At 65.9% G+C, this 107,735-nt stretch carries 124 protein-coding genes and 1 other RNA gene (1 of these 125 running past the window's edge); 59 read left to right on the plus strand and 66 right to left on the minus strand.

Going from position 1 to position 107,735, the window contains the following annotated elements; all coding sequences use genetic code 11:
- Positions 1-348 precede the first annotated feature (348 nt).
- Positions 349-576: a hypothetical protein gene (locus tag V6D91_RS10080; RefSeq protein WP_347320135.1), complete on the plus strand. Its 228-nt coding sequence runs from the start codon at positions 349-351 to the stop codon at positions 574-576.
- On the opposite strand, the gene V6D91_RS10085 is transcribed toward V6D91_RS10080, so the two are convergent.
- The 24 genes from V6D91_RS10085 to V6D91_RS10200 all read right to left on the minus strand — a co-directional run bounded on the left by V6D91_RS10085 (position 568) and on the right by V6D91_RS10200 (position 21,927).
- A complete protein-coding gene (locus V6D91_RS10085) occupies positions 568-786 on the minus strand; it encodes a hypothetical protein (RefSeq protein WP_347320137.1) in 219 nt (72 codons plus the stop codon). The two genes, V6D91_RS10080 and V6D91_RS10085, sit on opposite strands and share 9 nt — an antisense overlap.
- Positions 783-1,079, minus strand: coding sequence for a hypothetical protein (locus V6D91_RS10090; protein ID WP_347320139.1), 297 nt, complete (start codon positions 1,077-1,079; stop codon positions 783-785). The genes V6D91_RS10085 and V6D91_RS10090 overlap by 4 nt, the downstream gene beginning before the upstream one ends.
- Positions 1,076-1,582 carry a hypothetical protein gene (locus V6D91_RS10095; protein WP_347320141.1) on the minus strand — a complete coding sequence of 169 codons (507 nt, stop codon included), beginning with the start codon at positions 1,580-1,582 and terminating at the stop codon, positions 1,076-1,078. The genes V6D91_RS10090 and V6D91_RS10095 overlap by 4 nt, the downstream gene beginning before the upstream one ends.
- A gap of 13 nt (positions 1,583-1,595) precedes the next feature.
- Positions 1,596-3,089 carry a hypothetical protein gene (locus V6D91_RS10100; RefSeq protein WP_347320143.1) on the minus strand — a complete coding sequence of 498 codons (1,494 nt, stop codon included), beginning with the start codon at positions 3,087-3,089 and terminating at the stop codon, positions 1,596-1,598.
- Positions 3,086-3,931 (minus strand): hypothetical protein, encoded by an 846-nt coding sequence (locus V6D91_RS10105; RefSeq protein WP_347320144.1) that lies wholly within the window; start codon positions 3,929-3,931, stop codon positions 3,086-3,088. The genes V6D91_RS10100 and V6D91_RS10105 overlap by 4 nt, the downstream gene beginning before the upstream one ends.
- The gene (locus V6D91_RS10110; protein ID WP_347320146.1) at positions 3,931-4,941 is read right to left on the minus strand and encodes a hypothetical protein; all 1,011 of its coding nucleotides are present in this window, start codon (positions 4,939-4,941) and stop codon (positions 3,931-3,933) included. The genes V6D91_RS10105 and V6D91_RS10110 overlap by 1 nt, the downstream gene beginning before the upstream one ends.
- 9 nt (positions 4,942-4,950) lie before the next feature.
- Positions 4,951-5,331 carry a hypothetical protein gene (locus V6D91_RS10115; RefSeq protein WP_347320148.1) on the minus strand — a complete coding sequence of 127 codons (381 nt, stop codon included), beginning with the start codon at positions 5,329-5,331 and terminating at the stop codon, positions 4,951-4,953.
- An 8-nt stretch (positions 5,332-5,339) separates the two neighbouring features.
- Positions 5,340-7,670, minus strand: coding sequence for a hypothetical protein (locus tag V6D91_RS10120; protein ID WP_347320150.1), 2,331 nt, complete (start codon positions 7,668-7,670; stop codon positions 5,340-5,342).
- Positions 7,670-10,903, minus strand: a complete 3,234-nt coding sequence (locus tag V6D91_RS10125) for a tape measure protein (protein WP_347320152.1) — start codon at positions 10,901-10,903, stop codon at positions 7,670-7,672. The genes V6D91_RS10120 and V6D91_RS10125 overlap by 1 nt, the downstream gene beginning before the upstream one ends.
- Positions 10,900-11,130 (minus strand): hypothetical protein, encoded by a 231-nt coding sequence (locus V6D91_RS10130; protein WP_347320154.1) that lies wholly within the window; start codon positions 11,128-11,130, stop codon positions 10,900-10,902. The genes V6D91_RS10125 and V6D91_RS10130 overlap by 4 nt, the downstream gene beginning before the upstream one ends.
- Positions 11,061-11,432: a DUF6631 family protein gene (locus V6D91_RS10135; protein WP_347320157.1), complete on the minus strand. Its 372-nt coding sequence runs from the start codon at positions 11,430-11,432 to the stop codon at positions 11,061-11,063. Before V6D91_RS10135 ends, V6D91_RS10130 begins: the two co-directional genes overlap by 70 nt.
- A gap of 7 nt (positions 11,433-11,439) precedes the next feature.
- Positions 11,440-12,192 (minus strand): hypothetical protein, encoded by a 753-nt coding sequence (locus V6D91_RS10140; RefSeq protein ID WP_347320159.1) that lies wholly within the window; start codon positions 12,190-12,192, stop codon positions 11,440-11,442.
- Between the two features lie 17 nt (positions 12,193-12,209).
- Positions 12,210-12,401 (minus strand): hypothetical protein, encoded by a 192-nt coding sequence (locus V6D91_RS10145; RefSeq protein WP_347320161.1) that lies wholly within the window; start codon positions 12,399-12,401, stop codon positions 12,210-12,212.
- On the minus strand, positions 12,398-12,826 hold the full coding sequence (locus V6D91_RS10150) for a hypothetical protein (RefSeq protein WP_347320162.1): 429 nt from the start codon (positions 12,824-12,826) through the stop codon (positions 12,398-12,400). Before V6D91_RS10150 ends, V6D91_RS10145 begins: the two co-directional genes overlap by 4 nt.
- A gap of 221 nt (positions 12,827-13,047) precedes the next feature.
- The gene (locus V6D91_RS10155) at positions 13,048-14,037 is read right to left on the minus strand and encodes a hypothetical protein (RefSeq protein ID WP_347320165.1); all 990 of its coding nucleotides are present in this window, start codon (positions 14,035-14,037) and stop codon (positions 13,048-13,050) included.
- Between the two features lie 3 nt (positions 14,038-14,040).
- The gene (locus V6D91_RS10160; protein WP_347320167.1) at positions 14,041-14,268 is read right to left on the minus strand and encodes a hypothetical protein; all 228 of its coding nucleotides are present in this window, start codon (positions 14,266-14,268) and stop codon (positions 14,041-14,043) included.
- Between the two features lie 107 nt (positions 14,269-14,375).
- Positions 14,376-14,804, minus strand: coding sequence for a DUF1320 domain-containing protein (locus V6D91_RS10165; RefSeq protein WP_347320169.1), 429 nt, complete (start codon positions 14,802-14,804; stop codon positions 14,376-14,378).
- Positions 14,801-15,013, minus strand: coding sequence for a hypothetical protein (locus V6D91_RS10170; protein WP_347320171.1), 213 nt, complete (start codon positions 15,011-15,013; stop codon positions 14,801-14,803). The genes V6D91_RS10165 and V6D91_RS10170 overlap by 4 nt, the downstream gene beginning before the upstream one ends.
- A 5-nt stretch (positions 15,014-15,018) precedes the next feature.
- Positions 15,019-15,936: a Mu-like prophage major head subunit gpT family protein gene (locus V6D91_RS10175; RefSeq protein ID WP_347320173.1), complete on the minus strand. Its 918-nt coding sequence runs from the start codon at positions 15,934-15,936 to the stop codon at positions 15,019-15,021.
- A 4-nt stretch (positions 15,937-15,940) separates the two neighbouring features.
- On the minus strand, positions 15,941-16,918 hold the full coding sequence (locus V6D91_RS10180; RefSeq protein WP_347320175.1) for a phage protease: 978 nt from the start codon (positions 16,916-16,918) through the stop codon (positions 15,941-15,943).
- A 160-nt stretch (positions 16,919-17,078) separates the two neighbouring features.
- On the minus strand, positions 17,079-17,534 hold the full coding sequence (locus V6D91_RS10185) for a phage virion morphogenesis protein (RefSeq protein ID WP_347320177.1): 456 nt from the start codon (positions 17,532-17,534) through the stop codon (positions 17,079-17,081).
- Between the two features lie 133 nt (positions 17,535-17,667).
- Positions 17,668-19,047, minus strand: coding sequence for a phage minor head protein (locus V6D91_RS10190; protein ID WP_347320178.1), 1,380 nt, complete (start codon positions 19,045-19,047; stop codon positions 17,668-17,670).
- On the minus strand, positions 19,037-20,605 hold the full coding sequence (locus V6D91_RS10195) for a DUF935 domain-containing protein (RefSeq protein WP_347320180.1): 1,569 nt from the start codon (positions 20,603-20,605) through the stop codon (positions 19,037-19,039). Before V6D91_RS10195 ends, V6D91_RS10190 begins: the two co-directional genes overlap by 11 nt.
- Positions 20,599-21,927, minus strand: a complete 1,329-nt coding sequence (locus V6D91_RS10200) for a terminase family protein (RefSeq protein WP_347320182.1) — start codon at positions 21,925-21,927, stop codon at positions 20,599-20,601. Before V6D91_RS10200 ends, V6D91_RS10195 begins: the two co-directional genes overlap by 7 nt.
- A 17-nt stretch (positions 21,928-21,944) precedes the next feature.
- Here V6D91_RS10200 and V6D91_RS10205 point away from each other — a divergent pair, with 17 nt between their 5' ends.
- Positions 21,945-22,160 (plus strand): hypothetical protein, encoded by a 216-nt coding sequence (locus V6D91_RS10205; protein ID WP_347320184.1) that lies wholly within the window; start codon positions 21,945-21,947, stop codon positions 22,158-22,160.
- Here the strand turns inward: V6D91_RS10205 and V6D91_RS10210 are convergent.
- From V6D91_RS10210 to V6D91_RS10315, 22 genes are all read right to left on the minus strand, one after another.
- On the minus strand, positions 22,126-22,656 hold the full coding sequence (locus tag V6D91_RS10210) for a phage protein Gp27 family protein (RefSeq protein ID WP_347320186.1): 531 nt from the start codon (positions 22,654-22,656) through the stop codon (positions 22,126-22,128). The genes V6D91_RS10205 and V6D91_RS10210 overlap by 35 nt on opposite strands.
- A gap of 5 nt (positions 22,657-22,661) precedes the next feature.
- The gene (locus V6D91_RS10215) at positions 22,662-22,967 is read right to left on the minus strand and encodes a hypothetical protein (protein ID WP_347320188.1); all 306 of its coding nucleotides are present in this window, start codon (positions 22,965-22,967) and stop codon (positions 22,662-22,664) included.
- Positions 22,954-23,352 (minus strand): hypothetical protein, encoded by a 399-nt coding sequence (locus V6D91_RS10220; RefSeq protein WP_347320190.1) that lies wholly within the window; start codon positions 23,350-23,352, stop codon positions 22,954-22,956. The genes V6D91_RS10215 and V6D91_RS10220 overlap by 14 nt, the downstream gene beginning before the upstream one ends.
- Positions 23,346-23,564: a hypothetical protein gene (locus V6D91_RS10225; RefSeq protein WP_347320192.1), complete on the minus strand. Its 219-nt coding sequence runs from the start codon at positions 23,562-23,564 to the stop codon at positions 23,346-23,348. Before V6D91_RS10225 ends, V6D91_RS10220 begins: the two co-directional genes overlap by 7 nt.
- A gap of 5 nt (positions 23,565-23,569) precedes the next feature.
- Entirely contained in the window at positions 23,570-24,061 is a 492-nt protein-coding gene (locus V6D91_RS10230; protein ID WP_347320194.1) for a hypothetical protein, read from the minus strand.
- Positions 24,058-24,591, minus strand: a complete 534-nt coding sequence (locus V6D91_RS10235; protein WP_347320196.1) for a lysozyme — start codon at positions 24,589-24,591, stop codon at positions 24,058-24,060. Before V6D91_RS10235 ends, V6D91_RS10230 begins: the two co-directional genes overlap by 4 nt.
- A gap of 71 nt (positions 24,592-24,662) precedes the next feature.
- On the minus strand, positions 24,663-25,127 hold the full coding sequence (locus tag V6D91_RS10240) for a Mor transcription activator family protein (protein ID WP_347320197.1): 465 nt from the start codon (positions 25,125-25,127) through the stop codon (positions 24,663-24,665).
- The gene (locus V6D91_RS10245; RefSeq protein ID WP_347320198.1) at positions 25,124-25,483 is read right to left on the minus strand and encodes a hypothetical protein; all 360 of its coding nucleotides are present in this window, start codon (positions 25,481-25,483) and stop codon (positions 25,124-25,126) included. The genes V6D91_RS10240 and V6D91_RS10245 overlap by 4 nt, the downstream gene beginning before the upstream one ends.
- Positions 25,476-25,922 (minus strand): hypothetical protein, encoded by a 447-nt coding sequence (locus tag V6D91_RS10250; protein ID WP_347320200.1) that lies wholly within the window; start codon positions 25,920-25,922, stop codon positions 25,476-25,478. Before V6D91_RS10250 ends, V6D91_RS10245 begins: the two co-directional genes overlap by 8 nt.
- Positions 25,919-26,143: a helix-turn-helix transcriptional regulator gene (locus tag V6D91_RS10255; protein WP_347320201.1), complete on the minus strand. Its 225-nt coding sequence runs from the start codon at positions 26,141-26,143 to the stop codon at positions 25,919-25,921. The genes V6D91_RS10250 and V6D91_RS10255 overlap by 4 nt, the downstream gene beginning before the upstream one ends.
- Positions 26,144-26,146: 3 nt before the next feature.
- Entirely contained in the window at positions 26,147-26,560 is a 414-nt protein-coding gene (locus tag V6D91_RS10260) for a regulatory protein GemA (protein WP_347320203.1), read from the minus strand.
- Complete coding sequence (locus V6D91_RS10265; RefSeq protein ID WP_347320204.1) at positions 26,553-26,801, minus strand: hypothetical protein; 249 nt, start codon at positions 26,799-26,801, stop codon at positions 26,553-26,555. Before V6D91_RS10265 ends, V6D91_RS10260 begins: the two co-directional genes overlap by 8 nt.
- Positions 26,802-26,858: 57 nt before the next feature.
- Positions 26,859-27,125, minus strand: a complete 267-nt coding sequence (locus V6D91_RS10270) for an HU family DNA-binding protein (RefSeq protein WP_347320206.1) — start codon at positions 27,123-27,125, stop codon at positions 26,859-26,861.
- Entirely contained in the window at positions 27,122-27,583 is a 462-nt protein-coding gene (locus tag V6D91_RS10275; RefSeq protein WP_347320208.1) for a hypothetical protein, read from the minus strand. The genes V6D91_RS10270 and V6D91_RS10275 overlap by 4 nt, the downstream gene beginning before the upstream one ends.
- An 8-nt stretch (positions 27,584-27,591) precedes the next feature.
- Positions 27,592-27,673: hammerhead ribozyme type II (locus V6D91_RS10280), an RNA gene on the minus strand.
- Entirely contained in the window at positions 27,673-27,978 is a 306-nt protein-coding gene (locus V6D91_RS10285) for a hypothetical protein (RefSeq protein WP_347320210.1), read from the minus strand. The genes V6D91_RS10280 and V6D91_RS10285 overlap by 1 nt, the downstream gene beginning before the upstream one ends.
- A 1-nt stretch (position 27,979) precedes the next feature.
- Positions 27,980-28,297 carry a helix-turn-helix transcriptional regulator gene (locus V6D91_RS10290; RefSeq protein WP_347320212.1) on the minus strand — a complete coding sequence of 106 codons (318 nt, stop codon included), beginning with the start codon at positions 28,295-28,297 and terminating at the stop codon, positions 27,980-27,982.
- Positions 28,294-28,890, minus strand: coding sequence for a hypothetical protein (locus V6D91_RS10295; protein WP_347320214.1), 597 nt, complete (start codon positions 28,888-28,890; stop codon positions 28,294-28,296). The genes V6D91_RS10290 and V6D91_RS10295 overlap by 4 nt, the downstream gene beginning before the upstream one ends.
- Complete coding sequence (locus tag V6D91_RS10300; RefSeq protein ID WP_347320216.1) at positions 28,890-29,624, minus strand: ATP-binding protein; 735 nt, start codon at positions 29,622-29,624, stop codon at positions 28,890-28,892. The genes V6D91_RS10295 and V6D91_RS10300 overlap by 1 nt, the downstream gene beginning before the upstream one ends.
- 54 nt (positions 29,625-29,678) lie before the next feature.
- Complete coding sequence (locus V6D91_RS10305; protein ID WP_347320218.1) at positions 29,679-31,739, minus strand: DNA-binding protein; 2,061 nt, start codon at positions 31,737-31,739, stop codon at positions 29,679-29,681.
- A complete protein-coding gene (locus V6D91_RS10310) occupies positions 31,732-32,175 on the minus strand; it encodes a hypothetical protein (RefSeq protein ID WP_347320219.1) in 444 nt (147 codons plus the stop codon). Before V6D91_RS10310 ends, V6D91_RS10305 begins: the two co-directional genes overlap by 8 nt.
- Before the next feature lies 1 nt (position 32,176).
- Entirely contained in the window at positions 32,177-32,452 is a 276-nt protein-coding gene (locus tag V6D91_RS10315; RefSeq protein WP_347320221.1) for a helix-turn-helix domain-containing protein, read from the minus strand.
- Between the two features lie 146 nt (positions 32,453-32,598).
- Between V6D91_RS10315 and V6D91_RS10320 the strand changes: the two genes are divergently transcribed.
- Entirely contained in the window at positions 32,599-33,318 is a 720-nt protein-coding gene (locus tag V6D91_RS10320; RefSeq protein WP_347320223.1) for a helix-turn-helix transcriptional regulator, read from the plus strand.
- A 264-nt stretch (positions 33,319-33,582) separates the two neighbouring features.
- Here the strand turns inward: V6D91_RS10320 and accC are convergent, their stop codons facing one another.
- The 6 genes from accC to cutA form a co-directional block, all read right to left on the minus strand.
- Positions 33,583-34,923, minus strand: a complete 1,341-nt coding sequence (accC, locus tag V6D91_RS10325) for an acetyl-CoA carboxylase biotin carboxylase subunit (protein ID WP_347320225.1) — start codon at positions 34,921-34,923, stop codon at positions 33,583-33,585.
- A gap of 10 nt (positions 34,924-34,933) precedes the next feature.
- A complete protein-coding gene (gene accB / locus V6D91_RS10330) occupies positions 34,934-35,398 on the minus strand; it encodes an acetyl-CoA carboxylase biotin carboxyl carrier protein (RefSeq protein WP_347320227.1) in 465 nt (154 codons plus the stop codon).
- A gap of 15 nt (positions 35,399-35,413) precedes the next feature.
- The gene (gene aroQ / locus V6D91_RS10335) at positions 35,414-35,863 is read right to left on the minus strand and encodes a type II 3-dehydroquinate dehydratase (RefSeq protein ID WP_347320229.1); all 450 of its coding nucleotides are present in this window, start codon (positions 35,861-35,863) and stop codon (positions 35,414-35,416) included.
- Between the two features lie 91 nt (positions 35,864-35,954).
- Complete coding sequence (locus V6D91_RS10340) at positions 35,955-36,509, minus strand: TlpA disulfide reductase family protein (RefSeq protein WP_347320231.1); 555 nt, start codon at positions 36,507-36,509, stop codon at positions 35,955-35,957.
- Positions 36,506-38,779, minus strand: coding sequence for a protein-disulfide reductase DsbD (locus tag V6D91_RS10345; protein WP_347320233.1), 2,274 nt, complete (start codon positions 38,777-38,779; stop codon positions 36,506-36,508). Before V6D91_RS10345 ends, V6D91_RS10340 begins: the two co-directional genes overlap by 4 nt.
- On the minus strand, positions 38,764-39,081 hold the full coding sequence (gene cutA / locus V6D91_RS10350; RefSeq protein ID WP_347320234.1) for a divalent cation tolerance protein CutA: 318 nt from the start codon (positions 39,079-39,081) through the stop codon (positions 38,764-38,766). The genes V6D91_RS10345 and cutA overlap by 16 nt, the downstream gene beginning before the upstream one ends.
- Before the next feature lie 299 nt (positions 39,082-39,380).
- Here cutA and V6D91_RS10355 point away from each other — a divergent pair, with 299 nt between their 5' ends.
- The 15 genes from V6D91_RS10355 (at position 39,381) to speD (ending at position 55,019) form a co-directional block, all read left to right on the plus strand.
- Entirely contained in the window at positions 39,381-40,715 is a 1,335-nt protein-coding gene (locus V6D91_RS10355; RefSeq protein WP_347320235.1) for a diguanylate cyclase, read from the plus strand.
- Positions 40,702-42,084, plus strand: coding sequence for a diguanylate cyclase (locus V6D91_RS10360; protein WP_347320236.1), 1,383 nt, complete (start codon positions 40,702-40,704; stop codon positions 42,082-42,084). Before V6D91_RS10355 ends, V6D91_RS10360 begins: the two co-directional genes overlap by 14 nt.
- 132 nt (positions 42,085-42,216) lie before the next feature.
- Positions 42,217-42,507, plus strand: coding sequence for a co-chaperone GroES (locus tag V6D91_RS10365; RefSeq protein WP_347320238.1), 291 nt, complete (start codon positions 42,217-42,219; stop codon positions 42,505-42,507).
- 46 nt (positions 42,508-42,553) lie between these two features.
- The gene (groL, locus tag V6D91_RS10370; RefSeq protein ID WP_347320240.1) at positions 42,554-44,185 is read left to right on the plus strand and encodes a chaperonin GroEL; all 1,632 of its coding nucleotides are present in this window, start codon (positions 42,554-42,556) and stop codon (positions 44,183-44,185) included.
- Positions 44,186-44,480: 295 nt separating this feature from the next.
- Positions 44,481-44,783: a cytochrome c gene (locus V6D91_RS10375; RefSeq protein WP_347320242.1), complete on the plus strand. Its 303-nt coding sequence runs from the start codon at positions 44,481-44,483 to the stop codon at positions 44,781-44,783.
- Positions 44,784-44,921: 138 nt separating this feature from the next.
- Positions 44,922-45,614, plus strand: a complete 693-nt coding sequence (gene rpe / locus V6D91_RS10380; RefSeq protein WP_347320244.1) for a ribulose-phosphate 3-epimerase — start codon at positions 44,922-44,924, stop codon at positions 45,612-45,614.
- A gap of 3 nt (positions 45,615-45,617) precedes the next feature.
- Positions 45,618-46,295, plus strand: coding sequence for a phosphoglycolate phosphatase (locus V6D91_RS10385; protein WP_347320246.1), 678 nt, complete (start codon positions 45,618-45,620; stop codon positions 46,293-46,295).
- An 89-nt stretch (positions 46,296-46,384) separates the two neighbouring features.
- Entirely contained in the window at positions 46,385-47,860 is a 1,476-nt protein-coding gene (trpE, locus tag V6D91_RS10390; protein ID WP_347320248.1) for an anthranilate synthase component I, read from the plus strand.
- A gap of 44 nt (positions 47,861-47,904) precedes the next feature.
- A complete protein-coding gene (locus V6D91_RS10395) occupies positions 47,905-49,932 on the plus strand; it encodes a diguanylate cyclase (RefSeq protein WP_347320249.1) in 2,028 nt (675 codons plus the stop codon).
- Positions 49,933-49,984: 52 nt separating this feature from the next.
- A complete protein-coding gene (locus V6D91_RS10400; RefSeq protein WP_347320398.1) occupies positions 49,985-50,590 on the plus strand; it encodes an aminodeoxychorismate/anthranilate synthase component II in 606 nt (201 codons plus the stop codon).
- Complete coding sequence (locus tag V6D91_RS10405; protein WP_347320251.1) at positions 50,590-51,798, plus strand: multidrug effflux MFS transporter; 1,209 nt, start codon at positions 50,590-50,592, stop codon at positions 51,796-51,798. The genes V6D91_RS10400 and V6D91_RS10405 overlap by 1 nt, the downstream gene beginning before the upstream one ends.
- A 70-nt stretch (positions 51,799-51,868) precedes the next feature.
- Positions 51,869-52,891, plus strand: coding sequence for an anthranilate phosphoribosyltransferase (trpD, locus tag V6D91_RS10410; RefSeq protein WP_347320253.1), 1,023 nt, complete (start codon positions 51,869-51,871; stop codon positions 52,889-52,891).
- Positions 52,888-53,697, plus strand: a complete 810-nt coding sequence (gene trpC, locus V6D91_RS10415) for an indole-3-glycerol phosphate synthase TrpC (RefSeq protein WP_347320254.1) — start codon at positions 52,888-52,890, stop codon at positions 53,695-53,697. The genes trpD and trpC overlap by 4 nt, the downstream gene beginning before the upstream one ends.
- A gap of 2 nt (positions 53,698-53,699) precedes the next feature.
- Positions 53,700-54,116 carry an OsmC family protein gene (locus V6D91_RS10420; RefSeq protein ID WP_347320256.1) on the plus strand — a complete coding sequence of 139 codons (417 nt, stop codon included), beginning with the start codon at positions 53,700-53,702 and terminating at the stop codon, positions 54,114-54,116.
- A 66-nt stretch (positions 54,117-54,182) separates the two neighbouring features.
- Positions 54,183-55,019: an adenosylmethionine decarboxylase gene (speD, locus tag V6D91_RS10425; protein ID WP_347320258.1), complete on the plus strand. Its 837-nt coding sequence runs from the start codon at positions 54,183-54,185 to the stop codon at positions 55,017-55,019.
- Positions 55,020-55,164: 145 nt separating this feature from the next.
- Here the strand turns inward: speD and V6D91_RS10430 are convergent, their stop codons facing one another.
- Complete coding sequence (locus V6D91_RS10430) at positions 55,165-56,397, minus strand: (Fe-S)-binding protein (protein WP_347320260.1); 1,233 nt, start codon at positions 56,395-56,397, stop codon at positions 55,165-55,167.
- 275 nt (positions 56,398-56,672) lie between these two features.
- Here V6D91_RS10430 and rplM point away from each other — a divergent pair, with 275 nt between their 5' ends.
- Together rplM and rpsI are read left to right on the plus strand one after the other, a co-directional pair.
- Positions 56,673-57,101 carry a 50S ribosomal protein L13 gene (gene rplM / locus V6D91_RS10435; protein WP_347320262.1) on the plus strand — a complete coding sequence of 143 codons (429 nt, stop codon included), beginning with the start codon at positions 56,673-56,675 and terminating at the stop codon, positions 57,099-57,101.
- 15 nt (positions 57,102-57,116) lie between these two features.
- A complete protein-coding gene (gene rpsI / locus V6D91_RS10440) occupies positions 57,117-57,509 on the plus strand; it encodes a 30S ribosomal protein S9 (protein WP_347320264.1) in 393 nt (130 codons plus the stop codon).
- Between the two features lie 96 nt (positions 57,510-57,605).
- Here the strand turns inward: rpsI and V6D91_RS10445 are convergent, their stop codons facing one another.
- Positions 57,606-59,624 carry a UvrD-helicase domain-containing protein gene (locus tag V6D91_RS10445; RefSeq protein WP_347320265.1) on the minus strand — a complete coding sequence of 673 codons (2,019 nt, stop codon included), beginning with the start codon at positions 59,622-59,624 and terminating at the stop codon, positions 57,606-57,608.
- 74 nt (positions 59,625-59,698) lie between these two features.
- Between V6D91_RS10445 and V6D91_RS10450 the strand changes: the two genes are divergently transcribed.
- The 8 genes from V6D91_RS10450 to recJ all read left to right on the plus strand — a co-directional run bounded on the left by V6D91_RS10450 (position 59,699) and on the right by recJ (position 65,964).
- Positions 59,699-60,088, plus strand: a complete 390-nt coding sequence (locus V6D91_RS10450) for a DUF2173 family protein (protein WP_347320267.1) — start codon at positions 59,699-59,701, stop codon at positions 60,086-60,088.
- Between the two features lie 17 nt (positions 60,089-60,105).
- Complete coding sequence (locus tag V6D91_RS10455) at positions 60,106-60,450, plus strand: DUF2173 family protein (protein WP_347320268.1); 345 nt, start codon at positions 60,106-60,108, stop codon at positions 60,448-60,450.
- A gap of 1 nt (position 60,451) precedes the next feature.
- Positions 60,452-60,802: a DUF2173 family protein gene (locus V6D91_RS10460; RefSeq protein WP_347320270.1), complete on the plus strand. Its 351-nt coding sequence runs from the start codon at positions 60,452-60,454 to the stop codon at positions 60,800-60,802.
- A gap of 157 nt (positions 60,803-60,959) precedes the next feature.
- Positions 60,960-61,577, plus strand: a complete 618-nt coding sequence (ampD, locus tag V6D91_RS10465; RefSeq protein ID WP_347320400.1) for a 1,6-anhydro-N-acetylmuramyl-L-alanine amidase AmpD — start codon at positions 60,960-60,962, stop codon at positions 61,575-61,577.
- Between the two features lie 19 nt (positions 61,578-61,596).
- Positions 61,597-62,514, plus strand: coding sequence for a regulatory signaling modulator protein AmpE (ampE, locus tag V6D91_RS10470; RefSeq protein WP_347320272.1), 918 nt, complete (start codon positions 61,597-61,599; stop codon positions 62,512-62,514).
- On the plus strand, positions 62,514-63,176 hold the full coding sequence (locus tag V6D91_RS10475) for a histidine phosphatase family protein (RefSeq protein WP_347320274.1): 663 nt from the start codon (positions 62,514-62,516) through the stop codon (positions 63,174-63,176). The genes ampE and V6D91_RS10475 overlap by 1 nt, the downstream gene beginning before the upstream one ends.
- On the plus strand, positions 63,176-64,210 hold the full coding sequence (locus tag V6D91_RS10480; protein WP_347320276.1) for a hypothetical protein: 1,035 nt from the start codon (positions 63,176-63,178) through the stop codon (positions 64,208-64,210). Before V6D91_RS10475 ends, V6D91_RS10480 begins: the two co-directional genes overlap by 1 nt.
- A 2-nt stretch (positions 64,211-64,212) precedes the next feature.
- Positions 64,213-65,964: a single-stranded-DNA-specific exonuclease RecJ gene (gene recJ / locus V6D91_RS10485; protein ID WP_347320277.1), complete on the plus strand. Its 1,752-nt coding sequence runs from the start codon at positions 64,213-64,215 to the stop codon at positions 65,962-65,964.
- Between the two features lie 13 nt (positions 65,965-65,977).
- On the opposite strand, the gene dacB is transcribed toward recJ, so the two are convergent.
- Entirely contained in the window at positions 65,978-67,399 is a 1,422-nt protein-coding gene (gene dacB / locus V6D91_RS10490) for a D-alanyl-D-alanine carboxypeptidase/D-alanyl-D-alanine-endopeptidase (protein WP_347320279.1), read from the minus strand.
- 84 nt (positions 67,400-67,483) lie between these two features.
- Between dacB and V6D91_RS10495 the strand changes: the two genes are divergently transcribed.
- The 4 genes from V6D91_RS10495 (at position 67,484) to murB (ending at position 72,356) form a co-directional block, all read left to right on the plus strand.
- On the plus strand, positions 67,484-67,798 hold the full coding sequence (locus tag V6D91_RS10495) for a pyrimidine/purine nucleoside phosphorylase (protein WP_347320281.1): 315 nt from the start codon (positions 67,484-67,486) through the stop codon (positions 67,796-67,798).
- A gap of 32 nt (positions 67,799-67,830) precedes the next feature.
- Positions 67,831-68,929, plus strand: a protein-coding gene (gene prfB / locus V6D91_RS10500) for a peptide chain release factor 2 (protein ID WP_347320283.1) whose coding sequence is annotated in 2 segments (ribosomal slippage) — positions 67,831-67,905 and positions 67,907-68,929 — 1,098 coding nt in all. Because the reading frame shifts where the segments join, the coding sequence is not laid out codon by codon here.
- 207 nt (positions 68,930-69,136) lie between these two features.
- Positions 69,137-70,636: a lysine--tRNA ligase gene (gene lysS, locus V6D91_RS10505; protein ID WP_347320285.1), complete on the plus strand. Its 1,500-nt coding sequence runs from the start codon at positions 69,137-69,139 to the stop codon at positions 70,634-70,636.
- 706 nt (positions 70,637-71,342) lie between these two features.
- Positions 71,343-72,356 carry a UDP-N-acetylmuramate dehydrogenase gene (murB, locus tag V6D91_RS10510; protein WP_347320286.1) on the plus strand — a complete coding sequence of 338 codons (1,014 nt, stop codon included), beginning with the start codon at positions 71,343-71,345 and terminating at the stop codon, positions 72,354-72,356.
- Between the two features lie 9 nt (positions 72,357-72,365).
- On the opposite strand, the gene V6D91_RS10515 is transcribed toward murB, so the two are convergent.
- The 5 genes from V6D91_RS10515 to ettA all read right to left on the minus strand — a co-directional run bounded on the left by V6D91_RS10515 (position 72,366) and on the right by ettA (position 77,753).
- Positions 72,366-73,493, minus strand: a complete 1,128-nt coding sequence (locus V6D91_RS10515; protein ID WP_347320288.1) for a diguanylate cyclase — start codon at positions 73,491-73,493, stop codon at positions 72,366-72,368.
- Positions 73,494-73,582: 89 nt separating this feature from the next.
- Positions 73,583-74,404 (minus strand): HDOD domain-containing protein, encoded by an 822-nt coding sequence (locus V6D91_RS10520; RefSeq protein ID WP_347320290.1) that lies wholly within the window; start codon positions 74,402-74,404, stop codon positions 73,583-73,585.
- Positions 74,401-75,195: an RMD1 family protein gene (locus V6D91_RS10525; RefSeq protein WP_347320291.1), complete on the minus strand. Its 795-nt coding sequence runs from the start codon at positions 75,193-75,195 to the stop codon at positions 74,401-74,403. Before V6D91_RS10525 ends, V6D91_RS10520 begins: the two co-directional genes overlap by 4 nt.
- 40 nt (positions 75,196-75,235) lie before the next feature.
- Positions 75,236-75,835: a DUF2242 domain-containing protein gene (locus V6D91_RS10530; protein ID WP_347320293.1), complete on the minus strand. Its 600-nt coding sequence runs from the start codon at positions 75,833-75,835 to the stop codon at positions 75,236-75,238.
- Positions 75,836-76,085: 250 nt separating this feature from the next.
- Positions 76,086-77,753, minus strand: a complete 1,668-nt coding sequence (gene ettA, locus V6D91_RS10535) for an energy-dependent translational throttle protein EttA (RefSeq protein ID WP_347320295.1) — start codon at positions 77,751-77,753, stop codon at positions 76,086-76,088.
- Between the two features lie 241 nt (positions 77,754-77,994).
- On the opposite strand from ettA, the gene V6D91_RS10540 reads away from it, so the two are divergent.
- The 9 genes from V6D91_RS10540 (at position 77,995) to V6D91_RS10580 (ending at position 89,295) form a co-directional block, all read left to right on the plus strand.
- Complete coding sequence (locus tag V6D91_RS10540; protein WP_347320297.1) at positions 77,995-79,737, plus strand: vWA domain-containing protein; 1,743 nt, start codon at positions 77,995-77,997, stop codon at positions 79,735-79,737.
- Positions 79,734-80,837 (plus strand): hypothetical protein, encoded by a 1,104-nt coding sequence (locus tag V6D91_RS10545; RefSeq protein WP_347320299.1) that lies wholly within the window; start codon positions 79,734-79,736, stop codon positions 80,835-80,837. The genes V6D91_RS10540 and V6D91_RS10545 overlap by 4 nt, the downstream gene beginning before the upstream one ends.
- A 134-nt stretch (positions 80,838-80,971) precedes the next feature.
- Positions 80,972-81,247 (plus strand): STAS domain-containing protein, encoded by a 276-nt coding sequence (locus V6D91_RS10550; protein ID WP_347320301.1) that lies wholly within the window; start codon positions 80,972-80,974, stop codon positions 81,245-81,247.
- Between the two features lie 3 nt (positions 81,248-81,250).
- Positions 81,251-83,539, plus strand: coding sequence for a chemotaxis protein CheA (locus V6D91_RS10555; protein WP_347320303.1), 2,289 nt, complete (start codon positions 81,251-81,253; stop codon positions 83,537-83,539).
- Positions 83,536-84,054 carry a chemotaxis protein CheW gene (locus V6D91_RS10560; RefSeq protein ID WP_347320305.1) on the plus strand — a complete coding sequence of 173 codons (519 nt, stop codon included), beginning with the start codon at positions 83,536-83,538 and terminating at the stop codon, positions 84,052-84,054. The genes V6D91_RS10555 and V6D91_RS10560 overlap by 4 nt, the downstream gene beginning before the upstream one ends.
- Positions 84,055-84,093: 39 nt before the next feature.
- Positions 84,094-86,439: a methyl-accepting chemotaxis protein gene (locus V6D91_RS10565; protein WP_347320307.1), complete on the plus strand. Its 2,346-nt coding sequence runs from the start codon at positions 84,094-84,096 to the stop codon at positions 86,437-86,439.
- A gap of 57 nt (positions 86,440-86,496) precedes the next feature.
- Positions 86,497-87,342 carry a protein-glutamate O-methyltransferase CheR gene (locus tag V6D91_RS10570; protein ID WP_347320309.1) on the plus strand — a complete coding sequence of 282 codons (846 nt, stop codon included), beginning with the start codon at positions 86,497-86,499 and terminating at the stop codon, positions 87,340-87,342.
- Positions 87,343-87,353: 11 nt separating this feature from the next.
- Positions 87,354-88,427 carry a chemotaxis response regulator protein-glutamate methylesterase gene (locus V6D91_RS10575; protein WP_347320311.1) on the plus strand — a complete coding sequence of 358 codons (1,074 nt, stop codon included), beginning with the start codon at positions 87,354-87,356 and terminating at the stop codon, positions 88,425-88,427.
- A gap of 13 nt (positions 88,428-88,440) precedes the next feature.
- The gene (locus tag V6D91_RS10580) at positions 88,441-89,295 is read left to right on the plus strand and encodes a CZB domain-containing protein (protein WP_347320312.1); all 855 of its coding nucleotides are present in this window, start codon (positions 88,441-88,443) and stop codon (positions 89,293-89,295) included.
- Positions 89,296-89,302: 7 nt separating this feature from the next.
- Here the strand turns inward: V6D91_RS10580 and V6D91_RS10585 are convergent, their stop codons facing one another.
- Complete coding sequence (locus tag V6D91_RS10585) at positions 89,303-89,797, minus strand: Crp/Fnr family transcriptional regulator (protein WP_347320314.1); 495 nt, start codon at positions 89,795-89,797, stop codon at positions 89,303-89,305.
- Positions 89,798-89,955: 158 nt separating this feature from the next.
- Here V6D91_RS10585 and V6D91_RS10590 point away from each other — a divergent pair, with 158 nt between their 5' ends.
- The 9 genes from V6D91_RS10590 to V6D91_RS10630 all read left to right on the plus strand — a co-directional run bounded on the left by V6D91_RS10590 (position 89,956) and on the right by V6D91_RS10630 (position 97,170).
- Positions 89,956-90,873 carry an alpha/beta hydrolase gene (locus V6D91_RS10590; RefSeq protein ID WP_347320315.1) on the plus strand — a complete coding sequence of 306 codons (918 nt, stop codon included), beginning with the start codon at positions 89,956-89,958 and terminating at the stop codon, positions 90,871-90,873.
- Positions 90,874-91,069: 196 nt separating this feature from the next.
- Positions 91,070-92,323, plus strand: coding sequence for a serine hydroxymethyltransferase (glyA, locus tag V6D91_RS10595; protein ID WP_347320316.1), 1,254 nt, complete (start codon positions 91,070-91,072; stop codon positions 92,321-92,323).
- A 79-nt stretch (positions 92,324-92,402) separates the two neighbouring features.
- Entirely contained in the window at positions 92,403-92,561 is a 159-nt protein-coding gene (locus V6D91_RS10600) for a hypothetical protein (protein ID WP_347320317.1), read from the plus strand.
- 30 nt (positions 92,562-92,591) lie between these two features.
- On the plus strand, positions 92,592-93,056 hold the full coding sequence (gene nrdR / locus V6D91_RS10605) for a transcriptional regulator NrdR (RefSeq protein WP_347320318.1): 465 nt from the start codon (positions 92,592-92,594) through the stop codon (positions 93,054-93,056).
- A gap of 19 nt (positions 93,057-93,075) precedes the next feature.
- Positions 93,076-94,266, plus strand: coding sequence for an NnrS family protein (locus V6D91_RS10610; RefSeq protein ID WP_347320319.1), 1,191 nt, complete (start codon positions 93,076-93,078; stop codon positions 94,264-94,266).
- A 6-nt stretch (positions 94,267-94,272) separates the two neighbouring features.
- Positions 94,273-95,541, plus strand: a complete 1,269-nt coding sequence (ribD, locus tag V6D91_RS10615) for a bifunctional diaminohydroxyphosphoribosylaminopyrimidine deaminase/5-amino-6-(5-phosphoribosylamino)uracil reductase RibD (RefSeq protein ID WP_347320321.1) — start codon at positions 94,273-94,275, stop codon at positions 95,539-95,541.
- A 72-nt stretch (positions 95,542-95,613) separates the two neighbouring features.
- Entirely contained in the window at positions 95,614-96,042 is a 429-nt protein-coding gene (exbB, locus tag V6D91_RS10620) for a TonB-system energizer ExbB (protein ID WP_347320323.1), read from the plus strand.
- Between the two features lies 1 nt (position 96,043).
- Positions 96,044-96,421, plus strand: a complete 378-nt coding sequence (locus V6D91_RS10625) for a biopolymer transporter ExbD (protein ID WP_347320325.1) — start codon at positions 96,044-96,046, stop codon at positions 96,419-96,421.
- The gene (locus tag V6D91_RS10630) at positions 96,418-97,170 is read left to right on the plus strand and encodes an energy transducer TonB (protein WP_347320327.1); all 753 of its coding nucleotides are present in this window, start codon (positions 96,418-96,420) and stop codon (positions 97,168-97,170) included. Before V6D91_RS10625 ends, V6D91_RS10630 begins: the two co-directional genes overlap by 4 nt.
- An 83-nt stretch (positions 97,171-97,253) precedes the next feature.
- Here V6D91_RS10630 and V6D91_RS10635 read toward each other — a convergent pair whose 3' ends face one another.
- From V6D91_RS10635 to V6D91_RS10650, 4 genes are all read right to left on the minus strand, one after another.
- Complete coding sequence (locus tag V6D91_RS10635) at positions 97,254-97,703, minus strand: hypothetical protein (RefSeq protein WP_347320329.1); 450 nt, start codon at positions 97,701-97,703, stop codon at positions 97,254-97,256.
- A 255-nt stretch (positions 97,704-97,958) separates the two neighbouring features.
- The gene (locus tag V6D91_RS10640; RefSeq protein WP_347320331.1) at positions 97,959-98,816 is read right to left on the minus strand and encodes an FAD:protein FMN transferase; all 858 of its coding nucleotides are present in this window, start codon (positions 98,814-98,816) and stop codon (positions 97,959-97,961) included.
- Positions 98,817-98,826: 10 nt separating this feature from the next.
- A complete protein-coding gene (locus V6D91_RS10645; protein ID WP_347320332.1) occupies positions 98,827-99,369 on the minus strand; it encodes an FMN-binding protein in 543 nt (180 codons plus the stop codon).
- A 10-nt stretch (positions 99,370-99,379) separates the two neighbouring features.
- Entirely contained in the window at positions 99,380-100,270 is an 891-nt protein-coding gene (locus tag V6D91_RS10650) for a DUF6662 family protein (RefSeq protein WP_347320334.1), read from the minus strand.
- A 125-nt stretch (positions 100,271-100,395) separates the two neighbouring features.
- Here V6D91_RS10650 and V6D91_RS10655 point away from each other — a divergent pair, with 125 nt between their 5' ends.
- From V6D91_RS10655 to nusB, 4 genes are all read left to right on the plus strand, one after another.
- Positions 100,396-101,055, plus strand: a complete 660-nt coding sequence (locus V6D91_RS10655; RefSeq protein ID WP_347320336.1) for a riboflavin synthase — start codon at positions 100,396-100,398, stop codon at positions 101,053-101,055.
- Positions 101,056-101,130: 75 nt separating this feature from the next.
- Positions 101,131-102,237, plus strand: coding sequence for a bifunctional 3,4-dihydroxy-2-butanone-4-phosphate synthase/GTP cyclohydrolase II (gene ribBA / locus V6D91_RS10660; RefSeq protein ID WP_347320338.1), 1,107 nt, complete (start codon positions 101,131-101,133; stop codon positions 102,235-102,237).
- Positions 102,238-102,247: 10 nt separating this feature from the next.
- The gene (ribE, locus tag V6D91_RS10665) at positions 102,248-102,724 is read left to right on the plus strand and encodes a 6,7-dimethyl-8-ribityllumazine synthase (protein WP_347320340.1); all 477 of its coding nucleotides are present in this window, start codon (positions 102,248-102,250) and stop codon (positions 102,722-102,724) included.
- A gap of 255 nt (positions 102,725-102,979) precedes the next feature.
- Positions 102,980-103,408: a transcription antitermination factor NusB gene (gene nusB, locus V6D91_RS10670; protein WP_347320341.1), complete on the plus strand. Its 429-nt coding sequence runs from the start codon at positions 102,980-102,982 to the stop codon at positions 103,406-103,408.
- Here nusB and V6D91_RS10675 read toward each other — a convergent pair whose 3' ends face one another.
- Positions 103,409-104,152, minus strand: a complete 744-nt coding sequence (locus V6D91_RS10675; RefSeq protein WP_347320343.1) for a hypothetical protein — start codon at positions 104,150-104,152, stop codon at positions 103,409-103,411.
- On the opposite strand from V6D91_RS10675, the gene thiL reads away from it, so the two are divergent.
- The 5 genes in view from thiL to V6D91_RS10700 are tightly spaced (at most 35 nt apart) and all read left to right on the plus strand, a layout consistent with a single transcriptional unit that may run on beyond the window.
- Positions 104,151-105,107 carry a thiamine-phosphate kinase gene (thiL, locus tag V6D91_RS10680; protein ID WP_347320344.1) on the plus strand — a complete coding sequence of 319 codons (957 nt, stop codon included), beginning with the start codon at positions 104,151-104,153 and terminating at the stop codon, positions 105,105-105,107. The two genes, V6D91_RS10675 and thiL, sit on opposite strands and share 2 nt — an antisense overlap.
- On the plus strand, positions 105,091-105,576 hold the full coding sequence (locus V6D91_RS10685; RefSeq protein ID WP_347320346.1) for a phosphatidylglycerophosphatase A: 486 nt from the start codon (positions 105,091-105,093) through the stop codon (positions 105,574-105,576). The genes thiL and V6D91_RS10685 overlap by 17 nt, the downstream gene beginning before the upstream one ends.
- 35 nt (positions 105,577-105,611) lie before the next feature.
- Positions 105,612-106,715, plus strand: coding sequence for a glycosyltransferase (locus V6D91_RS10690; protein WP_347320348.1), 1,104 nt, complete (start codon positions 105,612-105,614; stop codon positions 106,713-106,715).
- 2 nt (positions 106,716-106,717) lie between these two features.
- Positions 106,718-107,506 (plus strand): polysaccharide deacetylase family protein, encoded by a 789-nt coding sequence (locus V6D91_RS10695; RefSeq protein WP_347320349.1) that lies wholly within the window; start codon positions 106,718-106,720, stop codon positions 107,504-107,506.
- 13 nt (positions 107,507-107,519) lie between these two features.
- On the plus strand, positions 107,520-107,735 hold the 5' portion of the coding sequence (locus V6D91_RS10700) for a hypothetical protein (protein ID WP_347320351.1). It continues 270 nt past the right edge of the window; the window shows 216 of its 486 coding nt (coding positions 1-216); the start codon lies at positions 107,520-107,522; its stop codon lies off the right edge, out of view.

Consider the following 107,735-nt stretch of genomic DNA (forward strand, 5'->3'; position numbering starts at 1 on the left):
CGTTCAAGGGGGCCGCTTTGACGGGGCATCCTGCCCCGGCAAAGCTGAACCGGCCTTCCTTGGCCGGTTCACCCCCTTGCCCAACCTGGCATCACGGCGGCCTTGTGTAAAGGCGCGCGATAGTTTGCGCAGTTTAGCGCGATAGTTTGCACACATTAAAGCGGCATTGAAGGGCTGAATTAAGCATGCTAAGAACAGCCTGAACAAACGCAAGGATGAGGCAATATGCGCTCTGCAGTTCTCCTGTCCACCATGTGGTGCAACTGCGTTATGGCTGGCGCCCAAACTTGGGACCCAGCTGACTATTGCGATCAGTACCGTCCGGATCCTGTGAAGGCTGAGAGGTGTATGCAGGATCGCATTCAGGATATGCGCCTTCAGCAGCTGCGCACCCTGCGAGAGAAGGCTCAAGAAGCGCGCATGCTCTTGATTGAGGCGCAAGTCCGCAGGCTCATCCCCATGCCTCTGTGGCGACAGCGCGAAGAAATCATGCGTATGAATCCTGAGATTCGTGGGATTGTGGCTCAGCGCTTGGGCATCGTGGTCCGCGGCGTGAATGATCGGCCGTTAGACTGAATAGACACGCTCACCGACCGGGGCCTTGGTTGCAAGGCCACCCTCAATCTTGACGCGGTCGCCGGCCTGGAGATGATCCATGGCACGCGCATGAACACCGCCCCTTGGCGTGGCGACATGCACCATCTCACCATGAACGGCCACCACAACTCCATAGAGCATGCGCTCTTGCCGTAAAAGATCGGACAGGCTCTTGAGGGCAAAGCTCATCGCGGCTGCTCCAGGGTGAGTTGGGTATCGATGGCCGCCTCCGACACCGTGATCTGGATGCCCGTCACCTTGGCGCGGTAGGGGCTTGCCGTGGATGGGTCGGTCGCCTCGACGATCTGCCCAAGCCTGATCCCGGGCCGGAAAACCACCGCCATCTCGATGCGGTTGAAGGCGTGCGCATGGGCGTCCATCTCGGCCGTCCCGCGATGGATGAGTGCATCATCGGATAGCAGCGGCTCGACGATGGGGGCCCCTTCGCGTGCGCCATCGCCACGGTAGACTTCGATAATCACGATGCCACCCCCTTGATCAGGGCCAGGATTGAGAAATCCGTCTCGCCGTTGAGCGTGGACGGCGACGCTAGGGCATAGACCAAGGCCTGGGCATCATAGGTGACCTTGGCCACCGCCACCCCCTTGCTCGATGCCTTCACCGTGACCTTGTCGGGCTGTAGCGAGAGGCCGCCAAGGCTGCGTCCATACCAGACCGCCTGCGAGAGGCCGGAGCGTGCCGGCTTGGAGAGCTGCGCCGTGTCATCATCCTCAAACATCAACTCATCCTCCACCTTCACCACGGTGCTGCCGCGCTCAGAGAGCGAGCCCGCCGAGCATGATGTTCCTGTGATGGCGACGTTGTCGGACTTGTAGACGAGGATGTAGACGGTCTCGCCAGGGTTGAAGGAACTCTTGCCGCCGTTGAGCCCATCGGGTCGGGTATCGATCTCGGCGGAGAGGTGGCCGTCTGCTCCTGATCCATCGGGATTGCCGAACTGAACGCGGATGGTGGCCTGGGCCATCGAGGTGTCTCCTTTAGATATCGATGAGGACGAACTGCACTTCCTCATCCATGGGGAGTGCGACGCGCCATTCGAGCGACGTGGTGGTATAGGTGATGCGCAGCAGGCTGTATCCGCGGGTGGCCGCCGTGAGTTCCTGACCGGAAGCCGTCACATCGCCAAGATCGACATGCTGCCATGCGCGATCCACAATGGCGGTCACCGGATACCGCGTGCTTGCCCGCCCGTCGATGAACTCGACGGTCTCGACCTCCATGCGCGTGACTGAACCAAGGCTTGCAATGACCGTATCCGGGTGGCCGGTGTGGGCGAGCTGCACCGGCCGCGCGGTGGCGAGATAGGCACGCACGGTGCCGCGGTTGGCATCATCCTCATCACGCACATATTCCAGCCGATCAAGGGATGCGCTCGATCCGCCATCTTCGTTGGCGATGGTCACCCGGTTGAAGCCGCGCATGGGCGCGATGCTCGCCTGCGATGCGATCACATCCGCATCGAACAGGCTATGCATGACGGCGGCCGTGCCATATTGCGGGATGCTGACCGGGTGCCGACGGCGGCAGATGATGGTGCCATCCGGCGCGGATTCGATCAGCCCACCGATGGCGCCGACGATGGCGCGCGCGGCGGCCAGCGGCGTGGTGTTCTCAAAGGCGAGGCGGCCTGCTGGGATGATCCAGTCTGGGAGTTGCCAGTCCACCGGGCCGACCAGCGCCTCCACCGCCGCACGCGCTTGAATCGCTTTGGACTCGAAGAAGCGGATCGTTCCGGCGAATGGCGCATCCAACCTTGCCACGGGCGAGATGGCCGTCAGTTCCATCCGCCGCTCGCCGACTGCTGGACGCGAAAGCGTTTTGCCGTCGACGATCAGTGCGAAGGTTTCCAGGCCGAGGTCAAGGGAGATCGCATCGCCGATGCTGATGGCAGCAAAGTCTGAGAGGTTGGCGATCTCCACCCGCGCGATCCAGACGGGGCTATCTTCGTCGCAGGAGAGCGCGGCCTCGATGATCCCGATCTTCCGGCCCTGCCATGTCATCTCCGGCGTATTCACCACCGCCTGAAGCCTGCCATCCTCGAGGATGGCCCATGAGGCCATGAGCCTGCGGACTATGCGGTCGACATCGGTCACATCGTAGGCATGCACATGCCTGGCTGCCACGCGCTGGGTGAGCCAGTAGGCGTAGACGTGTCGAGCCTTGGACTGATGCATGTCTCCCCACCGTGCCACATGCATCCTGCGGTGATAGCGCATGTCCCCGTAAGGGTGTCGTAGACCGCCCTCGAGCCGAAGTCCGTAAGGGGACTGGTGATGCTGCGCAAAGCGGAGCGACCAGCTCGCCTGGTGCCGCCATGCGCGCTCACGGGCCAGTTCCCATGCCGTGACATGGGCCACGAACACTTCGGTCGTGCCCCAAGCCGCCTTGAAGCGGCGCTTGATGATGGGCGGGCCGGCGTCGACATGGATGCCCGCGCCGAAGGTGATGGCAAGCGATAGCCCCAGGGTCATAGCACGTCGAAGCGCTCAGGGGCAGGCACGGCGTAGGGCTGATCCTTCTCGCTCCCGGTCATCGCGATCCAGCCTGGCATGACGACTTCTTCCTGCGCATAGCCATCGGTGAGGATCAATATCTCGTTGAACTCGCCGAGGATGCAGGCGCTGATGCCTGTGTCCCGATTCGGGAATTGCGGCACGGCCATTCTTGGCAATGGGGAACCGACATGGCGCCGGCCGTTGAAGCTCCAGCCCTCACCGAAGGGCGACCAGGTCCCAGTCCATGGCGATGGATTGATGACTCCATATTCGTTCTTCGCATAGGGCGGATACCAAGCGCCCCAGGCCTTCCAGATGCCATAGCGGGCACACAGCCCTTGATGGGTATCGGATGGGTATCTACGAGATGTTACCCCGGCAGCTGTGAAACGCATTTTTACGCCTGTGCTACTTGTCTGGTCCTCCTCCGTGCCATGCATCCACCACCACCCTGCCTCTCCATCCGCTGCGAATAAGATCGTGATCTTGGGTGATGGCGGGGTTACCAAGTCTGGACTCAAGATGAGACTGGCATTGGCATAGGCATGGGCATCGAGGTAATTGGCTCCATAGACCGGATGCGCAAAGATCGACACACTGCCACCATCCTGCATGCTGAATGCCCAATGAGGGGCGTCATCATGAGCTGTGCCTGCACTCAAGCCTGCGCGGATGAAATCAATGCCATTCGCGGTGTCGAGCAGGATGTTGAATCCGGCATTTGTCACATAGGTCTTTATGTGCCCGAACAGGGTCTGCATGGCAGCCGCGTCGAAGGCGCCGGCTGGGTAGGTCTTCTTAAAGCCAACACGCGCCATCACGCGCTCTCCCCATGGATCGCCAGCGAGCAGTAGTCGTTGGCCAGGCTGAACGTGCCCGCTGGCACCTGGCGTCGATACCAGATGGGAATCGCGGCGGGGTGCGTGGTGAAGGTCACCTTGTCATTGGCTGCGAAGGTGCCGCCCCAGGCGATGGATTTGATGGTGAAGAACGGCGTGCCTGTCGCAGGATTGATAGGTGCATAGTCGGCGCTGATCGAGCCTGGGCTGCCTAATGGGCCGGTCGTGGTACCCGACACCGTGAAGGCTGTTGGGCTCGTGAAGGTCAAGGTCCAGGCCTCTTCCACCGCCCCCTTGTTGTGGGCCACGACGTTCCCGACGGTCGCGGCATCGAGCGTACCGGATGCGCTGTTGACCGTGATGTCTGTCACCGCCCCTGATACGCGCGGCAACTCGAAGACACTGGAGACCAGCGTGGTTGCCATGGCGTAGTTATTGGTGAGCGCTGGAGAGACGTCGATGGTGGCGAAATCCGGCCCGTAGCTCACGGCGCTGATCGTCACCCATTCCTCATTGCCTGCGCCGCCCGTGCTTGGGCGATCCGAGACCCGCAGCCGGTCGCCGATGCGGAAGGGTTGCAAGGTGGCGTATTCGGACGGGTGCTCGCAGGCCACCTTGATCTGCGTGGCGCCGGATGGGGCGGCCTCGTAGAGCGCGCCGATGCCATAGGGCCGTCCGGCGACTTGCTGCTCGGTGTCGGTCTGCGTGCCCGGATAGAACACCACGAAATCGCCTGCGGGCGTGAGGGCATCGAGGAACAGGCGCACATTGAGCAGCGCCGTGTCCTGGTTGCTCGCGACGTGGATGAAGGCCTTGCGCCACTTCGTGCTGCCGGCCAGTCGCTCGGACTGCGAAACATCAGGGAAGAGGTTGTTCTTCACGCCGGAGACCAAGAGCGATCCGGCCATCCGGCCGCCATTCTGGGCGGGGGTGACATCGGACATCATGGCCGCAGGCCGCCAGACGATTTCGTGATCGAGAATGGGCATGGGTTCCTCTCAAACAGTCATGAGCTTCAGGGTGGCAAGGTAGAAATCGCCGGGTTTCGGGGTGGCCACCGGCACCAGCGGCCTGGCTTCGAAGGCCGGGGCGTCATGGTGGCGGAACATCACCTGATAGGCCTGGCCACGCAGGGTGAGTGTGTAGATGCCTCCTGGGCTGGCAGCGCGCAAGGCCAGAGCTTCGATCTGGGCGCGAGTGAACCAACCCGAGTCCGGTTCGGATTCCAGTGTGATGGGCAGTCCGGCCTGCAATGGGCCGTAGAACACCACCATGGAGCCGTCGAGAGCACGCTGCACGGACTGCGCGACCTGATTGGATGCAAACTCGTCTGTCCATATGAGGCCAGGCGGTAGAGGAATGCCGTCCAGGATGATCATGCTTCTTCCTACCGAAACTCGGGGCGGATGTAGTACAGAAAGCGTGTACTGACTGAGCTGAGCGCCGCGAGGCTGCTCACCTCAACCATGTCGCCATTGAGCCCAAGCAGGCAATCACCCACCTCATGCGTGCCAGTGCCGAGGAAAGTTCCGAAGCGCACATCAGGATGGATGACGATGTTCCTGTAGTTTGGCCAGCTTGCTGCGTTGCTATCGATGACGGCTTGGAATGCTGCGCGCATGGCCGCATCATCGATCAGCGTTCCATCTCGTTTGTAGAATCGGTCGATCCACAAGACGTCGTACCAAGACCAAGAATTATTCTGAGATGATGGCGGGTTGGGGACGCACCAGCGGAGGTCATCTCCATCCATCACCACGTATTCAGTGATGCCTAGCAATGCCGCGACCTGCTGCAGCATCGCGCGCGTGAGGGTGATCGACACGGCCTCCACAGGCGCCCATACGTTCTCCGAGCCATTCCAGCTCAACTTTTCGGCATTGACACGGATGGGCGGCCCGTAAGGTCCCCACCCCGAATATTTGGGCCAAGGACGCTGCCACCATCCATCGATGGTTATGGCTGTGTACGTCTGATAGCCCGTCACAAAGTAGGTTGACGGATCGATGAGTGGTTGATGGCTTGGCTTGCTGATTGAGCGATTGAGGAAACTAACTCCATCGTTGTAGATATCAAAGCCCCCCATAGAGCCCTCGTAGTCATAACGTCCATCAGCCGCATATTTCTTGATGGCGCCCCACATTGGTCCATATTGCGGATCGAAGCTCGCTATATTCCATGTCCAGTTCTTTGTGGCTTTCAACGCAGGCATGTTGGCTGGCGTCGTTTCAGGATGGTCAGGGGCGGTGAGGGCAAGGCTGAACATAATCGAGTATTGGCCGCCTCCCGTCTGCCAAACTGAGCTCTGTAACTGTGGATGCAACTGCTCAAAAGTAAACGTACTCGCATAGTTCATCCCTGAAATCGACACGCATCCGGCAAGGTGTTTCGTCTCGCCAGGCTCAAGATGCACCCACGCCTGCCATGATGCGGCCTGCACTACAAGCCCGACGGCGAAATCGAATGTATTTCCCACCTTGACCACAAAACGGAATGTGGTGAGATTCTTCATATCGAAAACGGCATCGAATTCGATACCCGCTCTGAGCGCAGGGCTGCGCGTGAATATCACCTCGAGCGGAGGAATGACGCCCTTCGTCAACCCTGGGGTGTAGCTGATCAGCGATGGCATGTACGATAGCGATATAGGCTGCATCGACATGCGCAGCTTGCCTGCGACGCCAGATACACTGGCCAGGCAATAGCGCGGTCCGGTCTGGTAGCCATAGGCCAGCAGGATGACGCGCAGATGATATGTGCCATAACTTTTCGGCTCGAACCATTCATGACTTGGCGTTAAGATCGAGAAATTAAAATCGACGTTGCCATGTCGAATCACACCGTCATCATCAATAGACATCTTATTCCAGCTGATAGGCCACAGGTTGTCAGACATCTTTCCTGCTTTAAGCATTGGAATGATGTTTCTGCTGGCAATCTGCCCTGATTCCATGTGCATCACCTCGACCACAGCGGCGATGCCGAAAAAGCCAGGACTTTCGCTGAGCTGGTATGTAAGCGGCTGTGCAGGATCGATGCGATCCGCTGCAGAATCAGGAATCGGCCGTTGAGCGAAACGCACCCAGAGGTCGACGACTTGCTCAAAGACGAGACGCACTTGCCCACTCGTCTCATGCTCCAAGCCTTGGACCCCAGCTATCCACAAGGTACGGTCATAGAGTGCAAAATAAGGTGCCTGCTCGGTCTTCCACTGCGTCAGCTCCCATCGGATATTGCCGCCACCAGACAAATGGATCGTGTAGTCGAAGTCGATGGGTTCGGAAAAAAGCTCGCGTGGCAGCATCGGACAAGGCGTGGGCGGCTGCGATGTTGCATTGGCTGAGAAAGGAACGGAGAGGCGCGCAGCGATACCTTTTGACCCTGGACTGCCAACGCGCATTGCCGCGCCACGTCCGAGGCGAGTGGAGACGGCGATACGCAAGCCTTGGCCCTTGCTTGACGGCGATGCGTAATGACTCTCTACGCACTGGCTGTACGCCTGCCTCATAGCATCGTCGATCTTGCGGACGACCTGATAGTAATAGCTGCGCGCCAGCTCGCTGACCCTGTTGCCGTATGATGGCGCTCCAAGCACCCAATCTTGATCAACGGCGGGCCAGTCCAATACCCATAAGTCACAGCCATGCCGCTGCCGCGCTTCGCGTTCGGCTTTTTCCCATGTGCATGTGAAAAATTTGATGGGAATGGCCTGCTTCATCACGCCCCCCTCGAGAGTTCACGCATGGCCTGGGCAAAGGCATTGACCTGGTCGCGTGCGCCAAACAGGGTGGCATGGCGGCCCTGAATGCTGGCCTCCACGCGCACATAATCGCGCGGCATCTGGACGGTCACATTCAGCGGGGTGCTGGTGTTTCTTGGGCCAATGGCGAGATAGTCAGGCAGGTTGCTGAAGACATCGCGCCCGGCATCGCCTAAAAATCCGCCGCCAGCAAAACGCGGGATGGCCTCACGCGGCAAAAGTCCTTGGTTGATGGCGGCCAAAAGCGCCTGGCCGTATTTGCGCACGCTGGCGGCCCGGATCACGTACTCACCGGCCGAGAGAAAGGCAGGAATCGAGTCACTGGTGGATGTGCCCGGCCCATGCACGGGGCCGGGGGTGATGCGTCTGAACCGCGGCAGCATGCCGCCGCGCGCAAAGGCGAGGATGGGGCCGCCCATGGCGCGCGTCTGCACGGTCTGGACGTAGACGGTGTGGGTGCTGGAGGTGGGCTGCCTGAGCGCATCGATCGCGGCCTGGGCCGCCCCCGTATCGGGCCGGACAGTGTGGGTGGACTCGCTCGGCTGCTTGAGGCGGGCCAGGATGGCCTCGGCCTCGGCCGGATCGAGGTTGACCTTGCGCGGGTTTTGCAGCTGCTGGTCCATGTTCTTGGACAGCATCAGCAGCGTGCCCTCCGCGACCTGCATGTCCACCTCGGCAGGCAGTTTGATGCCGTACTCCTTGCCTTGGCCCACAGCGGCCACCAGCTCGCGCAGGCTTGCGCGCAGGCTGTCGGCATCGGCCTTGACGTTGAGCTTGGCCTCCTGGTTGTCGATATCCTTGGTGCTCTTGACCAGGGCCTCGAGGTCGCGCTGCACCGCCTGGGCATTACTCTGTACGGTCAGGGCTACGTCCTTGAGGGCACGCAGCTGCTCGATCTGGCGGATCAGCCCCGCGGCGGCCTCCATATCGCCCTGGAACTTGAGGTTGATGGCGACATCGCGCTTGGCCTGAATCTCCTCGATATCGCGCCGCAATTGCGCCATGCGCGCCGAGGCTTCGCCGAAGCCGGCATTGAGGTTGCCCGCCGCATCGCGCGAGCTATCCGCCACGCCCTTGAGGGCGGCATCGACGATCTTGTAGGACTCGGCGATCTTGGCGGCGGAGGTCTCGACCGCCTGCTGTTCACTGACCAAGACTTGGGTGACGGACTTGGTGCCATCCGCGACCTTGCGCGTGACTTCCGTGGCATTGCGCTCGGCGATGGCCATGGCCTGCTCGGCCAGCCGTTGGGCCTGCTGGTAGTTGCCCTGCTCAAGCGCGGCGCGTGCTGCGGCGTTCTTTTCATCGATCTGCCGCAGGCGGTCCTGATAGGCCGCGTAGTCATCCATGGCCTTTTGCCGCAGGGCGCGGATGCGGTCCTCCACGCTCATCTTGAGCATGGCGCGCTGCTCATCCGCCGCGCGTGCGGCGGCCAGCAGGCGCTGCTCTTCGGCAATCATCTGATCGATGGTCTGCCGGTAGGCGGTTTCGAGCTGGCCGTAGATTTGCAGGCGGGCATCGAGGCCCTGGCGTTCGATCTCGGTGGTGTCCTGACCGGCGGCGCGTGCGAGTTCGGCCATGCGGCCATAGACCTGGCTGACCACCTGCTCGCTCTGCGCAGCCCATTCGCGCATGGCTTGCATGCGCGCGGCGGCGGCCTCGCGCTCGATGTTGGCGCCTTCGAGGATTTTCTCCCGCTCGCTGGCCTGGCTGTTTTCCAAGAGCTGCCGGCGCTCGGCATAGTGCTGATCAAGCGCGGAAAGTTGCTGCTGGAGGCCTTGTTGCAGGGCCTGAAGACTGGTCTTGCCATCCTCGCCCAGGCTTTTGAGGACATCACCCGCGCTGGCAATAGCGGCACTCAGGCGCTGGTCGATCTGGTCGGCCAGGGTTTTGGCGGCGCCTTCGACCAGACGCAGTTGATCGGCGGTGAAGGGCAGGCGCGCGGTGAACTCATCCCAGGCCTGCTTGCCCTTGAGCAGGGCAAGAAACTGGACATCAGCGGCGCTGGCGGTGCCATCGGCCACGCGCTTGGTGATCATCTCGATGGTGCGCAGGCGGTTTTCCGCGATCTCTGCGGCGCGCCCATCCGCGAGCGATTGCTTGAAGCCTTCCCATTGCTGGGTCAGGCTTGTGAATAGGTCGACGCCGGCAAAGGCGGCAAGCCCAAGAAGACCGCCGCGCAGCTTGCCAAGCACCTCCACCAGCCCGCCCGCTGCGCTGATGGCCGCGGCCATGCGCGCCACCCATGCCCCGCCGAGGACCACCAGCACGGCACCGATGACCTTGGCCACTACATCAAGGTGCTGCGATAGGGCGATGATGGCCGAGGCCAGCTTGCCTGAGGCGCCGGTGGCCTGGTCGATATCCCCCACATAGCGCACGAAGGCATTCTTGAGCTGCTGGAAGGCGCCGCTGATGGTCTGCGGCATCTGAGCATACTCGGCCGCGAGCTTGTCCTTTTGCGACAGCAGGGCCTGGACTACGGCCTCCGCGGTCAGCTTGCCCTCTTCGGCCATCTTGCGCAGCGCACCGATGGGCACGCCCATCCCATCGGCAATGGCCTGCATCAGGCGCGGGCTGGCCTCCATCACGGAGTTGAACTCATCCCCGCGCAGCACACCTGAGGCCAGGGCTTGCCCGAGCTGGAGGATGGCCCCCGAGGCTGCGCCTGCCTCGGTGCCGCTGATGGTGAAGGACTGGCCGATGGCCTCGGTCAGGGCCAGTGCTTCCCGCTGGGTGCCGCCCAGGCCACGCACAGCGCCTTGCAGCTTGCCATACAGGCTGACCGTGGCCTCAAGGCCGGTATTGGTGCGCTGGGCGATGGCGAAGGTCTGCTCGGCCGCGGTGTTGTACTCGGCCTGCGTCTGGGTGGCGAGCTTGAGGCGGCCCTGGAGCGTGCTCCACTGATCGGCCGCACGGGTAAGGCTTGTCGCCGCGCCAAGGCTCATCAGCCCGGTGGCGAACAGGCGCAGCTGGTTGCTGGCCCTGCCGATGGCTTCATCCAGGCGCTTGGTGCCCGCGGCACCATCCTCCATGCCGCGCCTGATCTTCCCGCCCGACTCCATGGCAGCCTGCCCAAGCCCTTGGGTGGCCCCACGCACCTTGTCCACGGATTGGCGGATGCGCTCGATGGCCCCGCCGGTCTCATCCTTGGCGGTGATCTTGAGTGCGAGATTCAAATCACCGTTCATGATGCATTCATGGCGGTGTAAAGCTGCTTCCAGGCCTTATCTTCGGCCATGGCTGAGCGGGCGATGAGCATGGCCAGCCGCGACTCATCTGCCTTGCGCGTGCTCGCTGCGCGATGGAAGGCGCGGTATTCGGACAGGCTCATGTCCATCACCTCGGTCAGGCGGTAGCCTGCGCCGATGAGGGCGTCGATGCCGCGGACAAGTGCATGCTCGAAATCGTCATCCACGCTCGCTCGATGGTCGGCAGGATGCGCTGGACGAAAAAATCGGCGTTGACCTCGATCACTTCGGCCGCCAGGGCCACCAGCACATCGGCCTCGCGCTCCTCCAGCCAGGCCCGCTCGATGCCGGCGCCGATGCAGACGGCTTCGATCAGAGCCTCGGCATGCTGGGCCAAGGCTGCGAGCACATCGCCTTGGGCAAGGGCCTTGGCGATGGGCTCCACCGCCCGCACAAAGGCGGGCAGCTGCCTGATCTTGATGGGGGCGACGGTGATGGCGCGGCCATCAATGGTCACGGTCTTGGTCATGGCGCCCTCACACGAACACGATGCGGCCGAACTGGCCCAGCGCGGAGTCCTGCGGCTTGGTCAGGTCCGCCAGCACGTTGCCAGAGAGCTCAAACTGCAAAAGCTCGTCGGTGATGATGGACAGCTCTTTGGCCGGGTTGATGGCCACGCGGTAGAGGTCGATCACCACCGGGCGATTGCCATCGGCCGTGTTCAGGCCCTCGAAGCGCACCCATCGCTCAGGCAGCGGCAAGGTGAACATGCTCGTGACCGTCGCCTCATCATGGGTATAACTGGCCTTGAAGGGCTCCTGGTACGGGCCGCCGGTGGTGGTATCCAAGAAGACGATGGAGCCATGCGCGCCATTCACGCGGTATTGGGCGCTCGGCAGGGTCTTGGGCGTGGCACTGCTATCGGTGATCAGCACGTTGCTGACATTCTGATGGGCCAGCACGGCCATGCCGCCGGCCACCGCCGGGGTCGGGAGCGCTTCATCGGTCACACTCCCTGCTTCCTGGGTCAGGCTGCGGCCATAGAGTGCCAACTCCATGTTGACCTTGAGCATCTCCTCGAGGGTGCAGGAAAACTCGCCCTTCTTTTCTTTGATGATGGTGAGGTCGGTCAGGCGCTGCCCGGTCTGCGATTCCTTATGCTCCAACGTCTCGACCGAGAGGTTGACGGACAGCTTGGGCACGTTGCCCACCGGCAACAGCATCTTGGGGTTGCCCTGTGCATCGCGCTCACCGATGTAGATGCGGCCTTGGCCTGAGAAATACGCCATGATGGATCTCCTTTGGGTCAGTCAGTGGTCGATGACGGAATGGATGAAGGGGCCTTAGTGGCAGGCCGCCTGTGAGGATTGCTACCCGGATGACTGGCTATGCCTTGCTCGATCAGCCATGTGGCCAGGCTGGGCGGAACATCGAGCTTCTCGCCAGCGGCATGGCGGCGGCCTGCATGGGTGTGTGGCTGGATCAGCTTGAGCTTCATGCCGGGTCTCCATGGATGATGGTTTCCACGGTGAAGGCCGTCGGAAGGTACTGAAAGCCCGCGCTGTAGCCCGGGCGCGGGGCGGCAGCGAGCTTGAGCGGCGTGCTGGCCCCTTCCGGCAGCCATCCCATCAGCGCATGACGCACCTGCCCCATCAGGACCAGACCATCTTCGCGGGCATCCTGGCCCGTGCGCGGCCCGCGCACATTGCGCACGGCGGCAACGACCAGCCAGGTCTGTTCGATGCGCGCGGTATGGCCATTGGAATTGACCTCCAGCGGGCGATCACCGTAATAGATGACGTGCACCGCAGGGGTCGGTTGACTGCCTTCGGCCACGCCATCGAGGTCCGCCGCAGAAAGCACGCGCACATGCGCGGGCAGGCGATCCTTCAGGCGATGGATCAGGGCGGCTTCGAGATGCATCACCGCGCCCCCCATCTTGAAGCCCAGACCCCACGGCGTGGCGCAGGCGCGGATGGAGGCTGGGCAGGCGGCGGTGCCGCAGGCGCATCCGTCATGACACAGACATCAACACGATGTCCCATGGCGCCAAGGCGGAGCTCGGGTTTGGCACTCATCATGGCCAGCGGGCCGATGGGCTGTGTGTTGATGATGGCGCCTGGCGTAGTCAAGACTGCCATGGATCAGGCCCCGATTTGCATGACAGTCTTGCGGCTGCTGGTGTTGCCGCAGCCAAAGACCATGTAGGTGCCATCCGGTCCGGTGATGGTGTCGCCCACCGATGCGGTGAATCCCCACGGCAGCATGTAGAGCGGGAAGTCCTTCAGCGGACCAAAGACGCCCCAGGCGCCTATCCAGACCCAGAGCGGATAGAACGGGGCCTTGGCCTCGGCATCCTGCGAGGTCATGAAGACCTTCATGCTTGAGCCGCCAGCATTGGTGTTGGATGCAGCCTCCCATCCGACAGGCGGCGCGATGTAGCCGTTATTGCCGTATTGGTTGTTCCCCCAGATGCGCTTCTTGCTGGTCTCGCTCTGGAGCATGGAGCGAGCCGGCGTAATCCAGGTGGGAAACGATAGGCCGGCGGAGCTTTTGGCATACACGCCGCCCGTGACAAAGGGCAAAAGATCGGTGATTGATTTGGGATGGCCGATGTTCTGGAACTCGGCACAAAAGAGCGGCGGGTAGTTGGCCGCATCGGCTGAGCGCTTGCTCACCACGATGGTGGTGTTCTTGACGAACACGTAGAAGTCCTGCACCGCATTCGCAGTGATGACCGTGTTCTTCAACGTGGAATCAAAGCTGTGATTGAACTCGGCCCCTGTGGTGTCCATCAGTTGCCGAGTGCTGGCATTCCAGCCATCCGCCGGGTGATAGACGTACAGCGTCGAACTGGAGAACATCCATGGCACAAAGGCACGGCTGTTGCCATCGGCAAGCAGTGGGCTTTGCAGCACCGCGATGTATCTCATGCCGCTCACACCGGTGAGCGATGGCGGCTCATCAATCTTGGTCCACGCACTGGGGTGGCTGGCATCCAGCAGCTGACTGGCTTGCTTGTCACATGAGCTTGACAGCATCCCTGGATCGGTCGCGCCCGTCATGATGGCCACGAGGTCCTTGACCACATCCAGCGCGACAGGCGATGCCGTGGTGGTGTATTTGAACAGCATGACTTACTCCACGATCTCGATGAATCCGTCCGCGCCCTGTGCCGTGCCCCGCACGGCGACCACCGGGGTGAGCAGGGCATCCACGGTCGGCTCGGTCACGCTGCCCGCGGGCCAGGCGTGCCAAAGCGCCTGATCTTGCTCAATGAGCTGGCGTGGGGAGAGGGTGTACTCCACCAAGAGGCTCCCGCCTTGGCCTGGGATAGCGGCAATGGAGACCAAATGCCGCGACATATAAAACACTGCAGACGCCTGCCCAGGCTTAATGACATGCCGCATGGACTCAGGCTTTGTTATTAGCGAATCAAGCCTTGTCTTGATCTGAGTTAGCAGGCTCAACATCACAGATACCCCTCAGCCTCAGCCCGTCCCCAGACCCGGCCGCCGCTGTCCATCCGCACGCCGCCTGCGCTCGATGCCGGGGTCGGCAGGCCGATGTGCATGCGTCCACTGGCGATGTCCTTGAGCATGGAGCGCGCGCCTTGCGCCGCCACGCGCTCCGGGGCGTGGTCGGTCAGGCGCGCGCCGTGGGCCATCATCAGCGCCTCACGCGCAAGCTCGCAGGCGATGCGCACGATCACGCGCGGCACCTGGGCCAGTGGCAGGGCGTAGCGCCCGGCCAGATGGGCATCGATCAGCGCATCCACATCCGCCAGCACGCCCTCCACCAGGGCGGCATCCGGCGTGCCGGTGCGGTCGCGATCCACCAGGGCCATGATCTCGTCCTCGCCATAGCGGGCGATCAGGTCGGTCAGGGCGCAGTAGCTCATAGCCGCTCCACGATCAGCATGCGGTCGGCCTCGATGGCCGCGAGCTGGTCATCACTGACCTCGACGATGCGCGGCGCGGCATCAAAGCAGAGCCCGGCCCGCCAGCGGCGGGCGGCCTCCGGCGAGACCCGCACGCTCAGGCGATGCGTGCGCGGGGTAACGGCCTCCGTGCCGTGGGCCGATGGAGTGGGTTGGCGACGGGCCATCATGTGCCTCACAGACGTTCGGAGACGATGACCTCGACCAGACCGCGGTTGGTGTTGGTCTGACCGTTCGCCAGGCGTTCGGCCATGGCGATGTCGAGGGCGGCGGCGCGCAGCTCAGGGGGGACCACCAGCACGTTGGGCTTAATCCCAAGCGGGCGGCCGCCATCGGCGGTGAAGCGCATCATGCGCGCATAGGCGGCGTTGAAGTGCTCGGCATCCAGCGGCTGGCGGCTCATGAAGGCCTGCTGCCAGAAGCCAAAGCCCACGTTGCAGCGCATATCCACGCCATAGCGGTAGATGTTGCTGGTGAACACCACCTCATCATCGCTCTTGGTCATGGCGACGAACTCGGGGCGCTTGCGCTCCTGATAGATGATCGGCTTGAGCACGTTGCGGGTATCGAGCAGATACCAGGCCGGGCCAGGGTTGCTGGCCGGCACGTCCATATTGCTGACCAGTTGCGCCGTACCGCTGCCATCCACGTTCGGATAGACCGGGTGGTCGGTGTCGAAGAAGTTCTGCCCGTCATAGCAGGTGGTGCTGGCACCGGCCTTGAGCAGGTCGAACACCAGGCGATCCGGGAACAGCGCTGCGGTGCGGCCCATGTGCGCCATCATCGGGGCATAGATGCCGACCTGGTCGTCCTCGATGTCGGTGCGCTTGACGCCCACCGTGCTCTCGAAGTCCTTGTTGTCGATGGCATAGCCATGCGCGGCCATGTCCTTGATGACGCGATCACCGATCCACTCGCGGAAGTCCGGGAAGTCGCCCAGCCAGCCGTAGGTGTTGCTGCGCGTGGTGGAAGGGACGATGGTGGCGAGCTTGGCGTATTGCGCCTCCGGCACGGCGGCCTCGAAGGCCGCCTGGTATTCCTTGCGGAAGCCCGTTTGCAGGGCGGTCAGAAGCTGCGGGGTGACGATGGCCATGGGATCACTCCTTATTCAAACGGGTCTTGAAGGCCAGGTATTCATCGGGCGACTGCCCAAGCAGACGGCAGGCGGCCAGCTCCTCCTCAGAGAGCGAAGGCTTGGCCTCCAAGGCCTTGCCCTCGGTCTGGATGCCCTTGAGCGCGGCGATGGACGGGGCGGTCTCGAGGAAGCGCTTGAGCGCGGCCAGATCGGTCTTACCCAGGTCACGCGCCCACGGCTCCATGGCCTGGATCAGGCGGCCATCCGCCAAGGCGGGGCCGATCAGGGCATCGATCTCATAACTCATCACCTGCGCACTCAGCGCGGCGACCTGCTCTTGCAGGCCCTTGACCACGTCGAGCGGGGCGGTCTGCGCCTTGAGGGCGGCCACGTGGGCCTCGGCCTCATCGGCCTTGGCCTTGAGGGCGGCGATAGCGGCATGGATGGCCTCCGGGGCGGCATCATCGGCCAGCCCCAGGAGCGCAAGGGTCTCCGGGGTCATATCAGGCTCCTGTGGGATGTGATGGGAGAGCGCGGCCACGGCGGCCATGCCGTCGAGCGCGGGGTCATTGGTCAGCGCGGCATGCAGCAGGCGCTGCACGCGCCCCTGCCGGTCGTAGCTGAACACGGGGGAGATAAAGCGGTACTCGCGCGATGCGATCATGGCGCGGGCGCGCTCGGTCCATTCCACGCCCACGGCCCAGAGGCCGGAGTCCCGCCATTCCAGCGCCTTGAACCACCCTGCCGCCGGGGCTGGCTGGCCGTTCTGTTCGGCGCGCAGGGTCTGATGCTCGTAGTCGATGACGTAGGGGTTGGCGCGTGCGGCGGCCGCCGCGATCAGGCGTTGGGCCTGCGCGCCATCCAGCCGCCAGGCGGGTACGTCCTGCGGGCGGCCATCGATGGCGCGAAACTCGCCCGCAGGTAAAAGCTGGATGGCGGACGGGGCCGCGCCATCCTGGGGCAGAAGATCGGCAGTGAGACAGGCGATGCGCGTGTTCATGCGGCCCATGATCAGGCCGCATGAACACGCTGGCGTGATGAACGATTTCAGTAGGGCGGCAGCACCCCGTTTAAAACCGCTTTAAAACGGCGTGTGAGGCGCTGGCATGGTGATGGCTATGGGATGGGATGGGCAGGACGCGCAAAGCGCCCTAAAAAGGCTATCGCTTGGACAGCGCTCCGCCAAGGTAGCCGCGCACGATGTCCATGATCTCGCCCTTGTCCTCCTCGCCCAGGCCAAGATAGGGCCGCGCGGGGATGATGGCCTTACGCTTGCGCCCGGCCTGCCCGCCGAACTGATGGATGGCGGCATAGCGTTTATTGCTGCCCACGATGGCGTAGTCCTTGCCATGCTCGGTCACGATGCTGGAGGCAAGCTGCCCCGAGCGCTGCAGGATGGGGTGGGCATCGCCACCGCGCGCCTTGATGGTGCGCGGGGCCAGCGGCGCCCAAGGCATGCCAGTGGCCGGGTCATGCTCCTGGTCGAAGGCGCGCTCGACGGCATCGGCCAGCACGCCAGCGATGTCCTGCATGGCCTGGGAGAGGTCGGAGGTGCGGCGGGCGAGCGCCTGGATGGCGTCGAGCACGTCGCGGTCGTCGTAGTCGATTTTGATCATGTGATGTCAGTCCATGCCCGCGAGCGGACGGGCTATACTTGCCATTGAGCTTGGATGATGAGTCGTGGCAATGGGGTGTCCACGAGGTTGCGGCAGCCGTCGCAGATCGATGAGGGAGGTCCCCGCCCCTCCATCATCCAAGACCGCCAAACAGCAATTTCACGCTGCCCGCCTTAAGCCTGTTTTTCATTTCTTCCAGCGTGATGGTGTAGGCCGACACGGCAGCATTGGTCGCGCGCTTCGGTTTACCCGTCACGAAATCAACTTCCACAGCCAGCTGCGGCGCACGGCCATCAGCGCCATCAGCGCCATGGAGAATCCACAGCGGCTTGCCGCTTTTGAGATCAATAACAAGCGCCATCGCCTGCTGCCATAGATGCGGAAGCGCGCGCCATTGCGCCTCGGTCAATGCGTTGCCAGCGTCACTGTGCCGCCGCGCCTTGGGGCCATTTACGATGCCTGGCCGGACCATGACCTCGGCGCTTTGAGGAACGATACCGGCATCCATAAGGTATGCCAGATCACGCGTGCCGATCACGCCAAGCCAGCCAAGGCGATCACGCGCAACGCCTTGAAGGGCATCCTCGATCCATATCGACCAGCCTTTAAGCACAAGGTCATGCAAATCTTCGCGCGAGGCCGCGCCCACTGCGGCAGCGTAGGCTTCAATCTTGGCCTCAGCGGCATCCAAAAGCCCGCGCCATGCGGCTCCCGCCTTGCCAGGGTTATAGCTCCACCCCGCGTCCGGCAGCATCACGCTCTCGCGTCCGTCGCGGCCAATGATCTTGATGCCGGTCACCTCGCGCAGGTCGGGCGAGCCATCCGGCCGCTTGCCCGCCTGCACCTCGCGCGTGACCAGCATCCCTTCGCTGGACTCGACCTTCAGCCCTTCGCGGGCCAGGCGATACTCGGAGAGCGCGCGCACGCGGCAGCGGCAGTTCCAGCCGTTGGGTGGGTAGAGGTGATCCCAGATCGGATCATCCGCGCGCCACACGCGGCCATGCAGGGCGGCATGGGTCGGGCGGGTGCGTGAGTCACGCACCGCGACATACTGCCAATAGGGGCGCGCGCCGCGCCGGGCCAGCTCGACCTGCGCCTTGTAGCGTCCGGCCATGTAGGCCGTCTGCATGTTCTGACGGTAGATGAGCTTGAGGCGGCGCGGGCTGCCCCACTCGACCGGGCGGCCGGTGGCGGGGTCGTAGGTCTCCAGCACCTCGCCGGTGGCCTTGTCGATGGCCTGGCCCCACCAGCCCTTGGCCTGGAGGATCGGGGTCAAGCCCTTGATGAACGCCTGCTCGGTGCGCCCCTCCTTCAGGGCCGCTTGGAGCGCGCTGTAGATGTCGTGGAGGATGTCCAGCTTGGCAAGCCGCGCCACGGTGAAGGCCTTGGCATGCTGCGCCTGCCACAGCTCACGCCAGTCGCCGGTGGTGACCAGCCCCTTACCCTCGAAGTAGCGGATGGCCTCCTCCGGCGGCAGGCCGATGGCATAGCCAAGGTCGATCTCAGGCTTCACCCTGCGCCTCCAGCCGCCCGGCAAGCTCCAGCGCAAACATGGCGCGGGCCAGCGCCTCGGTCAGAAGGTCGGCATCCATGGCCGGATAGGCCTGGGCCACGGCCTCCAGCGCTTGCTCCGGGCTCATCCCCTCACGCAGGGCGGCCAGCAGCGGGCGGATCATCGCCTGGGCCTGATCATGCAGGCCGGGCGGCTCCAGCGTATCGAGCGCATCCTGTACATCGCGCGGCGCGGCCGGATCGGCCTTCAGGGCCACCCCACGGCAGCCATCGCAGGCGCAGCCCATGCGCCGCGCGGCCGTGGCGCTCGTCGCCCCGGCCGGCTCCAGCACCGGCTCATCCGCCTCGGCCTCCGGGATGCGCAGCTTTTCATGCACCCAGCGCGCGGGGATGCGCAGCCCGGTCTGCACCAGCTTGGGCAGGGCGTCGGCCATGGCCGCCAGGTCCTCGGCCTCCCCGGTATCGAACACCAGCCTGGGCAGGCGTTGCAGGCGGGTATTGAGGCGGGCCAGCGGGGTGATGAGGTCGCGGGTCAGGCTGCGGGCGATCAGGCGTAGGTCGGCCGCGAGGATGTCGCGGCGCACCTCGTTATGGGTCTTGGCCGCCGCATAGCTGCCCTTGCCATCCACGCTGGTGGTCAGCGTGCCGCCCAGCACCGCCTTGCTGATGGCCTCCTCTGCCCAACTGATCATCGCCATGAACGGATCGGCGGCCCCGCTGGCGGCCTGCTGGAACTCGATGGCCATGCCCTCCGGAAGGATGCCCGCGGCCGCGTGGCCGATGTTGACCACGGCCTGCATCAGGGTCGCCTTCTCCTCATCCGTCGCCCCGGACGGATAGCGCCCCAGGCGCAGCGGCAGGCCGTAGATTTCCAGGAACTCTGCCAAATCACGCGCGGTCAGGTTGCGGAACAGGAAGGGCCAGCCCAGCACGCGCACCAGTCCAGCGCGGGTCAGGTAGCCGGACTTGGCCGGGTGATGATGGACGATCCAGCCCCATGGCCGCAGCGCCTCTCCGCCCTGCGCCTCGGTGCGCAGGCGCAGCGTGCTGCGGTCATCCTCCGCGACCATGAACCAGTCGGATGGGCGGGCATGCGGCATGCAGCGCCACTGTCCCTCGCTCTGTTTCCACTCGAGCTCGATGCAGGTATAGCCCGGCAGGATGGCCTGGCCCAGGTCGAGGATCAGCTGGTCGAAGTCCAGCTCCTCGCGCAGGATGGCCTCAAGCTCGGCGCACTCGGCCTTCTCGGCGGCCGAGGCCCCGGCGGGGGGGACCAGCATCCAGTCGGCGGTCAACAGGGCCAGGCGGCGCTTCGAGAGTTCCGCGAAGATATGCGCGTCCTTTTCCTCCATGTCCTCCGCCAGGCGCGCCTGGGCGGTCAGGTCACCCTGTTCGGCCTCCTCGTACAGGCGCGCGAGCTTGGCCGGGGTCAGCCCGCGCGTGGGGTGGTCCTGAAACTCACTGCGCAGGCCAGACAGGCGCGCCGTCTGTGGCTCGCGGGCCAGCTCGGCGGGCTTGATGGGCTGGCCATCGGGGCCAAGGATGCGTGGGCTTACCATAGGCCAACCTCGCGTGTCGAGAGATCACGGGTGATGGAGGGGGCGCGGCCTGTCATGGACTCTGGCGTCGCGGCCTCGAACGGCCCGATCACCAGCCGCCCGCGTGTGTCTGCCGCGCCGCAGGCCAGGGCCAGCGCCCAGAAACGGTCGGCGTGGCCGTTGCCATTGCGCTCGGCCGTAAGGCGCGGCGCGCCGGTCGCGCCCATCTCGCGCTTGACGCTGTGCAGGTCGGCCCGCAGCTCCGGCCGGGCCGGGATGCGGATGGCGCGATCCTCGAACCGCTGCTTGAGCGCGGTGGCCAGGTCCAACTTGCGCGCGGCCGAGAACAGCACGCCCTCGATGCGCAGCATGCCGTGGCGGCGCTTGGCCTCCTGCACCGACATTTCGCCCAAGCCGGTCTGGTCGAGGGCGGCGCGGGTCACGCGGTACTGACTCATGATGCGGTCGAGCTCCGCGAGCTGCTCGGCAAAGCGGGTCCGCCGCAGCTCGATGATCTCGCGGCAGTGCAGCACATCGCCCACCTCCTCGAGCACGGCGATCACCGTGAGGTCACCACGCGCGGCGAAGTCCATACCGACAAAGCACGGCCCGCCGTCGTAGGGGCCAGGCTCGGGCACCTCACAGGCCGCGATCAGCTCATAGGGCAGCCAGGATGATGCCGCATCGACGAACTGACACTCGAATTCCTGTGCCCAGGCCTCCGGGTCGTTCATCGCCCGCCTCAGCTCCTCCACGTCGCGCGGCAGGCCGTCACGAACCGCATCATGGATGGTCACCACATGGCGGCTGAAGATGCTCTCCTGCGCGGTCATGATCTCGTGGAACTTGTCGCCCACGCCGTTGGGCGTGCTGATCACGCGCAGCTTCAGGCCGGGCTTGGAGACGACCGGCAAGAGCGCTGTCCAGATGGCGCGGTTGTCCTGATGATGGGCGAACTCGTCGAGGATCAGGTTGTCGGACATGCCGCGCGCGGTGGACGGCTTGCTGGCAATCGCCCGGATGTAGCTTCCGCCAGGCAGCTTGACCACGTGCGCCAGCTCATCATGCTCAAAGGGTAGGTCGAGGGCCTCAAACGCCTGTTTGAAGGCCCTTAAATGCAGCTTCACGCCGTTGTCCATCGCATCCAGCGCGCGGTCGCGGGAGACCGAGAGGATCGTCCAGCGCGCCACGCGCCCCTCGGCCTCGGCCTCGAGCACGTCCAGCACGGCCTCCAGGGTGGTGGTGAAGGTCTTGCCGGTCTGGCGGCTCCACATCCCCGCCTTGAAGCGTGCAGCATCGCGCAGATAGCGCTGCTGGTAGGGGTAGAGGATGGGCGAACTCATGTGCTAGCCTCAGCAACATGAAGAACGTCATCATTCGCCGCGTGATCCAAGCCATGCCGCAAGGCATGGGGCTTGGTTTTTCGTCCGGCGCAGAGCGGATTGCCGAGGCCGCGGCCAAGGTCAAGGCTCCGGGGCGCAGTGATCTGTCCGCGCTGCGCTCGGACTGGATGAAACTTGGTGGTGATTTCCGTGGCGCGCTCAGCTGCCATACAACGCCTCCCGCACGGCCTTGAGCGTCTCCGCATCGAGCCGCCGGCCAGCCTTCGATGCGGCGCGCTCCACCTCGTCGAGCTTCGCCCGCACCTCCTCAGCCCATTTCTTCTGCCCGATGCTCGCGCGGCTCGCTTCGGCAATCGCACGCGCGGCATGGGCCAGCAGCCGGACCCGATCCGCCGGCTCCATGTCCTCGGCCTCGCGGAGGGCCAGCATGGCGTCGAACAGGCTGGTCTGGAGCATCGAGAGCACCGCCGCGCTGCGATGATCGGCCTCATCCGGCGCGGCCTTGGCGAGCAGAAGCGCAGCCTCGGTGCTATCGCGAATGTCCTGGAGGCGCTCCTGGAGCTTCTGCCCATAGCGCGCGATGGCACTGCGGCTGATGGCCACGCCGTGGGCCTCGAGGATCATCTTCTCGAGCTGGTCATAGCCGGAGAATCCACGCTCGATCAGCAGGCGGTCGATGGCCTCGCGCACCTCGGGCGGAAGTTGACTGATGCGGTCGCGGGGCGGCATGGGACTCACCAATATTTCACCGGCCGCGCAATACCCGCCGGGCAGTCGGCCGTGTACTCCACCACATCCATGCCCGCCTTGGTGATCTCCGCCACCCACCCGCCATCCGGCAGGCGTTTGACGTGCGCCATGCCCGCGGACTCCAGGAAGTGCAGGTGCGTGCGCACATCCGAGGCCGTGGCCTTGATGGGTACCGCCTCGAGGACGGACAACACCAGGCGCTCGGCGACCGGGATACCCGCGCCGTGATAGAGCGCGGAGAGGACGATCCAGCGTGCGGTCTCGCGTTCCGATTGCTCAATGGTTTTCATGACCTTTCCCCATGATGATGTTGGTGAGAGCGTCGAGCTTGGCGTTGACCAGGGCCTCGGCGCGGATGTGATCCTCGCGGCGCACGAACTGATCGATCCGCGCGCCCACGGCATCGATGCGCGCAAGCACCACGGTCGTCTCGCGGATGGCATCCTCGCGCCGCTGGTAGTGCATGGGCAGCTCGATCATGAGCTTCTTGAGGTCGGCATCCACCCGGGTGACCTCCGCCGCCACCTCATCGATGCGCGCCAGCCGCCGGTCCAGCTCGCTGATCAGGCGTATGGCCATCGTGCGCACCGTCCACACGGCCGCGCCGATCATGCCGCTGACCAAAAGCACGGCCAGCGGGACGATCCAGCCCGGGATGACGGCCTCCGTCACCATGACCGCACCCCGCCTTCCCGCGCGATGGCGTCCTGCTCGCGCTGCCAGTCATCCCGGCAGTGGGCATCACACCAGCGGCGGCCATCCTTGAGCGGCGCGCCACAGTAGTAGCACTCGCCACAGGCCGGCGGCCCCTCCGGGGCGCGTGTGCTCAAGGCTTGCGCCTGAAACAGCGTCTCCACGGCCTGCGCCTTATCGATCCAGTCGCCCATCCGTCTCACTCCTCAACCACACCGTCAGGGCATGGCACTGCTCCATACAGGCATGCAGGCGGGATGCCGTCTCCACGTAGGCCGACAACAGGCTGCCCAGGCTCGCGTCCTCCGGCGCCACCGGCGCCGGGCAGGGCGTCATCAGGGGCACAGGGGCAGGCCGCGCCATCCGCGCCTCGAGCTGCGGCATGGGCGAGGCACAGGCCGCAAGCATCAAGGCGGCAGTCGCGATAGACAGGTTTCTCCACATGCTTCACCACCGTCTTCATGAGCTGCTGCGCGCGCCCCTGCATCGCCTGCTGGCGCGCGGCATGGGCACGCAGAATCTCGGCATCGATGGCCGCCTGCTCGACCGCCTGGGCAATGGCGCGCTCCACCGCGGCCAGGCGCTCGGTCTTGGCTGCCGCCTCCGCATCCGCCCGGCCTTTGAGATAGCCGCCGCCGACCAGTGCGACCAGCACCAGCCCCGCGCCCATCACCTCGACCAGCGGATTCATCGGGCCGCCTCGACCATCGGTGCCCCTTCGCGGCACAGGCGATGTTCGGCCTGCCGCCGCTTGACGAGGCCGGGCAACTCGCGCCCGCCGGCTTTGGTCCAGCGCAGCATCTCATCGCACGCGGCGGCATACAGCCGCTCCCTCTCCCCCTGGGAGTGGGTTGGGGTGAGGGTCTCCCGCAGGCGCTTGACCAGGGTTGATCGGCAAAATGCGCTCGGCCCGATGTTGTAGGCCAGGCTCACGAAGGCATCCCACTCATGCGGGTAGAGCGGCACATCGCCGATGCAGGCGCGCATGCGCTGCTGGATGGCCTCGGCATCCACCGCCAAGCGCACCACCGCCCGTTCCGGCGTGGTGGTATCACCCGCCTTCACCGGGCTGCCATCGGCGCGGGTGGTGGTGCCAAAGCCGACGGTCTGCACCCCCACGCCATCGTCATAGGCGCGCGAGCGGTAGCCCTCATGCACGGCCATGCCGGCCAGGCCCAGGGCCGAAAGGGTCAGGGAGGCGGCAAGCAGGCGGGTTTTCAAGGGCGCGCTTCCAAAAATGCACACGCCCCGGATTTTCCGGGGCGTAGCATCATCAGACAGCATGAAAGGCTTCAGTAGAGAGGTAATGTTTGTTGAGCCGCATCCCGCTCTCGGTAGGAATCAGGATGGATTTTAAGAATATTCCAGATATGCCGATCCGAGAGTTTATGCATTGGAGCCATCATAGCGATGGCATGATTGGCGCTCATCCCGCGCTTGATCATCTCATCAAACTGCTGATGGATGATTCGATTCCTGGCACGCAGCAAGGCCTCGGCACAGCGCGGAATATAGAGCTTTTCCCTTGCATAGTGCTCGCAGAGCTTTTTGGCGATATCGACGCCGACCTTTTCAGCCAGCATCGTGAACCGCAACTCGCCCATGGCATTTTTACCCACGGGCATGGGAAAGGTTGTTCCGCCCAGCTTTTCCACCAGCAGGATGGTATCCGGCAGGCCGATCAGGGCCACGATCTGCCGTGCCGTGGCCGGCAAATCGTGCGACTCGATCAGGTCAAAAAACCGATTATCCATCATGCCCCAGCCTTGAGTTTTAGCATCAATTCACTGATCGAAACCATGGCCTGGGCGCGCGCCTCGTCTGAGCGCACGGATTTAGGCAGGGCTTGCATGGGCTCGCGCATGGGCAGCACTTCGAGCAGCTGCGCCGGCGCGGGCCAGCGGGTCACGCGGCCTGACAGGAGGCGAAAGGCGGTTTCAAGGCGCGCCGTATCGACCGCCTCGATCCACACCCGGCCATACCAGAGCGCATCCACCCACACCGCCCGGCAGGCGGCCGCGGTCTGCGCATCCGGAGGGGTGCCTGGCAGCTGCAGGGCCGCCAGGCGAACCAGGCCCACGGCAATGGACTGCTCAAACCATGGCTCAGCCATCGGGCATCACCCCAAGGAAGCCAGCCATGGCCTGGGCGGTGCGTGAGGATGGCACGGCCGCCCGCTCTATGCGCGGGATGGGCGCGGCCTCGCCACGCGCGGCCACGCTCTCGATCACCTTGATCAGATAGGCATGGCTGTCCAGTGGGCGGACATCGCCCGCATCGCGCTTGCTGCGCATGGCCTCGATGGTGATGACCAGCGCGCGTTCCAACACATCGGGCGCGGCCAGCGCGGTGGCCTCACGCGCGATGCGCAAGGCCCGATCCCATGCCAGCGCGCGCTTGGCCGGCCGCCACAGGCCGAGATACTGGACCATCGCGCGCCCAAGCCCGGCGGGAAGTCCAGCCAGAAGGCCGAACAGCTCGCGCGCGGCCTCATCCTCCACCCAGGCTTCCAGGGCGGCTTCGGCATGGCACACCGGGCAGCGCAACCTCATGGGCGCACCTCATCCCCTGTGGCCCGATCACGTAAGACAAGCTCAAGCCCTAGCGCCTCGGCAATATCGCAGGCCGCATGCAGCGGTATGGCCCGCCGCATGTTTTCATACATCAGGATGCTATTGCGGTGGTATCCACTGATGACGGCCACTTCTTCGCTGGTCAGTTTCATCGATTGGCGGCGCTGGCGGAGTGCCAACATAATCTCCTTGCGATTCATCGATTACCTCCGCTTGTCGTATTGCAACGCCGCAATCACCTTGGCAAGCTGCCGTGCATCGCACCATTCCAGCCGTTCCACCCCGCACACCCGTTTGGCAATGGCCTCGGCATAACTCCACGGCACGGCATGACCTTGGCGGCTGGCCTTGTCGGCCAGCAGGGCCTCGATCTTGGCAAGCTGGGCCTTGCGTCCTGACCGTACCTTGGGCTCGCGCCCCGCGCTTTTGGGCGCGGCCGGTCGCCAGCCCTTGTCGATCAGCTCGTTGAGCACGCTTACCAGCTGCGCCACGCTCATGTCCTTGCTGCTTTCCGCTCCATGCCGGCGCAGGATGGCGCGGTAGTCGTCATCCGCCATGCCCAGCTGCCCCTTGGCGATGTGGATCTTCTGGATCAGGGCCTGCCTGCGCTCACGCATCGCCATCCTCCAGGCTGTAGGACCACAGCCGCACTCCGCCCGGCGCCCCCGACGGGTTGGGCACCACCTCCAGTCGGGAGCGCACCGGCACGCCATTGGCGCGCAGCTCGGCGATGATCGAGTTCACCGCGCAGACCTTGGCACCCTGAACGATCTCCATCGTCGTGTACCACCCGCCTTGCCTAAGCAAGGCCAGTACGCGCTGGAGGCGGCTTGATGTTTCGAGCTTGGCGGCTTTCATGTCACGTCCTCACGCTTCGCTTGATCAAGCCCGAGGCACCCCGGGCTTGGGCAAACGTCAGTCGATGGCGCGCTTGAGCTGGGCGGCGGGCTTGAAGGCCAGCGCCTTGCGCGCCGGAATGACGATCGCCTCGCCGGTCTTGGGGTTGCGGCCCTTGCGCTCGGCGCGCTCAACGATCTTCAGCACCCCCACCCCAGGGATGCGGCATTCGCCATACTCGGCCAGCACGATGGCCACGGCCTGGCCAAAGCGGCTGATCTCATCCCGGGCACGGGCGCGGGTGATGGACGAGACGGATGTCATGGCATCGATCAGTGGATTCATGCGGCTTTTCCTCGCTTCTTGGCAGACAGGTCTTTGAAGGTGATGGACACGGATTCCTTGATCTCCAGGCAGGCGCGCAGGGTCTCCGCCAGCGGATGATCGGCGTCGGCGGCCATGGCGATCAGCTTCTCGGTGGGCTGGTACTCGACCCTGATGTCCACAAGGTCGGCAAAGCGCTTGCCCAGCGCCGCCTTCAGCGCGGCTTCATCGCTCACGACGACCTGCTGCCGCAGGATCACCTGCGCCTCGGCCAGGTCATCCACGCTGATCACGGTCTCCGGCGGAACCAGCTGCTTGAGCTCGGTCTTGATCTCGCTGACCCGGCGGGTCCGCGGCTTGGCCTCGGCTTCCGCCTTCAGCCCGTCCAGCACAAGCTCCACCACGCGCTCGGGCGCGGGGCTGGCCTCGCCGGTCCGTTTGTCCACGACCACGCCGTGGGGTAGGGGTTTTCGTTTCATGGGTTTCCTCTTGGCTGCTCATCAGGCCCGGATCACCACACCCGGGCGACAGGGCATGCCGCGTGGAGGGGCGGCCGCCCTGTTTCGCATCAGTGGCCCTGCACCTCCCACTCGATTCGGCAGCCGCAGCGCTGCACCTGCATGCGCCGCACCCGGCCATGCGGCCCGCCCATGTAGGCGTAGGCATAGGCCGTGCCGAGCTCCCTGTTGCGCGGGCTGACCTGGATGGTGATCACCGGCATGGGGCGGTTGGCATCCACCTCCAGCACGGTCAGGCTCAGGCCATTGAGCAGCTCGATGGCCTCGCGCAGGCAGCGCAGGCGGCGTTGAACCTCCTCGTTCAGCACCGGGCGGCGATGGGCGCGTGCGTGGTGGTGTTGAGTGGCGACGTGCATGTCAGTCCTCCTGATTCATGTTGTTCGGGCAGGCGCGGCAGGCGCGCCACAGGCGCACCCGCATCGGGTTGGTGGGGATCAGCTCAGTGCGCTGATGGGCAATGCAGGTTTGGCGTTGGACGGTGCCAAGCACCGGGCACTCGACCGTGTGGTGCATCAAGGCGCCTTCAACGGCCGCCTGAATGCGCTTTAAATCCCCCTTATAGGTACCGGAAAGCACCTGGGAAATGGCTGCTGGTGAATAGCCGATATTCTTGGCCACGGCCTTTTGGCTTGAGGCCTGGCAGGCCTCGCGTAAAAGCTCAATCCATGCGCTCATTCGACGCCCTCCGGTTTAATCGGATACGCCGTCTGGGTATTCGGGTCGAAAACCTCCCCTTTCGGCTTTCTCCAGCGGGGTGCATAGGGGCCGGTATCACGCATCAGCACATAGCGCGAGCTCGCCCCGCGGCGGCCGCGTGTCGAGCCTTGCGCATCGATGCGGATCAGGTATCCGGTTTCGCGTAAAACCGCGCAGTATTTGGTAATGGCCTTGTAGGCCCAGCGCTCATCGCGGCTCGCCATCACGGTCAACCTGGCAAGGTCGAACTTGCGCATCACCCGCATGGCGGCCCAGGCGCGCTGCATCAGGCTGTCCCGGCGCGGGGCAGTGGGGCCGATGGGCCCGCGCGGCCCGCGGAACACATCCACCCCCTCGGCGGCGGCCTTCCGCCCGGCCTCGGTCAGGGCATAGCAGTGATGCCGCACATGGCGCGCCAGGCCGTTACGGCGCAGCACCTGGCAGGCGTCCGACACCTGCGCCCCGGTCAGCCCCGCCATCTCGGCCAGGCGCTCCACGGTGCCGCAGTCTTCCCCGCGCGCGGCCAACTCGCCCATGGCGGTCAAAAGGCGCGTGGCAATGTGGTGGCGCATCACACCCGCCCCCGCACGGTCACGCTTGCGCGGCGCTGCCAGTCATGCACCAGCCGCTGCTTGCCGATCATCGAAAGCTCGACCAGCTTGGCGCCACTGGCCTTGCCCACGCGCTCGACCTGCGCGATGGCATTCATCACCTCGCGCAGACGCCCGGCGGCCTGGCGGTGAATCTCCGCCACCAGGTCATCCGCGACGCCCACCTCGCACACGGTGTCACAGCAGACGCGGACATCCTCGACCGTGGCGGCGCTGAAGTGGACCACGGCGGCAATGCGGCTCGAAATCTGCGCAAACCGCGCGATCTTGGCCTGAACATGCTCCATGCCGACCAGCACCGTGGTCACCTCGGTCATGTCGGTCAGATCGCGGACGGACTCCAGCACGCGCGAGTCATGCAGCGCATGCTCCACCTCATCGATCACCAGCGGGCGCGGGTCGCGGGCCAGCACGCCCATCGCCTGGGCAAACAGGTCCTCGCTGCGGCGCGCCGGGGCGTGGCCAAGCTCGCGTACCAGCTCGGTCAGCATCCAGTGCGGGGTGTAGCTGGCCTTGGCGCGCAGGTACACGGCCCCATGCTGGGCCGCCCACCACTGCACCGTGGAGGTCTTGCCATAGCCGGGGTCGCCCGTGACCAGCAGCATGCTGGCCTCGGAAGCGCCGCGCTCATCGACAACCTGAACGCCGCCCAAAAACTTTTCGACGTTGCTGGTGATTGCAAAACGATGTCTCATCTGTGCTATGCTCCTCTGTGCACGAATCAGCCATGGATGGCGTCCATGGATGGATCAACCCGCCCGGCTCCACCCGGGCGCGGCCTCAAAATCCCCACCCTCCAGAATCTGCACACGCAGACGGAAGGCCGGGGAGGTCTCAAACAGGCGACTCAGGTAATCGCGCTGCACATCGTTCAGCGCGTCAGGGTCGCGTTTACTCAGGCGGTACAGGTCCAGCGGATCGGTGATGGTGGTCACGGCCGGCTCCACGGCCTCGGCCGCCTGCATTCGCGCAAGCTCCGCGCGGCCGCGTGCGCGGGCAAGCTCGGTCGCCTCATCGATTTCAGGTACGGCCGGGGTGAAGAGCCCATCCAGCACCTGCCCGACCTGATGCTCCAGCTGGATGCCCGTGACCGTGGCCCCGGTGAGGCGCTCGATCTGCTCGACCTTGCGCCGCACCTGCGCCTGGCGGCGCTTCTCGCGGCCAATATCGAGCACGCTGTCGGGCATGTAGGGCGAAGCGTTGCCATCGCGCACGGCCACGGCCAGCAGCCGGCCTTCGCGGTCGTGCACCCACACCCGCGAGCCATCGCGGATGTCGTAGGCCACCTCCACCTGCCGCTCGTCGCCCTCGAGCATCGCCAGCTCGGGCGCGTAATAGCGCAGGTTGAACAGCCGCACCTCGCCGCGATGCGTGGTGCGCATCAGGCGTGGGCGCAGCATCATGCCGAGCATCTCGGCATCGATCGTCTCCGGCGCCCAGCCGCTCGCCTCGTACTGCGCCCATACCTGATCCGGGCTCAGCCCGCCCAGGCTCGAATGGGGCTCCGCGTTGTAGTGCGCCACCGCCTGCTGGCAGAGGTCCACAAACTCGGCCCAGCCGATGATGTGCCGCGCCCGTCCGGCCAGTGCCAGCTCGCGGCGGCTGATCTTGTGGACGCGGCTCTTGGCCTCGGCATCCATGCCCGCGCCGATGAAGCTTGGAAGCTGCCTGGCCAGGCGCACCCATACCGTCTGATGGATGCGCTCGATCACCCCGCGCGCCTGCGAGTTGTACGGAATCGAGTGCCTCAGCTCGATGCCGAGCCGATCCAGCGCGCCTTGCACGGCCTGGTTTTTGTAGCCGCGCCCATTGTCCACATACAGCACCGCCGGGATGCCGCAGGCCGCCACACCAAGGCGCAGACCATCCAGCACGGCCAGCGCCGACTCGGCCAGCTCCACGCTCCAGCCCACGATGCGGCGGGTGCGGATGTCGGCATAGGTGGTGATCTCCGGGCGGAACACCCGCCCCGGATAGAGCGGATGCTGCACCTCGGCATCGAAGGTATGCCCGTCCGCCGTCCAGATGTCGTTGGGCTGCAGATGCTCGAAGCTGCGGCGGCGGAAGGGGAGCAGGTTTTTCAGCTCGCGTGGCCCCATGCGGCCCTGCTCGCGGGCCTCCGGGGCGAGCCTGGCCAGGAAGCGCCGCACCTGATGGATGCTCGGCGCCTCCCCCTTCAAACCGGCCTTGAAGGCACGGTAAGCATCCTCCACCGACGGCTTGGTCGGCTTCTGGTAATGGGTAAGAAAAGCCCCGGCCCAGGCGGGTATGTCGAGCACCTTCTGGCGGCGCCCAGGGATCAGCCCAGCCTCGCCCGCCTTCTTGAAGGTGCCCATCCACAGCACCAGCGTGCGCGGCGCGATCACATGCCCATCGCGCGGCCGGTCGTTCGCCTGGCGGGCGGCCTCCATCAGGCGCTCATCGGCCTGCCCAAGGCGCAGAAGCTCGGCCAGATGCCTGGCCGCGGCCGTGGCACTCATATCACCATCAGCGGCCATGCGCTCGATGGCGCGGCACAGCATGGCTCGCGCCGCCGCCGTGAGCCGCTGATCGTCCGTGACCTGGTCATGGCGCACGGCCACGGCCTTCGTTCCGCTCGAAGGCGCAACCTCCACCACTGCCCGCCGCGCAATCAGCGCCGCGCGTGTCTCGGGTGGGAAGCTGGTGATGTGGTACTCAAGGCCGCCACCGCGACCAGACCTTTTTCTGGCTTTCCAGGCATCGCGCTTGGCTATGTCACGAATTGCGCGATCTGTCCCAGGAAGACCAGGGAGCCCGGCAATATCCTTGGCGGTAAACCAATCAGTCATGATCGATCTCCCCCATCAGGCTCTTGAGTTGCCTGATCCTGCGTGCCGCCTCATCGCGCTGGCGCTCGAGGCGCCCAAGCTCGGCAGTGAGGGCTTCGCGGCCAATCAGCAGGCGGCCGCCGCGGATATCCGCCAACCAGGCGGTCAGCACATGGCTCTCGCACACAGCCTCCAGTGCCGGCGCAAGGTAGAACGGCAGGTTGTGATCTTCCCGTGCATCGGAGGCATAGGCATCGAGCATGTTCTTGCTCAAATCCTTGCCCGTCAGTCGGCTGACACGCGCCGCCACCTCATAGCGGTCAATCGCCGCGCCGCGCAGTATTTCACTCACCATGTGCGCAACCTGCGGGCGGTAGTCCATCGTCCCTGGCAGCTCGGGCGCAGGCTCTGGCACATCAAAAAGATCGAGCGTGAAAGTATCTTTGACGCGCTTCATGTCATGCCGCCTTGCGCTTTTTTACGTTGCGCGGCTCAACTTCGCGTTTAAACTTGTTTAGATAGCGCGTGGGCCATATCACTTCTGGAGCAACGCCGATCGCCTCAGCAATGATGGCCTCGCCCTTGGGCCACTTGCGCAGCAGCGCCTGATAGAGCGCGGTGCGCGTGGCATATCCACAGTGCCTGGACAGTGATGCCAGGCTCCACCCGTTCTTCTTGAGCGCCGCCAGGATGTCGGCCCTGTGCCAGTCGGTCGTGGTGTGTTCGTGTGCCATGTAAATTTAGACATGCTTGCTATACGTGGCTCAAATATTAGCCTCATAAATGAGTCTTTGCAAGCACCCTAAGGCTTCCAAGTTCATCCTTGATACATCATCTATCAAGAGTGACTTTTTTCTTGTCAATTCAATGAGATGCAAAGATGGAAGATGACCGTGAAACTCGGAAGCAACTTCCAAGTTTGAGATCAGAACTTGGAAGCCGCATCAGAGTCGTTGCGGATTTGATAGGCGATCGATCAGAGGCTGCCATGGCGGCTGGAGTCTCTGTGCCATCCATTCAGCGCTACATAGCCGGCGGCATGCCTCCTTTCGATGCCGTTATCGGTCTTGCCGCTCGGACTGGTGTTAGCCTTGATTGGATTGCTTTTGGCGAAGGCCCGATGATGCGTGCCGAGCCAGCACATGCACCACAAGAAGGCACAGCAAGATGCGATGAGACCTGCAAGGAGGCCTTTGCCATGGTGCCGTACTACGACATCGAGGCAAGCTGCGGGCATGGGATATGGAATCTGGAGGCGAGCATCAGCAGCATGCTGGCCTTTCGCCGCGATTGGCTGAAGAAAGAAGGGCTCGACCCGGATCACCTGGCCGTCATCACCGCCCGCGGTGACAGCATGGAGCCAACCATCCACAGTGGCGACACGCTCCTGATCGACCTGCGCATCACCACGCCACGTCAGGACGGCATCTACGTGATCGAGCAAGATGGCGGACTCGCGGCAAAGCGCATCCAGCGCGCCTTGAACGGCACCTTATACATAAGGAGCGACAACCCAGCTTATCGAGAGCTTGTCATCAATCCAGACGACCACCTCAACATCATCGGCCGCCTCGCCTGGATCGGCCGCCGCGCCCCATGATTTCGTGCAAACTATCGCGCAAAAAAGGCCGGATCACTGCCCGGCCTTGCAAAATGACATTTTCCGCCTGTCAGATCATCCGCGCGCTTTGACACCCATCAAACCCGCACCAGAATGCACTTCATCCCAGATCATCCCACATCACATGCTATGCAAACTATCCCGTGAACTCACACCTTGAGGGGGGATTTTCCCTCACCCCCCGCCCCTCTCCCAGAGGGAGAGGGGGCACCGTTGGGCGGATGGGTAAAGCCGGGATGACGCTTACAGCCCCAGCTTCTTGTGCAGGTAGTGGATGTCCGTCCCGCCCTGCTGAAACGCACCGTCGCTCATCAGCTCGCGGTGCAGTGCGGTGTTGGTCTTGATCCCCTCCACCACCAGTTCGGACAGCGCGCCGCTCATGCGGGCGATGGCCGTGGCGCGGTCCTCGGCGTGGCAGATCAGCTTGCCGATCATCGAATCGTAATAGGGTGGCACGCTGTAACCGGCGTAGATGTGCGAGTCCCAGCGTACGCCCAGGCCCCCGGGGGCGTGGAAGGCGGTGATCTTGCCGGGGCTCGGGACGAAGTTGGTCGGGTCCTCGGCGTTGATGCGGCACTCGATGGCATGACCGCGGATCTGCACGTCCTCCTGACGGATGGACAGGGGAAGGCCGGCGGCGATGCGGATCTGTTCCTTGACGATGTCGACCCCGGTGATCATCTCGGTCACCGGGTGCTCGACCTGCACGCGGGTGTTCATCTCGATGAAGTAGAAGCGCCCGTTCTCGTACAGGAATTCGAAGGTGCCCGCGCCGCGGTAGCCGATGTCGATGCAGGCCTTGGCGCAGCGTTCGCCGATCTCGCGCCGCTCTTCGGCGGTCAGGCCGGGGGCGGGGGCCTCCTCGATCACCTTCTGGTGACGGCGCTGCATGGAGCAGTCGCGCTCGCCCAGGTGGATGGCGTTGCCGTGGGTGTCGGCCAGGACCTGGATCTCGATGTGGCGCGGGTGCTCGAGGAATTTCTCCATGTACACGTTCGGGTTGCCGAACGCGGCCAGGGCCTCGGCGCGGGTCATCTCGATGGCGGAGAGCAGGTGGGCCTCGGTGTGCACCACCCGCATGCCGCGCCCGCCGCCACCGCCGGCGGCCTTGATGATGACCGGGTAGCCCACCTCGCGGCCCAGGCGCAGGTTCTCGTCGGCGTTGTCGCCCAGGGCGCCGTCGGAGCCTGGCACGCAGGGCACGCCGGCGGCCTTCATGGCGTCCTTGGCCGAGACCTTGTCGCCCATCAGGCGGATGTTCTCCGGCTTCGGGCCGATGAAGATGAAGCCGCTCTGCTCCACGCGTTCGGCGAAGTCCGCGTTCTCGGACAGGAAGCCGTAGCCCGGATGGATGGCGACCGCGTCGGTGACCTCGGCGGCGGCGATCAGGGCCGGGATGTTGAGGTAGCTGTCGGCGGACTTGGCCGGACCGATGCAGACCGATTCGTCGGCCAGGCGCACGTGCTTGAGGTCGCGGTCAGCGGTGGAGTGCACCGCCACGGTCTTGATGCCGAGCTCGCGGCAGGCGCGCAGGATGCGCAGCGCGATCTCGCCACGGTTGGCGATGAGGACCTTGTTCAGCATGGCGGACGCCTTACTCGATGATGACGAGCGGCTGGTCGAATTCGACCGGCTGGCCGTTCTCGCACAGGATGGCCTTGACCACGCCGGACTTGTCGGCCTCGATCTGGTTGAACATCTTCATCGCCTCGATGATGCAGACCGTATCGCCCGCCTTGACGTGCTGGCCGACTTCCACGAACGGCTTGGCGTCCGGGGAGGCCGCACGGTAGAACGTGCCGACCATCGGCGACTTGATCACGTGGCCGGACAGTCCTTCCTCGGCTTTGGCGGGCGCTGCGGCCGCAGTCTGCGGGGCGGTCGCTGCGGCCGGGGCCGGCGCGGCCATCGGCGCGCTCATCACCATTTGGGGCATGGCCGGCATGTGGGTCGGCATGCGGCTGATGCGCACGGAGGATTCGCCCTCCTTGACTTCGATCTCGGCGACGCCGGAGCTGTCCAACAGTTCGATCAGTTTCTTGATGGTGCGGATATCCATGAGTCTTGCCTCGGTTCAGTGCGTGGGGCTTGCCAGGCGCGCGAGCGCGGCGCGCAGGGCGAGTTCATACCCTTGCGCGCCCAGGCCGGCAATCACGCCCACGGCGATGTCGGAGAAATAGGAATGATGGCGGAAGGGTTCCCGCGCATGGACGTTCGAAAGATGGACCTCGATGAACGGCAGGCCGGCCGCGAGCAGGGCGTCGCGCAGGGCGACGCTGGTATGGGTGAAGGCGGCCGGGTTGATGATGATGAACCCCGTGCCATCCAGCCGGGCGGCGTGGATGCGCTCGATCAGGACGTGCTCGGCATTGCTCTGCACATGGTCGAGCCGGTGCCCCTCGGCCTCGGCGAAGGCTTGCAGGTCGCGGACGATGTCGTCCAGCGTGGTGCGGCCGTATTTGTCCGGTTCGCGCACGCCCAGCAGGTTGAGGTTGGGCCCATTGAGGAGCAGCAGGTTGGCCATCGGCTCCGTGCCTTGTCTTGAATGGGGGGATTCTGCGGTCAGTGCGAGGAAATGTCCAGAACGGCGGCGAACGGTCAGGAAATGACCATCATCAATGGCGGAGGGCGGGTTCGAGCAGGGCGCGAGCCCTGGCCTCGTCCAGCCGGCCGGCGTGGACCGCGCGGATGACGCCTTCTGCGTCGATCACGACCGAATAGGGCAAAACGGCATGGGCATTGCCGAGCTTGCGGGCGAGCTCGCGCCCCTCGTGGTCGCCCAGCAGGATGGGGAAGGGGAGCGGGTGCTGGGCGAGGAAGGCTTGCACCTCCTCTGCCCCGGCAAGGGCGATGCCGATGACCTGCCCGTTTTTAGGCTGAAGGGCGGCGTGCACTCGGGCGAGCTCGGGGAGCTCCTGCACGCAGGGTGGACACCATGGGGCCCAGAAGTTGACCAGGGTGGTCTTGCCCAGCAGTTGCGCCTGAGAGAGAGGGGTGCCGCCGGTGAGGCTTGGAAGCGTGAAGTCAGGCACGGGGGTACCGATCACCGGGCGGGCCGCCTCGGCGACTACCTTGTGCGCCGCCTGCTCGGGGGTGCGCGGGGTGTCGTCGCCGCAGCCGCCGATAAGCCCGGCGGCGAGCAGGGCAGGCAGGAGGCGATGCCGCATCATGTGCCCAAGGCCCTACGGGCGAGCGGGGCAAACTCGGCGGGCGGTTTGTAGCCGACCACGCGGCTGGCGCGCACCTCCACGCCGTCCTTGGCGAAGAACAGGATGGCGGGCGGGCCGATCAGGCCGAAGCGCTTGAGCAGGGCCTTGTCTTCGGCGCTGTTGCGGGTCACATCGGCCTGCAGCAGGACCGCCCCGGCCACCGCCTGTTGTACGGCAGGATCAGGGAAGGTGTTGTGCTCCATCTCCTTGCAGCTGACGCACCAGTCGGCATAAAAGTCGAGCATCACCGGTTTGCCGGCGGCCCGCGCCTCGGCCAAGGCGCGCTCGAGCGCGGCTTCATCGCTGATGCGCTGGAACACCAGGCCGGCGGGTGCGGCGGCGGCCTGGGCCGTGCCGCCGCCAGCGAGGCCGCGCAGCGGCTGCAACGGGGTGCCCTGCCCGGTGGCCACGCCGACCAGCATCAGCAGGCCCCAGGCGAGCAGGACCAGGCCCAACGCCTTCCACAGCCTTGTCCAGCCGCGTTTTTCCTGGCCGACCGGCTCCATGTGGCCGGTCAGTTCGCGGCTGGCGTGGTAGGTCTGGTAGCTCGGGTGACTCACCGGCTCCAGGGCGCCAAGGTAGATGCCGGAGGCGATGAACAGCATGGCCCACAGGAACAGGGTGACGGCGTCCGGCAGCACGCGCGCGAGCAGCCAGATCGCCACGCCCAGCATGAGCACGCCGAACACCGCCTTGACGGTATCCATCCACGCCCCGGCACGCGGCAGAACCTTGCCGCCCAGGGTGCCGACCGCGATCAGCGGCAGGCCCATGCCGATGGAGAGGGCGAACAGCGCCGCGCCGCCGAGCACGGCGTCGCCGGTCTGGCCGATGTAGATCAGGGCGCCGGCGAGCGGCGGGGCGACGCAGGGGCCGACGATCAGGGCGGAGAGCAGGCCCATGATGGCGACGCCGGTAAAGCTGCCGCTCCGCTGGCGGCCGGAGAGTTCGGAGATCTTGCTCTGCAGGCTGGAGGGCAGCTGCAGTTCGAAGAATCCGAACATCGACAGGGCGAGTCCGACGAAGACCAGGGCGAAGGTGCCGAGGATCCACGGGTTCTGGAATGCGGCCTGCAGGTTGCTGCCGAACAGGCCCGCGAGCACGCCCGCGATGGTGTAGGTGACCGCCATCGCCAGCACGTAGACCAGCGAGAGGACGAAGGCGCGGCGGGTGGTGAGCTGGGTCCCCTGGCCGGCGATGATGCCGGAGAGGATGGGGATCATCGGGAATACACAGGGGGTGAGGGCCAGCCCGAGCCCCGCGAGGAAGAACAGGCCGATGGCGAGCCAGGTGCTGCCGCTCCTGAGCTTCTCGGCGATGGCATCCTGCTCGCTCAGGGCCACGCCGGCCGGCGCCGCGGGGGGCGGCGAGGTGGTGGTTCCCGCGGTGTCTCCCACGGTCAGCTCAACGCGCTGTTCCATCGGCGGGTAGCAGATGCCGGCCTCGGCGCAGCCCTGGTAGGTGACGTTCAGCCCAAGCTTCTGGCCCGCGGCCACACCCTGCACCGGCACGCTGACCTCCAGCACGTTGTGGAAGATGCGCACCTGGCCAAGGAAGGGGTCGTTCTTTTCCTCGCCCGCGGGGATGACCGGCTGCCCAAGGGCACCCTTCGGCTCGATGGCGACGATGGAGAGCTTGTCGCGGTAGAGGTAGTGATGCGGGGCGATGTCCCAGCGCAGGCGTACCGTGGTGCCATCGATCTCGCTGGAGAAGCGGAAGGCCTGCTCGGGGTCGAGTGGCTCGCCCTCGGTGGCGGGCTGGTCACCCTCGATCTGCTTCGCCAGATCCTTCAGGCCCTGGATGCCCGTGGCGGGCAGGGTCAGCTGCACCTGCTGCGCGATCGGCGGGTAGCACACGCCGCCCTCAAAGCAGCCCTGGCTGTGGGCGGTGAGGGTCACGGTCTTGCCGCCCAGATGCTCCCCGGTGAGCTTGAGCGGGATGTCCAGCGCCCCGTGGTAGACCTGCACCTCGCCGAGGAAGGGGTCCTTCACCGGCTCGCCCGGTGGCAGCTCAGCCTGCACGGCTGGGGCGCCTTCGACCTCGAAGCGGATCTTGTCGCGGTACAGCTTGTAGCCCGGGGCGATAGCGAAGTGGCCGACCAGGCGGCTGGCGCTCTCCGCACGGGCGGAGAAGGCGAAGGCCTGCTCGGGCTCGAGCAGTTCGGGGTCGGAGGCCAAGGCGGGGTTGGCAAAGGCCAGCAGGGCCAGAAGGAGGCTCAGGATACGAGGCATGAATCCACCCAGTCGATGTAGTCGCTAGATCCTTCCATGGGAACATACAGGATCTGCGGAAGTTCATACGGATGCCACTCGCGCAGCAGGGTTTCGATGCGCGGGCCGAGCGCGCGGCGTGTCTTCAGGCGCAGTTCACATTCCTCGTCCTCCTGCAGGGTGCCCTGCCAGGGATAGATCGAGGTGAGCGGGGCGCTGACCTGGGCACAGGCGGCGAGGCGTGCCTCCAGCAGGGCGCGGGCGGCCGCCAGGGCCGTAGCGCGATCCGGGAAGGTGCTGATGACGATGCAGTGCGTGGTCATGGAATGCATTGTCCATGATTCGCGGGATGCGTGACCATGGCGAGTCTATTTATCCCCTATAAGCGCACATGTGTCCCATCTGGGGCTGAGCCGGCTGCTTCAATAATCTTTAGAGACAGCCCGAGAACGTAAGCCATGGGTGGCTTGCTCGAGAAGCAATCACGGTAAGTAATTGATTCTATTGGGGGGTATCGGTCATGTGCCGCGACGAGGCGAGTTTCAAAGGGCAGGGGTAGCCCTTTTGAAACAATTTGTAAAGGAGGCATATACTTACCCGAATTTTCCACGGGTTGCAGGGAATGTCGGCCGGTAGCACGCAGAAACCCAAGGCATTGATCGTCGACCCCGGCGGCACTTCGCGCACCATGCTGCGGCGGATGGTGGAGGACGCGGGGCTCGAGGCCAGGATGGCCACCTCCGGGGAGGAGGCGCTGGAACTCGCGCGCGGTGAGGCCATCGACATCGGCCTGGTGGGGTATCGTCTTCCCGACATGACCGGCCTGCAACTGGCCCAGGCCCTCCGCCCCCATGTCGCCAAGGGGGTGCCGCTGCTGCTGGTGACCTCCGATGGCAACGATGCGCTGGTGCAGGAGGCCTTTCGCGCGGGCATCACGGATGTGTTCCAGCGTGCCCGGCTTGGTGACCTGCTAGCCTACCTGCAGGACTTCCTCGGTCGGATGTACTGCCACGACCTGGCGGGGGAGCGCATCCTGCTGGTCGAGGATTCGCGCACCTTCGTGCACATGGTGACTGACATGCTGCAACGCTGTGGCATCGAGGTGGACAGCGTCGGGTCGGTGGCGGAGGCGCGCCGGCTGTTTGCCGAACGGGCCTACCACATGGTGATCACCGACCTCGTGCTCGAGGGTGGGGAGAGCGGCCTGTCCCTGGTGCGTTACCTGCGCCAACATGGCCAGAGCTACATGAAGCTGCCGATCCTGGTCATGACCTCGTTCGACGACCCGACGCGCAAGACTGAGCTGTTCCGCGCCGGGGTGAATGATTATGTCCCCAAGCCGCTGGTCGAGGCCGAGTTTCTTGCGCGAGTGCATAATCTTCTTACCGCCCGCAAGCTGTTCGAGCGGGTCGAGGAGCAGGAGCGGAGGATGCGCGAGCTGGCCACCACCGACCAGCTCACCGGTCTTGGCAATCGGCACCTCTTTTTCGAGCTCGCCACGCGCTATCTCGCCCGCGCGGAGCGCGAGGGACGGGTCCTGTGCATGCTGGTCGCGGACATCGATCACTTCAAGCAGGTCAACGACCAGCACGGCCATGCCCTTGGCGACAGGGTCCTGCGCGCCGTGGGCGATGTGCTGCGCGCATCCTCGCGCAAGGGGGATCTGGTGGCCCGCTTCGGCGGCGAGGAGTTCGTCCTCCTCATGCCCAACTGCGGTGCGGAGGATGCGCTGGCCAAGGCCGAGAAGATCCGCAGGGACTGCGAGCAGCTGGACGCCAGCGGGGTGCGTCTGACGATCAGCATCGGTGTGGCCTGTTTCGATCCCGGGGACCCGGAATCGCTGGACAGCCTGTTCGGTCGCGCCGACAAGGCGCTGTATGACGCCAAGCGCCTGGGAAGGAACCGGGTGATCATGCGCGCCCGACGAATCGAGGAGTCAGTGAATGAGCAAGCATGACGTCATGGTCCAGGGGGCCAGTGAGCCGCAGTCCGGCCCGGACGCCGGCGGAGGGCGTCTGGCCCTGATCATCACCGCGGACATCCAGGCGCGGGACGGGCTGGAGCGCATCTGTCAGCAGGCCGGCTTGCAGTCGCTCGATTGTGTCACGGAGCGCGAGGCGGTGGCCCTAGCGCGCGAGCATCGCATCGACGTCTGCTGCCTGGCCTTCGCGGCCGACGATCCCTCCCTGGCCTCACTGGTGGGCGGGTTGCGCGTCGAACTGCCCGAGGGGGCGCCCCTCCTGTTGCTGACCTCCACCGGTGATGCGACGGAACACGAAGCCCTGTTCACGCTGGGCATCACCGAGGTCATCCCGTCCTCGCAGCCGGAAAAGTTGCTCGCCTACCTCCTCACCCGTGATGCCGAGCGCCGCGATCCGCGTGGCCAGCATATCTACGGCAAGCGCATCCTGCTGGTGGAGGATTCGCGCACCGCGGCCCATGTCATCACCCGTATGCTGATGGCGCACGGGCTGTTGGTGGACTGGGTGAAACGGGCCGAAGAGGCCCTGGAGCGGGTGCGCGTCCGGCGCTATGACCTGCTCATCACGGATCTGGTGCTCGAGGGGGCGATGAGCGGCATGGCCCTGGTCGGCCAGCTGCGTCAGTCCGGTTTTGCGGACTTCAGTCTGCCCATCCTGGCCATGACCGGCTTCGATGATGCCGCGCGCAGGCGTGAGCTGTTCCGCCTGGGGGTGAACGACTACGTCACCAAGCCGGTGGTGGAGGAAGAGCTGCTGGTGCGGGCTCGCAATCTCATCATCGCCACGGGTCTCGCGGCGCGGGTCGAGGCCCAGCGCGCACGCCTCAACCTGCTCGAGGTGACTGATCCGCTGACCGGGCTGCACAACCGGCGCATGCTGTTCTCGCTTGGCGCCAAGTACCTCGCCATGGCGCGTCGCGGCGGCGGGGCGTTCAGCCTGCTCCTGCTGGACCTCGACTGGCTGGGCGACATCAACATCCAGTACGGCCATGAGGCGGGCGACGAAGTACTGCGCTCGGTGGCGGCCACCCTGCTCAAGGGGGTGCGGGAGAGTGACCTCGTGACCCGCGTCGGCGATACACGCTTCGCGCTGGCCCTGCCGCACTGCACCGTCGGCGATGCGCTGCATGTGAGTGAGCGCTTCCGCGCGGCCATCGAAGGCCTGTGGCCGTTCGGCATGCAGGTCACCGCGAGCGTCGGCGTGGCCACCTTCAGCCCGGATATCGACACGGACTTCGATGCGCTTCTGGCTCGCGCCTGTGCGGCGGTCGATCAGGCGCGGACGGAGGGGCGCAACCGCGTGGTGCTGGCTGGCACCCTGCTCCGGCCGGTCGTCGCCGCTTGATCAAAGATCATCCTCGCGGGGTCTTGACCTGCGGGGGGCTGTCCTTATGATTGGCACTCGCCTGCATCGAGTGCTAACAATGCCTCTCGATGCTCAACCACCAACCCAACGTATGCCAAGAGAGTGTGAACCATGAAGATCCGTCCTTTGCATGATCGTGTCCTGATCAAGCGTGTCGAGGAAGAGCTCACCACTGCCAGCGGCATCGTCCTGCCGGGCAGCGCGGCGGAGAAGCCGAACCGCGGTGAAGTGATCGCCGCCGGCCCGGGCAAGAGCAACGACAAGGGCGAGCTTCGTCCGATCGGCGTGAAAGTCGGCGATCAGGTCCTGTTTGGCCAATATGCCGGCACCAAGGTCAAGGTCGACGGCGAAGAGCTGCTGATGATGAGCGAGGACGACATCCTCGCCGTGATCGAGAAGTAATTCCAGACTGCAATCCTCTATTCCCCATTTTTAGGAGTTTCATTCCATGGCAGCCAAAGACGTACGTTTCGGCGCGGATGCCCGCGCCCGCATGGTGAACGGTGTCAACATCCTGGCCAACGCGGTCAAGGTCACCCTCGGCCCGAAGGGCCGCAACGTGGTGCTGGAGAAGTCATTCGGCGCCCCGACCGTAACCAAGGACGGCGTGTCCGTCGCCAAGGAGATCGAGCTCGAGGACAAGTTCGAGAACATGGGCGCGCAGATGGTCAAGGAAGTTTCTTCCCAGACCGCTGACGTGGCCGGTGACGGTACCACCACCGCGACCGTACTGGCCCAGGCCATCGTGCGCGAGGGCATGAAGGCCGTGGCCGCCGGCATGAACCCGATGGACCTCAAGCGTGGCATCGACAAGGCTGTGGCCGCGGCCGTCGAGGAGCTGAAGAAGATCTCCAAGCCCTGCACCGACAACAAGTCCATCGCCCAGGTCGCCACCATCTCCGCCAACTCCGATGAGGCCATCGGCTCCATCATCGCCCAGGCGATGGACAAGGTGGGCAAGGAAGGCGTGATCACCGTCGAGGAAGGCTCGGGCCTTGAGAACGAGCTGGACGTGGTCGAGGGCATGCAGTTCGACCGCGGCTACCTCTCGCCGTACTTCGTCAACGACCAGCAGAACATGCAGGCCGTTCTCGAGAACCCGTACATCCTCATCACCGACAAGAAGGTCTCCAACATCCGTGACCTGCTGCCGGCGCTCGAGGCCGTCGCCAAGGCCGGCCGTCCGATGCTGATCATCGCCGAGGACATCGAGGGCGAGGCCCTGGCCACCCTGGTCATCAACAACATGCGTGGCATCCTCAAGGTCACCGCCGTCAAGGCCCCGGGCTTCGGCGACCGTCGCAAGGCCATGCTCCAGGACATCGCCGTCCTCACCGGTGGTATGGTGGTTTCTGAAGAGGTCGGTTTGACCCTTGAGAAGGTCAGCCTGAACGAAATGGGCCAGGCGAAGAAGGTGGTCGTCACCAAGGACAACACCACCATCGTCGATGGCGCGGGCTCCAAGGATGAGATCGACGGCCGCGTGGCCCAGATCCGTGCCCAGGTCGAGACCACCACCTCCGACTACGACCGCGAGAAGCTCCAGGAGCGCATCGCCAAGCTGGCCGGTGGCGTGGCTGTGATCAAGGTCGGTGCCGCCACCGAGGTCGAGATGAAGGAGAAGAAGGACCGCGTCGACGACGCCCTGCACGCCACCCGTGCGGCGGTCGAGGAAGGCGTGGTTCCGGGCGGTGGTGTGGCCCTGGTGCGCGCGATCAAGGCCATCAAGGGCCTGACCGGCGCCAACCACGACCAGGATGTGGGTATCAGCATCGCCATCCGCGCCATGGAAGAGCCGCTGCGCACCATCGTCTCCAACGCCGGCGATGAGCCCTCCGTGATCCTGAACAAGGTCTCCGAGGGCAGCGGTAACTTCGGTTACAACGCCGCCACCGGCGAATACGGTGACATGATGGAAATGGGCATCCTGGACCCGACCAAGGTCACCCGTTCCGCCCTGCAGAACGCGGCCTCCGTGGCCGGCCTGCTGCTGACCACCGAGTGCATGGTGGCCGAGCTGCCGAAGAAGGAGGCCGCAGCCCCGGCCGCCGGCGGCATGGGCGACATGGGCATGATGTAATCATCCCGGACGTCCTGTCCCTTCCGAGCCCCGCCCCGTGCGGGGCTCTCTATTTGGAGCCCATCCATTGGATGGGCTCCTGCCTTTTTGCCCCATCAGGCCACTTTATGCTGAAATGGATTTAGGGCGCCTCGAAAAACCGTCACGAGCAGGCGGAGTGCAAGGAGCCCCGCAGCGAATCCCCGAGACATATCAAGTCGATAGGCGAGGGGTGAGCGAGGAAGCGACGCAGCAATCCGTCTGCGCAGTAGGTTTTTCGAGGTGCCCTTTATTCATCATGCATGGGGTTGCACGCATGGTACGAAACCTCCTGTTCCTGACCCTTCTCATGCCCGTCGCCGCGCTGGCGGAGGGCAACCTCGAATCAGGCAAGACCCTTTACAAGGCCCACTGCGCCCTCTGCCACGGGGGGCAAGGGCAAGGCGTGCCGCCCATGTTCCCCAACCTCACCTCCAAGTCCAGCGAGGCCTATGCCGCCATGATGCAGAACTACCGCGCAGGTATGGGGCACAAGGTGATGGTGGAGATGGCGAAAAGCCTGAACGAGCAGCAGCTTGAGGATCTTCTGGCCTTCATCGCCACCCTGCCGAGAAAGTAGCGGGTGGCGGAAGCCGCGCAGCCGTACGGATGACCGGCCACGGACGGCCAACTTCTCTTCCCGCACGTACCCAAGGTGAATTCGGGGGGCGGTTGGGGTACATTTGCCCAATCTTTTGACCATTTCCGGAGTCCTCCCATGTCGAAGTTCCTTATCGCCCCGTCCATCCTCTCCGCCAACTTCGCCAAGCTGGGCGAGGAAGTCGATAACGTGCTGGCCGCCGGTGCCGATATCGTTCACTTCGATGTGATGGACAACCACTACGTGCCGAACCTGACCATCGGCCCGCTGGTGTGCGAGGCCCTGCGCAAGCACGGCGTGACCGCGCCGATCGACGTGCATCTGATGGTCAAGCCGGTGGACCGCATCATCCCCGATTTCGCCAAGGCCGGCGCCACCTACATCACCTTCCACCCGGAGGCCTCCGAGCACATCGACCGCACCATCGGTCTGATCAAGGACTCCGGCTGCAAGGCGGGCCTTGTGTTCAACCCGGCGACCCCGCTGGATGTACTGGAGTACACCCTGCCCAAGCTGGATATGGTCCTGCTGATGTCGGTCAACCCGGGCTTCGGTGGTCAGAAGTTCATCCCCTACGTGCTGGACAAGGCCCGCAAGGTCCGCGCCATGATCGACGCGGGCGGCTATGACTGCCGCCTGGAGATCGACGGCGGCGTGGGCCCGGCCAACATCCGCGAGGTGGCCGAGGCCGGCGTGGATACCTTCGTCGCCGGCTCCGCGATCTTCGGCGCCGCCAAGGACAGCGATCCGCACCGCTATGACTCCGTGATCAAGGCCATGCGCGATGAGCTGGCCAAGGTCGGTGGCTAAGGCATGAAGACTTTTGCCCCGAAGATGGTGCTGTTCGACCTGGACGGCACCCTGATCGACAGCGTGCCCGATCTCGCCTACTGCGTGGACGAGATGATGAAGCTCCTCGACATGCCCGTGCGCGGCGAAGCGGCCGTGCGCAACTGGGTCGGTAACGGCGTCGAGCGGCTGGTCGAGCGTGCGCTGACCAACGACCTGAACGGCAAGCCCGATGCGGTCCTGTTTGCTCGGGCCATGCCGATCTTCAATCAGCTGTACCTCGACAACACCTCTGGACGCTCCTTCCTCTTTCCGGGGGTCAAGGAGGGGCTGGAGCACGTGAAGTCCCTGGGCCTGCGCATGGGCTGCGTGACCAACAAGGCCGAGCGCTTCACCGTGCCGCTGCTGAAGGATCTCGGCGTCTTTGATGCGTTCGAGACGGTGATCTCCGGCGACACCCTGCCGGTCAAGAAGCCGGACCCGGGCCCGCTGTTCTACGCCGCCGGCTGGTTCCACTGCGCCCCGCACGAGGCTCTGATGGTGGGGGACTCCATCTCCGATGTGAAGGCCGCGCGCGCCGCGGGGTTCAACATCGTCTGCATGAGCTACGGCTACAACCATGGCGAAGACATCCGCAATTACCATCCGGATGCGGTCATCGACTCCATGGTGGAGCTGAAGGACTTGGTGAAGCCTTCATGAAACGCTTCCGGGAGACCTGGCAGGGGACGCGATGGCGCGGCGCGTGAGCCGCCTGATCCTCCGTCTGCCCGTTTTCCCGAGATTCCGTCATGCGTCCTGAACAGTTCGAACAACTCTGCCGCGAGGGCTACAACCGCATCCCCGTGGTGCGCGAGGTCCTCGCCGATCTCGACACGCCTCTCTCCACCTACCTCAAGCTCGCCAACGCCCCGTACAGCTACCTGTTCGAGTCCGTGCAGGGCGGCGAGAAATGGGGGCGCTACTCCATCATCGGCCTGCCGGCCCGTACCGTGCTCAGGGTGCGCGGTCATGCGGTGACCGTGGAGGAGGAGGGGCGAGTGGTGGAGGAGGCCGAGGTGCGCGACCCGCTGGCCTTCATCGAGGCCTTCCAGAAGCGCTTCCGGGTGCCCGAGCTTGCGGGACTGCCGCGCTTTGCCGGCGGGCTGGTCGGCTATTTCGGCTACGACACCATCCGTTACATCGAACCGCGCCTGGCGGGGGTCGAGAAACCGGATCCCATCCAGGCGCCGGACATCCTGTTCATGCTCTCCGACGAGCTGGTGGTGTTCGACAACCTGCGCGGGCGCATGCAGCTCATTGTCCATGCCCATCCGGGGCAGCTTGCGGCGGCCGAAGCGCGTCTGGATCAGCTTGAGGCGCGCCTGCGCGAGCCGCTGGCCCATCCGCGTCCGGCCCACGCCCCGCGCCAGGTGAGCGAGGCCGACTTCGTCTCCGGGTTCACCGAGGAGGGCTTCAAGCAGGCGGTGCTCAAGGCCAAGGAGTACATCGCCGCCGGGGATGTGATGCAGGTCGTGCTCTCCCAGCGCCTGACCATCCCCTTGACCGCCCGTCCGCTCGACCTCTACCGTGCCCTGCGCGGGCTCAACCCCTCGCCCTACATGTTCCACCTCGACCTGGGGGATATGGCGGTCGTCGGCTCCTCGCCCGAGATCCTCGTGCGCCTGGAGCATGACGAGGTCACCGTGCGCCCCATCGCGGGGACCCGCCGCCGCGGACGCACGGAGGATGAGGATCGCGCCTTCGAGGTCGAACTTTTGGCCGACCCGAAGGAGCGCGCCGAGCATCTGATGCTGATCGACCTCGGCCGCAACGACATTGGCCGGGTGTGCGAGACCGGCAGCGTGCGCCTGACCGAGAAGATGGTCATCGAGCGTTACTCGCACGTCATGCACATCGTTTCCAATGTCACGGGCAGGCTGCGCCCCGGCCTGTCCGCCATGGACGTGCTGCGCGCCACCTTCCCGGCCGGTACCGTGTCTGGCGCCCCCAAGGTGCGGGCGATGGAGATCATCGACGAGCTGGAGCCGGTCAAGCGCGGCGTCTATGCGGGGGCGGTCGGCTACCTCGGCTGGAACGGGGCGATGGACACCGCCATCGCCATCCGCACCGCGGTGATCAAGAACGGCGAGCTGCACATCCAGGCCGGGGCCGGGGTGGTGTACGACTCGGTGCCGGAGCTCGAGTGGAAGGAGACCATGAACAAGGGTCGCGCCATCTTCCGCGCCGTGGCCCTGGCCGAGGCGGGCTTGGCGGCCCCGGATTGAGGCAGGGATCGCCTGAGGCCGGTCTTGCACCGTAAGTCTTCACCATGCAGCTGCGCCTCAAGCTCTTCCTGCTCATCTCGCTGATTGCCCTGGCGCTCGACGTGGTGCTGGTCGTCGTCAACCAGCGCAATGCCGAGCGCAATCTCGAGCAGGCCCTCGCCCTGGAAGGAGAGGCGGTCCGCGCGGCGGTGGAGACTGGCCTGCACGCCAGTCTGACCAACATGCTGCAACTGGCCACCCTCATCGCGGGGGATGAGCGGGTGCAGCAGGCCTATCTGCGCGGCAAGAAAATGGTGGAGGCGGAGGGGGGCGGCCCAGGGGGAGCCGGTGCCGCGCGCGCTCGGGACGAACTCCTGGAGGAGGTGGCGCCGGCCTGGGAGCGCATGCAACGGGATTTCGGCGTGCGGCAGCTGCATTTCCACCTCCCGCCAGGGGCGGTCAGCTTTCTGCGCGTCCATCAGCCTGACCGCTTTGGTGACCGCCTGGATGATGTCCGGCCGCTCGTCGTCGCCACCAACGTCACCCAGCGATCGCATGCCGGTTTCGAACTCGGGCGCGTGGCCTCCGGGTTGCGCGGCGTGGTGCCCGTTTGGGCGCGCGATCCGGTGACGGGGGAGCAGGTGTATGTCGGCGCCATCGAGGCCGGTACCTCCTTCGCCATCCTGTTGCAGCAGCTCAAGCGCGGACATCATCAGGACATCGCCATCCTGCTCAAGCGCGAGTACGTGGACGAGCGGATGTGGCGCGAATTCATCAGCCGTGCCGTCGAGGACGTGCCCTCGGTGTGTGAATGCCTGGTCGAGGCGACCTCCGGCCCCGGCATCTATGAGCTCATGCGCCAGCCGGTCTTTCGCGACCGCTATTCCCCCGCCGAGGGGCTGCAGACCTACCTCGTGCCGGTGGGGGGGCGGATGCTGGCCGTGACCCGCTTTCCCTTGCATGAGTTCGCCCCCGATCCCGACGATCCCCCCAAGGCCGTGGGCGGTTTTGTGACCTGGACGGATGTCAGCGAGCGGGTCCTGGCCCTGGAGCATGACAATTGGCGCAATATCGCGATCGCGGCCGGGGGCTTCCTCATGCTTGAGCTGTTCCTGTTCCTGGGCTTCCGTTATGGTTACCGTCGCCTTGAGGAGACGGTGCGTGAACGGACGCATGCCCTGGACGTTCTCGGGCGCCGGCTGGATGGCATCCTCAATTCGGCGGCTGAGGGGATCCTGGGGCTCGATGGCGGGCTGCGGGTAACGTTCGCCAACCAGGCGGCATCCAGCCTGACGGGGTGGCCGCTGGAGGCGCTGCAGGGGCGAACGCTGGGGGAGCTGATCGACAGGCAACGGCCGCTGGCCGGTCTGGCATCCCTCGATGCGCTGCTTCAGCTCGCCGGGGAGGGGCCGATGATCGAGACCCTGTTCCTGCGCCGCGATGGTACGGCGTTCCCCGCTGAGTGCAGTATCAGCCCGCTGCGGGAAGACGGGATGGCTGGCGTGGTGCTCGTCTTCCGCGACATCAGCGAGCGCAAGGCCCTGGAGGAGCGGATTCGCGAGCTGGCCTACCATGATCCTCTCACCGGCCTGCCGAACCGGGCGCTGCTGGAGGAGAAGATGCATGACGCCATGGCGTGGTCGCATCGTCATCGCACGTCGCTCGTCTTGCTCTACATGGATCTGGACGGTTTCAAGCAGGTCAACGACGTATTGGGGCACGAAGCGGGGGACCGCGTCCTGCGGGAAACGGCGACACGGCTGCGCCAGTGCGTGCGCGAGGTGGATATCCTCAGCCGTCTGGGCGGGGATGAATTCGTGGCGATCCTGCGCGTCGAGCAGGACGATGTGCAGGCGGGGGAAGAGGTCGCGGAACGCATCATCCATGCCCTGCGCCACCCCATGGATCTTGCCGGGGCTCCTGCGGAGATCGGGGTGAGCATCGGCATCGCCGTTTGTCCATGGGATACTGGCGACCTGGATGCCTGCATGCGCCTGGCCGACCAGGCGATGTACGCGGCCAAGCGGGCCGGCAAGAACCGCTGGGTGCGCTATTCCTCCGAACTTGGGCGGGACGAGGTGGTCCCAGCTTGAGGGCCGCAGGGCCCGTGACATGCGCCGGATCATCGCCGGCAGGGGTTTGATGATGCTTTTGATGATCGACAACTACGATTCCTTCACCTACAACCTCGTCCAGTACCTGGGCGAGCTTGGGGCCGAGGTGGAGGTGCATCGCAATGACGCCATCACCCTGGAGGACATCGAGCGCATGGCGCCCAGCCACCTGATGATCTCTCCCGGCCCCTGCAGTCCGAGCGAGGCCGGCATCTCGGTGGCCGCGATCCGCCATTTCGCCGGCAAGCTGCCGATCTTCGGTGTGTGCCTCGGTCACCAGGCCATCGGCCAGGCCTTCGGCGGCAACATCATCCGCGCCAAGCAGATCATGCACGGCAAGACCTCGCAGGTGTTCCACGAGGGCAAGGGCGTGTTCGCCGGCCTGCCGAACCCGTTCGAGGCGACGCGCTACCACTCGCTGGTGATCGAGCGCGAGAGCTTGCCGGAATGCCTCGAGATCACCGCCTGGACCACGAATCCGGACGGCTCGTTCGAGGAGATCATGGGCGTGCAGCACCGCGAATACACCATCGAGGGCGTGCAGTTCCACCCCGAGTCGATCCTGACCGAACATGGTCATGACATGCTGCGCAACTTCCTCGCCATGCGGGGCGGGCGCCGCGCCCAGGCCGCCTGATGCCTGCCCACCGCCCGCCGCATCCGCTGCGGGTGTCTTTCCTCGTGGCGGCGTTGGCGATGCTGGCGCCGTTCACGCTCGACACCTACCTGCCATCCTTCCCAGCGATCGCCGCCGACCTTGGCGCCGGTCCGGCGGACATGCAGCGCACGCTGAGCGACTACCTGTGGGCCTTCGGCGCGATGATGCTGGTCTACGGTCCGTTGTCGGACGCGCTCGGCCGGCGGCGTGTGGTGCTGGTGGCCCTGTTGGGCTACGCCCTGGCTTCATTCGGCTGTGCGCTGGCCGAGGACATCGACACCCTGGTGCTGATGCGCGCGGGGCAGGGGATGGCGGCCGGCGCTGGGATGGTGATCGGCCGCGCCCTGGTGCGTGACTTGTTCGAGGGGGTCGAGGCGCAACGGGTGCTGGCCCATGTCACGCTATTCTTTGCCGTCGCCCCGGGCGTGGCGCCGATCGTCGGCGGTTGGCTGGAGGGCTGGTTCGGCTGGCGGGCGGTGTTCCTGTTCCTTGCCGGGCTCGGGCTGCTGATCCTCGCCCTGCATGCGGCCTGGCTGCCGGAGAGCCTGCCGCGCGAGCGGCGCCAACCGATCCATCCGTGGTCTGTGGCGAAGGCCTACGGGGCGATGCTGCGTCATCCGCCCTTCCTGCTGCTTGCGCTGATGTTCGGCCTCAATTTCGGCGGCTTGTTCCTCTACATCGCCTCCGCCCCGGAGCTGATCTATCGTCACCTCGGTTTCGGTGAACACGATTTCTGGCGCCTGTTCCTGCCGGTGGTGGCCGGCATCGTCGGCGGAAGCTTCCTCGCCGGCCGCTTGGCGCACCGTCTCGCCCCCCGGCGTGCGGCCTCCCTCGGCCTGGCCGTGCTGCTCGGTGCCGCCGTGCTCAACGTGCTGGTCAACCAGGCGGGCGAACCGGGTGCCGTGGCTCTCATCGCGCCGGTGGCGCTGTACGCGCTGGGCATGTCGCTCGCCATGCCCTCGCTCAGCCTGATGGGGCTGGAACTGTTCCCAGCGCGGCGCGGCATGGCCTCGGCGGTGCAGGGCTTCATGCAGATGGGCTCGAATGGCCTGATCGCGGCCTTCGTGGTCGCCGTGCTTTCTGTCAGCACCCTCGCGCTAGCCTGGGGGCAGCTTGCCATCGCGGCGAGCTCCCTCGCCCTGTGGCTGGCGTGGAACCTGCTGCGGGCGCGCGGCCACGCGGGTTGACCCGTCCTCGCGCTGCTTTCAAAATCGGTCCCTTTATCGCGGACCGCCGCCTTCCTATCCAGGATCCTTCATGGACATGACCACCGCCTTCCGCGCGCTGCTCGAGCGGCGCGACCTGCGCCACGACGAAATGGCCGCCGTCATGCGCCTCTTGATGAGCGGTGAGGCCACCCCGGCGCAGATCGGCGGCCTGCTCATCGGGCTCGCGGTCAAGGGGGAGACGGTCGAGGAGGTGGCCGCCGCCGCAGCCGTGATGCGCGAGTTTGCCGCCAAGGTCGAGATCCCTTGCGGACCGCTGGTCGACATCGTCGGTACCGGCGGAGACGGGGCGCACACCTTCAATATCTCCACCGCGAGTTGCTTCGTCCTGGCGGCGGCGGGTGGCAAGGTGGCCAAGCACGGCAACCGCTCGGTCTCCAGCACCACCGGCAGCGCGGACCTGCTCGAGGTGGCGGGCTGCCGCCTGGATGCTCCGTTCGAGGTCATCGCCCGCGCGGTGTGCACGCTTGGTGTCGGTTTCATGTTCGCGCCCCAGCACCACGGCGCCATGCGCCATGTCATCGCCCCGCGTCGCGAGCTGGGTGTGCGTACCCTGTTCAACGTCCTCGGCCCGCTGGCCAACCCGGCCGGAGCGAAGCGCCAGGTGCTCGGTGTGTACAGCGAGCGTTGGCGCCGGCCGCTGGCCGAGGTGCTGCGGGCGCTCGGCAGCGAGCACGCCCTGGTGGTGCATGCCGAAGACGGTCTGGACGAATTCAGCGTGGCCTCGCCGACCCGTGTGAGCGAGCTGAAGGATGGTGTCGTCACCGACTACGTCCTGCGGCCGGAGGATGTCGGCCTCGCCAGCGCCAGTCTGGACACGCTTCGCGTGGCCTCCGCCCACGAGAGCCTGGAGAAGGTGCGTGAGGCCCTGACCGGCCAGCCCGGTCCTGCGCGCGACATCGTGGCCTTCAACGCCGGCGCGGCCATCTATCTTGCTGGCCTTGCGCCCTCTCTTGCGGAGGGTGTGGCGCGCGCGCTCGAGATCCAGACGAGCGGCGCGGCCTGGGAACGCCTTACGGCCTACGCTGCATTCACCCAACAGGCTTTCGCATGAGTAAGAAGCCCGACATCCTCCAGACCATCCTCAAGCGTAAGCGCGAGGAGATCGCCGAGCGCTGCGCGCGCACCCCAGTGCACGAGCTGATCCAGCGCATCGAGGCGCGCGATGATACGCCCCGCGGCTTCCGCGCCGCCCTCGAGGCCCGCATCGCCCGCGGGATGCCTGCGGTGATCGCCGAGGTGAAGAAGGCCAGCCCGAGCAAGGGCGTGCTGCGCGAGGACTTTCAGCCTGCCGAGATCGCCGTAAGCTATGCCCGGGGCGGGGCGGCCTGTCTGTCGGTGCTGACCGACCGCGACTTCTTCCAGGGCAGCGAGGTCTACCTTCAGGAGGCGCGTGCCGCCTGTACGCTTCCGGTGATCCGCAAGGACTTCATCATCGACCCCTACCAGGTCTACGAGGCCCGCGCGATCGGCGCGGACTGCATCCTCTTGATCGTCTCGGCCTTGGATGCCGCCACCCTGCACGAGCTGCACAACCTCGCGCTCGAGCTCGGCATGGACGTGCTGGTCGAGACGCACGACCGCGAGGAGATGGCGCTGGCACTCTCGATCGGGGCGGGGCTTGTCGGTATCAACAACCGTAGCCTGCGTACCTTCGAGGTCAGCCTGGACACCACCCTGAACATGCTCGACATGCTGCCTGCAGGAGTGCTTCTGGTCACCGAGAGCGGTATCCATAACCGCGACGACGTGGCTCTCATGCGCCGCCACGGCGTGCATGCCTTCCTGGTCGGCGAGGCCTTCATGCGTGCCGACGATCCGGGGGCGAAACTTCACCAACTTTTCTTCGAGGAAGCCTGACAATGAAAGCGCGTGTGCAATGGGTCGACGGCATGGCCTTCATGGGCGAAACCGGCAGCGGCCATGCCCTGGTGATGGACGGCGCGCCCGACATCGGCGGCCGCAACATCGGTCCGCGCCCGACCGAGCTGGTCCTGGTGGGCCTCGGCGGCTGCACCTCCATCGACGTGGTGATGATCCTGCAGAAGCAGCGCCAGCCGGTGCGTGACTGCATCGTCGAGGTCACCGCGGAGCGCGCCGAGAGCATCCCCAAGGTGTTCACCAAGATCCACGTGCACTTCATCGTCAAGGGCGCGGGGCTGGACCCGAAGGCGGTCGAGCGGGCGGTGAACCTGTCGGCGGACAAGTACTGTTCGGTCTCGCACATGCTCAACAAGACCGCCGAGATCACGCACGACTTTGAAATTGTTGAGGAATAGGGGGTTCCACCCCGGGGGCGGATGGCCTAGAATCCGCCCCCTTTTTCAACCCCTGTTGACCGGAGGGTGAAGGAATTGGACAAGGGCCTGAAACTGCACGGCTTCAACAACCTGAGCAAGACCCTCAGCTTCTCCATCTACGACATCTGCTACGCCAAGACCCGTCGGCATGTGGACGAGTACATCGCCTACATCGACGAGGTCTACAACGCCGACCGCCTGACTCAGATCCTCACCGACGTCACCGAGATGATCGGTGCGAACATCCTCAACATCGCGCGTCAGGACTACGATCCCCAGGGCGCAAGCGTGACCATCCTGGTGTCTGAGGAGCCAGTCGCGGCGGAGATCCTGAACAAGGAGAACGGCAATGTGGAGGCCCCGGGCCCCCTGGGCGGGACCAAGGTGGCCAGCAGCGTGGTCGGCCATCTCGACAAGAGCCACCTGACCGTCCACACCTACCCGGAGAGCCACCCGGAGAACGGCATCAGCACCTTCCGCGCGGACATCGAGGTCTCGACCTGCGGGCGCATCTCACCGCTGCGCGCGCTGAACTACCTGATCCACAGCTTCGACTCGGACATCGTCACCATCGACTACCGGGTGCGCGGCTTCACCCGCGACGTGCATGGCAAGAAGCACTTCATCGACCACAACATCAACTCGATCCAGAACTTCATGTCCGAGGACACGCGCCGTCGCTACCGCATGATCGACGTCAACGTGTACCAGGAGAACATCTTCCACACCAAGATGCTGCTCAAGGAGTTCGACCTCGACAACTACCTGTTCGGCCACGGGCGCGAGGACTATGCGCCCGAGGAACTGGCGGGAATCGAGCGATCGCTGCGCAAGGAGATGCAGGAGATCTTCTACGGCCGCAATATGCCGGACATGGGGTGAGCCTCCGTCCAGCCTCAGTTTCATGGCCCTCCTCGGAGGGCCTTTCCACATCTGGGGGCCAGGCAGCCCGCATGGCCTGACTGGCACCGCGCAGCGTGTTTTAAGTCGATGATCGGCCCGGGGCGGGCCTTCTACGGCTCGAACCCTACGCTACGCCCCCTGGATCAACCAGCGCCTCGGCCAGCAGACGCACCGGATGCACCACCTCGGCCCGCCGGTCCGCTTCCCGCAGGCCTGCGCCGAGGTGCATGGCACAGCCGACATTGGTGCTGCAAAGCTGGTCGGCCCCGAGCGTGCGGAAGGCTTCGATCTTCGGCGCACGCAGGGCATCGGCCTGCTCGGGGTGGGTGAGCATGTGGGTGCCCGCCGCACCACAGCAGCGGTCGTTGCCTGGCAGTTCTACCACTGAAAGCCCGGGGATCAGGCGCAGTAGATGCAAGGCGCTATCCGGCCGGCGCAGCACATTGCGCTGGGTGCAGGGCAGATGCACGGCCACCTGCCGCTCGATGGGGCGCAGGGCTGGAAGAGGGGATGGAACATGGCGCACGAGGAAGTCGCTCAGCTCGAACACCGGCAGGTCGGTGTGTTCCGCAAGCTGGGCCATGCACCCGCTGCTCACCCCCACCACCGCATCCAACCCTAGGGGCTGGAATGTGGCTTCCACGCCAGCGGCCATGGCCTGGCTGCGCGCGGGGTCGCCGCCATGCTGGTGCATGGCGCCGCAGCAGCCCTGGCTTTCAGGGATGGACACGTCATAGCCCCAGGCATTCAGCACGCGGATAGCCGCGCGCAGATTCTCCGCCTCGAACACCGGGCCCATGCAGCCGAGGAACAGACCGACGGCCCCCCGACGCGGGGCAGTGGCCGGATAGTCCGCCCGCGGACGGAAGACCGGGGCGAGGGGGGGGGCAAGGCGGGCGAGCCGGGCTAGGGGGCGCGGCAGAGGCAGGCGATCGAGGTGCAGGCGCTGGAGTAGGCGCAGCCATGTGCCAAAGAGGAGCAAGCGGGCTGGTCGCAGCAGCAACCCATCGCGCAGCCAGGTGATCCGGCGAGGGGCTGGGTGGAGGGGGGCGATGCGTGCCCGCGCGGCATCGATCAGCTGACCGTAGGGCACCTTGGAGGGGCAGATGCGCTCGCAGGCCCGGCAGCTCAGGCAGCGGGTGAGATGTTCGATGGTCGCCTCATCCGGCTCCAGGCGGCCCTGGTGCATGCCGAGCATCAGGGCGATGCGACCGCGCGGGCCGTCTGCCTCGTTGAGGGTCAGGGCATAGGTCGGGCAGTGCGGCACGCACATGCCGCACATCACGCATTGCTGCGTGGCGCTCAGGTCGTGTTCAGGGGCGGGGTTGGAGTGCATGCAGGCAAAGGTGCGGGACAAAAAGCCTTTATGCAAGATCAGAACAAACAGCGTTGACCCCTTAGGGGTTGGTAAGTATATTAGCGTTTACTGATTCTTGGTCAGTGCGGAGCATGGCTCCGATCTTCCTTTGGTGGTTTATTTGGCGCGGCCCGTCCGCGCCATTTTTTTGCCATGAGTGTGACGTGCGCTCTGCCGACCTACCCTGAACGGGGCGGTGCTTGTCATGCGCCGGGTCATGATGTATTGTACGCGACCTTCTGATATCTCTAGCGTCTTCCTTTGGAGAGACTGTAATGAAAACCTTTAGTGCGAAGCCGGCGGAGGTCAAGCGCGACTGGTACGTCGTTGACGCCAGTGGCAAGACCCTGGGTCGTCTGGCTGCTGAAATCGCCAAGCGCCTGCGTGGCAAGCACAAGGCCGAGTACACCCCGCACGTGGATACCGGTGACTACATCGTCGTCATCAACGCCGAAAAGGTGCAGGTGACCGGCAACAAGGCCAAGGACAAGATGTACCACCACCACACCGGTTACATCGGCAACCTGAAGTCCATCAGCTTTGAGAAGCTGATCGACAAGGCCCCGCAGCGCACCATCGAGATCGCCGTCAAGGGCATGCTGCCCAAGAATCCGCTGGGCCGTCAGATGTTCAGCAAACTCAAAGTGTACGCCGGTCAAGAGCATCCGCATGTTGCTCAGCAGCCGCGCGCGCTCGAACTTTAATCGGGAGTTTCAGGCATGGCTCTGAACCAGAACTACGGTACCGGTCGCCGCAAGACCTCCAGCGCCCGCGTCTATGTTCGTCCGGGCAGCGGCAACATCGTCATCAACGGTCGCCCGCTGGATGTCTACTTCGGTCGCCAGACCGCCCGCATGATCGTGCGCCAGCCGCTCGAACTGACCGGCCTGTCCGACAAGTTCGACATCCTGGTGAACGTCGACGGCGGCGGCAACAGCGGCCAGGCCGGCGCGATCCGTCACGGCATCACCCGCGCCCTGATGGAGTACGACGAGTCCCTGCGCCCCGCCCTGCGCAAGGCCGGCTTCGTCACCCGTGACGCCCGCGAAGTCGAGCGTAAGAAGGTCGGTCTGCGCAAGGCCCGCCGCGCGGTCCAGTTCTCCAAGCGCTGATTCGCCGTGGAGTCGCCCTTCGGGGCGCAGCCTGCGAGCCCCGCCTTGTGCGGGGTTCGTCGTTTCTGGGGCCCCGTGCCTGGTCGGTACACGGCTCTAGCCCCCGCCGAGCAGCGCCTTCAGGCCTTCGAGCTGGGCGCGGCCCTTGGTCTTTTTTTCCTCCGGGTCGCTCGCATCCGCGCGGCCTTCCCAGCGCAGCAGATGGGGTGGGATTTCCTCGAGGAAGCGGCTCGGTTCGCTGTCCACCCATTCGCCGTAGCGTTTGCGTTTGCGGGTTAGGGTGAAGGTCAGGCTCTGTTGCGCGCGGGTGATGCCGACGTAAGCCAGCCGGCGTTCCTCTTCCAGTTTCTCCGGATCCAGGCTCTCGCGGTGGGGCAGGAGTTCCTCCTCCATGCCGATGATGAACACGTGCGGGAACTCCAGGCCCTTGGCGGCGTGCAGGGTCATCAGGCGCACCTGGTCGCCGGCATCACTCTCGTTCTGCCTCTCGAGGATGCCCATGAGGCTGGCACGACCGGCCAGCTCCTGGATGTCGAGCGCATCCTCCCCTGAGGCCAGCTTTTCCAGCCATTCCAGCCAGTCTTCGACATTCTTCCAGCGGCGCTCGGCCTGCTTGGGCGTGTCGGAGGTGTCCTTCAGCCAGTCCTCGTAGCCGATGTCCTGCACCAGCTGGCGCAGTGCGGCCAGCGGGGCGTGCTCGGCGGCCTGGCGCAGGCCGTCCAGCCAGGCGGTGAAGCGTTGCAGGCGCTCGAAGGAGCGCTCGCCGAGCTGCTGCGACAGGCCGAATTCGCGGCTCGCGGCATCCAGTGACAGGTTGCGTCCCTGCGCGTAGGCACCAAGTTTTTCCAAGGTGCCTGCCCCGATCTCCCGGCGCGGGGTGTTGACCACGCGCAGAAAGGCGGTGTCGTCGTCCGGGTTGGCCAAAAGGCGCAGGTAGGCGGACAGGTCACGGATCTCGCTGCGCTCGAAGAACGATTGTCCGCCGGTGATGTGGTAGGGGATGGCGTGCTGGCGCAGCGCGCCTTCCAGAAGGCGGGCCTGATGGTTGCCGCGATAGAGAACGGCGTAATCGGCGAAGTTGGTGCGATGCCTGAATTTGTGTTGCAGGATCTCGACCGCGACGCGCAGGGCTTCGTCGTCGGCATCCTTGCAGAGGATGGCGCGCAGCGGCTCACCCTCGCCGAGGGCGCTCCACAGGTTTTTCTCGAACTGCTTGCTATTGTGGCGGATGAGGGCGTTGGCCGCCTTCAGCACGGTGTTGACTGAGCGGTAGTTCTGTTCGAGCTTGATGACTTTGAGCGTGGGGTAGTCCTGTGCAAGAAGGCTCAGGTTTTCCGGCCGCGCGCCGCGCCAGGCATAGACGGACTGGTGGTCGTCGCCCACCGCAGTGAGGTTGGCGCTCACGTCCAGCAGGTGGCGCAGCAGGGCGTACTGCGCGGCGTTGGTGTCCTGAACCTCGTCCACCAGCAGGTAGCGCACCTTCTGGCGCCACTTGGCGCGAATCTCTGGGTGTTCGGTGAACAGGCGCACCGGCAGGGCGATCAGGTCATCGAAGTCGAGGGCGTTGCTGGCCCGCAGCTGGCGCTCGTAGGCTTGATACAGACGGGCGGCATCCTGGTCCTCGTCGGTCCCAGCGCCCGCCATGGCCTCCTGCGGGGACAGTCCCTCGTTCTTCCACAGGCTGATGCGGTTGCGCAGCTCCTCCACCTGGGCCTTGTCCGGCAGCTTGGAGAGCTCGCGCAGCATGGCCAGTTGGTCCTCCGCATCGAGGATGGAAAAGCCGGGGCGCAGTCCGGCGGCCGCGTGCTCGTGCTTGAGGATGGTCAGACCGAGGGTATGGAAGGTGGAGACATGCAGTCCCCGCCGCTCCTCGACCGAGAGCATCTTGCCAACCCGCTCCTGCATTTCCCGCGCCGCCTTGTTGGTGAAAGTGACGGCATAGACATGCCGCGCCGGTACCTGCAGCCCGCGCACCAGGTGGGCAATCTTGGCGGTGATGACCCGTGTCTTGCCCGAACCCGCGCCCGCCAGCACGAGCAGGGGGCCGTGGGCATGCAGCACGGCCTCCCTCTGGGTGGGGTTCAGCGTGGCGAGAAGATCGTGTTGATGGGTCATAAGAAATTTTCTAATCCGGACATCGGATCATCGTCTAACTTCCTGAACACAGGCTCCAGCGCAAGGAGGGGACAATGACCATCAATTACAGTCTGATTGACGAACTCGCCAAGTTGCCGGGCGTGGTGGCGGCGGGAGGGTTCACCTACCGTGGGGACCAGAAAGTCTATCGCGGCCAGTTGAGCGATGCTGAGGCCGAATCCATTGCCACGGCGGCCCGCGCCACGCTCGAGACCATGCGCATGCAGGGGGACATCCTGAAGATGTTCACCACCGTGTGCTCTCCTGGTGTCACTGAATGCGGGCTCGAAGGCGGCAAGGGCTTCGCTGTCCGCGGCCCCCTGCGAACCATATGCGTGGTTTCCAACGCCTTTTGCATCCTCGACCACCAGAAGGCCTCCGTGACCCCCATCCTGCGGCTGATGCTCGAGCGTCAGGCCGATGCCCCTGATGTGCTGATCTGACTGGAAGGAGATCCACCATGAATGAACAGATTCTCTCACGTGTTCCGGGCGCCGTGGCCTATTTCGCCTATTCCGCCGACGGCAAGCTGATCGACAGCGTGACCAGTGACCCGGGGCGGCTCGACCAGGGGACGCTCGACCTTCTGGGTCACGTCTGTGTCGCCAACCGCGCCATCGCCAATATGGAGGCGCGCGGCTGGGAGGGGATCAGTGACGTGACCGGTTTCTATCCGGTCGAGGGCTTCGTCTATGTCGGGGTGAACCTCTCCGTCGTGTCACGCGGGGATCGCGCCTTCGTGCTCGACAACAAGGGGGGCGATTACGAGGCGGCCCACAAGGTGCTGGTCGAGTTGGAGAAATGACATGCTGGAACCAATGCTCGAACTCCCCGGTGTCGTCGCCACGGCTCAATTCAAGGATTGCGTCACGGCCGACCTGATGGAAGCCCACGGAGCCCTGGACAAGGCCACCCTGCAGATGCTCGCGCGCTTCGCCTATGACCACAAGCGCATGACCCAAGGCATGGTGGACGTCTTCGGCATGTTCAAGCCCACCTGCTGTGCTCGGGACTGGACCCCGCAACTGGGGTGGGTCGTGCGCGGCAAGACGCGCTCGATCTGCGGCTGGGCGGGGCTGGTCTGCGTCATCGACAATGACAAGGCAAGCCTCAACCAGGTGCTGAAGAAGCTCGGTGAGATCGCCTATCTCATCTGAACCGCGCGGCAAGAGGGCGGGGTAGGGGCCATGGAGACGGCTCCTGCCCCGTTCCGTTTTGTGCGGGCGCTGGCGTGATAATCTTGGCGGCCGGGTGAAGGCTTCGGCCTCTTCCCATATCCCTGCCACTCGCACCACGCATGCCCCGCTCCCCTTGATTGCATCAGACCTCCTTGTTCAAGCCGGCTGGCTTCCGGCGGCCCACAGGCTCCCCTCCCCCCACTGCGACGAGCGGCCGCCGGGGGTGGGGCCGGAGCTGGTCGTGGTCCACGGCATCACCTTGCCGCCGGGGGAGTTCGGTGGGCCTTGGATCGATGATCTTTTCCTTGGCCGGCTCGATCCGGCCGCCCATCCTTACTTCGCCGCCATCGCTCATCTGCGGGTATCGGCGCACCTGCTCATCCGGCGGGATGGGGCCGTCACTCAGTACGTCCCTTTTCACCTGCGCGCCTGGCATGCCGGTGCCTCGATGTTCGGCGGGCGGGAGCGTTGCAATGACTTCTCCATTGGGATCGAACTGGAGGGCACGGACGAAGAGCCTTATGCCGAAGTCCAGTACGAGCGCCTGGCGGAGGTCATCCATGCCCTGAAGAAGGTTTATCCGACCCTCACCGCCATCGCCGGGCATGAAGACATCGCCCCTGGGCGCAAGACCGATCCCGGTCCGGCCTTCGACTGGCCGAGATTGGCGCATGCGCTTACACGGCATGGGGTGATGGTTCAGGAAGGTCGGCGCTGGGCGAGTGAGGCCCGCTTGGTCATAATGACCGCGTGAATCCCGGAAGGTTGTCACCATGCTTCTGCTTGCCACCCTGATCGCCCTGTTCGCCGAGCGCCTGGCCCCCCGGCTTGCCGAGCGCCGCTCGCTGGCCTGGTTCGATCGTTATGCCGGAGCCCTGGCCGGGCGCCTGACCGTGCCCGGCGGGTTGGCCCTGACCGTGCTGGTCGCCCCTTGGGCGCTTTTGGCCGTGGCCGTACAGTCGCTGCTGCACGGCGTGCTCTGGGGCCTTCTGGAGCTGGCCTTCAGCGTGCTGGTCCTGTTCCTGGCCCTGCGGCCGGGGAGCGTCGATCCGGCGGTCGATGGCTATGTTGCCGCGCGCGAGAAGGGGGAGGACGGTGCAGCTCGCCACCATGCAGAACACCTGCTGGGGGGGGCGGCCCCTCAGGCGGTCGAGGACGAGGTTCGAGCCGTGGCCGACACCCTCCTGATCGAGGCCAACGAGCGCTGGGTCGCCCCCTTGCTGTGGTTTGTCCTGCTCGGCCCCCTCGGTGCGGTGGTCTACCGGCTGACCGCCCACGTCGAACAGCAGAGTGAGGCAGGGAGCCTGCGCGAGGCAGCACGCTTGCTGCGCGTCGCGCTGGACTGGCTGCCTGCGCGCCTGCTCGCGGGTATGTACATCCTTTCCGGCAGCTTCGAGGAAGGGCTGAATGCCTGGCGGCAGAGGGGGCAGCTGTCCGTCGATACCCCGCGCGAGGCATCGGCCGCCTCCCGGGCGCTGGAACTCGAGCAGGCCAACCGCGACCTCCTGCTGCGCGTCGGGCGCGCTGCCCTGCGCACCGAGGAGTACAGCGTGACCACCGAGATCAGCGAGGCCGGTGACATCGAGGCCGACGCCAGCATCGTGCGCGCCGCACGTGGGCTGGTGCTGCGCTCGCTGATTGCCCTCGTCGCCATCATCGCCCTGCTGACCCTGGGCGGCTGGATCGCCTGATGGCCAGGCTTGATTTGTTGCGTCACGGCGAGCCCGTGGGCGGCCCCCGCTATCGTGGGGATGGTGTGGACGACCCCCTGACCCCCGAAGGGCTGGTCGCCATGTGGCGGGCGGTCGAGGGCGGGGTATGGGACATCGTCATTAGCTCGCCTTTGCAGCGCTGCCGGACCTTTGCCGAGGCCTATGCCGAGAAGAGTGGGCTGCCCTTGGTCATCGAGCCGCGCCTGCGCGAGATCAACCTGGGCGTGTGGGAGGGCCTCAGCCATGAGGAAGTGCAGACCCACTGGGCCGAGGCCTATGCCGCCTACAAGCGCGACATCGTCACCGGCATGCCCTACGGTTCCGAATCGGTGCTCGCCTTCATGGAGCGGGTGCGCGAGGCGCTGGACGAGTTGGCCGCGCGCCATGCAGGCCAGCGGGTGCTGGTCGTCTGCCATGCCGTGGTGATGCGCGCCTCGCTCGCCCTGGCCCTGGACGCGCCGCCCCAAGTCCTCAACCGCATCCGCGTGGACTACGCTGCCATGCTGCGCCTGCGCCACGTCGTGGAAACCCTCCCAAGCCACCCTCCTGTGGATTCCGCGGAGCGATCCAATGAGACACCAGGCATGGTGGTGCGCTCGCGCTGGGCGTTCGAGGGCCTGATCAATCCCTCTCCCCTCTGATGGCGGCCCTCACCCTCTTCGTGCCGGGACTCTTGGGCCCGTGGTCCGCCGAGGCCAACCCACCTCAGCCCCATGCCCCCGCCCTGCGGCGCATGCTGGCCCGCGGCGACCGCCTGCCGGTCGAGCTCCTCGGCTTTGAAGGCGCCCTCGCGCGGCTATTTGGTCATCAGGGCGAGGACCTGCCCTGGGCCGCACTCGGCCTGTGGGGCGAGACCGGCCAGCGTCCCGAAGGCTTTGTCCTGCGCCTCGACCCCGTCCACCTCAAGCTCGGCATGACCGACGCCATCGTCTTCGGCGGCCCCTCGCTGCGGCTGTCCATGGACGAGGCGCAGGCCCTGGCGGCCTCGGTCGAGGCCCATTTCAGCGAGCTTGGCTGGCGCCTCACCGTCGCCGCCCCCGAGCGCTGGTACCTGCAAGCCCCACAGGCCTTTGACCTCGTCACCACGCCCCTGACCCGCGCCCTGCGCCGGGACGCCGGCCTGTTCAAGCCGGGCGGGGCGGACGCCCCCCGCTGGCTCGCCTGGCTGACAGAAATCCAGATGCTGCTGCATGCGCATCCCGTGAATGAGGCGCGGGAGGCCAGGGGGCTGCCGATCATTAACCATCTTTGGCCTTGGGGCGCGGGGTCCATTCAAGGGTTGCCTGCGGACTTCACCCTCACCCCCAGCCCCTCTCCCATCAAGGGAGAGGGGGGTATGGTGGTCTTTGCCAACCACCCCCTCGCCCGAGGCCTGGCCCTTGCCTCGGGCTTACCGTTGCACGAGGTGCCCGAAACCTTTGCAGAACTGCCCTTGCCACCTTCCGGCGATGTTCTGGTCGTGCTTGATGAGGCCCTCTGGCCCTGGCTTTCGGGGGATATGGAGGACTGGCAGGCGACGGTCGAGGGGCTGGAGGCTCGGTGGTTTGCGCCGGTGTGGAGAAAGCTGGTCTGGCGCGGCGTCGAGTCATCGGTGTTGGAGTTCGCCACTCATCAGCGCTGGATATTGAAACCGATTCACCGCTGGCGGGTGTGGCGGCGTACAGGGAGGGTTTGAGCATGCGTGCGCACCGCCTGATCCGCCGCCGCGAGGTGGCCGTGCCCCCGGCCTTGTCATCCGTCCACCCTGTGCTGGCGCGGGTCTTGGCGGCGCGCGGGATCAGCTCGCCGGATCAGTTGGAGCTGGCCTTGAACCGCCTGCACTCGCCCAAGGCCCTTTCAGGGATCGAGCAGGCCGCAAGCCATCTTGCCGATGCCATCGAGGGGCAGGCGCGGCTGTTGGTGGTGGGGGACTTTGATGCCGACGGGGCGACGAGTACGGCACTGTGCCTGAGGGTGCTGCGCGCCTTCGGGGCCAAGGATGTGCATTACCGGGTGCCGAACCGCTTCGAGGATGGTTACGGGCTGACCCCGGAGATTGTCGAGGCGGTGCGCCCCCTTGGTGCCGAGCTTTTGCTGACGGTGGACAACGGGGTCACGGCGCTGGCGGGGGTGCAGGCGGCGAGGGATGCGGGGATGCGGGTGGTGGTGACCGATCATCACCTGCCGGGGGCGGAGTTGCCGTTGGCGGATGCCCTGGTGAATCCCAACCTGCCGGGCGATGGCTTCCCGAGCAAGCACCTCGCCGGAGTGGGGGTGGCGTTTTATGTCCTCTCGGCCCTGCGCGCGGAGCTTGGACGGCGTGGCTGGTTCGAGCGGCGGGGCATGGAGGCACCGAACCTCGCGCGTTACCTCGATCTCGTGGCGCTCGGCACGGTGGCGGACGTGGTGCCGCTGGATCACAACAACCGGGTGCTGGTGGAGCAGGGATTAAGAAGAATGCGCGCCGGGCAGGCGGTGCCGGGCATTCTGTCCCTGCTTGCGGTCAGTGGGCGGGATTTTCGCCGGGTGGTGGCGGGCGATCTGGGGTTTGGTGTCGGCCCGCGCCTGAATGCGGCAGGGCGCATGGAAGACATGTCGATTGGCATCCAGTGCCTGTTGGCCGAGCAGCCCGAGGTGGCGCGCCGCTTGGCGGAGGAGCTGCATCAGCTCAACACCCAGCGGCAGACGGTGGAGGCGGAGATGCAGCAGCAGGCGCTCGCCATCCTCAAGCAGTTGCATGAGCGGCTGGATGCCGACAGCCTGCCGCGTGGGGTGTGTCTGTTCGATGCGGATTGGCATCAGGGGGTGATCGGCATTCTCGCCTCGCGGATCAAGGAGCGCCTGCACCGGCCGGTGATCGCCTTTGCGCCGGATGGCAACGGTGGCATCAAGGGGTCGGCACGCTCCATCCCCGGCCTGCACCTGCGCGATGCGCTGGAGGAGGTGGATGCACAAAACCCTGGCCTGATCCAGCGCTTCGGCGGGCATGCCATGGCGGCGGGTTTGCAGCTTCCCGAGCCGCATTTCAAGGACTTCGCCCTGGCCTTCGATGAGGTGGTGCGGCGCAAGGTGGCGGACGAGGACTGGCAGGGGATCCTTTTGACCGACGGGCCGCTGGAGCCTTGTGAGATGACGCTGGAGCTGGCCGAGTTGCTGCGCTATGCCCAGCCCTGGGGACAGCACATGCCGGAGCCGTTGTTCGATGATGTGTTCCGCGTGCGCGAGCGGCGGCCGATGGGGGCGGCGGGAAACCACTGGCGCTTCGTGCTCGAGCACCGCGCGGGTGGCACGCCGTTCGAGGCGGTGCTGTTCAACACGCAGGCCAGTGACCTGCCACCTGGTGACTGGTGGCGGGTGGCCTTCAAGCTGGATGTGAACGAGTTTCGCGGCAACCGCCGCCTGCAGCTGATGCTGGAGCAGGTGGAGGCCGCGCCGGCGGCGGCAGGCTGAGTCCGGGAGGGCGTCAGGGCTGCTCGTAAACCCACTTCAGGATGGCGTCCTGCACCCTGCTGCCGATGCCATTGTGCACCCCGGGTTCGTTGTGGAGCACGACTACCGCATAGGCGCGGCCGTTACGCGAGAGCATGTACCCCGCGATGGCGCGCACCCCGTTGAGCGTGCCGGTCTTGAATTGGGCGCGGCCCTTGATGTCCTCGTTGCGCAGCCGCTTGCGCACGGTCCCGTCGACCCCGACGATCGGCAGCGAAGTGGTGAACTCCAGCATGGTCGGTCCGTGGTAGACCTTCATCAGTAAGTCGCCGAGGTGGCGGGCGTTGATGCGTGTCTCCCGTGACAGCCCCGAACCGTTGCCGAGCACGAACTCGGGCCACTTCCAGCCCTGCCTCTCCAGCCAGTAGTCGACCGCCCGCGAACCCTTCTCGAGCGTGGCGGGTGGCCCGAACTGGGCGGCGCCGACAGAGAGCAGCAGCTGGCGGGCCATCACGTTGCTGCTCTGCTTGTTCATCGGGATGATGACCTCGGCCAGCGGGCGTGAGAGGAAGACGTCGAACAGCACAGCCTGGGGCGGAAGTGGCCCGACCCGCCCCCCGCCATCGAAGCTGCCGCCCAGCTCCTTCCACATGGCGCGGAAGGCCCCGAGCAGCATGTCCTGCGGTTCGGCCACCACCCGGTAGAACTCCCGTCCGCCGCACTCCGGCGCGTACTGGCCGGCAAACTCGATGACCGGCCCCTGCGTCGAGGGACGGACATCCAGGGTGAGGTTGTCCTGACAGCCCTTGCCCTTGGCCGGCTTGACCCGGTTTTCGATCCGCACCCCCGCCACCGGCGGGTCGGTGAGGATGTTCAGGCGCCGAGTGGCCGGGTCGGGCTGGACGATGAGACGGGTCGCGCGCTGGTTCAGCAGCAGGGCATCGGGTAGGGCGTTGTAGGGGGAATAGGGCTGGCCGTCGAAGGCCGCTGGGTCTTCCGGGGGCAGGCTGAAGAAGGTGTTGTCCAGCACCAGATCGCCGTGGATGGTGTGCAGGCCCCGCTCGCGCAGCCGTTGCAGCAGGGCCCAGAGATCCTCGGTCAGGAACATCGGGTTGCCGTAACCCTTGAGCACCAGGTCGCCCTGCAGTACACCCTGGTTGATCGGCTGGGTGACGTAGGTCTCGGTCGGCCAGGTGTAGCCTGGGCCGAGCACGTCCAGCGCGACAGCCGTGGTGACCAGCTTCATGACCGAGGCCGGGTTTTGCGGCAGGTCGGCGTTCCAGGCCAGCACGGGCCGGTCGCTGTCCACCGCCTGTACCCAGACGGAGAGGCTGTCGCGGTCAGCCTTGTGGCGGGCCAGCACCTCTTCCACTTCGGGGGGAAGGTGGGCCGCGCCGGCAGCCTGAGCGAACGGCAGGAGGAGGCTCAGGGCGAGGGTTCGGAGCAGGGCGGGCATGGCGATCTTCATGAGTGGAAACTCTAGCCGTAGGCAAACAAACAGGCTAGTCTTGACGGTTTGCATTTTTTGCCGGAGTCCGCCATGAGCGAGCGCATTGAGAATGTTACCCTGAACCGCAAGGCCAACATCTATTTCGACGGCAAGGTGGTCAGCCACGGCTTCACCAAGGCCGACGGCCAGAAGGCCACCCTGGGTGTGATCTTCCCGGGCAGCTTCCGCTTCAACGTGCAGGCGCCCGAGCTGATGGAAATCATCGCGGGTTCGTGCCGCGTCAAGGTCGGCGAAGGCGAATGGGCGACCTATGGCGCCGGCCAGAGCTTCAACGTCCCGGAAAACGGTTATTTCGACATCGAGGTGCTTGACGGCACCACCGAATACCAGTGCACCTTCGGTTGAACCCTGGGCGTCATCCACAAGTCTTAGACAACATGCTCGAAATCAATCCCATCCTGAATGAAATCAAAGACCTCCAAGGGCGCACGGACGCCCTGAGGGGGTATCTTTGACTACGATCACAAGGCTGAACGTCTGGAAGAAGTCCAGCGCGAGCTGGAAGACCCGAACATCTGGAACGACCCTGAGCGCGCCCAGGCGCTGAACAAGGAACGGGCCCAGCTCGAGGGCGTGGTCAGCACCCTGCAGTCGCTGACTGCGAGCCTGGCCGATGCCGGGGAACTGCTGGAGATGGCCGCCGAGGAGGGCGACGAGGCGAGCGTGCAATCCATCGCCGACGACGTCGCCAAGCAGCGCGCCAAGGTCGAGGAACTGGAGTTCCGCCGTATGTTCTCCGGCGAGATGGACGCGGCCAACTGTTTCCTCGACATCCAGGCCGGCGCGGGCGGCACCGAGGCGCAGGACTGGGCCAGCATGTTGCTGCGCATGTACCTGCGCTGGGCCGAGAAGCGCGGCTTCAAGACCGAGATCATGGAGCTCTCCGAGGGCGAGGTGGCAGGCATCAAATCCGCCACCGTGCGCATCGAGGGGGAATACGCCTTCGGCTGGCTGCGCACCGAGACCGGCGTGCACCGCCTGGTGCGCAAGTCGCCGTTCGATTCCGGCAACCGCCGCCACACCTCGTTTGCCTCCGTATTCGTCTCGCCCGAGGTGGATGACAGCTTCGAGATCGAGATCAACCCGGCCGACCTGCGCGTGGACGTGTACCGTGCCTCCGGTGCCGGTGGTCAGCACGTCAACCGCACCGAGTCCGCGGTGCGCTTCACCCACATCCCCACCGGCGTGGTGGTGGCCTGCCAGACCGAGCGTTCGCAGATCCAAAACCGCGACCGCGCGATGAAGATGCTGAAGGCCAAGCTCTACGAGCTGGAAATGCAGAAGCGCAACGCCGCCGCCCAGGCGCTGGAGGACACCAAGTCCGACGTGTCCTGGGGCAACCAGATCCGCTCCTACGTGCTCGACCAGTCGCGCATCAAGGACCTGCGCACCGGCTACGAGGTCGGCAACACCCAGGCGGTGCTGGATGGTGACCTGGATGGCTTTATCGAGGCCAGCCTGAAGAGCGGGTTGTAACCCATGACGACCGTGCGCTTCGATGAGCATGTTCCCAAGCAAGGGAAATGCTGAGAACCAAGGAATGTGGCACGTCCCCTCCCCCTGGTGGGGGAGGGTTAGGGAGAGGGGGAAGTTCAACGGGTTATCACCCTCTCCCCCAACCCCTCCCCCTCAAGGGGGAGGGGAGAGTTTTTTGATTAGCGCTTCCCAAGGCGGATTGACCCCATGACTGAAGCAAGCCAAGTGCAAACCGACGAAAGCCACCTGATCGCCGAGCGCCGCGCCAAGCTCGCGCGCATCCGCGAGAAGGGCGTGGCCTTCCCGAATGATTTCCGCCGCAATGTGGTGGCGGGCGAGCTGCATGCCGAATACGGCGAGAAGGAGCGCGAGTGGTTCGAGGCCAACACCGTCCGTGCTGCCATCGCCGGGCGGGTGATGGCCAAGCGGGTGATGGGCAAGGCCACCTTCCTCTCGGTGCTCGACATGTCCGGCCGCATCCAGGTCTATGTCAGCCGCCAGGACATCGGCGATGAGGCCTACGAGGAGCTGACGAGCTGGGACATCGGCGACATCGCCGGTTTCGAGGGCAAGCTGTTCAAGACCCAGAAGGGCGAGCTGACCGTGCATGCGGATACCGTGCGCCTGCTGACCAAGAGCCTGCGCCCGCTGCCGGACAAGTTCCACGGTCTGACCGATACCGAGCAGCGCTACCGCCAGCGTTATGTCGACCTGATCATGAACGAGCCGGTGCGTGAGACCTTCCGCACCCGGACCAAGATCATCAAATACATCCGTGACTTCCTCGACGCGCGCGGCTTCCTCGAGGTCGAGACTCCGATGATGCACGTCATCCCCGGCGGGGCCTCGGCCAAGCCCTTCGTCACCTTCCACAACACGCTCGACATGGAGCTGTTCCTGCGCATCGCGCCGGAGCTCTACCTCAAGCGTCTGGTGGTGGGCGGCTTCGAGCGCGTCTATGAGATCAACCGCAACTTCCGCAACGAGGGGCTGTCCACCCGGCACAACCCCGAGTTCACCATGATCGAGTTCTATCAGGCCTATGCCGACTACCATGACCTGATGAACCTGACCGAAGACCTGCTGCGTGGCCTGGCCCTGCACGTGCTCGGCACCACCGAGGTGCCCTACCAGGGCGAGGTCTACGACTTTGGTGGAAAATTCGCGCGCATGACGGTCAAAGAGGCGATCCTGCACTTCAACCCGGGCGTGACCGAGGCCGACCTCGACGATCTGGAGCGCTGCCGCGCCCTCGCCACCCGCCTCGGCATCCCGCTCAAGGACAGCTATGGCCTCGGCAAGGTGCAGATCGAGATCTTCGAGAAGACCGCCGAGCACCGGTTGAAGAACCCGACCTTCATCACCGAATACCCGGCCGAGGTCTCGCCGCTCGCCCGCCGCAACGATGCCAACCCGTTCGTGACCGATCGCTTCGAGTTCTTCGTCGGCGGCCGCGAGATCGCCAATGGCTTCTCCGAGCTGAACGACGCGGAGGACCAGGCCGAGCGTTTCCGCAAGCAGGTCGAGGAGAAGGACGCAGGCGACGAGGAGGCCATGCACTTCGACGCGGACTACATCCGCGCCCTCGAGCACGGCCTGCCGCCAACCGCGGGCGAGGGTATCGGCATCGACCGGCTGGTCATGCTCCTGACCGACTCCCCGTCGATCCGCGACGTGCTGCTGTTCCCGCACATGCGGCCGGAGTGAAGGCAGGCGGCTTGGGGAAACTGACACCCCTCTCCCTCTGGGAGAGGGGTAGGGGGAGAGGGAAAAACATCCCCCTCAAGGCCGCCGTGCTGCCAGGTTGGGCAAGGGGGTGAACCGGCCAAGGAGGGCCGGTTCAGCTTTGCCGCGGCAGGATGCCGCGTCAAAGCGGCCCCCTTGAACGGCCCGGCAGCACGGGAACCCGAAGGGCGGCCTTGCGGGGGCGCGTTTCTTTCCCCGATTTCTTTGCGCGAACAAAGAAATCGGGTCGCCCGCCATAACGAGCGCATCCACGAAGCCGATGCATTAAAAGGCGGGCGAAACGAGACCACCGACGGTGATTTGAAATCCCTTTGAACACCCCTTGAAGGTTTCATTTCGCCCGCCTCGATGCTTATGGCTTCGAGCATGCGCCTATGTGTGCGGGCGAGTGACTTTTCTTGCTCGTGCAAGAAAAGTCACCAAAAGAACACGCCCCCACGGGGCCGGCCCTTCGGGCAAACCCTGGACGAGGCCGCTCCGACCGGGCCGTCCCGACGCGACGTCCTGTCGCGGCGGGACTGAAAAGGCCCTCCATGGCCTTTTCACCCGGTCTACACGCCCTCGCCCAGGGCGGCCCCGAGGGGGAGTTTGGCCCTCACCCCCAGCCCCTCTCCCTGAGGGAGAGGGGTGTCCAGAAAACCTTCGTTGCCTCCTCTTGCCACCCACCATGCACCTCGAACAACACGCCTCGCTGCTGGCCTACAACACCTTCCGTGTCGAGGCGCGGGCGCGCTACTTCCTCACCCTCGAGCAGCTCGCGGACATCCCTGCCTTCCTTGGCGATGCGCGGTTGCAGGGGTTACCGCGTCTCATCCTCGGTGGCGGGAGCAATATCCTGTTCCGCGCCGACTTCCCCGGCATGGTGGTGCGGGTGGCGCTGCGGGGGCTCGAGCTTTTGGGCGAGGATGATAGCCATCGCTTCGTGCGCGCGGCGGCGGGCGAGAACTGGCACGACTTTGTGCGCTGGACGGTGGAGCAGGGCTGGCCGGGGCTGGAGAATCTCTCCCTCATCCCCGGCACGGTCGGGGCCGCGCCGGTGCAGAACATCGGTGCCTACGGGGTGGAGCTTGCCGAGGTGTGCGCGGCCGTCGAGGCGGTGGATCTGACCACTGGCGAATTCCACCGTTTCGACCGTGCCGCCTGCCGCTTCACCTACCGTGACAGCCTGTTCAAGCAGCAGACCGGGCGCTGGCTGATCACCGCGGTCACCTTCCGTCTGCCCAAGACCTTCACGCCAAGACTCGACTATCCGGGGGTGCGGGAGGCGTTGGGAGAGGTCGAGCCCACCCCGTTGGCCGTCTCGGATGCCATCTGCAGCGTGCGCCGCGCCAAATTGCCGGGCCTTGCGCCGGGCGAGCCTGGCAGCGCGGGCAGCTTCTTCAAGAACCCGCTTGTCCCGGCCGGGCAGGCCGAGGTCCTGCGGGCTTCGTACCCTGGCCTGCCCGCCTGGCCGCAGCCCGATGGCCGCGCCAAACTCTCCGCCGCCTGGCTGATCGAGCAGTGTGGCTGGAAGGGGTGCCGCGAGGGCGATGCCGGGGTGTACGCGAAGCACGCTCTGGTGCTGGTCAATCACGGTCGGGCCACAGGGGCTGAGCTTTGGCGGCTGGCCGAGGCGATCCGCGCCTCGGTGCGCCAGCGTTTCGGGGTGGATCTGGAGCCCGAGCCGATCCTCCTGCCCTGACTCACAGACTCAACGGCCCGCCTGCTTACTGGCATACATGGCCTGGTCCGCTGCGTGCAGCAGGTCCTCGACCGACGCGCCGTCGCGCGGGGACAGGGCGAGGCCGAGGCTGGCCCCCAGGCGGACCTGCTGGCCCTGCAGCAGATCGAAGGGCGCCGCCAGGACCTGCTGGATGCGTGCCGCGACCCTGTCCAGCACGATCGCCTCCCGCAGGTCGCGGACCGCGACCACGAATTCGTCTCCACCGAGCCGGGCAATGATGTCGCCGGCCTGCACTGCATGGGCCAGGCGCTGGGCCACGGCGCGCAGGCATTCGTCGCCCGCTGCGTGCCCGAGGGTGTCGTTCACCGGCTTGAACCGGTCGAGGTCGACATAGATCACGCCCACGCCGCTTTGATCGCGCGCTGATTCCTCGAGGGCCTGACGCAGGGCTTCCAGCAGGCCGTGACGGTTGAGCAGGCCGGTCAGCGGGTCGTGTGTGGCAGCATGGCGAAGATGGTGCTCTTCGGCGACATGGCGGGAAATGTCGTGCAGGGTGCCGACGAAAAAGGTGCGCTCGTCCACCCGGTAGGCGTTGACCGCGAGTTCTGCCGGAAACACGCTGCCGTCCTTGCGCTGCGCGACGATGGCGCGCCCGATGCCGATCACGTGGGGTTCACGGGTTTCAAGGTAACGTCGCAGGTAGCCGTCGTGGGCGCTGCGGTAGGGTTCCGGCATCAGGCAGTGGACGTTCCGGCCAAGCACCTCACGGGCCTGGTAGCCGAACAGGCGCTCGCTGGCCGGGTTGAAGAACTGGATGATGCCCTGGTCGTCGATGGTGACAATGCTCTCCAGCGCCATGTCCAGCACGGCGCGGGCATGGGCCTCGCTGGCGCGGGCCATGGCCTGGGCCTGTTCGAGCAGGCGGGATGGTTCGACGTGGAGGGCTGGCGCCTCGGCATCGTCATCCTGCTTGTGCCGTCGTGCCTGTTCGCTCACCTCATGGATCAGTTGCACGAGGTCCTGGAGCGATGGAAAACGCTGGACCAGCTGCTGCGAGACATGGACATCGGGCGCCTCTCCGCCAAGGGCGAGACGAAGCTGATTGGCCAGTTGCTCGATGATGGCCGGGGCGATGGCGGGATGGTTTTCGCTCACGTGCCCTTGTTCCCCTGAGAGGTGGTCCTCCGGATTCAAGGGTAGCGGGTTCCCGGGGCTCGGGATATTCAGGTTTTTTTGGGGTGGGCTCAATCGAGCATGGCGCGCAGGATCTCGTCCAGCTCGTCGGCCAGCGGCGAAGCGCCGGTATCCACGCCCAGCTTTTCCGCGGCGGGTACGCCGATCCAGCTGTCCTCGGGGTTGTCCTCCCCGTTCCTCGCCTGAAGGATGGCCACGATGACCACGTCGGTGTAGTCAGCCAGGCCGTCGTGCTCGCGCTGCAGGTTTTGGCATTCGAGCACCACGTGCACCAGCGGATCAGGGAAGTCCCAGGCGCGCAGGATCTGTCCGCCGATGCGGGGCTGCAATTCGGCAGCCAGCTGGTCCAACAGCTCGGGGTTGTGTAAAAGCTTCGGCAGGTCCTCGGCAATGGCATAGACCGGCAGGGCGCCGATGGCGTGGGTCAGGCCAGCGAGCAGGGCCTGGTCGGGGTCGAGGTGGCGCTGGCGGCGGGCCAGCATCTGCGAGAGTGCGGCCACCTGGGTGCTGAACTCCCAGTGCCTGCGCATGCGCTGCTGGATGATCGGCGTGTGGGCGCGGAAGCTCTGCTGCATGGAGATGGACACCACCAGCTGGCTGATGGTGCGCATCCCGAGGCGGGTGACGATCTGCGGCAGGCTGGTGATCTCGGAGAGGCCGCGGTAGAGCGGGCTGTTGGCGATCTGCACCAGACGCGCGGCAATGGCGGGGTCACGGGCGATGGCCTGGGCCAGGTCTTGGGCCGTGCTGTCCGGGGACTCGGCGATGGCGCGCACCTGAAGGGCGACATCCGGCAGGGTGGGCAGGTTCAGCCCCTTGCTCTCGATGCGTTGGATGAGGGCGTCGAGGAGGGCCGCGTGTGTGTCGGTCATGGTCCGTGTCCGCGCAGGAAGAGGTCGTAAATGGTGAAGCCGATCTCGATCACGATCAGGATCGTAATGTACCACTCCACCCGCAGGCTGCGCTGGGCCTGCAGCAGGTCGAGCAGGGTCTCGGCGGTGCGCGCGATCAGTTCGAGCTTGCGCTCCAGCGCATGGGCGCGCTCCTTCAGTTCGAACTCATCCTCCAGGCGCAGGAACAGGGCTTCGAGCTCGGGCCGCTCCCACAGCAGTTCCGGTTTCTCGATGATCTCCGCCCGGCCGACCATGCGATGTTGGGTGAGCAGGGTGTCGCCGATGTGGCTGAGCAGATCGCGCGCGCGCCGTGCCCCCCGCCCGCGCTGGCGCAGGCCCTCGGCCAGCGGCTCGATGCGGTCGAAGCTGCTTGCCACCCGCTTTTCGTACAGTCCGAGCACGCTGCTCTTGGCCAGCACGTCGGCCACCACCTGCAGGCGTTCTACGTTGAGGTCATGCAGCACGAGGATGTCCTTGTCCATGCCCTCACTCGCCTGTGGGTCGATGCGCAGGGTCAGCGTCTCCATTTCCGGCTGGGTCAGCGGTTCGCTGACGAAGGGGCGCAGCTGGGCGAGGAAGGCGGCCTCCTCCATGGCTTCCACCTCGAACAACACCACCGCGCCGTAGCGGAACAGCACGGCGCGGCCGCGCACGCCGACGGCGATGGTCAACGGTGCGCTGGCCAGACGCTCGGCCGCTTCCAGCGCGCGCAGGTCGAGCCGGTCGCCCAAGAGGAGGGCGCGTGCCTGGATGTGTCGTGGCGCATTCATATCCATCCTCCAGGTGGCCTCATGCCTGACAAGCAGCGATTCAGGGGGCTGCGGGCGGGGCGGGGGGGGCCGGCGGGGTCTTGCCCTTGGCCCCGGCCTCCGCGCCCATGCTGTGCAGGATGGACTCCACCGCGGTGAAGAACTTGCGGTAGAACTCGCGCTCGGTGATGGTCTCATCAAGGGTCTTGACCATCGAATCGGCGCTCTGGCCGATGGGGAGCGAGACCGAGCCGATCACGCTCACCCCGATGCTGGCCGGGGTGGCGGACTTCTTCAGGTCATAGGTGCTGCGCAGACCGTTGGCATACAGCGTGCTGCCGCCATCCGGGTCGGGCAGGCAGACCACGGTCATCTCCACCACCGTGCTGCGGTCGCTGTCGGTCCGGTAGGACTTGCGTCCCTTGATCTTGTCGGCGGACAGCGCGTCGGTGAGGTAGCCATCGCCGAGCAGGGCCCGGTTGGCGGCCGCGCAGGCGGTTTGCGCATCCACGGCGAAGGGTTTCTGGAACGGGCTGTCGTTGGGGGGCGTGGGCTCCTTGCCTGCCGTGCGCGAGCCGAAGCTGCCGCAGGCCGACAAGGCCAGGCTTGCAGCCAGCAGCAGGCCGAGGCGCAACTGGCGATGTGCAGAGAAACGGTTCATGGCAACGGGGCGGTCATGGAGGGTTGAGACGCATTCGAAAAACATGCTCCCCTCCCCCTTGATGGGGGAGGGGATGGGGGAGAGGGTGATCACGCATGGCAATGCATCCCCCTCTCCCTAACCCTCCCCCGCCAGGGGGGGAGGGGACGTGCCTCATGGCAGTCTTGCGCATAGGCATGATACTACGCCGTGATCAGCGCCAACCGGAAACGAAAACCCCCTCGGCGGAGGGGGTGGTCACGGTCAGCCTTCACTGCTCCAGGCGCTTGTACTTCAGGCGCTTGGGCTGATCGGCATCGGTGCCCAGGCGGCGGTGGCGGTCGGCCTCGTATTCCTGGAAGTTGCCCTGGAAGAAGGTCACGCCGCCGTCGTCCTCGAAGGCGAGGATGTGGGTGGCGATGCGGTCCAGGAACCAGCGGTCGTGCGAGATCACCAGCACGCAGCCGGGGAAGTCGAGGATGGCCTGCTCCAGCGCACGCAGGGTTTCCACGTCCAGGTCGTTGGTCGGCTCGTCGAGCAGCAGCACGTTGCCGCCGGACTTCAACAGCTTGGCCAGGTGCACGCGGTTGCGCTCACCGCCGGAGAGGTCCTTGATGAACTTCTGCTGGGCGTCGCCCTTGAAGTTGAAGCGGCCAAGGTAGGCGCGGCTCGGCATCTCGAACTTGCCGACCTGGATCACGTCCAGCCCGTCAGAGACCTCCTGCCACACGGTCTTGTTGCCATCCAGCGCATCGCGGCTCTGGTCCACGTAGGCGAGCTGCACGGTCTCGCCCAGGGTGATGCTGCCGCCATCCGGCTTTTCCTGCCCGGTGAGCATCTTGAACAGGGTGGACTTGCCCACCCCGTTCGGGCCGATGATGCCCACCACCGCGCCCTTGGGTACCGAGAACGACAGCCCCTGGTAGAGCACACGGTCACCAAACGACTTGGAGAGGTTCTCCACCTCGATCACCTTGTCCCCCAGGCGCGGACCGGGCGGGATGTACAGCTCGTTGGTCTCTGAGCGCTTCTGGAATTCGACCGACTGCATCTCCTCGAAGCGGGCCAGACGTGCCTTGGACTTGGCCTGCCGGCCCTTGGCGCCCTGCCGCACCCACTCCAGCTCGGCCTCCATGGCCTTGCGACGGGCGGACTCGGTCTTCTCTTCCTGCGCCAGGCGCTTCTCCTTCGCCTCCAGCCACTGCGAGTAGTTGCCCTCGAACGGGATACCCTGGCCGCGGTCGAGCTCCAGGATCCAGCCGGCCACGTTGTCGAGGAAGTAGCGGTCGTGGGTGACCGCGACCACGGTGCCCGGGTATTCCTGCAGGAAGCGCTCCAGCCAGGCCACCGACTCGGCATCCAGGTGGTTGGTCGGCTCGTCCAGGATCAGCATGTCCGGGTTGGAGAGCAGCAGGCGGCAGAGCGCCACCCGGCGCCGTTCGCCCCCGGAGAGCTTGGTGACGTCCGCATCCCAGGGCGGCAGGCGCAGCGCATCCGCGGCGATCTCCAGCTTGCGGTCCAGGTCCCAGCCGCCGGCGGCGTCGATCTTGTCCTGCAGTTCGGCCTGTTCGGCGAGCAGTTTGTCGAAGTCCGCGTCGGGGTTGGCAAACTCATTGCTAATGTCATTGAAACGCTGGAGCAGCTGGGCGATCTCGCCGATGCCGTCCATCACGTTGCCGCGCACGTCCTTGCTGGGATCGAGCTGCGGCTCCTGCGGCAGGTAGCCGATCTTGATGCCGGGCTGCGGGCGGGCCTCGCCGACGATGTCCTTGTCCACCCCGGCCATGATGCGCAGCAGGGTGGATTTGCCCGCGCCGTTGTACCCCAGCACGCCGATCTTGGCGCCGGGGAAGAAGTTGAGGTAGATGTCCTTGAGAATGTATTTCTTTGGCGGGACGACCTTGCCCACGCCGTTCATGGTGAAGATGTACTGGGCCATGCCGAGCTTTGCTGTGAGGAAAAAGGATGGGCGGGATTATGCGGAAAAGGTGGAGCCGCTTCCAGCAAGGTTTTGGCGGCGTAGGAGGCCCGCCCTCGGGCCGATGACCCTTTCCTGGGCCTTATCGCGGCGGGGGCGCCGCTCCTGCGCGAGCGGTGATCACCAGCGCATGCGATCGCCGTGGGCGTCTCTTGTCGCCGGGTTCGCCATTCTTTTGACGCTGCTTGGGGCGTTGGGTTCCGTGACCGCCTGGGCGGACACCGTTCAGGAGCCCCCCCTGCCGCCCGCAACCCTGGCCGAACCCGGCAAGCCCCTGCCCGCGCCCGAGGTGCGGGTGCTGATCGACATCTCCGGCAGCATGAAGCGCACCGACCCGCGCAACCTGCGTGCCCCCGCCCTGCGCCTCCTGGTCGGTCTGCTGCCGCCGGAGGCGCAGGGTGGGCTGTGGTTCTTTGGCGAGGACGTGCGCGAGCTGCTCAAGCCCGCGCCGGTGACGGACGCCTGGCGCAAGGCCGCCTTGGCGGCCGCGGGCAGGATAAGCTCCGAGGCCCCGTTTACGAACATTGGCGCGGCGCTGGAGGCGGCCCTTGCCGGCTGGGAGCCTGCGGCCGCGCAGCAGGTGCGCCGGCATGTCATCCTCCTGACCGACGGCATGGTGGACATCAGCAAGGAGGAGGGCGTCAATCCCAAGGCGCGCCAGGCCATCCTCGACACCCTGCTGCCGCGGGCCCAGCAGCTCGGTGCGCGGCTGCACACCATCGCCCTCTCCGCCGAGGCGGACCACGACCTGTTGCAGGCCCTGGCGCGCGGCACCGACGGGGTGTACGCGCGCACCGACGATGCCGCCGAGCTGCAGCGCATCTTCCTGCGCCTGTTCGAGAAGAGCGCCCCGCGCGACGCCCTGCCGCTCAAGGACAATGCCTTTACCGTGGACGCCACCGTCGCCCAGCTCACCCTGCTGGTGTTCCGCCCGCCCGAGGCGGCGCCCACCCGCATCGTGCCCCCCGATGGGCGGGCAGTGGACGAGGCCCAGGCGGCGAGGCTGCCCGGCTGGCGCTGGGCGCGGGAGGAAGGGCACGACCTGATCACCATCGACCGGCCCCTGCCTGGGCACTGGCGCATCCAGGGCGCGCTCGATCCCGACAACCGTGCGCTGATCCTCTCCGACCTGCGCCTCAACAGCCTGCCGCTGCCCAACACCCTGTACCTGGGCGAGCAGGTGGACTGGGCGGCGTGGTTCACCGAGAAGGGCGAGCTGCTCAAGGACGAACGCTTCCACAACACCGTCTCGCTCAAGCTCGCCACTGGCCCGGCCGGCGAGCCGCCACGCGAACGCTTTGTTGCCGACCAGGGGCGGGGCGGGGACTTCGTGGCAGGCGATGGGGTGATCAACCAGCGCCTGGGCGATGGCCTGCGCCCGGGACCGCAGCTGCTCATGCTCGAGGCCAGCGCCAAGACCTTCACCCGCCTGATCCGCCACGATTTTGACGTCGATCCCACCGAGCTGATGCAGATCGGCATCGAACCGGTGGGCGAGGGCGCGGCACGCCATTACCGCGTGACGGCCTCGGTCGATGCCAGCCGGGTGCGCGCCAGCGAGGCAACGATCAGCGGCCTGCTCGACTGCCCACCGGGCGGCCCCATCCCGGTGGGGCTGGTGGCCGAGGGCGAGGGCTTTGTCCTCGATCTGAGCCCGGAGCAATCCGGCAAGGCCTGCAGCCTCAAGCTGAGGCTGGATGGCCGTCTGGTCAATGGCCGCCCCATCGCCTGGCCCGCCCCGGCCCGGCCACTCGCCCCACTGCCCGGTGGGGCCCCGGAGGCCGCCGAGGGGCAGGGGCCGGGCGGTGGTTGGCCGGTGATCGCCGGGGTGGTGGGCGGCACCAACCTGCTGGCCGGTCTCTTGGCATGGGGCTTGCTGGGTTTTGTTCGCCGTCGCAAGCAGCAGCAGATCGCTGACGTGCTGAAAGGGTTTGCCACATCATGAGCGCCGAGATTCAAACCAGCCTCTTTATCCTCACCGCCGAGATCGCCGCGGTGACCAGTGTGGCTGCCCTGGTGGCGGCGGGACTCGCCTGGGCGCGCGGGCGGGCACGCCTGAAGGCGGCCGAAGCCCTGCGCGATGCGGCGGCTAGGCTGCCGGGCGAGGGCGAGGTAGTGCAGAAGGAGCGGGAGCTGTTGGGCGAGTTCGCCCGCGCCTACCTCACCCGGGATGCCGAACGACTGGCCGGCCTGCCGGCCCGCCTGCTGAGCCTGCGGCAGGTCATCGAAGCCGCTGCGGCACCCGCTGCGCCGGAGGAGGACCTGACGCAGGACCAGGTCATCCAGGCCTTGGAGGCGGAGCGGGCAGGCTTGCAGGCGAAGGTCGAGGGGCTGGAGCAGCAGCGGATGCAGACCCAGCAACACCTGGACACCGCGCTCGCCACCATCAATACCCTGGTGCAGGAATACGGCCGGGGACGGGGGCAGGAGATCACCCCTACCGCCGAGGCGCTGTTGCAGGCCCTGTTGCAGGCGGGAGGCGTGGGCATGGCGGCGGCCGCCGTCAGCAGGATCGAGCCGGCCCACGCCGCCGAGCCCCTAGCCCCGCCGGACGGCCCACCGCCAGCGGCCAAGCCGGAGGGGGATGAGGCGCTGCTGGATCTGGCCGTCGCGGATGATGTGGTGGTCGGGACAGAACCGGAACCCGCCGCCACCGCCGCGCCCGCGGCGGAGGCCGCAGGCAGCGAGCCCGTGGCCGCGGCGGACATCGACGCCCTGCTGGAGGATGTGCTCGGCACGGCAGCCAGTGTGGCGCCCGCGCCGGCTCCTCATGCCGATGAGTTGGTGGTCGAGCCGCAGGCCCCGGTGCCTGCGGCCGCGAAGGAAGGCTACGATCAGGGCCTGGATCTATCCGTGCCGGTGGAACCGGTGGTGGAAACGGCGGCCGTGGCCGAACCGGCGGGTGATGAACTGGACGCCCTGGACATCGATGCCCTGCTTGATGCCGAGCTTGGGCGCCAGGCCCGGCTGCTGACGCCCGTCGAGGCACCGGGAGAAGAACAGTACGACCTGGCCCGGGTGGATGAACCGGGCACAAAAAAGTAGCCGCCAGGGATGGCGAGCCAGAACAGCCCAACGAGCCGCTGCTTGGGTCGATCGAGGAGCCCGAGGCTCAAGACCCGAATGAGACGGCCGATATGACCTGCGGCGCAGGTGGAACAGACAGCCAGGAGCATGGCATGCATCATCTACAGTTACCGGAAGACCTGCTGGTGGCGGACCTCGCCTCCATGGCGCTTCAGCTCGAGGCGGTGCTGGGGGATAGCCCCGAGGTGATCGATATCGATGCCTCCCGCCTGGAGCAGGTGGATACCGCGGGCATGCAGCTGCTCTATGCCTTTGCCCGCGATGCCCAGCGCCTGGGCAAGGTCGTGCACTGGCATGGACTGACCCCGGCGGTGCGCGAGGCCGCGCAGGTGCTGGGCATGGCCGCCCTGTTGACCGGGGAGGAGTGAGTCATGGATCTCGCAGAATTCCTTGGACCGTTCTTCGAAGAAAGCTTCGAGATGATCGATCACATGGAGGGTGACCTGCTGGCCCTGGAGGCGGGGGGCGCGGCGGACGCCGAGCGCATCCACTCCATCTTCCGCGTGGCCCACTCGGTCAAGGGTGGGGCCGCGACCCTGGGGCTTGGTGAGGTGGCCGAATACACCCACCTGCTGGAAACCCTGCTGGATGCCATCCGTGAGGGCCAGCGGCCGATGACCGAGGCCACGGTCAAGGCCCTGCTCGGTGCGGTGGACGTGATGCGCGACCTGCTCCTCGCCGCACGCGATGCGCGGCCGGCCAACGAGGCCGCCAAGCAGCAATCGCTTGCCCTGCTGAAACAGCTGATGAATGGTGAGGCCGAGCCGGCCATGCCCGAATCGGGCACGGCCCCGTTGCCCGCGATGCAGGCCACGGAGGACGTGGCCGAATCGGATGTGCCCGGGTCCGAGGCCACTCCGGCCACCCCGGTCGCCCCGTCTGCGCCCCCCGCCCAGACCGCGGCCCCGCACCGCCCGCTGGGCCCCGGCTGGCGTATCTACTACAACCCGCGCCAGACCCTGGGCACCGGTGGGGCCGAGCCGCTGTTCATCCTGCGCGAGGTGCGCAGTCTCGGGGAGGTCGAGGTTCGCCTGCTGGATGACGCCCTGCCACGGGTGGAAGACCTCAACCCCCGCCAGGAGTACCTGGCCTGGGAGATCATCGTCCACGGCGACATCCCGCGCGAGGCGGTGGAGGAGATCTTCGCCTGGGTCATGGACCAGGCCGAGGTGACGATCGAGCCCCTGCCAATGAGCCTTTCGGACGAGGAGGGCGGCTCCGCGCAGCCGGCCGAAGCCGTGGACCAACCTGACAGCGATGTGCCGCCGCAGGCCGAGCCTGCGTTCGAGGCCGAGGTGCAGGACTGGCCGCTGGAGGAAGCCCCGGAGCAGGCACCCGCACCTTCACCTGCGGCGGCCGAGGCCATCTCCCCGCCCGCCCTCGCCACGCCTGCGACCACGCCGCCCAAAGAGGCGGCCGCGCCGGTAAGCGGCAGCGGCCGCGCTGCGGCGAAGGAGGGTGGCTCCATCCGCGTCGGGATCGAGAAGGTGGATGCCATCATCGACCTCGTGGGCGAGCTGGTCATCACCCAGTCCATGCTCGGCCAGTTCAGCGAGGAGGTCGAGCGCGACGGTTTCCACATCGGCATGCTGCAGCGCCTGCGCGATGGCCTGGCGCAGTTGGAGCGCAACACGCGCGAGCTGCAGGAAAACGTCATGCGCATCCGCATGCTGCCGATCTCGGTGGCCTTCAACCGCTTCCCGCGCATGGTGCATGACGTCGCAAGGCAACTGGGCAAGGAGGTGGAGCTGCAGATCGTTGGCGAGCACACCGAACTGGACAAGACCGTGCTGGAGAAGATCGGCGACCCGCTCGTTCACCTGGTGCGCAATGCCCTTGATCACGGTCTGGAGCCGCCCGAGGTGCGGCGTGCGCAGGGTAAGCCTGAGGTTGGCAAGTTGATCTTGCAGGCCTATCACAAGGGCGGCAGCATCGTCATCGAGATCATTGATGATGGTCGTGGCATCGACAAGGAGCGGGTACTGGCCAAGGCGCGTGAGCGCGGCTTGATCGGCGCGGAGGAAAACCTCCCCGAGGAGCGCATCTATGACTTGATCTTCTTGCCTGGCTTTTCCACCGCCGAGAAGGTCAGCGACCTCTCTGGCCGCGGCGTGGGTATGGATGTGGTCAAAAGTAACATCCAAGCGCTTGGCGGCTCGCTTGAGGTCAAGAGTGAGCAAGGACGGGGCACGCGCATCATCCTGCGCCTGCCGCTGACCCTCTCGATCATGGATGGTCAACTGATCGTCGTGGGCGGGCAGATCTTCGTCCTGCCCTTGCTTTCCATCGTTGAATCGCTGCAACTCAATCCTAACAACCTGGCACGCGTGGCGGGCCGAGCCGAGGTCTACAAGCTGCGCGACCAATACATCCCCGTCATCCGTCTGCACGAGATCTTTCGCCTGCCCCAAGGCCAGGCCAGCGAGCGACCGCTGCTGGTCATAGTGGAGGGCGATGGGGTGCAGGTGGGGTTGATGATCGACGACCTGTTGGGGCAGCAACAAGTGGTGATCAAGAGCCTGGAGACTCACTTCCGCAAAGTAGAGGGGCTTTCGGGTTCCACCATCCTCGGTGATGGCACCGTGGCCCTGATTCTCGATATCGGCGGCATCTTCCAGCTTGGGCGCCGTCTGGAAGGGCGCAGAGGAGGTCTGGCATGAATGCGCTTCGTCCTGACGTCAGCACGCCGGGGGGTGTCCGGGGAGATGTGCTGCAATACCTAAGCTTCATCCTGCATGGGCAGGAATATGCCGTGGACATTCTGCGCGTGCAGGAGATCCGCGAATGGGGCCCAACCACCCCCATCCCCAATAGCGCGGGGTTTGTGCGCGGGGTCATGAACCTGCGCGGCTCCGTCGTGCCGGTGGTCGACCTGCGCTTGCGCCTGGGCCTGCCCGAAGTGACCTATGGCGCGCAAACCGTCGTCATCGTCTTGCGCGTCCTAAGCCCCGAGCGCGATCGCATCATGGGCGTGGTGGTGGATGCCGTAGCCGAGGTGCATGACTTGGCCCCGCAGGCCATCCTGCCGCCCCCCGAAGTGACTGCCCAAGGCCTGGAGGGCTTTGTCCTTGGCCTGGTGGATAGCAAGGGGCAGTTGCTCACCATCCTCGATTTCGATCGCCTGCTCGATACCAGTTTGATGCTGGTTGATGCAGCAGGCCCTGTTTCGTCCTGACCGGCCACCATGCCGCCGCACACAAAAGGAGACTTGCCTATGTCTACCGCTCACAAGTCCGACCAATCCGCCCTCCAGCAGCGCTATGCCGGCATTGAAATGGCGGCCTTGCGCGTGGCCGTGGCCGAATCCGATACACCGACGGCCATTGCCGATGCCGACGGCATCATCATCTACCTCAATGATGCCATGCGCGTCATGCACAAAAAGCATGCCGAGGCGTTGCGGGAGATGATCCCAGGTTTCCATCCCGAACGGGTGCTGGGCAGTTCCATGGACAGCTTCCACCGCAACCCGGCGCACCAGCGTACCCTGCTGCGCGACCCGCTGCGCCTGCCTTACACCGGACGCATCCATAGCCGTGGCCTAAGCTTCCGCCTTGTCGCCCACTATGTGGAAGGTCCGCAGGGCGAATATCTTGGCAATGTACTGGAATGGTTCGACGAGACCGAGCAGACCCTGTTTAGGCAGGAGAAGGAGGCCCTTGATACCACCCTCAACCGGCTCATGGCGCGCATCGAGTTCGCCCCGGATGGCACTATCCTCACCGCCAACAGCGCCTTCCTGCAAGTCATGGGCTACACCCTGGAGGAGCTGCGCGGCAAGCACCACCGTATCTTTATGCCCAAGGAGGAGGCGCAGGGTGCGGCCTACGCCAACTTCTGGGCCCAGCTGCGCGCAGGCGAGGCGCAATCTGGGCGCATCCAGCGCATCGCCCGCGATGGCCGCACGGTGACCCTGGATGCCGACTATGTGCCCGTCAAGGACCTGGAGGGCAAGGTCTTCAAGGTCATCAAGCTGGCCTCCGATATCACCGAGCAGGTGCGCCTGGAGGATTTGACTACCCGCCTGCGCGCCTCCATCGACGGCGCCTCGGCCAACCTGCTGTATCTGGATGAGCATTTCCAGGTTTTCCACCTCAACCCGGCCATGCAGACCTTGCTCACCCGCTATGGCGCGGAGATGCGCGAGGTCTTCCCCGAGCTCGACCCGCAGGCGGTGCTAGGGGCCCCGGGCACCTGGCTGCTGCGTGGCAACCCGGCCTTGCGTGAGGTCTTTGCCTCGCCCAACCGCATGCCCTACGTGTTCGAGGTCAGCTTTGGCGGGCGTTACTACCGTGTGGCGGTCGGTCTCATCCGCGGTCCGCGCGGGCAATATATGGGCAACCGCCTGGAGTTTCAGGATGTCACCGAGCAGCACCTGGCGGAAGAGCAAGTGCAGCGCCTGATCCGGCTGGCGGCGCAGGGTGAGTTGGATGGTCGCATCGACACGCAGGCCATGAGCGAGGGTTCGATCAAGACCCTCTCGGAGGGCATCAACCGCCTCATGGATGCGGTGGCCGCCCCCGTGCATGCCGCCCAGGTCACCATCAATGCCCTCGCCGAGGGCGATTTGACGCACACCATGAGTGGGCAGTACAGCGGTGAGTTCGCGCGTCTGCAGGAGTCCCTCAATGCCTCCATGGAAAACCTCAAGCAGATGGCGATGGAGATCCGCGCCACAGCGCAGAACATCACCACTGCCTCTGGTGAAATCCGCCAGGGTAACCACGACCTGTCGCGGCGGACCGACCAGCAGGCCTCCAGCCTGGAATCCACCGCTTCGGCGATGGAGGAGATCACCGGCACGGTCAAGAACAATGCGGAAAACTCCGCCCGTGCCGACAAGCTGGCCAACCAGACCCGTTCCCAGGCGGTGGATGGGCGTAAGATTGCCGAGCGTGCCATCGGCGCGATGCAGGAGATCAACAACGCCAGCAAGAAGATCGCCGACATCATCGGCGTGATCGATGAGATCGCCTTCCAGACCAACCTGTTGGCCCTCAACGCCGCGGTGGAGGCCGCCCGCGCCGGTGAGCAGGGGCGTGGTTTTGCCGTGGTGGCCGCCGAGGTGCGCAACCTTGCCCAGCGCTCCGCCTCCGCCGCCAAGGAGATCAAGGGCCTGATCAAGGACTCGCTGGAGAAGGTGGCCGATGGCTCGCTCCTGGTGGACGAAACCGGCAAGATGCTCGACAACATCAACCAGAGCGTCGCCGAGGTAGGGGATCTCATTGCCCAGATCGCCACCGCTGGCAAGGAGCAGGCGATCGGTATCGAACAGATCAACAAGGCGCTGGTGAAGCTCGACGAGATGACCCAGCAGAATGCTGCCTTGGTGGAGGAGGCTGCGGCCGCCAGCGCCTCGCTGGACGAGCAGGCCCAGGGCTTGCAGAGCCTGATCCAGTTCTTCAAGGTCGAGAAGGAGCCGGGGTTTGGCGTGCGTCGTCGCGCCGTGTCTGGTGTCGCTGTGGGCAGTCCGTCCCCGCGTTCCGCAGCTTCCTCGGCCCGCCCGGCGTCGGCCGCGCCTATTTCGGCAAGAGATGATGCCGACTGGGATCAGTTCTGATGATTATGCCGCTGGCCGGGCACTTGCTGTGCCCGGCCAGCGGCTGAGGAGGGTCTCATGAGCGATGGAACGACGGCACGCGAGTTCGAGTTCACCCAAGCGGACTTCGAATTCCTGCGCGCCCTGGTGACCGATCACACCGGCATCGTGGTCAGCGACAACAAGCGCGACATGCTCTACTCGCGCCTGGCGCGCCGGCTGCGTGCCCTGGGTCTCAACACCTTCGCCGAATACCGCGCCTACCTGCGCACCCATGAGGCGGAGGAGCTGACCAACCTCATCAATGCGGTCACCACCAACCTCACCAGCTTCTTCCGCGAACCGCACCACTTCGAGTACCTTGCCCGCACGGTCATCCCCGAGCTGTTGCACAAGAAGGAGCGCGAGCGGCGCATCCGCATCTGGTCGGCAGGCTGCTCCACCGGCGAGGAACCCTACTCGATTGCCATGGTGCTGGAGGAGGAGGTGCCGCCGTGGCTTGAGTGGGATATCCGCATCCTGGCGACCGACGTAGATACAAATGTCATCCAGGCAGCGCAGCATGGTGTGTATTGGAGAGACAACTTGCGGGGTATTTCCGATGCGCGTTTGCAGCGCTTCTTCCTCCGTGGGCGCGGCGCCAACGCAGGTCAAGTCCGGGTGGATGCGGAGCTTAGGCGCATGGTGGCCTTCAAGCCCCTCAATCTGCTCAAGGACTGGCCGATGAAGGGGCCCTTTGACGTGATTTTCTGCCGCAATGTGATGATCTACTTCGACCAGGCCACGCAAAAAAGGCTGGTGGAGCGCTTCGCCAGCCTGCTGGCCCCGCGCGGCTACCTGTTCATCGGCCACTCGGAGACTCTGGATGGACTGACCCATCGGTTCGATCTGGTGGGCAACACCATCTACCGGCTGCGCGCTTGAGGAGAGGGGGGATGGTGACTGAAGAGCGTCCGGTGCGGGTGTTGGTGGTCGATGACTCGCTCTTGATCCGCAAGGCCCTGGCCCGTGCCCTGGGCGAGGACCCCGCGATCCAGGTGGTCGGCATGGCCAAGGATGCCTACGAGGCACGGGAGCTGATCAAGCAGCACGAGCCGGATGTCATCACCCTCGATGTGGAGATGCCCGGCATGAACGGGCTGACCTTCCTGCGCAACTTGATGCGCCTGCACCCCATGCCGGTGGTGATGGTCTCCACCCACACCACGCAGGGGGCGCAGGCGACCCTGGAGGCCCTGGAGCTCGGCGCCTTCGACGTGGTGGCCAAGCCGACCAGTGGGGGCGGGCTGAATGTGCAGGACTACGTGCAGGAGATCATCCTCAAGGTCAAGGCCGCAGCCCGCGCCCCGGTGCGCCGCCTGGCCCAGCAGCGCCTGAGCGGGGGTATGGGCGGGCGTCCCCTGAGCGCCAGTAGCGGCAAGCTCGCCGATGCCAGCCGGGTGATCGCCATCGGCGCCTCGACCGGGGGGACGGAGGCGGTGCGCATCGTGCTCGAGGGGCTGCCGCCGGAGATCCCGGGGGTGGTCATCACCCAGCACATCCCCGGCTCGTTCAGCGCCACCTTCGCCGACCGGCTCAACCAGGCCTCGCGCCTGACGGTCAAGGAGGCCGAGGAAGGCGACATCATCAAGCCCGGCCATGCCTATGTCGCCCCAGGGACGCAGCATCTTCTGGTGGTCAATCGCGGCGGGGTGCTGCGCTGCATCCTCTCCGACGCCCCGCCGGTGTCCAAGCACAAGCCGAGCGTGGACGTGCTGTTCGACTCGGTGGCCAAGGCCTGCGGCGAGAAAGCGGTAGGGGTGCTGATGACCGGGATGGGCAAGGACGGGGCTGAGGGGCTGTTGCACATGCGCCAGGCCGGGGCGGTGACCCTCATCCAGGATGAGCGCACCTCGGTGGTGTGGGGGATGCCGGGCGAGGCCTACCGCCTGGGGGCGGCGGAGCGGGTGGTGCCCCTGCCGAAGATGGCGGAGACCATCCTCTCCGCCTTGGTCGCGCCACGAACCTGAGGATAGGCAATCCATGAAAAACGATCTTCTGAGTATGCAGGGGGCGCTTCAGGTCTTCACCTTCGCCATCGAGGGTGTGCCCTATGCCCTGGAGGTGGCGCATGTGCTGACCATCAGCCAGGACACCTCGCGCCTGCGGCAGATCCCCAGCACCCTGCCGGGGTTCATCGGTCTGATCGACTATCAGGGCACGGTGGTGCCGGTCCTGGATTTCGCCCATCTGTTGGGGCGCCAGAACCAGGAAGAGCGCAAGGACGAGCTGATCGCCATGCTGGAGGCGCGCGAGAAGGATCATCTCGACTGGCTGGATGCCCTGGAGCACAGCCTCGCCACCGGTCAGCCGTTCACCAAGGAAAAGAACCCGCACAAGTGTGCCTTTGGCCGCTGGTATGACAGCTACCAGCCGGAGGATGATGCGCTGCGCACCATCTGGCCGGACTTCGATGCCCCGCACCAGCGCATCCATGCCCTGGCCGATGAGCTCCTGGAAGTGGAGCGGATGCAGGGGCGGGGCGATGCCATGGCGCGGCTGCGGCTTGAGCGCGAAACCACGCTCAAGGCCCTGCATCGCACCTTCGAGTTCGCCCGCGAGAGCCTGCGCTCTTCCCAGCACACGGTCTTTCTCTACCTCACCTCCGATGGCCGTACCCCGCGGCTGGCGCTGCGTCTGGATGACATCAGCGACATCCGCGGCTATGAGTTGGAGGATGCCGTGCCGCTGCACGCCATCGAGCTGCCGCCGGGGGCCATCCCCAAGGACTTGATTCAGTCCTACCTGCGTGGGGCGTCGGGCGATGCCCTGCTGCTCGCGCCGGAGTCCCTCCTGCGCCTGGCCGAGCGGGCCGCGGCACAGGCGGGCTTGGCGTAAGGCAGGATCAGAACTTGCTGCCGGCGTAGAGGTAGTGACTGAGGATGGTGACATCCTCGCTGGCGCGCCGGAACAGGTGATCCAGGCTGATGATGGCGTATTCGAGCAGGTTCACCGCGATGTAGGGGTGCTCGATGCGCAGGCGCTTGTACATCGGCCGGCTCAGCTTGAGCAGGCGGTCGCGCGGGGTGGCGGCCTTCAGGCGCACCTGGCGCGGTTTGCGGTCGAAGAAGCTCATCTCGCCCATCAATTCGCCGGCGTGGATGCGGCCCACCTCGACCTCGCTGGCCGGGCTGCCGGTGACCAGCGAGACTTCGCCCTCGACCACAAAGTAGAGCGCCTCGCCCACCTCGCCGATGTCGGCGATGATCTCGCCCTGCTTGACCTCGATCAGCTCGCAGTACTCCAGGAAAGTCTCGTACTCGCTGGCCTTCATCGTCTCGCTCGGCCATTGCTCGCGCAGGATCTTGGCCAGTTGGCTGCGTTCTTCAGGGGAAATCATGGGATGTTCCTTGGGGTTCGGGATGGGATGCCGCTAGTTTAATGGCATCAAGGACCGGATGTTCATAAGGGCGTTCGATGGAGATTAAAAGATCCTTGATTGTTCCTCGCGCCACCGCCGGGCCATGCTGAAAAGCTGTATCCACCGGAGAGCCCTCCATGACTCTGCATCACGCCAAGTTTCGTCCATTCCGTACCCTGATCGCCGCTGCCCTGGTTGCCGTTGCCGCTCCCCTCGCCGCAGAGGAAGTCACACAGAAGGCCGGCGACCTGACCCTGCGCGCCAACCTCGAACTGGCCGCGGGCAAGAGTCCGAAGGATGGCGTGGTGCTGATCACCCACGGCACCCTGGCGCACAACGGCATGGAGCTGATCAAGGCCCTGCAGGAGGGACTCAAGGCCAAGGGGTACAACAGCCTGGCGATCAACCTCAGCTATGGCCTGGATGCGCGCCCCTCGAGCATGTATGACTGTCCGACCCCCCACGTGCACAATCACACCGACGCGATCGAGGAGATCGCTGCCTGGACCACGTGGCTGAAGGACAAGGGGGCCACCCGCATCGCCCTGCTGGGCCACTCGCGCGGCGGCAATCAGACCGCCTGGGCGCTGGCCGAGAAGGATGACCCGGTCTACACCTCCGCCGTGCTCGTCGCCCCGCAGACCTGGGAGCCGGGGTACCTGGCCAAGGACTACAAGGCGCGCTACAAGGTCGAACTCAAGCCGCTGCTTGAGAAGGCCGAGAAGTTGGTCAAGGAGGGGAAGGGTGACACCCTCATCGACATGGATTTCATCTATTGCGAGAAGACCCGCGCGGCGGCCAAGAGCGTGGTCAGCTACTACAAGGACGATCCGCGCATGGACACCCCGACCCTGCTCGCCAAAACCAAGAAGCCCGTGCTGGTCATCATGGGATCGAACGACACCACGGTGAAGGGGCTGCCCGAGAAGATGGCCAAGGTGGCGGATGGCAAGCGCATCCAGGCGGTGACCATCGAGGGGGCGGACCACTTCTTCATGGATCTGTACGGCGATGAGGTGGTCGAGCAGGCCGCCAAGTTCATCGGCTGGAAGTGATCTCTCCGCGCAGTGGATGCATCCGCAGGGTCATGCGGGTGCGCCCCGGCCAAGGAATGCAGTCCTTTCATGCTGTTATGCACGCCCGGCCATGCCGGGCGTGCCGCTTTTGAGGTAAACTACGCCCCAAGTTTTCGACCCGGCCCGTGCCGGGTATTCGTTTTTTCAGAACTTTTGCAGCATTGGGGTGCGCCGAATGTTTACCCGAGACATGACGATTGCAGGCTACGACGATCAGCTTTGGCAGGCGATGGAGCACGAACGCCAGCGTCAGGAGGAGCACATCGAGCTGATTGCCTCGGAAAACTACACCAGCCCGCGTGTCATGCAGGCGCAAGGGTCGGTGCTGACCAACAAGTACGCCGAAGGCTATCCCGGCAAGCGCTATTACGGTGGCTGTGAGTATGTCGACGTGATCGAACAGCTCGCCATGGATCGCCTCAAGCAGCTGTTCGGCGCCGACTGGGCCAACGTCCAGCCGCACTCCGGCAGCCAGGCCAACGGCGCGGTGTTCCTCGCCCTGCTGCAGCCGGGCGACACCGTGCTGGGCATGTCCCTGGCCCATGGCGGCCACCTGACCCACGGCGCCAAGGTCAACTTCTCCGGCAAGAGCTACCACGCCGTGCAATACGGCCTGAACCCGGCCACCGGCGAGATCGACTACGAACAGGTCGAGAGCCTGGCCCGCGAGCACAAGCCGAAGATGATCATCGCCGGCTTCTCGGCCTATTCCCGCGTGGTCGACTGGGCCCGCTTCCGCGCCATCGCCGACGAGGTGGGTGCCCTGCTGATGGTCGACATGGCGCACGTCGCCGGCCTGATCGCCGCAGGCGTCTACCCGAGCCCGGTGCCTTATGCCGACGTGGTCACCTCCACCACCCACAAGACCCTGCGCGGCCCGCGCGGCGGCATCATCCTCGGCAAGGCCAACCCGGAGATCGAGAAGAAGATCAACTCCGCCATCTTCCCCGGTATCCAGGGCGGCCCGCTGGAGCACGTCATCGCCGCCAAGGCCGTGGCCTTCAAGGAGGCGCTGGAGCCTGAATTCAAGGCCTATCAGCAGCAGGTGGTGAAGAACGCCCAGGCCATGGCGAAGGTGTTCATGGGCCGCGGTTTCGACGTGGTCTCCAAGGGCACCGACAACCACCTGTTCCTGGTCAGCTTCATCCAGCAGGGTCTGACCGGCAAGGACGTGGACGCCTGGCTGGGCGCTGCCAACATCACCGTCAACAAGAACGCCGTGCCGAACGACCCGCAGTCGCCGTTCGTCACCTCCGGCATCCGTATCGGCACCCCGGCGATCACCACCCGCGGCTTCAAGGAGGCCGAGTGCGTGGCCCTGGCCGGCTGGATGTGCGATGTGATCGACGCGCGCGGCGAGGCGGCCACGGTCGAGGCGGTCAAGGGCAAGGTGCTGGAGGTCTGCAAGCGCCTGCCGGTGTATGCCTGAGATGGCCCAAGGCAGGACGCGAGGGGACGGGATGCCAGGGCTGCGCCTTGTGGCCGCAGGTCTGGTGGGGGTCCTCTGCATGGCATGCACACCGCAGCAGCGCTATGCCGGAGGGCAGTCCTACCAGCGTCATGCCTGCCAAAACATCCCGGATGAGGTGGATCGCACACGTTGCCTGGAGGCCGCGGGGACGACCCTCGAGGAATACCAGCGCAACAAGGAGGCCGTGGGGCGTTGATGGCAGGGCAAAGGATGGAGGGCTTGGGTCATGAGATGCCCCTTCTGCGGCGCTGAAGACACCCGCGTGGCGGATTCCCGCCTGACGCAGGATGGCACGCAGGTTCGTCGTCGGCGGGAGTGCCCCGCCTGCGGCGAGCGCTTCACCACCTTCGAGACCGCCGAGCTGCAGCTTCCGCGCATCATCAAGCGCGACGGCACGCGCGAGCTGTTCTCCGCGGACAAGCTGCGCCGCGGCATGTTGCGGGCGCTGGAAAAGCGCCCGGTGCCCACCGAGCGGGTCGAGGAGGCCATCGCCCACATCGAGCGCGAGCTGATGAAGCGCGGCGAGCGCGAAGTCGAGGCGCGGGTGGTCGGCGAGATGGTCATGGAGGCCCTGCGCAGGCTTGACCAGGTGGCCTACATCCGCTTCGCCTCGGTGTACAAGAGCTTCGAGGACGTCGCGGCCTTCCGCGAGCTGATCGAGCGCTTGCAGCAGGAGGCGCGGGGGCAGTGACCGGCGAGGGATGCGCGGGATGTTGATCCTCGATCCACGGAGCCCTCCGCCCACCGGCTTTGCCCTGTTCAACCTGGGCTTTAGGCCCTTCTTTCTTGCCGCTGCCCTGTGGGCGGTGCTGGCCATGGCCCTGTGGGGCCTTGCCCTGGCCCAGCCGTTCGCCGTGCTTCCGCTCACCCATGCCTGGCATGGTCACGAAATGCTGTTCGGCTACGCGGTGGCGGTCATCGCAGGCTTCCTGCTGACCGCGGCGCGGAACTGGACCGGGGTGCGTACCCCGCAGGACCTGCCACTTGCCGCCATGCTCGCCTTGTGGGCCGCGCCCCGGCTGTTCCTGCCGTTTGCGCCGCCCGACCTCCTGCCCCTGCTTGCCGCGGCGGATGTGGGCTTCGATCTGCTGCTTGCGGTGGTGCTTGCCCGCACCCTCTGGCACAACCCCGCCAACCGACTGATCTTCCCGTCTTTGTTGCTTCTGCTGGCGCTCGCCAACCTCGCCTGGTGGCTCGCCATGCTCGGCCTGTGGCCGGCGGGGCATGCCATGGGAGTCGCGCTGGGGCAGGGGGCCGTGATCGGGGTGCTGTTGGTGATGGGGGTGCGCGTGGCGCCGTTTTTCATCGAAAAGCGCCTGAACGTGCCGGTCACCGCCAGGGTGCCCGCGCGCGCCTACCGGACGGGGGCCGTGCTGTATGCCCTGCTGCTGCTCGCCGGGGTGTTCGGCGTGCCATGGCTCGAGTCCGGGCTCGCGGCGGCGCTCGGTCTGCTTGCGGTCTGGGTGCTTTGGCGCTGGTATGCCCCGGGCCTGTGGCGCGAGCCGCTGCTGTGGGTGCTTTGGCTGGCGGGGGTCTGGCTGGTCCTTGGGCTTGGGCTCGTCGCCATGGGCCAGGCAGCGGACCACGCCGGGCTTGCCGGGGCAGCCCGCCATGCCTTGCTCGCCGGGGGGGTGGGGCTGGCGACGGTCGGCATGATGGCGCGGGTGACGCTCGGCCACACCGGGCGGGCCGTCTACCCGGCCCCGCGCGGAACGCTGCCGGCCTTCCTGCTCGTGCTTGCCGGCGCTGTACTACGGGTGCTGGCCCCCGTGTTGGATCCTGCCGCCCTCGCCTGGGCCGCGCCGCTCGCGGCTCTGCTCTGGGGAGTGGCCTTTATCCTCTTCCTCGCCGTCTACGCGCCGATGCTTCTTCGTGCGCGCATCGATGGCAAGCCGGGATGATGGCGAATGAGCGTGGATGACGTGCGCTACATGGCCCGCGCGCTGGAGCTTGCCCGGCGCGGTCTCTACACCACCCACCCCAACCCCCGGGTCGGCTGTGTGATCGTACGCGAAGGTCGAATCGTCGGCGAGGGCTTCCACGCCCGTGCCGGCGAGCCGCATGCCGAGGTCCATGCCCTGCGCATGGCAGGCTCACGCGCGCACGGTGCAACGGCCTACGTCACCCTCGAGCCCTGCTGTCACCATGGCCGGACCGGGCCGTGCTCGAACGCCCTGATCGAGGCTGGGGTGGCGCGCGTGGTGATGGCCATGCGCGATCCCAATCCCAAGGTGGCTGGGGGCGGGGAGGCCATGCTGCGCGCCGCCGGCATCGAGGTGCTCAGCGGGGTGCTGGAGGATGAGGCGCGTGCGCTGAATCAAGGCTTTATCCAGCGCATGACCCAAGGTCGCCCCTTCGTGCGCCTCAAATGGGGAGCCTCGCTCGATGGCCGAACGGCCTTGGCCAACGGCGCCAGTCAGTGGATCACGGGGCCCGAGGCCCGGCGGGATGTACAGTTCTGGCGTGCCCAGTCCTCCGCCATCCTCTCCAGCGCGGAGACGGTGCTCCGCGATCAGGCCCGGCTGAATGTGCGTTTAAGCGCCGATGAACTAGCCATTGAAGGGCCTGTGCGCCAGCCGGTGCGGGTGATCCTGGATCGAACATTACGCATGACTCCGCAGAGTGGTGTGTTTCTCCCCCTCTCCCCCGACCCCTCTCCCTCCAGGGGAGAGGGGGGCGTACCGCCAAACGCCATGCCGGTGGGCCCGCTGTGGATCTACACCGCAAGCCAGGACTTCGCCAAACGCGCTGAGTTGGGGCAGGCGGGAGCGGTGATCTTCGATGCGCCGCTGATGCCCCCCTCCCCCCTGGAGGGAGCTCTCGATGGCCGAACCCCGAAGGGGTTTCCGGCAGGGATGCCGGAAAGGACAGAGAGGAGGGATCAGGGGTCGGGGGAGAGGGGGCTCGACCTTGACAGGATCCTCCACGATCTCGCCCGCCGCGAGATCAACGAAGTCTGGGTCGAGGCCGGGGCGCGTCTCGGCGGGGCCCTGCTCGCCGCGGGCCTTGTCGATGAGCTGATCCTCTATCTTGCCCCCACGCTCCTTGGGCATACCGCCCAGCCCTTGGCGGTCCTGCCGGAACTTGCGCGCTTGGATCAGGCTCGGCGCTGGCACTGGCAGGATGTGCGCCGGGTGGGGGGCGACCTGCGCCTGATCCTCCACCCTTCGGCCTGAGCGGTTTGCCTGCTCGGAGGGGTTTGGTGATAAGTTTCCCTGATCGCTGATTGCAGACCGATGGAGCGTCCGATGCTGGAACCCCTCAAGACCACCCTCGATTTCGCCGTCCTCGGCCTGCTTGGGCTGATGAGCGTGATGATGCTGGCGATGGCGATCGAGCGCTGGAGCTATTACCGGCGGGTCGATCTGGCCGGCTTCACCCATCCGGACACGCTCAACATCGCGCTGACCCGCAACCTGACCTGGATTTACACGGTCGGCGCGAATGCCCCCTACGTCGGCTTGCTCGGCACCGTGTTCGGCATCCTCATCACCTTCTATGAGATGGGGCAAGGCGGCCAGGTGGACGTGAACCACATCATGCTCGGCCTTGCGCTGGCACTGAAGGCGACCGCGGCGGGGCTCTTGGTCGCCATCCCCTCGATCATGATCTACAACGGCCTGACCCGGCGGGTGGAGGTCTTGATGGGCCAGTGGCGGGCGCTCAAGGGCCTGTGAGATGAAGCGCTTCGACCAGATCAATGTCATTCCCTTCATCGACATCATGCTGGTGCTCCTGGCCATCGTCCTCACCACCGCCACCTTCGTCGCCCAGGGGCGCATCCCGCTCAAGCTTCCCGAGGCCGAGCACGCTGCCCAGCCCGCCAGCGAGAAGCCGATGGAGATCAGCATCGACGAGGCGCGCAAGGTCTACCTTGGTGGGGCCCCCGTGCACCTGATCGAACTGGACCAGCAACTCGCCCATGCTGCGCGCGAGCAGGCCATCCTCCTGCGCGTGGACGCCGGCGTGCCCTTCAGCGATTTTGTTCAGGTGCTCGACCTGCTGCAGAAATACCATCTTGAGCGGGTGAGCATCGTCACGGTGCGCAAGGGGTGAGGGGGGCGGAAGGCCGGGCACGCCCGGCATGGATCGCCTCGCTGCTCATCCACGGGGTGCTGATCGCGCTCATCGCCTGGTGGCTGACGGAGCGTTCCAGCCTCACCCCCGCGCCGGCCACGCCGGTGCCACTGACGCTTGCGATGTTCCAGGCCCCCGCTCCGGTCGAGCGACCCGCCCCGGCGGAACCCGCGCCCGCAGAGGAGGCGCCCCCCTTGCAGGGAGTTCCGGAGCAGCCCCCTATCGAGCGTCCGGAGCCGAAGCCGATCCCCGTGAAGCCGAGGCCCGCCAAGGCCGCGCCCCCCAAGCCGGCCGCGCCCGCCGTCGAGCCAGCCCGGGCGCGGCCGGTCGAGTCTGCGGTGGCTTCCGAGGCTCCCGTCGCGTCTCCGTCACCGGCCCCCCTGCCCGTCGTGCAGCCTCCCGCGGCGCAGCCGGTGACACCGGCGCCTGATCCTGCGTTGGAGGATGGCTACCGTGCCCGCATTCGCCAGGCGGTCGACGAGCACAAGCACTATCCGCGCATGGCACGGCGCCTGGGGCTGGAGGGGCGGGTGGTGGTGGCCTTCACCGTGGGGGCGGATGGCCGACTGGCTGGGGTGCGGCTGGTGGAGAGCTCGGGCAGCGAGCTGCTCGATGAGGCAGCCCTCGAGGCCGTGCGCCAGGCGGCTCCGTTCCCGCCCTTCCCGGCCGGGATCGAGCGCCGGCAGTGGGATTTCACCCTGCCGTTGTCGTTCGCCTTGGAGAGGTAAGGTTGTGGCGTCGCTCATCCCATGGGGGAGCGGCGCCTCGCCGCGATGGGCGGATCGGTCCGGGGCAGGCCTCCGTCCATGCTTTATGGCCGGCGCAGGCCGCAGCGGCGCTGGGCCTGGACCGCACCGATCAGGTGGGCGAACAGCAGCACGGGCAACAGAAAGCCCGCGAGCAGGTGGATGCCGAGGGCAACCTGCCCGATAAGTTCGTCGCCGTAGTAGAGCACAAGCCCGCTGACGACCAATAGACCAAAAGCCACCAGCAGCAGGATGGCGGAGAAGACATTCTCCCGCCGTACCCAGCCCGCCCGCATGTGCACCGTCCAGAGTGCGCCGAGCAGCATCAGCGTGGTGAAGAAGCTCGCGGCATGGAGGGCGGCGGCCCAGGTGCGTTGACCGCCCAGCGACCACAGGCCGAGGTCCAGGCCGAGCCGGGTATCGAGCGCGTTGGGCACGAGCGCAAGGCCACTGGCGAACAGCAGGGTGAGGGTGGCGAAGAGGATGCGGACGAAGCCCGCCGGATAACCGTTCACATGAATCTCCGGAGACGATGTAGGAGCGCCCCCGCCGCGGTGGGGCAGGGGTTATCGGCCCGAGGGCGGGCCTCCTACGTTTTGCCTGTAGGAGCCGCGCCCTCGCCGCGATGGGCAAGAGGCCATCGGCCCGGGGCGGGCCTCCTACGTTTTTGCTTGCAGGAGCGGCGCCCCTGCCGCGATGGGGCATGAGGCCATCGGCCCGGGGGCGGGCCTCCTACGTCAGGAGCACGGGCCTCGCCGCGATGGATTCTATCAGTGTTCCCCGCCGTCCTCTCCCGCAACGATCAGCCGGCCGCCCAGTTTCGCGATGCGTGCGTGCCGTTCATCGTCCGGCGCCAGCGCCGCGACCTTGGTCAGCGCGTCCGCTCGCCAGGCCTCGCCTGCCATGACCGTCCAGGCCCTCGGGCAGGCGGAAAAATGCGGGCAAGCCGCGCCGTCGCAGCCGGCAGGCGTGACGATGCAGGATGGGAATCGCCCCTGGTCCTCCAGTGACAGGCCGACCGCGGAGGTCGCCATCGCCGTGTTGTGGAAGGAACCGAGGGGGCTGATTGCGCCGCTGGCCTCGCGCACCGCGATCGGTACGGGGTCGGGGCCGAACAGGCGCAGATCGCCGCCGGCGTTGACCACCCCCCGGGTCACGCCGTGCGCCAGCAGGGCGTGCACGGCGGCATCCACGGCAAAGCCCTTGGCGATGCCGTCGAGGGTGATCACCACCGGGCGTTTGAGCCGCACGCGCAGGCGGGGCAGCAGTTCGAGGGCATCCCAGCCCTCTTCGTCCAGCGTGGGGAAGCCGTGGTCGGGAAGCCTCCCCGTGCGCACCAGCCGTCCGCCGACGCTGAAGTCGAACAGCCCCTGGCTATCACGCGCCACGTGGCGAGCAAGACAGAGGACGCGGAAGGTGGAGGGGCTGACCGCCACGGGCCGTTTCCAGGCGTAGAGGTTGATGCGCGAGAGGTCGCTCTCCGCATCGAAGAAGCTCATCTGCCGCTGCACCGCGTCGATGGCCGAAAAGGCCGCCTCGATGCCCGTCTCGGCAAGGCGGGCGGGCGCGCGCGCTTGGATCTCGACGAAGGTGCCGAGCAGCGGCCGCATGCGTCGGATGCCCTGCATGGGTCTGACCTCAGGGGGTTGCAAGAAACAGCTTTTGGATGACCAGCAGGCGCTTCACCCCCAGCATGACATTGCGACAGGAGAGGGTGGCGCCGCTGATGTTCGGCACGTCCTGATCCAGCTTGAACGGGTCGGCCAGGGTCTTGCCCTCCAGGGTCTTGCGCCAGCTGGCCTCGCGGATCTGGTCGCCATGCGTCTCCTTGAACACCATCACCTCCACGCCCTTCACCTTGCCTTCTGGCAGGAGCCCCGCAGCATAGGTGATGAACTCGTGCTTGCCGACCACGTTGTCGACGATGAACCAACCGATCAACTGGCCGTTTTTCTCCGCGCGCCAGACATCCTGCCGCTCCCAGCGCTGTTTGACGCCGGCCTGGTCGGAGATGGCCTCGCGCTGCGGCTCGGAGAGCAGCAGCGGCGTGGCGACGAAGCGGTCGGCCTCGGGAAAGATTGCCTTCTGCGCCTGCTCGGTGGTGAGGTATTCGATGGCATGGGCCGGCCCGGCCACCATGGCCGCCGCGGGGAGGATGAGGAGGGGGGCGAATTCACGCATGATGGGGCCTTCAGAAGTTGTAACCGAGCTTCAGGCGGACCTCGTATTTCTCGTGGTCGGCCAGGTGGCGCCCGGTGCGGTTGTCGTTGCTCTCGTCGGAGCCCGCGAGCTGGTTGGCATAGGTCAAGGTGGCCCACCAACGCTTGCCGCCGTAGTGGAGGCTCGGCCCGGCGAAGGCATCCCAGTGGTCGAACTCCCAGGCCCCCCCTGCAGGTTTGAGCATCTCCACATCCACCCAGCCCTCGACGCCCGCGAACCAATTGGGCGCGAAGCGGTAGGCCACGCCGCTTCTCAGGCGCGGGGCGATGGCATAGTCCGTCCCCTCGCCGCCACGCGGCCGCCAGGACTCGGCTTCGAGCTCCAGGTTGGTGAGCCATTGCAGCTGGCCGTCGAGGTAGGGCTTCTGGAAGATGACCTTGCCCTCCAACTCGAAGCCTTGGCCTTTCTCACCGGTGATGCTGTCCACGGTGTCGTACGTCACCTCGCCGTACAGGGCGACGCCCAGGTCGTCCTTGTAGGGGGAGAGCAGCATGTGCTTCACCTCGGCCGAAACGCCAGAGAACTGGGTCTTGTTCAAGCTGCCGGTGATCTCCGGTGCATCCAGAGGCCCGGCGCAACCCTCTGCGCCGCAGTCATAGTCGTGGCGGTAACCGTTGAGGTAGACCGAGGCGGAGGTGCGGTCGGTGACACCGTACTCGTATTCCGCCCGCAGGTACTGGGCCGCGTAATTGCCGCGCCGCTTGTCCCCGTGGTGGGTGATCCACAGATAGCCTTCCGCCGCGCCCTTGGGCAGGGTCTCGGCGCCCATGGTGTAGCCGAGCAGGTTTTCGTCGGCGAAGGTCAGGGGGGGCAGAAGAACGGTGGCGGAGAGCACGGAAGCGAGGGTGGTGCGGGAAAACATGATGTTCAATCCATTTCTGTTAATGAGAACGATTCGCGATATTAATCATGTTATTTCTGCAGTCAAGCCCCCTGAGGTCATCTCGGGCTAGAATGATGTTTCATTGCTCCAAATAGGGAGGCGGGATGTTCACGGGCATCATCCAGGCGGTCGGCAGGGTGCAATCCCTGCGCGATGCGGGCGGCGACCGCCGCTTGGTCATTACGGCGGATGCGGGTTTTTTGCACGGCGTACAGCTTGGCGACAGCATCGCGACGCAGGGCGTGTGTCTGACGGTGGTCGAGCTGACGGCCACCAGCTTCGCCGCGGATGTGTCGGGGGAAACCCTGGCGCACAGCACCCTCGGCAGCTTGCGAAGCGGGTCCGAGGTCAACCTGGAGAAGGCCCTGACCCTTTCCACCCCGCTCGGCGGTCACTTGGTCAGCGGTCATGTCGATGGAGTGGGGGAGGTTGAGGCGCGCTGGGATGATGCCCGCTCAATCCGCTTCCGCCTGCGGGCACCGGATGAACTCGCGCGCTACATCGCAGCCAAGGGGTCCATCACCGTGGATGGCATCAGTCTGACCGTGAACGCTATCGACGGTGCACGCTTCGAGCTGAACCTGGTGCCGCATACCCTGGCCGTGACGACCGCTAAAGCCTGGCAGCCGGGGGTGAAGGTGAACCTGGAGGTGGATGTCATCGCCCGCTACCTCGAACGGCTGCTCCAGGGCGGGAGTGCGGTCAAGGGGGGCGGCGGGGTGAGTGAGGAACTCTTGCTGCGCTGCGGTTTTGGGCAGCGTTAATACCGGCATCAATGATGGGTGACGGCATGCCCGGCTGTGATAAAGTTGCCCATCCCTTTCTTTGTCAGCGCATCCATGAACCTCAATAGCACCGAGGAAATCCTTGACGACCTCCGCGCCGGGCGCATGGTCATCATCATGGATGACGAGAACCGCGAGAACGAAGGCGACCTGTTGATGGTCGCCGAGAAGGCGCGCCCCGAGGACATCAACTTCATGGCGCGCTACGGCCGCGGGCTGATCTGCCTGACCCTGACCCAGGAGCGCTGCGAACGCCTGCGCCTGCCGCTGATGGTCAGCCGCACCGGCGAGAACTTCGGCACCAACTTCACCGTCTCCATCGAGGCCGCCGAGGGGGTGACCACCGGCATCTCCGCCGCCGACCGCGCGCGCACCGTGCAGGCTGCGGTGGCGAAGGATGCGAAGCCGGAGGATCTGGTCCAGCCCGGCCACATCTTCCCGCTCATGGCCCGTCCGGGCGGCGTGCTGACCCGGGCCGGCCACACCGAGGCGGGCTGCGACCTCGCGCGGCTGGCGGGTTTCGAGCCGGCGGCAGTGATCGTCGAGATCCTCAACGAGGACGGCACCATGGCGCGCCGCCCGGACCTTGAGAAGTTTGCCGCCGAGCATGGCCTGAAGATCGGTACCATCGAGGATTTGATCCGCTATCGTCTCAAGCACGAGCACAGCGTCGAGCGGGTGGCCGAGGCGTCATTCCCGACCCGTTTCGGCGAGTTCCGCCTGTTCGCCTACCAGGACCGGGTCGATGGCCTCGTCCACCTGGCGCTGGTCAAGGGGCAGCCGCGGGCCGACGAGCCGATCATGGTGAGGGTGCAGGTGCAGAACACCTTATGCGACGTGCTGCACGGTGAGACGGGCTGCGGCTGGCCGCTGGACGACGCCCTGCGGCGCATCGCCGAGGCCGGAGCCGGCGTGCTGGTGCTGTTGCGCCCCACGGAGGAGCCGCGCGAGCTGGTGCGCCGCATCCGCATGCTGGGCCTGGGGGGCCGGGCCGAGGACCGTGCGGGGGAGGGCGCCTCGCACGAGCAGCGTACCTACGGCATCGGCGCGCAGATCCTCTTGGATCTTGGCGTGCGCAAGATGCGCGTGCTCTCGGCGCCCAAGCGTTTCCACGCCCTTGCAGGCTTTGGCCTGGAAGCGGTCGACTATGTTTCCGAGTAAGAGAACTACGATGAGCACCATTCGCACCATCGAGGGCGGTCTGAACATCGACGGTGGCCGTTTCGCCATCCTCGTCACCCGCTTCAATGCCTTCATCACCGAGTCCCTGCTGCAGGGGGCGCTGGACGGCCTTAAGCGCCATGGCGTGAAGGACGAGGACATCCATATCGTGCGCGTGCCGGGTGCCTACGAGCTGCCGCTGGTGGCCCAGAAGCTGGCGGCCGCCGAGCGTTACGACGCCATCATCGCCCTTGGTGCGGTGATCCGCGGCTCCACCGCCCATTTCGACTACGTGGCGGGCGAGGCGGCCAAGGGCCTGGCCAGTGTCGGACTGGACTTCGGTCTGCCGGTCATCTTCGGCGTGCTGACCACCGACACCATCGAGCAGGCGATCGAACGCGCCGGCACCAAGGCCGGCAACAAGGGCTTCGAGGCCGCGATGACCGCGATTGAGATGGTCAATCTGCTTGACCAGATCGAGGCCTGAGGGGGGGCTGGGCCTTCCGAGGGCTTGAGCCGTAGGAGCGGCGCCCCCGCCGCGAACGGGCGTGGGGGCATCGGCCCGAGGGCGGGCCTCCTACGAAGCAAGGCCAAGCCCCCGGGCCCCTCTTGAGCTGAGGGCTTAGTGCTGCGTTTTCCAGGTTCCGCGCCGCGTCCAAGGCGCATCCGTTCTTTGTAAGGTTTGATCGTGACTGATTCATCCGCATCCTCTCGTCCCCGCGTCCGTCCGGCCCCCCCGGGCATGGCCGCGCGCCGCCGCGCGCGGCGCAAGGCCGTGCAGGCGCTCTACCAGGCCCAAATCAATCCGACCACCGCCCTCGAGCTTGAGGCACAGTTCATGGAGGAGCCGGACATCCTCAAGGCCGATCTGGAGCACTTCCGTCGCCTGCTGCAGGGGATTCTTGCGGCGCGGGCGGAACTGGATGCCCTGATCGCACCGCTGGTCAGCCGGCCGCTGGCGGAGGTCGATCCGATCGAACATGCCATCCTCTGGATCGGGGCCTTCGAGCTGCGCGACTGCCCCGAGCTGCCCTACCGGGTGGTGATCAACGAGGCCATCGAGCTGGCCAAGATGTTCGGCGCCGAAGGCAGCCATGGTTTCGTGAACGGGGTGCTGGACAAGCTGGTGCCCACGTTGCGCGCCGCCGAGTTCGCCGCGGCCAAGTTCTGATCACGGGCACTCGAGCGTAAGGGGTGTGGGCGGCTTCGGCCGCCCGCCCCATAGGGCGCGGTTGAGGATTTTCAGCGCCAGGACCGGCGGTGGCATGTCCGCATAGGATCTTGGCAGGGCGAGCATGCAGGCCTTGATGCCATCCTCCCGGCGCACCTCGGTGACCCTGAAGGTGGTTTCCTTCCATGCGTTGATGCGCATCACCGGCAGGCCGCGCTGCGCCAGGGCGCCAAAGGCGTCCAGCTCGGCGCGCGCGCAGGGCGAGAGCAGGCCTTGGGCCAGGGTGCCCAGCCCCGGCATGATCTCGCGTGGGTTCACCCGCATCGCGGCGAAGAAGTCCTGCAGTTGCTGCAGGTCGCGCTCTGGGGGGCGATCCCAGATGAAGATCCGGCTGCAGAGGGTGTCGTTGCCATCGCGGATGATGTATTCGGTGGTGGGGCGGCCGGCAACCTCCGGTCCCGCGCCGGCCTTTTCCAGATTGAAGAACAGGCGTTCGCCGCCGAAGAACACCCGGGTGGCATCGGTGAGCGTGCGTTCGCCCATGTCGACGAAATACACGCGGGGGGCCGTAAGATCGGCCAGGACATAGGTATAGTCGCTCTTCTCGGTCTGGCCGCGCGCCCAGCCACCCTGCAAGGTGATCAGCGAGACCTTGCCATTGCGGTCGACGTATTCCAGCACGGTGAAGGCAAGGGCGCCCGGCGCGAGGGTGAGCAACAACAGAAGCGCGAGTAATTTCCGCATGGCCGGGCGTATGGGTGAGTTCGATCTGATTAAAGCCTATTTCAGTCATCCTGCCCACACCGAAGGTCTGATCCTCGGGGTGGGGGACGACTGCGCCCTGCTTAAGCCTTCGCCCGGCATGACGCTTGCGGTGACCACGGACACGATGGTCAGCGGGGTACACTTCCTGCCCGATGATGATCCCCGTGATCTCGGCTACAAGCTCGCCGCCGTCAACCTCAGCGACCTCGCAGCCATGGGGGCCCGGCCACGCTGGCTGTTCCTCAACCTCACCCTGCCTGCGGTGGATGAGCGCTGGATCGCGGCCTTCGCTGACGGCCTGTTCGCGCAGGCAAAGCGGCACGGGGCCGTGCTCGCGGGGGGCGACACGACCCGCGGGCCTCTCGCCTTTGGCCTGACTGCCATGGGGGAGCTGCCTTCGGACCAGGCCTTGCGCCGGTCCGGGGCGCGGCCGGGCGATTGGATCTGCGTCAGCGGGGTCCCCGGCGAGGCCGCCGCCGGCCTGGCACACCGCCTCGGTGAGCACCTCCTGTCGGAGGGGCCGGCCGCACAGGCCCTCGCCCGCCTGCATCGCCCCGAGCCGCGCGTGGCGCTCGGGCTTGCCCTGCGCGGGGTGGCGACGAGCGCCATCGACATCTCCGACGGCCTGGCGCAGGATCTGGGCCATATCCTCGCCGCAAGCAAGGTGGGGGCAACCGTGGAGCTTGCCCGGCTGCCGTCCTCGCCGGTGCTCGAGGCCCTGCCCAAGGATAGGTCCTGGCGCCATCAGCTCGCCGGTGGGGACGACTATGAGCTGCTGTTCACCCTCCCGCCAGACGAGGCCGGTCGCCTGCCTGATCTGCCCGCCCCGGTCACGGTGATCGGCCGTATTGACCCCGATCCGGGCCTGCGCCTGCTCGCCCCGGACGGTTCTTTGTTTCCGCTTGCACACCAGGGGCATGACCACTTTGCCTGAGATCCACGCCCGCCACGTCCTGCGCGATCCGGTGCTGCTGCTGGCCCACGGTCTTGGCAGCGGGCTCGTGCCCAAGGCGCCCGGCACCTTCGGCACCCTCGCGGCCCTGCTGCCCTGGTTGGTGCTGGCTAAGCTCGCCCTGCCGCTCTACCTTGGTGTCGTGCTGCTCGCCGCCCTCGCCGGCATCTGGTTGTGTGGGGAGGCCGCGCGGAAGATGGGCCGCGATGATCCCGGCAGCATCGTGTGGGATGAATGGGTGGGGCTGTGGGTCGCGCTGGCAGGCCTGCCGCTTGAGTGGCCCTGGGTCCTTGCCGGCTTCGTGCTGTTCCGTTTGTTCGACATCCTCAAGCCAGGGCCGGTCGGCTGGCTGGATCGCCGCTTCCACGGCGGACTTGGCATCATGCTGGACGACCTTGCCGCGGGGCTCATGGCCGCCGCCTGCCTGCAGATCGCCATGGCCCTGCTATAACAGGACTGTCATGTTCATCCCACATGGTGTGTGCCATGCACGTTTGCGACATCACCATGTTCTATACCCCCCACGGGGGCGGCGTTCGCCGCTACCTGCACGCCAAGCGGCGCTGGTACTGCCAGCAGGGGGATAGGCACACCCTGCTCAGCCCGGCCGGGCGGGCGCACCGGCATGGTGATCACCTGACCCTGCCCGCACCCCGCCTGCCGTTCAGCCATGGCTATCGCTTTCCTCTCCGGCGTGCCCCCTGGGTCGGGGCCTTGGTTGACCAGGCCCCCGACCTGATCGAGGCGGGCGACCCCTATCGTCTGGCAGGGGCAGCATGGGCTGCGGCCGATCGCCTGGGCATCCCGGCAACCGTGTTCGTGCACTCTGATGTGGAGCGGCTGATCAGCCGACGTTGCGGGGACTGGGCCGCGGCCCCGGTGCGCTCCTATCTGCGCAGCTTGTATGAAGCCTTCGCGGTGGTGCAGGTCCCGAGTCGTGCGTTGGCAGAGCGACTGCGTGGGCTGGGGCTGACACGGGTGGTCTGGCAGCCGCTGGGGGTGGATGCCGGGCGCTTCGACCCCGCGCGGCGCGATCCCGCCCTGCGCGCGGAACTTGGCCTCAAGGAGTCCACCCGCCTGCTCGTGTTCGCCGGCCGCTACGCGCGCGAGAAGAACATCGACGTGCTGCTCGCTGCCATGCGTCGGCTCGGGCCGGGCTATCACCTCCTGTTGATCGGCCCCGACATGCCATCCGTCACCCTGGACAACGTGAGTGTGCAGGGCCGCTTTTGTGACGGAGATCGTCTGGCCCGCCTGCTGGCCTCCGCCGATGCCCTAGTGCACGCCGGAGACCAGGAGACCTTCGGCCTGATCGTGCTCGAGGCCATGGCCTCGGGCCTGCCAGTGGTCGGCGTACGTGGTGGGGCGCTGCCCGAGCTCATCTCACCGGAGGTCGGCCTGCTGGCCGAGCCACGCGATGCGGTGGGACTCGCCGAGGCCGTCCGCCAGCTGTTCGCGTCCGACTGGCATGCCATGGGGCGGGCAGCGCGCGCCCGGGTGGAGGCCGATTACCGCTGGGAGGCCGTCTTCGCCCGCCAGCGTCGGCTCTACCAGGGCCTGCTGGCGGGCCGCTCCCTGCCGGAGGATTGAGCATGTCGATGGCAAGTACGCGCCCGGTGGCCGTGAGCGTGGTGCTGCACGATGTCTCGCCCCACACCTGGCCGGCTTGTGAGCGTCTGCTCGCGGCCCTGGAGGAGGTGGCCCCGGTGCCCGTCACCCTGCTGGTGGTGGCGGATCATCACCACAAGGGGGGCATCGAGCAATTTCCGTCCTTCCTCGCCGCCATCGAGCAGCGTTTGGCCCGCGGGGACGAGGTGGTGGCGCATGGCCTTGTCCATCTCGACGAAGCCCCGTCGCCGCGCGGCCTACGTGAGTGGTTCAGGCGGCGCATCTACACCGCGAGCGAGGGTGAATTCGACGCCCTGTCCAAGGATGAGGCCGCCCGGCGCCTGCACGAGGGATGGCGACGCCTTCGTACCCTGAGGTGGGCGCCGCGGGGCTTCGTCGCCCCGGCCTGGCTGATGGGGCCCGGCACACACGCCGCGTTGCGCGAGGGGCCCTATGCGTATGCCACGACCCGGCGGGAGATCATCCTCTTGCCGGGGGGCACCCGCCTGACTGCCCCCAGCCTGGTGTGGAGCGTGCGCTCCGCCTGGCGCAGACACCTCTCCGCCCTGTTCAATGAACGTTTGCTGCGCCGTGTGCTGGCACATCCCAAACGCTACCCCCTGCTGCGCTTGGGGCTGCACCCGGTGGATGCCGCGCATCCCGAGGCGGTACATTTCTGGCAACACGCCCTGCGCGAGGCCCTGCGGCATGACCGCCTGCCGCTCACCAAGGGACAGTGGGTGGATTATCCTAGGCTTGGTGAGTGTTCTTGATGGAGATGAGCCTATGCATCGCCTGCTCCTGCCCCTCCTCCTCGGCCTTGGTCCAGTGGCCTTGGCCCAGTCGCCCCGTGACCCCGGCTATGAGCGCATCGACAAGCAGCCGCCGACGCAGGAGGAGATCGACAGCGTCATCCTCATCCCCTCGCTGCAGAACGGCATCAGCTACATCGGCGGTGGGGTGGGGTTGGCCGAGCGCGCGGCACTCGAGCGCTGGGCCAAG

It is taken from the genome of Thiofaba sp. EF100 (assembly GCF_039822285.1).
Taxonomy (GTDB): domain Bacteria; phylum Pseudomonadota; class Gammaproteobacteria; order Halothiobacillales; family Halothiobacillaceae; genus Thiofaba.

Excerpts from the sequence above, each read along its gene's own strand:
- V6D91_RS10310 (WP_347320219.1), bottom strand. The coding sequence starts at position 32,175 with ATGAAGCGCGTCAAAGATACTTTCACGCTCGATCTTTTTGATGTGCCA.
- V6D91_RS10215 (WP_347320188.1), bottom strand. The coding sequence starts at position 22,967 with ATGAAAACCATTGAGCAATCGGAACGCGAGACCGCACGCTGGATCGTC.
- V6D91_RS10285 (WP_347320210.1), bottom strand. The coding sequence starts at position 27,978 with ATGCACGTCGCCACTCAACACCACCACGCACGCGCCCATCGCCGCCCG.
- V6D91_RS10610 (WP_347320319.1), top strand. The coding sequence starts at position 93,076 with ATGTTGATCCTCGATCCACGGAGCCCTCCGCCCACCGGCTTTGCCCTG.
- V6D91_RS10640 (WP_347320331.1), bottom strand. The coding sequence starts at position 98,816 with ATGCAGGGCATCCGACGCATGCGGCCGCTGCTCGGCACCTTCGTCGAG.
- V6D91_RS10560 (WP_347320305.1), top strand. The coding sequence starts at position 83,536 with ATGAATGCGCTTCGTCCTGACGTCAGCACGCCGGGGGGTGTCCGGGGA.
- nrdR (WP_347320318.1), top strand. The coding sequence starts at position 92,592 with ATGAGATGCCCCTTCTGCGGCGCTGAAGACACCCGCGTGGCGGATTCC.
- V6D91_RS10115 (WP_347320148.1), bottom strand. The coding sequence starts at position 5,331 with ATGATCATCCTGGACGGCATTCCTCTACCGCCTGGCCTCATATGGACA.
- V6D91_RS10240 (WP_347320197.1), bottom strand. The coding sequence starts at position 25,127 with ATGATGGATAATCGGTTTTTTGACCTGATCGAGTCGCACGATTTGCCG.
- V6D91_RS10555 (WP_347320303.1), top strand. The coding sequence starts at position 81,251 with ATGGATCTCGCAGAATTCCTTGGACCGTTCTTCGAAGAAAGCTTCGAG.
- V6D91_RS10550 (WP_347320301.1), top strand. The coding sequence starts at position 80,972 with ATGCATCATCTACAGTTACCGGAAGACCTGCTGGTGGCGGACCTCGCC.
- V6D91_RS10575 (WP_347320311.1), top strand. The coding sequence starts at position 87,354 with ATGGTGACTGAAGAGCGTCCGGTGCGGGTGTTGGTGGTCGATGACTCG.
- trpD (WP_347320253.1), top strand. The coding sequence starts at position 51,869 with ATGGACATGACCACCGCCTTCCGCGCGCTGCTCGAGCGGCGCGACCTG.
- V6D91_RS10245 (WP_347320198.1), bottom strand. The coding sequence starts at position 25,483 with ATGGCTGAGCCATGGTTTGAGCAGTCCATTGCCGTGGGCCTGGTTCGC.
- V6D91_RS10085 (WP_347320137.1), bottom strand. The coding sequence starts at position 786 with ATGAGCTTTGCCCTCAAGAGCCTGTCCGATCTTTTACGGCAAGAGCGC.
- groL (WP_347320240.1), top strand. The coding sequence starts at position 42,554 with ATGGCAGCCAAAGACGTACGTTTCGGCGCGGATGCCCGCGCCCGCATG.
- V6D91_RS10155 (WP_347320165.1), bottom strand. The coding sequence starts at position 14,037 with ATGCTGTTCAAATACACCACCACGGCATCGCCTGTCGCGCTGGATGTG.
- V6D91_RS10275 (WP_347320208.1), bottom strand. The coding sequence starts at position 27,583 with ATGAAACGAAAACCCCTACCCCACGGCGTGGTCGTGGACAAACGGACC.
- V6D91_RS10320 (WP_347320223.1), top strand. The coding sequence starts at position 32,599 with ATGGAAGATGACCGTGAAACTCGGAAGCAACTTCCAAGTTTGAGATCA.
- V6D91_RS10205 (WP_347320184.1), top strand. The coding sequence starts at position 21,945 with ATGAAGAACGTCATCATTCGCCGCGTGATCCAAGCCATGCCGCAAGGC.
- V6D91_RS10080 (WP_347320135.1), top strand. The coding sequence starts at position 349 with ATGCAGGATCGCATTCAGGATATGCGCCTTCAGCAGCTGCGCACCCTG.
- V6D91_RS10295 (WP_347320214.1), bottom strand. The coding sequence starts at position 28,890 with ATGCGCCACCACATTGCCACGCGCCTTTTGACCGCCATGGGCGAGTTG.
- V6D91_RS10385 (WP_347320246.1), top strand. The coding sequence starts at position 45,618 with ATGAAGACTTTTGCCCCGAAGATGGTGCTGTTCGACCTGGACGGCACC.
- V6D91_RS10145 (WP_347320161.1), bottom strand. The coding sequence starts at position 12,401 with ATGAAGCTCAAGCTGATCCAGCCACACACCCATGCAGGCCGCCGCCAT.
- V6D91_RS10585 (WP_347320314.1), bottom strand. The coding sequence starts at position 89,797 with ATGATTTCCCCTGAAGAACGCAGCCAACTGGCCAAGATCCTGCGCGAG.
- V6D91_RS10600 (WP_347320317.1), top strand. The coding sequence starts at position 92,403 with ATGGCATGCACACCGCAGCAGCGCTATGCCGGAGGGCAGTCCTACCAG.
- V6D91_RS10400 (WP_347320398.1), top strand. The coding sequence starts at position 49,985 with ATGCTTTTGATGATCGACAACTACGATTCCTTCACCTACAACCTCGTC.
- V6D91_RS10450 (WP_347320267.1), top strand. The coding sequence starts at position 59,699 with ATGACCATCAATTACAGTCTGATTGACGAACTCGCCAAGTTGCCGGGC.
- V6D91_RS10140 (WP_347320159.1), bottom strand. The coding sequence starts at position 12,192 with ATGGCGTATTTCTCAGGCCAAGGCCGCATCTACATCGGTGAGCGCGAT.
- exbB (WP_347320323.1), top strand. The coding sequence starts at position 95,614 with ATGCTGGAACCCCTCAAGACCACCCTCGATTTCGCCGTCCTCGGCCTG.
- V6D91_RS10135 (WP_347320157.1), bottom strand. The coding sequence starts at position 11,432 with ATGACCAAGACCGTGACCATTGATGGCCGCGCCATCACCGTCGCCCCC.
- V6D91_RS10315 (WP_347320221.1), bottom strand. The coding sequence starts at position 32,452 with ATGGCACACGAACACACCACGACCGACTGGCACAGGGCCGACATCCTG.
- ribBA (WP_347320338.1), top strand. The coding sequence starts at position 101,131 with ATGAACCTCAATAGCACCGAGGAAATCCTTGACGACCTCCGCGCCGGG.
- V6D91_RS10525 (WP_347320291.1), bottom strand. The coding sequence starts at position 75,195 with ATGAATGCGCCACGACACATCCAGGCACGCGCCCTCCTCTTGGGCGAC.
- V6D91_RS10645 (WP_347320332.1), bottom strand. The coding sequence starts at position 99,369 with ATGCGTGAATTCGCCCCCCTCCTCATCCTCCCCGCGGCGGCCATGGTG.
- V6D91_RS10225 (WP_347320192.1), bottom strand. The coding sequence starts at position 23,564 with ATGGGCGACTGGATCGATAAGGCGCAGGCCGTGGAGACGCTGTTTCAG.
- V6D91_RS10590 (WP_347320315.1), top strand. The coding sequence starts at position 89,956 with ATGACTCTGCATCACGCCAAGTTTCGTCCATTCCGTACCCTGATCGCC.
- ampE (WP_347320272.1), top strand. The coding sequence starts at position 61,597 with ATGCTTCTGCTTGCCACCCTGATCGCCCTGTTCGCCGAGCGCCTGGCC.
- ribE (WP_347320340.1), top strand. The coding sequence starts at position 102,248 with ATGAGCACCATTCGCACCATCGAGGGCGGTCTGAACATCGACGGTGGC.
- V6D91_RS10340 (WP_347320231.1), bottom strand. The coding sequence starts at position 36,509 with ATGATGCGGCATCGCCTCCTGCCTGCCCTGCTCGCCGCCGGGCTTATC.
- V6D91_RS10455 (WP_347320268.1), top strand. The coding sequence starts at position 60,106 with ATGAATGAACAGATTCTCTCACGTGTTCCGGGCGCCGTGGCCTATTTC.
- V6D91_RS10265 (WP_347320204.1), bottom strand. The coding sequence starts at position 26,801 with ATGAAAGCCGCCAAGCTCGAAACATCAAGCCGCCTCCAGCGCGTACTG.
- V6D91_RS10685 (WP_347320346.1), top strand. The coding sequence starts at position 105,091 with ATGACCACTTTGCCTGAGATCCACGCCCGCCACGTCCTGCGCGATCCG.
- V6D91_RS10355 (WP_347320235.1), top strand. The coding sequence starts at position 39,381 with ATGTCGGCCGGTAGCACGCAGAAACCCAAGGCATTGATCGTCGACCCC.
- V6D91_RS10405 (WP_347320251.1), top strand. The coding sequence starts at position 50,590 with ATGCCTGCCCACCGCCCGCCGCATCCGCTGCGGGTGTCTTTCCTCGTG.
- V6D91_RS10160 (WP_347320167.1), bottom strand. The coding sequence starts at position 14,268 with ATGTCGCGGCATTTGGTCTCCATTGCCGCTATCCCAGGCCAAGGCGGG.
- V6D91_RS10180 (WP_347320175.1), bottom strand. The coding sequence starts at position 16,918 with ATGAACACGCGCATCGCCTGTCTCACTGCCGATCTTCTGCCCCAGGAT.
- cutA (WP_347320234.1), bottom strand. The coding sequence starts at position 39,081 with ATGACCACGCACTGCATCGTCATCAGCACCTTCCCGGATCGCGCTACG.
- dacB (WP_347320279.1), bottom strand. The coding sequence starts at position 67,399 with ATGCCCGCCCTGCTCCGAACCCTCGCCCTGAGCCTCCTCCTGCCGTTC.
- rpe (WP_347320244.1), top strand. The coding sequence starts at position 44,922 with ATGTCGAAGTTCCTTATCGCCCCGTCCATCCTCTCCGCCAACTTCGCC.
- V6D91_RS10175 (WP_347320173.1), bottom strand. The coding sequence starts at position 15,936 with ATGGCCATCGTCACCCCGCAGCTTCTGACCGCCCTGCAAACGGGCTTC.
- V6D91_RS10230 (WP_347320194.1), bottom strand. The coding sequence starts at position 24,061 with ATGAATCCGCTGGTCGAGGTGATGGGCGCGGGGCTGGTGCTGGTCGCA.
- V6D91_RS10105 (WP_347320144.1), bottom strand. The coding sequence starts at position 3,931 with ATGGCGCGTGTTGGCTTTAAGAAGACCTACCCAGCCGGCGCCTTCGAC.
- V6D91_RS10290 (WP_347320212.1), bottom strand. The coding sequence starts at position 28,297 with ATGAGCGCATGGATTGAGCTTTTACGCGAGGCCTGCCAGGCCTCAAGC.
- V6D91_RS10305 (WP_347320218.1), bottom strand. The coding sequence starts at position 31,739 with ATGACTGATTGGTTTACCGCCAAGGATATTGCCGGGCTCCCTGGTCTT.
- V6D91_RS10480 (WP_347320276.1), top strand. The coding sequence starts at position 63,176 with ATGGCGGCCCTCACCCTCTTCGTGCCGGGACTCTTGGGCCCGTGGTCC.
- accB (WP_347320227.1), bottom strand. The coding sequence starts at position 35,398 with ATGGATATCCGCACCATCAAGAAACTGATCGAACTGTTGGACAGCTCC.
- V6D91_RS10270 (WP_347320206.1), bottom strand. The coding sequence starts at position 27,125 with ATGAATCCACTGATCGATGCCATGACATCCGTCTCGTCCATCACCCGC.
- V6D91_RS10690 (WP_347320348.1), top strand. The coding sequence starts at position 105,612 with ATGCACGTTTGCGACATCACCATGTTCTATACCCCCCACGGGGGCGGC.
- V6D91_RS10395 (WP_347320249.1), top strand. The coding sequence starts at position 47,905 with ATGCAGCTGCGCCTCAAGCTCTTCCTGCTCATCTCGCTGATTGCCCTG.
- ribD (WP_347320321.1), top strand. The coding sequence starts at position 94,273 with ATGAGCGTGGATGACGTGCGCTACATGGCCCGCGCGCTGGAGCTTGCC.
- V6D91_RS10210 (WP_347320186.1), bottom strand. The coding sequence starts at position 22,656 with ATGCCGCCCCGCGACCGCATCAGTCAACTTCCGCCCGAGGTGCGCGAG.
- V6D91_RS10195 (WP_347320180.1), bottom strand. The coding sequence starts at position 20,605 with ATGGTAAGCCCACGCATCCTTGGCCCCGATGGCCAGCCCATCAAGCCC.
- V6D91_RS10260 (WP_347320203.1), bottom strand. The coding sequence starts at position 26,560 with ATGCGTGAGCGCAGGCAGGCCCTGATCCAGAAGATCCACATCGCCAAG.
- V6D91_RS10095 (WP_347320141.1), bottom strand. The coding sequence starts at position 1,582 with ATGGCCCAGGCCACCATCCGCGTTCAGTTCGGCAATCCCGATGGATCA.
- lysS (WP_347320285.1), top strand. The coding sequence starts at position 69,137 with ATGACTGAAGCAAGCCAAGTGCAAACCGACGAAAGCCACCTGATCGCC.
- V6D91_RS10375 (WP_347320242.1), top strand. The coding sequence starts at position 44,481 with ATGGTACGAAACCTCCTGTTCCTGACCCTTCTCATGCCCGTCGCCGCG.
- V6D91_RS10530 (WP_347320293.1), bottom strand. The coding sequence starts at position 75,835 with ATGAACCGTTTCTCTGCACATCGCCAGTTGCGCCTCGGCCTGCTGCTG.
- V6D91_RS10365 (WP_347320238.1), top strand. The coding sequence starts at position 42,217 with ATGAAGATCCGTCCTTTGCATGATCGTGTCCTGATCAAGCGTGTCGAG.
- thiL (WP_347320344.1), top strand. The coding sequence starts at position 104,151 with ATGGCCGGGCGTATGGGTGAGTTCGATCTGATTAAAGCCTATTTCAGT.
- V6D91_RS10570 (WP_347320309.1), top strand. The coding sequence starts at position 86,497 with ATGAGCGATGGAACGACGGCACGCGAGTTCGAGTTCACCCAAGCGGAC.
- V6D91_RS10675 (WP_347320343.1), bottom strand. The coding sequence starts at position 104,152 with ATGCGGAAATTACTCGCGCTTCTGTTGTTGCTCACCCTCGCGCCGGGC.
- glyA (WP_347320316.1), top strand. The coding sequence starts at position 91,070 with ATGTTTACCCGAGACATGACGATTGCAGGCTACGACGATCAGCTTTGG.
- V6D91_RS10185 (WP_347320177.1), bottom strand. The coding sequence starts at position 17,534 with ATGATCAAAATCGACTACGACGACCGCGACGTGCTCGACGCCATCCAG.
- V6D91_RS10655 (WP_347320336.1), top strand. The coding sequence starts at position 100,396 with ATGTTCACGGGCATCATCCAGGCGGTCGGCAGGGTGCAATCCCTGCGC.
- V6D91_RS10300 (WP_347320216.1), bottom strand. The coding sequence starts at position 29,624 with ATGAGACATCGTTTTGCAATCACCAGCAACGTCGAAAAGTTTTTGGGC.
- V6D91_RS10220 (WP_347320190.1), bottom strand. The coding sequence starts at position 23,352 with ATGGTGACGGAGGCCGTCATCCCGGGCTGGATCGTCCCGCTGGCCGTG.
- V6D91_RS10125 (WP_347320152.1), bottom strand. The coding sequence starts at position 10,903 with ATGAACGGTGATTTGAATCTCGCACTCAAGATCACCGCCAAGGATGAG.
- trpE (WP_347320248.1), top strand. The coding sequence starts at position 46,385 with ATGCGTCCTGAACAGTTCGAACAACTCTGCCGCGAGGGCTACAACCGC.
- V6D91_RS10460 (WP_347320270.1), top strand. The coding sequence starts at position 60,452 with ATGCTGGAACCAATGCTCGAACTCCCCGGTGTCGTCGCCACGGCTCAA.
- V6D91_RS10445 (WP_347320265.1), bottom strand. The coding sequence starts at position 59,624 with ATGACCCATCAACACGATCTTCTCGCCACGCTGAACCCCACCCAGAGG.
- ettA (WP_347320295.1), bottom strand. The coding sequence starts at position 77,753 with ATGGCCCAGTACATCTTCACCATGAACGGCGTGGGCAAGGTCGTCCCG.
- V6D91_RS10625 (WP_347320325.1), top strand. The coding sequence starts at position 96,044 with ATGAAGCGCTTCGACCAGATCAATGTCATTCCCTTCATCGACATCATG.
- V6D91_RS10650 (WP_347320334.1), bottom strand. The coding sequence starts at position 100,270 with ATGTTTTCCCGCACCACCCTCGCTTCCGTGCTCTCCGCCACCGTTCTT.
- rplM (WP_347320262.1), top strand. The coding sequence starts at position 56,673 with ATGAAAACCTTTAGTGCGAAGCCGGCGGAGGTCAAGCGCGACTGGTAC.
- V6D91_RS10695 (WP_347320349.1), top strand. The coding sequence starts at position 106,718 with ATGTCGATGGCAAGTACGCGCCCGGTGGCCGTGAGCGTGGTGCTGCAC.
- accC (WP_347320225.1), bottom strand. The coding sequence starts at position 34,923 with ATGCTGAACAAGGTCCTCATCGCCAACCGTGGCGAGATCGCGCTGCGC.
- V6D91_RS10150 (WP_347320162.1), bottom strand. The coding sequence starts at position 12,826 with ATGCATCTCGAAGCCGCCCTGATCCATCGCCTGAAGGATCGCCTGCCC.
- V6D91_RS10495 (WP_347320281.1), top strand. The coding sequence starts at position 67,484 with ATGAGCGAGCGCATTGAGAATGTTACCCTGAACCGCAAGGCCAACATC.
- V6D91_RS10200 (WP_347320182.1), bottom strand. The coding sequence starts at position 21,927 with ATGAGTTCGCCCATCCTCTACCCCTACCAGCAGCGCTATCTGCGCGAT.
- V6D91_RS10475 (WP_347320274.1), top strand. The coding sequence starts at position 62,514 with ATGGCCAGGCTTGATTTGTTGCGTCACGGCGAGCCCGTGGGCGGCCCC.
- V6D91_RS10520 (WP_347320290.1), bottom strand. The coding sequence starts at position 74,404 with ATGACCGACACACACGCGGCCCTCCTCGACGCCCTCATCCAACGCATC.
- nusB (WP_347320341.1), top strand. The coding sequence starts at position 102,980 with ATGGCCGCGCGCCGCCGCGCGCGGCGCAAGGCCGTGCAGGCGCTCTAC.
- aroQ (WP_347320229.1), bottom strand. The coding sequence starts at position 35,863 with ATGGCCAACCTGCTGCTCCTCAATGGGCCCAACCTCAACCTGCTGGGC.
- V6D91_RS10110 (WP_347320146.1), bottom strand. The coding sequence starts at position 4,941 with ATGCCCATTCTCGATCACGAAATCGTCTGGCGGCCTGCGGCCATGATG.
- V6D91_RS10420 (WP_347320256.1), top strand. The coding sequence starts at position 53,700 with ATGAAAGCGCGTGTGCAATGGGTCGACGGCATGGCCTTCATGGGCGAA.
- trpC (WP_347320254.1), top strand. The coding sequence starts at position 52,888 with ATGAGTAAGAAGCCCGACATCCTCCAGACCATCCTCAAGCGTAAGCGC.
- rpsI (WP_347320264.1), top strand. The coding sequence starts at position 57,117 with ATGGCTCTGAACCAGAACTACGGTACCGGTCGCCGCAAGACCTCCAGC.
- V6D91_RS10100 (WP_347320143.1), bottom strand. The coding sequence starts at position 3,089 with ATGACCCTGGGGCTATCGCTTGCCATCACCTTCGGCGCGGGCATCCAT.
- V6D91_RS10580 (WP_347320312.1), top strand. The coding sequence starts at position 88,441 with ATGAAAAACGATCTTCTGAGTATGCAGGGGGCGCTTCAGGTCTTCACC.
- murB (WP_347320286.1), top strand. The coding sequence starts at position 71,343 with ATGCACCTCGAACAACACGCCTCGCTGCTGGCCTACAACACCTTCCGT.
- V6D91_RS10565 (WP_347320307.1), top strand. The coding sequence starts at position 84,094 with ATGTCTACCGCTCACAAGTCCGACCAATCCGCCCTCCAGCAGCGCTAT.
- V6D91_RS10255 (WP_347320201.1), bottom strand. The coding sequence starts at position 26,143 with ATGAATCGCAAGGAGATTATGTTGGCACTCCGCCAGCGCCGCCAATCG.
- V6D91_RS10360 (WP_347320236.1), top strand. The coding sequence starts at position 40,702 with ATGAGCAAGCATGACGTCATGGTCCAGGGGGCCAGTGAGCCGCAGTCC.
- V6D91_RS10165 (WP_347320169.1), bottom strand. The coding sequence starts at position 14,804 with ATGAGCTACTGCGCCCTGACCGACCTGATCGCCCGCTATGGCGAGGAC.
- V6D91_RS10250 (WP_347320200.1), bottom strand. The coding sequence starts at position 25,922 with ATGAGGTTGCGCTGCCCGGTGTGCCATGCCGAAGCCGCCCTGGAAGCC.
- recJ (WP_347320277.1), top strand. The coding sequence starts at position 64,213 with ATGCGTGCGCACCGCCTGATCCGCCGCCGCGAGGTGGCCGTGCCCCCG.
- V6D91_RS10345 (WP_347320233.1), bottom strand. The coding sequence starts at position 38,779 with ATGCCTCGTATCCTGAGCCTCCTTCTGGCCCTGCTGGCCTTTGCCAAC.
- V6D91_RS10545 (WP_347320299.1), top strand. The coding sequence starts at position 79,734 with ATGAGCGCCGAGATTCAAACCAGCCTCTTTATCCTCACCGCCGAGATC.
- V6D91_RS10170 (WP_347320171.1), bottom strand. The coding sequence starts at position 15,013 with ATGATGGCCCGTCGCCAACCCACTCCATCGGCCCACGGCACGGAGGCC.
- V6D91_RS10120 (WP_347320150.1), bottom strand. The coding sequence starts at position 7,670 with ATGAAGCAGGCCATTCCCATCAAATTTTTCACATGCACATGGGAAAAA.